This is a genomic window from Candidatus Peribacteria bacterium (assembly GCA_023038255.1).
GTDB lineage: Bacteria > Patescibacteriota > Gracilibacteria > Peribacterales > Peribacteraceae > CALREJ01.
The window spans coordinates 173,015-288,357 of the sequence record CP082927.1 but is presented as its reverse complement, the minus strand read 5'-3'; the positions used below and the strand labels follow the sequence as shown (position 1 = coordinate 288,357).

104 protein-coding genes, 2 tRNA genes and 2 rRNA genes (2 of these 108 running past the window's edge) are annotated in these 115,343 nt (G+C 52.1%); 34 read left to right on the top strand and 74 right to left on the bottom strand.

Features of this window, described 5'->3' with window-relative positions:
- A protein-coding gene (locus K8942_01340) for a hypothetical protein (GenBank protein ID UPA22839.1) crosses the window boundary here: on the bottom strand, window positions 1-213 show its 5' portion. Its footprint begins 54 nt before the window's first position; only the first 213 of its 267 coding nucleotides appear in the window; it begins with the start codon at window positions 211-213; its stop codon lies beyond the left edge, outside the window.
- A 727-nt stretch (window positions 214-940) separates the two neighbouring features.
- Here K8942_01340 and K8942_01335 point away from each other — a divergent pair.
- Complete coding sequence (locus tag K8942_01335) at window positions 941-1,414, top strand: hypothetical protein (GenBank protein ID UPA22838.1); 474 nt, start codon at window positions 941-943, stop codon at window positions 1,412-1,414.
- Between the two features lie 11 nt (window positions 1,415-1,425).
- Here the strand turns inward: K8942_01335 and K8942_01330 are convergent, their stop codons facing one another.
- Window positions 1,426-2,391, bottom strand: a complete 966-nt coding sequence (locus tag K8942_01330; GenBank protein ID UPA22837.1) for a deoxyhypusine synthase family protein — start codon at window positions 2,389-2,391, stop codon at window positions 1,426-1,428.
- 140 nt (window positions 2,392-2,531) lie between these two features.
- Here K8942_01330 and K8942_01325 point away from each other — a divergent pair, with 140 nt between their 5' ends.
- Window positions 2,532-3,422, top strand: coding sequence for an EamA family transporter (locus tag K8942_01325; protein UPA22836.1), 891 nt, complete (start codon window positions 2,532-2,534; stop codon window positions 3,420-3,422).
- A gap of 11 nt (window positions 3,423-3,433) precedes the next feature.
- On the opposite strand, the gene K8942_01320 is transcribed toward K8942_01325, so the two are convergent.
- From K8942_01320 to K8942_01310, 3 genes are all read right to left on the bottom strand, one after another.
- Window positions 3,434-4,894 carry a HAMP domain-containing histidine kinase gene (locus tag K8942_01320; GenBank protein ID UPA22835.1) on the bottom strand — a complete coding sequence of 487 codons (1,461 nt, stop codon included), beginning with the start codon at window positions 4,892-4,894 and terminating at the stop codon, window positions 3,434-3,436.
- A 587-nt stretch (window positions 4,895-5,481) separates the two neighbouring features.
- Window positions 5,482-6,519 carry a PilT/PilU family type 4a pilus ATPase gene (locus K8942_01315; protein UPA22834.1) on the bottom strand — a complete coding sequence of 346 codons (1,038 nt, stop codon included), beginning with the start codon at window positions 6,517-6,519 and terminating at the stop codon, window positions 5,482-5,484.
- A 108-nt stretch (window positions 6,520-6,627) separates the two neighbouring features.
- A complete protein-coding gene (locus K8942_01310; protein ID UPA22833.1) occupies window positions 6,628-6,876 on the bottom strand; it encodes a hypothetical protein in 249 nt (82 codons plus the stop codon).
- A 144-nt stretch (window positions 6,877-7,020) separates the two neighbouring features.
- On the opposite strand from K8942_01310, the gene ligA reads away from it, so the two are divergent.
- The 5 genes from ligA (at window position 7,021) to K8942_01285 (ending at window position 12,904) form a co-directional block, all read left to right on the top strand.
- On the top strand, window positions 7,021-9,192 hold the full coding sequence (gene ligA / locus K8942_01305) for an NAD-dependent DNA ligase LigA (protein UPA22832.1): 2,172 nt from the start codon (window positions 7,021-7,023) through the stop codon (window positions 9,190-9,192).
- A 13-nt stretch (window positions 9,193-9,205) separates the two neighbouring features.
- On the top strand, window positions 9,206-10,627 hold the full coding sequence (locus K8942_01300) for an HD domain-containing protein (protein UPA22831.1): 1,422 nt from the start codon (window positions 9,206-9,208) through the stop codon (window positions 10,625-10,627).
- Between the two features lie 510 nt (window positions 10,628-11,137).
- A tRNA-Leu gene (locus K8942_01295) sits at window positions 11,138-11,224 on the top strand.
- A 21-nt stretch (window positions 11,225-11,245) separates the two neighbouring features.
- The gene (locus K8942_01290) at window positions 11,246-12,334 is read left to right on the top strand and encodes a hypothetical protein (GenBank protein ID UPA22830.1); all 1,089 of its coding nucleotides are present in this window, start codon (window positions 11,246-11,248) and stop codon (window positions 12,332-12,334) included.
- A 300-nt stretch (window positions 12,335-12,634) separates the two neighbouring features.
- Window positions 12,635-12,904 carry a hypothetical protein gene (locus tag K8942_01285; GenBank protein ID UPA22829.1) on the top strand — a complete coding sequence of 90 codons (270 nt, stop codon included), beginning with the start codon at window positions 12,635-12,637 and terminating at the stop codon, window positions 12,902-12,904.
- Between the two features lie 50 nt (window positions 12,905-12,954).
- Here K8942_01285 and ftsH read toward each other — a convergent pair whose 3' ends face one another.
- From ftsH to rpiB, 7 genes are all read right to left on the bottom strand, one after another.
- Complete coding sequence (ftsH, locus tag K8942_01280) at window positions 12,955-14,865, bottom strand: ATP-dependent zinc metalloprotease FtsH (GenBank protein ID UPA22828.1); 1,911 nt, start codon at window positions 14,863-14,865, stop codon at window positions 12,955-12,957.
- Window positions 14,866-15,054: 189 nt separating this feature from the next.
- The gene (locus K8942_01275; GenBank protein UPA22827.1) at window positions 15,055-15,531 is read right to left on the bottom strand and encodes a hypothetical protein; all 477 of its coding nucleotides are present in this window, start codon (window positions 15,529-15,531) and stop codon (window positions 15,055-15,057) included.
- 11 nt (window positions 15,532-15,542) lie between these two features.
- Window positions 15,543-15,953, bottom strand: coding sequence for a hypothetical protein (locus K8942_01270; GenBank protein UPA22826.1), 411 nt, complete (start codon window positions 15,951-15,953; stop codon window positions 15,543-15,545).
- A gap of 148 nt (window positions 15,954-16,101) precedes the next feature.
- Window positions 16,102-27,063, bottom strand: coding sequence for an FG-GAP-like repeat-containing protein (locus K8942_01265; protein UPA22825.1), 10,962 nt, complete (start codon window positions 27,061-27,063; stop codon window positions 16,102-16,104).
- 173 nt (window positions 27,064-27,236) lie between these two features.
- On the bottom strand, window positions 27,237-27,662 hold the full coding sequence (locus K8942_01260) for a DUF192 domain-containing protein (protein UPA23137.1): 426 nt from the start codon (window positions 27,660-27,662) through the stop codon (window positions 27,237-27,239).
- A gap of 29 nt (window positions 27,663-27,691) precedes the next feature.
- Window positions 27,692-28,327, bottom strand: coding sequence for a ribulose-phosphate 3-epimerase (gene rpe, locus K8942_01255; GenBank protein UPA22824.1), 636 nt, complete (start codon window positions 28,325-28,327; stop codon window positions 27,692-27,694).
- On the bottom strand, window positions 28,324-28,770 hold the full coding sequence (rpiB, locus tag K8942_01250; GenBank protein UPA22823.1) for a ribose 5-phosphate isomerase B: 447 nt from the start codon (window positions 28,768-28,770) through the stop codon (window positions 28,324-28,326). Before rpiB ends, rpe begins: the two co-directional genes overlap by 4 nt.
- 28 nt (window positions 28,771-28,798) lie before the next feature.
- Here rpiB and tpiA point away from each other — a divergent pair, with 28 nt between their 5' ends.
- Window positions 28,799-29,518 (top strand): triose-phosphate isomerase, encoded by a 720-nt coding sequence (tpiA, locus tag K8942_01245; protein ID UPA22822.1) that lies wholly within the window; start codon window positions 28,799-28,801, stop codon window positions 29,516-29,518.
- A gap of 14 nt (window positions 29,519-29,532) precedes the next feature.
- Window positions 29,533-30,282 (top strand): slipin family protein, encoded by a 750-nt coding sequence (locus K8942_01240; protein ID UPA22821.1) that lies wholly within the window; start codon window positions 29,533-29,535, stop codon window positions 30,280-30,282.
- 54 nt (window positions 30,283-30,336) lie between these two features.
- On the opposite strand, the gene K8942_01235 is transcribed toward K8942_01240, so the two are convergent.
- Together K8942_01235 and dprA are read right to left on the bottom strand one after the other, a co-directional pair.
- Window positions 30,337-31,080: a hypothetical protein gene (locus K8942_01235; GenBank protein UPA22820.1), complete on the bottom strand. Its 744-nt coding sequence runs from the start codon at window positions 31,078-31,080 to the stop codon at window positions 30,337-30,339.
- A gap of 67 nt (window positions 31,081-31,147) precedes the next feature.
- A complete protein-coding gene (dprA, locus tag K8942_01230; protein UPA22819.1) occupies window positions 31,148-32,230 on the bottom strand; it encodes a DNA-processing protein DprA in 1,083 nt (360 codons plus the stop codon).
- A 132-nt stretch (window positions 32,231-32,362) separates the two neighbouring features.
- On the opposite strand from dprA, the gene K8942_01225 reads away from it, so the two are divergent.
- From K8942_01225 to K8942_01215, 3 genes are all read left to right on the top strand, one after another.
- A tRNA-Thr gene (locus K8942_01225) sits at window positions 32,363-32,438 on the top strand.
- 20 nt (window positions 32,439-32,458) lie between these two features.
- The gene (locus K8942_01220) at window positions 32,459-32,965 is read left to right on the top strand and encodes a hypothetical protein (protein UPA22818.1); all 507 of its coding nucleotides are present in this window, start codon (window positions 32,459-32,461) and stop codon (window positions 32,963-32,965) included.
- Between the two features lie 87 nt (window positions 32,966-33,052).
- Complete coding sequence (locus K8942_01215; GenBank protein ID UPA22817.1) at window positions 33,053-33,418, top strand: response regulator; 366 nt, start codon at window positions 33,053-33,055, stop codon at window positions 33,416-33,418.
- Between the two features lie 3 nt (window positions 33,419-33,421).
- Here K8942_01215 and K8942_01210 read toward each other — a convergent pair whose 3' ends face one another.
- Window positions 33,422-34,114: an endonuclease V gene (locus tag K8942_01210; GenBank protein UPA22816.1), complete on the bottom strand. Its 693-nt coding sequence runs from the start codon at window positions 34,112-34,114 to the stop codon at window positions 33,422-33,424.
- Window positions 34,115-34,249: 135 nt separating this feature from the next.
- Here K8942_01210 and K8942_01205 point away from each other — a divergent pair, with 135 nt between their 5' ends.
- On the top strand, window positions 34,250-34,606 hold the full coding sequence (locus K8942_01205; protein ID UPA22815.1) for a hypothetical protein: 357 nt from the start codon (window positions 34,250-34,252) through the stop codon (window positions 34,604-34,606).
- A gap of 340 nt (window positions 34,607-34,946) precedes the next feature.
- On the opposite strand, the gene K8942_01200 is transcribed toward K8942_01205, so the two are convergent.
- The 12 genes from K8942_01200 to K8942_01145 form a co-directional block, all read right to left on the bottom strand.
- Window positions 34,947-35,372: a VOC family protein gene (locus K8942_01200; GenBank protein UPA22814.1), complete on the bottom strand. Its 426-nt coding sequence runs from the start codon at window positions 35,370-35,372 to the stop codon at window positions 34,947-34,949.
- Window positions 35,373-35,545: 173 nt separating this feature from the next.
- Window positions 35,546-35,944, bottom strand: coding sequence for a 30S ribosomal protein S9 (gene rpsI, locus K8942_01195; GenBank protein ID UPA22813.1), 399 nt, complete (start codon window positions 35,942-35,944; stop codon window positions 35,546-35,548).
- Window positions 35,945-35,946: 2 nt separating this feature from the next.
- The gene (rplM, locus tag K8942_01190; protein ID UPA22812.1) at window positions 35,947-36,378 is read right to left on the bottom strand and encodes a 50S ribosomal protein L13; all 432 of its coding nucleotides are present in this window, start codon (window positions 36,376-36,378) and stop codon (window positions 35,947-35,949) included.
- Window positions 36,378-36,863: a bL17 family ribosomal protein gene (locus tag K8942_01185; protein UPA22811.1), complete on the bottom strand. Its 486-nt coding sequence runs from the start codon at window positions 36,861-36,863 to the stop codon at window positions 36,378-36,380. The genes rplM and K8942_01185 overlap by 1 nt, the downstream gene beginning before the upstream one ends.
- 64 nt (window positions 36,864-36,927) lie before the next feature.
- Complete coding sequence (locus tag K8942_01180; protein UPA22810.1) at window positions 36,928-37,926, bottom strand: DNA-directed RNA polymerase subunit alpha; 999 nt, start codon at window positions 37,924-37,926, stop codon at window positions 36,928-36,930.
- Window positions 37,927-37,981: 55 nt separating this feature from the next.
- Window positions 37,982-38,599, bottom strand: a complete 618-nt coding sequence (gene rpsD, locus K8942_01175; GenBank protein ID UPA22809.1) for a 30S ribosomal protein S4 — start codon at window positions 38,597-38,599, stop codon at window positions 37,982-37,984.
- 42 nt (window positions 38,600-38,641) lie between these two features.
- A complete protein-coding gene (rpsK, locus tag K8942_01170; GenBank protein ID UPA22808.1) occupies window positions 38,642-39,040 on the bottom strand; it encodes a 30S ribosomal protein S11 in 399 nt (132 codons plus the stop codon).
- 52 nt (window positions 39,041-39,092) lie between these two features.
- On the bottom strand, window positions 39,093-39,473 hold the full coding sequence (gene rpsM / locus K8942_01165) for a 30S ribosomal protein S13 (GenBank protein UPA22807.1): 381 nt from the start codon (window positions 39,471-39,473) through the stop codon (window positions 39,093-39,095).
- Between the two features lie 33 nt (window positions 39,474-39,506).
- Complete coding sequence (gene rpmJ, locus K8942_01160) at window positions 39,507-39,635, bottom strand: 50S ribosomal protein L36 (GenBank protein ID UPA22806.1); 129 nt, start codon at window positions 39,633-39,635, stop codon at window positions 39,507-39,509.
- Between the two features lie 4 nt (window positions 39,636-39,639).
- Window positions 39,640-39,951: a translation initiation factor IF-1 gene (gene infA, locus K8942_01155; protein ID UPA22805.1), complete on the bottom strand. Its 312-nt coding sequence runs from the start codon at window positions 39,949-39,951 to the stop codon at window positions 39,640-39,642.
- A gap of 149 nt (window positions 39,952-40,100) precedes the next feature.
- On the bottom strand, window positions 40,101-40,847 hold the full coding sequence (gene map, locus K8942_01150; GenBank protein UPA22804.1) for a type I methionyl aminopeptidase: 747 nt from the start codon (window positions 40,845-40,847) through the stop codon (window positions 40,101-40,103).
- Window positions 40,848-40,944: 97 nt separating this feature from the next.
- Complete coding sequence (locus tag K8942_01145) at window positions 40,945-41,502, bottom strand: adenylate kinase (protein UPA22803.1); 558 nt, start codon at window positions 41,500-41,502, stop codon at window positions 40,945-40,947.
- A 432-nt stretch (window positions 41,503-41,934) separates the two neighbouring features.
- On the opposite strand from K8942_01145, the gene K8942_01140 reads away from it, so the two are divergent.
- A complete protein-coding gene (locus tag K8942_01140) occupies window positions 41,935-42,474 on the top strand; it encodes a hypothetical protein (protein UPA22802.1) in 540 nt (179 codons plus the stop codon).
- Between the two features lie 97 nt (window positions 42,475-42,571).
- On the opposite strand, the gene secY is transcribed toward K8942_01140, so the two are convergent.
- Both secY and rplO read right to left on the bottom strand, forming a co-directional pair.
- On the bottom strand, window positions 42,572-43,852 hold the full coding sequence (secY, locus tag K8942_01135; protein ID UPA22801.1) for a preprotein translocase subunit SecY: 1,281 nt from the start codon (window positions 43,850-43,852) through the stop codon (window positions 42,572-42,574).
- Window positions 43,853-43,931: 79 nt separating this feature from the next.
- On the bottom strand, window positions 43,932-44,375 hold the full coding sequence (rplO, locus tag K8942_01130; GenBank protein UPA22800.1) for a 50S ribosomal protein L15: 444 nt from the start codon (window positions 44,373-44,375) through the stop codon (window positions 43,932-43,934).
- A 226-nt stretch (window positions 44,376-44,601) separates the two neighbouring features.
- Here rplO and K8942_01125 point away from each other — a divergent pair, with 226 nt between their 5' ends.
- Window positions 44,602-45,711 carry an S-layer homology domain-containing protein gene (locus K8942_01125; protein UPA22799.1) on the top strand — a complete coding sequence of 370 codons (1,110 nt, stop codon included), beginning with the start codon at window positions 44,602-44,604 and terminating at the stop codon, window positions 45,709-45,711.
- 6 nt (window positions 45,712-45,717) lie between these two features.
- On the opposite strand, the gene K8942_01120 is transcribed toward K8942_01125, so the two are convergent.
- The 19 genes from K8942_01120 to rplC are packed head-to-tail and all read right to left on the bottom strand — an operon-like array spanning window position 45,718 to window position 55,036.
- Window positions 45,718-46,053 (bottom strand): hypothetical protein, encoded by a 336-nt coding sequence (locus K8942_01120; protein ID UPA22798.1) that lies wholly within the window; start codon window positions 46,051-46,053, stop codon window positions 45,718-45,720.
- Between the two features lie 49 nt (window positions 46,054-46,102).
- Entirely contained in the window at window positions 46,103-46,735 is a 633-nt protein-coding gene (gene rpsE, locus K8942_01115) for a 30S ribosomal protein S5 (GenBank protein UPA22797.1), read from the bottom strand.
- A 30-nt stretch (window positions 46,736-46,765) separates the two neighbouring features.
- Window positions 46,766-47,110, bottom strand: a complete 345-nt coding sequence (gene rplR / locus K8942_01110) for a 50S ribosomal protein L18 (protein ID UPA22796.1) — start codon at window positions 47,108-47,110, stop codon at window positions 46,766-46,768.
- A 40-nt stretch (window positions 47,111-47,150) separates the two neighbouring features.
- The gene (gene rplF, locus K8942_01105; protein UPA22795.1) at window positions 47,151-47,705 is read right to left on the bottom strand and encodes a 50S ribosomal protein L6; all 555 of its coding nucleotides are present in this window, start codon (window positions 47,703-47,705) and stop codon (window positions 47,151-47,153) included.
- A 1-nt stretch (window position 47,706) separates the two neighbouring features.
- Complete coding sequence (gene rpsH / locus K8942_01100) at window positions 47,707-48,093, bottom strand: 30S ribosomal protein S8 (GenBank protein ID UPA22794.1); 387 nt, start codon at window positions 48,091-48,093, stop codon at window positions 47,707-47,709.
- Between the two features lie 5 nt (window positions 48,094-48,098).
- Window positions 48,099-48,323, bottom strand: coding sequence for a type Z 30S ribosomal protein S14 (locus K8942_01095; GenBank protein ID UPA22793.1), 225 nt, complete (start codon window positions 48,321-48,323; stop codon window positions 48,099-48,101).
- 51 nt (window positions 48,324-48,374) lie between these two features.
- Window positions 48,375-48,944: a 50S ribosomal protein L5 gene (gene rplE, locus K8942_01090; GenBank protein UPA22792.1), complete on the bottom strand. Its 570-nt coding sequence runs from the start codon at window positions 48,942-48,944 to the stop codon at window positions 48,375-48,377.
- Between the two features lie 2 nt (window positions 48,945-48,946).
- Complete coding sequence (gene rplX / locus K8942_01085) at window positions 48,947-49,450, bottom strand: 50S ribosomal protein L24 (protein UPA22791.1); 504 nt, start codon at window positions 49,448-49,450, stop codon at window positions 48,947-48,949.
- Window positions 49,447-49,815 carry a 50S ribosomal protein L14 gene (rplN, locus tag K8942_01080; GenBank protein UPA22790.1) on the bottom strand — a complete coding sequence of 123 codons (369 nt, stop codon included), beginning with the start codon at window positions 49,813-49,815 and terminating at the stop codon, window positions 49,447-49,449. Before rplN ends, rplX begins: the two co-directional genes overlap by 4 nt.
- Complete coding sequence (locus K8942_01075; protein UPA22789.1) at window positions 49,812-50,147, bottom strand: 30S ribosomal protein S17; 336 nt, start codon at window positions 50,145-50,147, stop codon at window positions 49,812-49,814. The genes rplN and K8942_01075 overlap by 4 nt, the downstream gene beginning before the upstream one ends.
- Window positions 50,144-50,413, bottom strand: a complete 270-nt coding sequence (rpmC, locus tag K8942_01070) for a 50S ribosomal protein L29 (protein UPA22788.1) — start codon at window positions 50,411-50,413, stop codon at window positions 50,144-50,146. Before rpmC ends, K8942_01075 begins: the two co-directional genes overlap by 4 nt.
- Window positions 50,414-50,418: 5 nt before the next feature.
- A complete protein-coding gene (rplP, locus tag K8942_01065) occupies window positions 50,419-50,877 on the bottom strand; it encodes a 50S ribosomal protein L16 (GenBank protein ID UPA22787.1) in 459 nt (152 codons plus the stop codon).
- Window positions 50,878-50,889: 12 nt separating this feature from the next.
- The gene (gene rpsC, locus K8942_01060; protein UPA22786.1) at window positions 50,890-51,558 is read right to left on the bottom strand and encodes a 30S ribosomal protein S3; all 669 of its coding nucleotides are present in this window, start codon (window positions 51,556-51,558) and stop codon (window positions 50,890-50,892) included.
- A 36-nt stretch (window positions 51,559-51,594) separates the two neighbouring features.
- Window positions 51,595-52,116: a 50S ribosomal protein L22 gene (gene rplV / locus K8942_01055; GenBank protein UPA22785.1), complete on the bottom strand. Its 522-nt coding sequence runs from the start codon at window positions 52,114-52,116 to the stop codon at window positions 51,595-51,597.
- A 42-nt stretch (window positions 52,117-52,158) separates the two neighbouring features.
- Complete coding sequence (gene rpsS, locus K8942_01050) at window positions 52,159-52,461, bottom strand: 30S ribosomal protein S19 (protein UPA22784.1); 303 nt, start codon at window positions 52,459-52,461, stop codon at window positions 52,159-52,161.
- Between the two features lie 40 nt (window positions 52,462-52,501).
- Complete coding sequence (gene rplB / locus K8942_01045) at window positions 52,502-53,350, bottom strand: 50S ribosomal protein L2 (protein UPA22783.1); 849 nt, start codon at window positions 53,348-53,350, stop codon at window positions 52,502-52,504.
- 8 nt (window positions 53,351-53,358) lie between these two features.
- Complete coding sequence (locus tag K8942_01040) at window positions 53,359-53,658, bottom strand: 50S ribosomal protein L23 (protein UPA22782.1); 300 nt, start codon at window positions 53,656-53,658, stop codon at window positions 53,359-53,361.
- Window positions 53,659-53,666: 8 nt separating this feature from the next.
- On the bottom strand, window positions 53,667-54,428 hold the full coding sequence (rplD, locus tag K8942_01035; protein UPA22781.1) for a 50S ribosomal protein L4: 762 nt from the start codon (window positions 54,426-54,428) through the stop codon (window positions 53,667-53,669).
- 5 nt (window positions 54,429-54,433) lie between these two features.
- A complete protein-coding gene (rplC, locus tag K8942_01030) occupies window positions 54,434-55,036 on the bottom strand; it encodes a 50S ribosomal protein L3 (GenBank protein UPA22780.1) in 603 nt (200 codons plus the stop codon).
- 208 nt (window positions 55,037-55,244) lie between these two features.
- Here rplC and K8942_01025 point away from each other — a divergent pair, with 208 nt between their 5' ends.
- Together K8942_01025 and K8942_01020 are read left to right on the top strand one after the other, a co-directional pair.
- Window positions 55,245-56,081 carry a hypothetical protein gene (locus K8942_01025; protein ID UPA22779.1) on the top strand — a complete coding sequence of 279 codons (837 nt, stop codon included), beginning with the start codon at window positions 55,245-55,247 and terminating at the stop codon, window positions 56,079-56,081.
- Complete coding sequence (locus K8942_01020) at window positions 56,078-56,821, top strand: SGNH/GDSL hydrolase family protein (GenBank protein ID UPA22778.1); 744 nt, start codon at window positions 56,078-56,080, stop codon at window positions 56,819-56,821. The genes K8942_01025 and K8942_01020 overlap by 4 nt, the downstream gene beginning before the upstream one ends.
- On the opposite strand, the gene K8942_01015 is transcribed toward K8942_01020, so the two are convergent.
- Window positions 56,800-57,933, bottom strand: a complete 1,134-nt coding sequence (locus tag K8942_01015) for a glycosyltransferase family 4 protein (GenBank protein ID UPA22777.1) — start codon at window positions 57,931-57,933, stop codon at window positions 56,800-56,802. The genes K8942_01020 and K8942_01015 overlap by 22 nt on opposite strands.
- Before the next feature lie 58 nt (window positions 57,934-57,991).
- Here K8942_01015 and K8942_01010 point away from each other — a divergent pair, with 58 nt between their 5' ends.
- Entirely contained in the window at window positions 57,992-58,834 is an 843-nt protein-coding gene (locus tag K8942_01010; GenBank protein UPA22776.1) for an SDR family NAD(P)-dependent oxidoreductase, read from the top strand.
- On the opposite strand, the gene K8942_01005 is transcribed toward K8942_01010, so the two are convergent.
- Together K8942_01005 and K8942_01000 are read right to left on the bottom strand one after the other, a co-directional pair.
- Window positions 58,793-59,683 carry a class I SAM-dependent methyltransferase gene (locus tag K8942_01005; protein UPA22775.1) on the bottom strand — a complete coding sequence of 297 codons (891 nt, stop codon included), beginning with the start codon at window positions 59,681-59,683 and terminating at the stop codon, window positions 58,793-58,795. The two genes, K8942_01010 and K8942_01005, sit on opposite strands and share 42 nt — an antisense overlap.
- Entirely contained in the window at window positions 59,680-59,991 is a 312-nt protein-coding gene (locus K8942_01000; protein UPA22774.1) for a hypothetical protein, read from the bottom strand. Before K8942_01000 ends, K8942_01005 begins: the two co-directional genes overlap by 4 nt.
- 719 nt (window positions 59,992-60,710) lie before the next feature.
- Between K8942_01000 and K8942_00995 the strand changes: the two genes are divergently transcribed.
- Complete coding sequence (locus tag K8942_00995; protein UPA22773.1) at window positions 60,711-61,112, top strand: hypothetical protein; 402 nt, start codon at window positions 60,711-60,713, stop codon at window positions 61,110-61,112.
- Between the two features lie 65 nt (window positions 61,113-61,177).
- Here the strand turns inward: K8942_00995 and K8942_00990 are convergent, their stop codons facing one another.
- Window positions 61,178-62,620 carry an S-layer homology domain-containing protein gene (locus K8942_00990; protein ID UPA22772.1) on the bottom strand — a complete coding sequence of 481 codons (1,443 nt, stop codon included), beginning with the start codon at window positions 62,618-62,620 and terminating at the stop codon, window positions 61,178-61,180.
- A 75-nt stretch (window positions 62,621-62,695) separates the two neighbouring features.
- The gene (locus tag K8942_00985; GenBank protein UPA22771.1) at window positions 62,696-63,460 is read right to left on the bottom strand and encodes a DsbA family protein; all 765 of its coding nucleotides are present in this window, start codon (window positions 63,458-63,460) and stop codon (window positions 62,696-62,698) included.
- Between the two features lie 146 nt (window positions 63,461-63,606).
- Here K8942_00985 and lysS point away from each other — a divergent pair, with 146 nt between their 5' ends.
- Both lysS and K8942_00975 read left to right on the top strand, forming a co-directional pair.
- On the top strand, window positions 63,607-65,763 hold the full coding sequence (gene lysS, locus K8942_00980; protein UPA22770.1) for a lysine--tRNA ligase: 2,157 nt from the start codon (window positions 63,607-63,609) through the stop codon (window positions 65,761-65,763).
- Between the two features lie 15 nt (window positions 65,764-65,778).
- On the top strand, window positions 65,779-69,033 hold the full coding sequence (locus tag K8942_00975; GenBank protein UPA22769.1) for a glycosyltransferase: 3,255 nt from the start codon (window positions 65,779-65,781) through the stop codon (window positions 69,031-69,033).
- On the opposite strand, the gene K8942_00970 is transcribed toward K8942_00975, so the two are convergent.
- The 4 genes from K8942_00970 to K8942_00955 all read right to left on the bottom strand — a co-directional run bounded on the left by K8942_00970 (window position 68,970) and on the right by K8942_00955 (window position 75,493).
- Window positions 68,970-69,698 (bottom strand): ABC transporter ATP-binding protein, encoded by a 729-nt coding sequence (locus tag K8942_00970; protein UPA22768.1) that lies wholly within the window; start codon window positions 69,696-69,698, stop codon window positions 68,970-68,972. The genes K8942_00975 and K8942_00970 overlap by 64 nt on opposite strands.
- 103 nt (window positions 69,699-69,801) lie before the next feature.
- Complete coding sequence (locus K8942_00965) at window positions 69,802-70,644, bottom strand: ABC transporter permease (protein UPA22767.1); 843 nt, start codon at window positions 70,642-70,644, stop codon at window positions 69,802-69,804.
- Between the two features lie 4 nt (window positions 70,645-70,648).
- On the bottom strand, window positions 70,649-74,110 hold the full coding sequence (locus K8942_00960) for a hypothetical protein (protein UPA22766.1): 3,462 nt from the start codon (window positions 74,108-74,110) through the stop codon (window positions 70,649-70,651).
- Between the two features lie 66 nt (window positions 74,111-74,176).
- On the bottom strand, window positions 74,177-75,493 hold the full coding sequence (locus K8942_00955) for a DUF4215 domain-containing protein (protein ID UPA22765.1): 1,317 nt from the start codon (window positions 75,491-75,493) through the stop codon (window positions 74,177-74,179).
- Window positions 75,494-75,713: 220 nt separating this feature from the next.
- Here K8942_00955 and K8942_00950 point away from each other — a divergent pair, with 220 nt between their 5' ends.
- The 3 genes from K8942_00950 to K8942_00940 all read left to right on the top strand — a co-directional run bounded on the left by K8942_00950 (window position 75,714) and on the right by K8942_00940 (window position 77,170).
- A complete protein-coding gene (locus K8942_00950) occupies window positions 75,714-76,286 on the top strand; it encodes a hypothetical protein (GenBank protein ID UPA22764.1) in 573 nt (190 codons plus the stop codon).
- A gap of 42 nt (window positions 76,287-76,328) precedes the next feature.
- On the top strand, window positions 76,329-76,526 hold the full coding sequence (locus K8942_00945) for a hypothetical protein (protein ID UPA22763.1): 198 nt from the start codon (window positions 76,329-76,331) through the stop codon (window positions 76,524-76,526).
- Window positions 76,527-76,885: 359 nt separating this feature from the next.
- The gene (locus K8942_00940; protein UPA22762.1) at window positions 76,886-77,170 is read left to right on the top strand and encodes a hypothetical protein; all 285 of its coding nucleotides are present in this window, start codon (window positions 76,886-76,888) and stop codon (window positions 77,168-77,170) included.
- A 510-nt stretch (window positions 77,171-77,680) separates the two neighbouring features.
- Here the strand turns inward: K8942_00940 and K8942_00935 are convergent.
- Window positions 77,681-81,355 (bottom strand): hypothetical protein, encoded by a 3,675-nt coding sequence (locus tag K8942_00935; GenBank protein ID UPA22761.1) that lies wholly within the window; start codon window positions 81,353-81,355, stop codon window positions 77,681-77,683.
- A gap of 15 nt (window positions 81,356-81,370) precedes the next feature.
- Window positions 81,371-83,089: a DUF4215 domain-containing protein gene (locus K8942_00930; GenBank protein ID UPA22760.1), complete on the bottom strand. Its 1,719-nt coding sequence runs from the start codon at window positions 83,087-83,089 to the stop codon at window positions 81,371-81,373.
- Between K8942_00930 and K8942_00925 the strand changes: the two genes are divergently transcribed.
- The 3 genes from K8942_00925 to K8942_00915 are packed head-to-tail and all read left to right on the top strand — an operon-like array spanning window position 83,079 to window position 84,743.
- Window positions 83,079-83,528 carry a hypothetical protein gene (locus K8942_00925; protein UPA22759.1) on the top strand — a complete coding sequence of 150 codons (450 nt, stop codon included), beginning with the start codon at window positions 83,079-83,081 and terminating at the stop codon, window positions 83,526-83,528. The two genes, K8942_00930 and K8942_00925, sit on opposite strands and share 11 nt — an antisense overlap.
- 24 nt (window positions 83,529-83,552) lie before the next feature.
- On the top strand, window positions 83,553-84,338 hold the full coding sequence (locus K8942_00920; GenBank protein UPA22758.1) for a hypothetical protein: 786 nt from the start codon (window positions 83,553-83,555) through the stop codon (window positions 84,336-84,338).
- A 57-nt stretch (window positions 84,339-84,395) separates the two neighbouring features.
- Complete coding sequence (locus K8942_00915) at window positions 84,396-84,743, top strand: hypothetical protein (GenBank protein ID UPA22757.1); 348 nt, start codon at window positions 84,396-84,398, stop codon at window positions 84,741-84,743.
- A 230-nt stretch (window positions 84,744-84,973) separates the two neighbouring features.
- On the opposite strand, the gene K8942_00910 is transcribed toward K8942_00915, so the two are convergent.
- Window positions 84,974-86,374, bottom strand: coding sequence for an MBL fold metallo-hydrolase (locus K8942_00910; GenBank protein UPA22756.1), 1,401 nt, complete (start codon window positions 86,372-86,374; stop codon window positions 84,974-84,976).
- Between the two features lie 72 nt (window positions 86,375-86,446).
- Here K8942_00910 and K8942_00905 point away from each other — a divergent pair, with 72 nt between their 5' ends.
- The gene (locus K8942_00905) at window positions 86,447-86,737 is read left to right on the top strand and encodes a hypothetical protein (GenBank protein ID UPA22755.1); all 291 of its coding nucleotides are present in this window, start codon (window positions 86,447-86,449) and stop codon (window positions 86,735-86,737) included.
- A 4-nt stretch (window positions 86,738-86,741) separates the two neighbouring features.
- On the opposite strand, the gene K8942_00900 is transcribed toward K8942_00905, so the two are convergent.
- The 3 genes from K8942_00900 to K8942_00890 form a co-directional block, all read right to left on the bottom strand.
- Window positions 86,742-87,455, bottom strand: a complete 714-nt coding sequence (locus K8942_00900; GenBank protein UPA22754.1) for an rRNA pseudouridine synthase — start codon at window positions 87,453-87,455, stop codon at window positions 86,742-86,744.
- Window positions 87,456-87,577: 122 nt separating this feature from the next.
- Window positions 87,578-88,342 carry an S-layer homology domain-containing protein gene (locus K8942_00895; GenBank protein UPA22753.1) on the bottom strand — a complete coding sequence of 255 codons (765 nt, stop codon included), beginning with the start codon at window positions 88,340-88,342 and terminating at the stop codon, window positions 87,578-87,580.
- Between the two features lie 153 nt (window positions 88,343-88,495).
- Window positions 88,496-90,181 (bottom strand): sensor histidine kinase, encoded by a 1,686-nt coding sequence (locus K8942_00890; GenBank protein ID UPA22752.1) that lies wholly within the window; start codon window positions 90,179-90,181, stop codon window positions 88,496-88,498.
- An 87-nt stretch (window positions 90,182-90,268) separates the two neighbouring features.
- Between K8942_00890 and K8942_00885 the strand changes: the two genes are divergently transcribed.
- The gene (locus K8942_00885; protein ID UPA22751.1) at window positions 90,269-91,684 is read left to right on the top strand and encodes a hypothetical protein; all 1,416 of its coding nucleotides are present in this window, start codon (window positions 90,269-90,271) and stop codon (window positions 91,682-91,684) included.
- Between the two features lie 197 nt (window positions 91,685-91,881).
- On the opposite strand, the gene K8942_00880 is transcribed toward K8942_00885, so the two are convergent.
- The 6 genes from K8942_00880 to K8942_00855 form a co-directional block, all read right to left on the bottom strand.
- Complete coding sequence (locus K8942_00880) at window positions 91,882-92,100, bottom strand: hypothetical protein (protein UPA22750.1); 219 nt, start codon at window positions 92,098-92,100, stop codon at window positions 91,882-91,884.
- 104 nt (window positions 92,101-92,204) lie between these two features.
- Window positions 92,205-92,319, bottom strand: a 5S ribosomal RNA gene (rrf, locus tag K8942_00875).
- A gap of 200 nt (window positions 92,320-92,519) precedes the next feature.
- A 23S ribosomal RNA gene (locus tag K8942_00870) occupies window positions 92,520-96,030 on the bottom strand.
- Between the two features lie 615 nt (window positions 96,031-96,645).
- Entirely contained in the window at window positions 96,646-97,098 is a 453-nt protein-coding gene (ssb, locus tag K8942_00865) for a single-stranded DNA-binding protein (GenBank protein ID UPA22749.1), read from the bottom strand.
- Between the two features lie 481 nt (window positions 97,099-97,579).
- A complete protein-coding gene (gene ssb / locus K8942_00860; protein UPA22748.1) occupies window positions 97,580-97,939 on the bottom strand; it encodes a single-stranded DNA-binding protein in 360 nt (119 codons plus the stop codon).
- A gap of 172 nt (window positions 97,940-98,111) precedes the next feature.
- Window positions 98,112-102,155, bottom strand: a complete 4,044-nt coding sequence (locus K8942_00855; GenBank protein ID UPA22747.1) for a DNA-directed RNA polymerase subunit beta — start codon at window positions 102,153-102,155, stop codon at window positions 98,112-98,114.
- Between the two features lie 300 nt (window positions 102,156-102,455).
- Between K8942_00855 and K8942_00850 the strand changes: the two genes are divergently transcribed.
- Together K8942_00850 and K8942_00845 are read left to right on the top strand one after the other, a co-directional pair.
- The gene (locus K8942_00850; protein ID UPA22746.1) at window positions 102,456-102,800 is read left to right on the top strand and encodes a hypothetical protein; all 345 of its coding nucleotides are present in this window, start codon (window positions 102,456-102,458) and stop codon (window positions 102,798-102,800) included.
- Window positions 102,801-102,965: 165 nt separating this feature from the next.
- Window positions 102,966-103,115 carry a hypothetical protein gene (locus K8942_00845; protein UPA22745.1) on the top strand — a complete coding sequence of 50 codons (150 nt, stop codon included), beginning with the start codon at window positions 102,966-102,968 and terminating at the stop codon, window positions 103,113-103,115.
- Between the two features lie 428 nt (window positions 103,116-103,543).
- On the opposite strand, the gene K8942_00840 is transcribed toward K8942_00845, so the two are convergent.
- Window positions 103,544-104,677, bottom strand: a complete 1,134-nt coding sequence (locus K8942_00840; protein ID UPA22744.1) for a sugar phosphate isomerase/epimerase — start codon at window positions 104,675-104,677, stop codon at window positions 103,544-103,546.
- Window positions 104,678-105,023: 346 nt separating this feature from the next.
- Between K8942_00840 and K8942_00835 the strand changes: the two genes are divergently transcribed.
- Together K8942_00835 and K8942_00830 are read left to right on the top strand one after the other, a co-directional pair.
- Window positions 105,024-105,542 carry a ferritin-like domain-containing protein gene (locus tag K8942_00835; GenBank protein ID UPA22743.1) on the top strand — a complete coding sequence of 173 codons (519 nt, stop codon included), beginning with the start codon at window positions 105,024-105,026 and terminating at the stop codon, window positions 105,540-105,542.
- 194 nt (window positions 105,543-105,736) lie between these two features.
- Window positions 105,737-105,973 carry a hypothetical protein gene (locus K8942_00830; protein ID UPA22742.1) on the top strand — a complete coding sequence of 79 codons (237 nt, stop codon included), beginning with the start codon at window positions 105,737-105,739 and terminating at the stop codon, window positions 105,971-105,973.
- A gap of 5 nt (window positions 105,974-105,978) precedes the next feature.
- Here the strand turns inward: K8942_00830 and K8942_00825 are convergent, their stop codons facing one another.
- On the bottom strand, window positions 105,979-106,584 hold the full coding sequence (locus tag K8942_00825; GenBank protein ID UPA22741.1) for a superoxide dismutase: 606 nt from the start codon (window positions 106,582-106,584) through the stop codon (window positions 105,979-105,981).
- A gap of 101 nt (window positions 106,585-106,685) precedes the next feature.
- On the opposite strand from K8942_00825, the gene K8942_00820 reads away from it, so the two are divergent.
- Complete coding sequence (locus tag K8942_00820; protein UPA22740.1) at window positions 106,686-107,705, top strand: aminoacyltransferase; 1,020 nt, start codon at window positions 106,686-106,688, stop codon at window positions 107,703-107,705.
- 421 nt (window positions 107,706-108,126) lie between these two features.
- Here K8942_00820 and K8942_00815 read toward each other — a convergent pair whose 3' ends face one another.
- The 3 genes from K8942_00815 to cysS form a co-directional block, all read right to left on the bottom strand.
- Window positions 108,127-112,341 (bottom strand): hypothetical protein, encoded by a 4,215-nt coding sequence (locus tag K8942_00815; GenBank protein UPA22739.1) that lies wholly within the window; start codon window positions 112,339-112,341, stop codon window positions 108,127-108,129.
- A 1,217-nt stretch (window positions 112,342-113,558) separates the two neighbouring features.
- Window positions 113,559-113,801, bottom strand: coding sequence for a carbon storage regulator CsrA (gene csrA / locus K8942_00810; GenBank protein UPA22738.1), 243 nt, complete (start codon window positions 113,799-113,801; stop codon window positions 113,559-113,561).
- A gap of 148 nt (window positions 113,802-113,949) precedes the next feature.
- Window positions 113,950-115,343, bottom strand: partial view of a cysteine--tRNA ligase gene (gene cysS / locus K8942_00805; GenBank protein UPA22737.1) — the 3' portion only. It continues 79 nt past the right edge of the window; 1,394 of the gene's 1,473 nt are visible here — the last part of the coding sequence; its start codon lies beyond the right edge, outside the window; it ends in the stop codon at window positions 113,950-113,952.

Below are 115,343 nucleotides of genomic sequence, written 5' to 3'. Positions count from 1 at the left end.
CGCGTCGAGCTTTTCCTTTATACGGAGCAGTAAACGCTTCATATGCTTGGGCGTGAAAGCATATTGAGCGTCAATAACTGACCCTGTTTGCAGTGCAAGGACAAAGTGTTCGTCATTGTTAAGAACAAACGCTCGATCACAAAAAAATCGTCGAGGCTCCGCAACATCAACGGTAATGCCTCCAAGTTCCTTAGCTCGTTCTTTTTCTGCCATATGGATAGGTGAAAATAAATATCACTCCCTATACTAGAGTGCTAATCCAATAAAGCAAGAAATTCCCCTTTCATGGGTGCGTCAGAGATGTAGAGGCCGACACTGAGTGAGTCGCAACGAATCGAAGTGCGGGGGGCTCAGGGTAAACGGGGGGGGGTGAAGGGGTCAGCGGGAATGCACTGGCCGGACCGCACTTTTTGATTCTTTTTGGGGCATGGCCAAAAAGAATGCCCCCGCGGCAGCGGTCCAACAAAAACCTACATACATTATAAATGAGCTTTGTCCTGTGAAGAACAAAGCTCATGGTCCCTGCATTGCAGTCATCTATTTCTTTCTCATCAACGTTGTGCAATCGGCGATTCCGCCACGATACTCCCTGAAGGGAGTGTTCTCATACGACTCGGAGGTTTAGGCTTCTTTTCCCATGCGGGAATCTGCGAGCCCAACTTTTCCTGCATGTCCCAGACCAGATGCGAATCGTGGATTCGACCGGGGGCCATGCAGCCCGAGAGTATGATCAGACACACAACGCTGAGAAGGATCTTCTTCATGTCGTTCCCTTCCATGGAACAAAGGACCATTTCCGCCTCTTTTGATGGCTCCAAGCCATCTCGATGCGGTTATGGTAAAATAACAGTTTTTTGTTTTATTGTCAATAGTATGATTTCTTTGACAAAAAACTGACGGGTGGTACATTTTTTCTACTTTCCATCAACTTCCTTTCAATATGTCAAAAGAATTGTCTACTGAACCGATTGTGCTCAGTCATGAAATGATGATTCTAGACGCATTCCTAAAAGAAGGATTGGATCAGTCCCGCATGGATGAGATAACCAATAATTTAATCAATGACTTACTGGCGGAACTTGGAATGGAGAAGCTGGGCCGACTCGAAATCTATCCAGCTGCAGACCTTCGCGCTCCAGGCTGGTCCTTTATTCAACCTATTACTACCAGCCACATCAGCGGACACTACTTCATTGAACCGGATGGAAACAATCCGAACATTCATATGGACTTCTACAGCTGTAAACACTTCAGTTGGAAGCAAATTATTCCGATTATCGATAAACATTTAGCATTGGCGAAATGGCATGCAGATTTTTTGTATAGAAAAGACGTACGGGCAGAGAGGTCTATTTGGGAAATTAGCGGGGAGGGTGCAATGGTTATTTTAGATAAACGCTTTGGATCAAACTAATTTCTTATTTATTAATTACCTAAAACATAATTAAAGATTAAAGGTGCAACAATTGTTGCATCCGAGTTAATCATAAACTTGGGCGTAGCGGCGTTAAGTTTCCCCCATGTTATTTTTTCATTAGGCACAGCTCCTGAATAAGAGCCATACGACGTTGTTGAATCTCCAATCTGTGCAAAATAACCCCAAAATGGAACAGCACGTTTCAAATCTTGAATTAACATTGGAACAACGCAAATAGGAAAATCTCCAGCAATGCCACCACCAATTTGGAAGAAACCAATTGAATTTTTATTAGCTTCTTCTAAATACCAATTTGCAAGAGATTCCATCTGCTCCATTCCAGAGCGAATTGTATTTACATTTTTTATTTGCCCATCCATAACACATGAAACAAAAATATTACCCGTTGTACAATCCTCATAACCAGGGGTAAATATTTGTAAATTCTTTTCACATGCTGCAATAACCCATGAATCTTTGGGATCAATATGATAATGCTCTTCAAGAACTCCGGAACGAATCATTTCATAAAAAAATTCATAAGGAAAAAGTCTGCGATTTTCCCTTTCAGCCTTTTGCCACAAAGGCACTATTTCTTTACGAATGTGTGTAAACGTCTCTGTTGGAATACATACATCTGTAATCCTACTTAAATTATCATTATATAATTTTTCCTCTTCAATTGGGGTTAGATCTCGATATTCAGATACGGCAAAGTATGCCTTTCGTCCTATAAGATTAAAAATATCTTCTTCTAAGTTATTTGCACTACAACTAATAGCGTGAATCTTGTCGGCACGTATCATCTCTGCCAGTGAAATACCAATCTGAGCAGTGCTCATTGCCCCTGCCATTGCAAGAAACATTTTGCCCCCTTCTTCTGAATGTTTTTTCCAAGCTTTTGCTGCATCAAGCGTCTCTCTACTATTAAAATGTCTGTAATTTCTTTCCATGAAGCCAGAGATGCTTGTCATAAATTGCGAAGGAAATTAACTAAATAGTACTTTACTTAATGCATTAGTCCAATAGTTATATATTAACACTTTTTAAAAAATTTGCAAAATTAACAAAACTATGGCATTAATGTTTTAGTTATAAAGAGTACTATTTATATATGTGGTTAGTTTTTGCGTTACTTGCAGCATTTTTCTTCGCAGTTGTTCATGTACTTGATTCATATTGTGTAGGGGAAATATTTGAAAAACCTTGGATGGGCGTAATAACAAGCTCAATTGCATCCCTTGTGGTATTCCAACTTATCCCATTTGTCGGTCCTTTTGTTGATTGGACCTTTCCACCTATACAAATTGTCATTTTAGCATTTTTAGCGGGGGTGCTAATACAGATCAGCCAAGCGCTATACTTCCAAGCATTAGAATATAGCGAAGCAGGAATCGTTGCAGCATATTGGAATCTAATCCCAGTATTGCTACCACTGCTTACTTTTGCGATTTATGGAAGATTTTTTTCACTCTATGAATATGCAGGAATCGCAATTCTAACACTAGCATCAATCGCAATGTGCCTCGTTGATGGAGAAACAAAAACCAGATGGCGCTCTTTTTTATTGATGATCTGTGCCTGCATAATGCAGGTTGGAGTTTATCTGCTTGAAGAAATTGTCTTTGCAGAAACACCTTTTTTCTTAGGATTCCTAATAATAACATGTGGCCTTATTTTTGCTGGTTTAGTTCCCTTGTTATTTAAAAATATCAGAATCGTAATGGTAAGAAATATCAAAACAATCATTACTATGCTGCGATTTTTTATAATTATTGAAATTGCAAATTTAGCTGCACTATTCTTTGCACAAAGAGGAATTGCAACAGGCAAGCCTTCTCTGGTCGCAGCTGCTGAAACCACTATGTCCGCATATGCTTTTTTACTAAGTCTTCTTTTTCTATTCTTTTTTCCAAAATTGGGTGACAAGCAAGTTTGGCACAAATTACATTATAAAATTATGCTAGTTCTCGTAATGTGTTTCGGTGTTTGGATGGTTTCTTAACCATGCAAATATTATTTTTTCTGTCCTTCTAAAGGTAATTCAATAAAGAATGTTGTTCCTTTTTGCTCCTCACTTTCAAAGCGAATTTTTCCTCCCTGTGCCTCTATTGCACCTTTAGCGACATACAATCCAAAACCATTTCCATCTACTGTATTTCTAACATTACTAGCACGGAATAATTTTCCAAAAATCTTAACCTGATCAGCTTTTGGAATACCAACACCAGTATCTTTTATAGCACAGTATAATTTTTTATTTCGGATTTCTACAGAAAGGTTAACTGAACCATTATTGGGCGTATATTTTACCGCATTACTAAGAATATTCTCTATTGTCATATGAGTATACCTTTTATCCAGCATGGCTTTAGGATATTTAGATGGCAATTTAACAAGTAATTCAATATTTTTTTCGGCTGCTTTTGGCTTAATTACATCAAGTAATTCTTTAAAGAAGTTTTCGAGATCCATTTCTTGCTGTTCTATATGCACTCTGCCCAATTGAATACGAGAAACATCTAAGATCATGCTAACAAGATCAGATAAGCCATCGGAAATTTCCGATAAGGACTTTATTGTTTTCAATTGTTCTTTTGCAAATTTACCCAAGTCCCCATCAATCATCATTTCCAAATTCCATTTAATTGCAGAAATTGGAGTCGCAAGCTGATGACTTACTATGCTTAGCAATTCGTCTTTTTGACGATCAAGTTCTTCTACTGCTTTAACTTTTTCATTCCAGATTCTCACCAAGATTAAAGTCAAGAGAGTCAAAAGGAATATTAAAAATAAAACAAAAAGCAGGAACGGCAAAAGTGTGGATCTTGTTAATGCTAGAAAATCACTAACCTCTACATCTACACCTACAATTGCAGTCACGTTTCCTGTTAAGTCAAAAATAGGCGCGTATGCAGACATCTGGACTGACCATTGATCCTCCTCTAAATCATTATCAACTGCTGCATGATAAAAAGCTTCATTTTTTAATACAGGATAAGTGTTAATTTCAAAAGGGTCGCCTGGCAAAGGAGCCATTTCATCGTCTTGCAAAATTCCATCATCATTAACATCCAATTCATCTTCGGTTTTTAAAGATTCAGCATCTGCCACAAATTCCAAAATATCTGGGTCGTTTGTTCGTCTCATTAAATATGCATAACGAATATTGGTATTTGCATCTTTAATTTGATTTAGCTGATAAACCAAATGCTCAAACTCTTTAGTTCCAATATCGTCAATGCTTCGAATTTCCTCAATTTCCTCTGCTTTAAATTGGGTGGCTGCCGTAGAGACAATAGCTAGCAATCTTTCTTGTAATCTTTCTTTAAGTAAATTTTCTGTATATGAAAATAATACATAAGTAATTACAGATGCCAAAATTGTAAAAGCTCCTAAAACGTAAATACTTCTGTACTCACCGTGGAATAACTGTTGAAGTCCCTGCAATTTTTTATATTTTTTTAAATTCTCCATCACTTCTAATTATAGCACTTATGCGTCTTTCTTACAAGAAAACGACCGACTCGCAACTGAAACTGAGGCTTATATTTATTGTTAAATAAGGGTTTTCACGACTTTTTATAGGAATATAGAAAATCTACCTGCCGTTCTTTGCAGATTGTTTACATCGGAAGACGCATTGGTACAGGACGCCATTTCATTATTACTTAGAACGTCTGACGCGAACTACATTCGCATATCACTAAATCTGATTCACAAAACGACACATTGCTTCTTATGCGTGAATTGATACGATGAAGAAGACCCATGCCACAGTTTTACCCCATAAGAGCCCCGGAAGGGCCGTCTCTGCACGGTCATGCGCTCCGAGGGGTTCCCTTGAAGTGGCATGGGTCAACCGGCTCGGACGGCCCTTTTGTACGTCCATTCCTTTTTCTGACATGCGACACACATTGAGGGATGTTTGTTTTCTGCTCTGCGCGATCCTACTCATGATCGCACTCCTGCCACTAATCATCATCGGCGAATGTGCCAGATACGTTTCCAGAATATGGAAAAAATAAGGGAAAATGGCAGGTCCCCACATCACAACAAACCCCTTACCCCTGCACCTCCGTCCACTCATACGTCTCCTTGCTGATGAGCCCTTCTTTCAGGAGCCTCTTGGCATCCTTCTCAAAAGAAATCATCCCGGTATCGCCACCGGTCTGGAGCACGGACTTGAGCTCCTGAATGCGGTTGTCGCGGATGATGTTGCTGGCGGCAGGAGTGTTGATGAGAATTTCACGCTGCGCCGTGCGTCCCCCACCCACTTTCGGCAGCAAGCGCTGGGCCACAATGGCCTTCAGAGACATGCTGAGCTGTGAACGGATCTGCGGCTGCTGGTACGGCGGGAAGACGTCGATAATACGGTCAACGGTCTGGATGGCGTTGGGGGTGTGGAGGGTTGCGAGAATGAGGTGACCGGTTTCTGCGAGGGTGAGGGCGGCGGCGATGGTTTCCGGGTCGCGCATTTCTCCCACCATCACGATATCCGGGTCCTGGCGCAGCACACGCTTGAGGGCTTCTGCAAAGGAGAGGAAGTCCTGTCCCAGCTGACGCTGGCGAATGAGACCTTTGCCCTGCGGGAAGAGGAATTCGATGGGGTCTTCGAGTGTGACCATGCTGCGTGCCTCTGTTTCGTTTATATACTGCATCATGGATGCGAGTGAGGTGGACTTTCCTGTGCCGGTCGGACCGGTGAAGAGAATGAGACCCTCAGAGTGTTGTGCGAATGACGGAACAATCTGTTCGAGTCCGAGTGCGTCGAGTGAGGGAATATCCTGCGGGATGACGCGGGCAACCAGTCCTGGATTGCCGCGCTCGTAGTGACAGTTCACACGCAGACGTGTGCCGTCCGCAAGGGAATAGGAGACGTCGACTTCTTTCTGCTCTTTGTAACGCTTGTAGTCCGGTTCACTCAGAACCGCTTTTACAAACCCCGTCGCATCCGCTTCGGTAATATTTCCTTTAGTCTGCGGCACGAGCTCTCCGCTGATGCGGAAAAGGAGCGGCGAGCCAACGGCAATATGCACGTCGGACGCACCGGCCTCGGTTGCTTTCTGGAAAATAGAACGGGGAAGGGAGTTTGTTGTCATACCTATTAGTATAGCGTATGTAGCGTTTTAGATCAATAAAACTGCCTGAAACAGCAATACAGAGACTTTCAAGTCCCCCATAACCCATAACCCATAACCGGTAACCGGTTACGCGTCCTGCGCTTTCTTTGCGAGAGCAGAGACTGCCTTGAAGACTTTCTCCAGGCTCTCTTCATCAATCCCGCGCTCGGTGCCGTCTTCGACCATGGCATCGACAATATCGCGGTCGCTCTCTTCGGGCGCATCTTCTCCTGCCTCCTCTTCATCATCGGTGTCCGCATAGAGCAGCCACAATTCCTCAAGCTGATCGAGAATCAGGCGGTAAATTTTTTCTGACTGGTCGTGTGGGCTGGTCATTATATGGGGGTGAGAAGAATGTGCCGTATCTTTCCTTATTATGGGGAAGTTGCAATTGACGATTGGAGAAAAAATTTCTTCGTATGTTATAAAGACTTTTAGAGTTTACTTTCAGCAGAATCGCGAAGGACCTACACTGTGTCCATGGACCGCGCACATGCCATTGAACGCATCGGGAATCTTCGCCGGGAAATCTGGCGATTGAACAAGGCGTATTTTATTGAGGATCGCACAGATGTGTCGGAAGATGTGCGTGATGCGCTGAAACAGGAGCTGATCACACTGGAGAAAGAATATCCGGATCTGATCAGCCCCGACTCCCCGACACAGCGTGTGGGAGCGCCGCTTGATGGCAGACTGCCGAAGGTGATGCATCTGACGCCGAAGGAATCGTTGCAGGATGCATTTTCGTTTGCGGAGCTGGAAGACTGGATGACACAGATGCGCAGAGCACTGGGTGATGAGAACAAAGAATTCACGCTGGTGGCGGAGTTGAAAATTGATGGACTGAATATTTCGCTCGTCTATGAGAAGGTGACAGATGTTGCCGGGGGGAAAGAAGGGACCGACGTGATGTACCGATTGGTGCGTGCGGTGACGCGCGGGAATGGAGTGGAGGGAGAAGATGTGACCCACACGGTGAGGACAATTGAAACGGTGCCGCTGATGATTGAGATGGACAGTATAAAAGCAAAAGATGCGCCGCGGTTTCTGGAAATAGGCGGCGAGGTGTATATGCCGAAAGCGGCACTCGCAAAAATCAATAAGGATCTGGAGGAGGATGAAAAATTTGCAAACCCGCGCAATGCCGCTGCGGGAACTGTGCGTCAATTGGACCCGAAAATGGCTGCCAGCCGCGATTTGCGGATGTTCTGCTATAGCCTCGGCAGTATGGCCGCTGATGCATTCGGACTGGCGACACAATCCTCCATTCTGACATTTTTCCAGGAACACGGCATTCCGGTCAGCACAGACTACCGCGTGGTGGAGGGACTGCAGAACGTGCAGACGATGTATGAGGATGTGGGAAAGAAGCGCGACAGTCTCCCGTTTGATATTGATGGCGTGGTGATTAAAGTTGATGACCGCCGCATCCAGCGCGATCTCGGATCGACTGCGAAAGCTCCGCGATGGGCGCGTGCGTATAAATTTCCTGCGGAAGAAAAAACAGCCGTGGTGCAGGATATCCATCTGCAGGTCGGACGCACGGGAGCGATTACACCTGTTGCCATTCTTTCGCCCACGCACATTGCAGGAACAGTCGTGACGCGTGCGACACTGCACAACGCTGATGAGATCGAACGACTTGGCGTGCGCATTGGCGACACCGTCATCATCCGCAAAGCCGGCGATATTATTCCGGAGGTGATGCAGGTATTAGAAAATCTACGTCCCGCCGATAGTAAGGCGTTTCACTTCCCGAAGAACTGTCCGCAGTGCGGCGAAGCACTCGTTCGACCCGATGGAGAAGTGGCTATCTACTGCCAAAATCGCGACTGTCCGGGTGTGAAGCAGGAGAGTATTGAACATCTCACATCGCGCTATGCGTTTAATATTGAAGGACTCGGAAAAGAAACAGTGGAGATGCTGCTCGATGCAGGACTGATTGCAGACAGTGCGGATATTTTCTTCCTGACTGCAGAAGACTTCATGTCCCTGCCGCTCTTCAAAGAAAAGAAAACGGAGAATGCGATGGCGGCCATCAGCAAAGCAAAACGCATTCCGCTTGACCGGTTCCTCTACGCACTCGGCATCCGTCACGTCGGCCGCGAAACGGCGGAGGTGCTTGCAAAAAATATTGCATGGCCGGTGGAAGATGTATCGGTGGATGATGCTACAGAGACGCGACTGCAGCCATCCCTCTTCGGGGGTGAAGCAAAAAAAGTAACGATGCGTGCTATTCCGGTGAAGGCGGTGGAGGAGACACTTGCGGGTACAGATGCAGAGACTATTGCAGCAATCCACGGAATCGGTGACGTAGTCGCGGAGGAAATCACCGAGTGGATCTCTCACAAAGAACATCGTGCGCTGCTCCATAAATTTGAGAAAGCAGGCATTGTGTGTCTGCAGCCGGAACGCAGCAATTTGAAACAGGTCTTTGCAGACAGGACATTTGTACTGACCGGCACACTGCCGAGTTTGAGCCGTGAAGAGGCCAAAGACATGATTAAAGACCGGGGCGGAAAGGTCAGTGGATCTGTGAGCAAGAAAACCGATTATGTTCTCGCCGGCGAGGATGCAGGCAGCAAATTGGCTGATGCGACCAGTTTAGGGGTGACGATCATTGATGAGGCAACATTCAAGTCCATGCTATAATCCCCCTCCGGTCATGACTGCCCGCCCACCCGCAACGGCCCGTTCATCGCGCCTGCAAAAAGTAGAGGCGTACGCGCAGCGGTATTTGAAAGATGTAAAGCGCGGAAGCGGAGAAACATACGCATCACACGGACGCGAACTTGCAGCAGTCCTGTCCGAAACAACCAAAGACGAATCGATGCTGGCGATTGCAATCGCGCACGATATTCTCGTGCATCCGGATGGAAAAGAATTGCTCGCCGCCTCACCACTGAACACTGATGAGAAATCCATTGTCGAACGCATGCATCAACTCCGCAGACTGCACATTGATGCCAACAGTGACGATCTTGATATGGTGATCGGCGCCTTCATGGAAGATCCGCGCCTGATGCTCCTGCGCATGGCTCACCGTCTGAATGACGTGCGGCACATCAAACGTTTCAACAAAAAGCGCCGCAAAGAACTCGCGCACGAAACGCTCCACATGTATAGCGCGATTTCCGGACGACTCGGCTTTCACCGCTGGCGATGGCAGATGGAAGATATCTGTTTTATGGAACTGCAGCCGACCATCGCAAAAAAAATCCAGAAAGAATTTGAGACCTGGAAACGGATCGACCACGCGTGTCTGAAGCACACGCATGCATTTCTGGCGAACAAATTGCGGGAGACAGGACTGGAGATCAGCATTGATGAACGTATTAAAGGTCTGTATTCCACCTACCGGAAAATGGTCCTGAAAAACCGAAATTTCGACAAGCTCACGGACCGCCTGGCACTGCGCATTCTCGTCCCCACACAGGACGACTGCTACCGCGCCCTGGGAATCGTCCATAGTTCCATGCACGCGATTCCAGGCCGTTTGAAGGACTATATCGGCACCCCAAAGGAAAACGGCTACCGTTCAATCCATACGGTTGTGTATCCCCTGCCGGGTGTCTCGGTACTTCCGATTGAAATCCAGATCCGCACGCAGCAAATGCATGAAGAATGTGAGAACGGCATTGCGTCGCACACGACGTATAAAGATCTGAGTTACGCACTCAACAGCCAGCCGTCCCGCGCGAATCTGTTCCGGAATCTTGAAAGTCTGAAAATGCTCCCACACACACCGGAGGAATTCGAGCAGGCACTCCGCAAATCTTTCAATGAAGAAGACATTGTCCTGTTCGATCCGGACAACAATCTCTACCACGTCCGTCCGCCTGCCACCGCACTCGACTTCGCATGCCTCAGTCTGCATATCGATCCGCTCACCATTACCGGCGTACGCATCAACGGCCGCTTCCACCCGCTCGCAACAGAACTGCATGATGGAGACACGGTGGAAATTGTGACAGGCGCTATTCCCCTTCCGTATCAGGAATATATTAAATCCTGCCAGCACGCGCAGACGAAGAAGCTGCTGCAGTCCATCATCAAAAAAGAGAAGAAGCAGAAAGTGCGGGTATAAAAAACCGAAGTGCACCACGAGGGGTACACTCCGGCGGAGGTATGTGGCGATAAGATGCCACACGATGAATGTCTACAGTCCCGTATTTCTCATTGCCTCCCACTCTTTGTGCAGATTGAATTGATCAATCACTTCGTGAAGAGGAGGTGTAGGCGTCCAGAATTGATAACTATCCGGGTGCCGTCCCTGTGGTGCTTCCTTCGCGGTGGAAACGTGTTGTTCAGCTTCCTCTAGAAGCACACTTGTCTGACTTCCGTGCATCTCAGCAAACCTTACTAATTGTTCAAGGACCGTAAAAGCGGGCACTCCGTAGCGCCCCATTCATGCAGCTATTATCGGTCATGTTTAGTATATTTGTCAAAGAAAACAGTCATGCATGGATGAATGGCCATTTTACTCTTTTAGAGGCTATACATACCCCTCATAGATACTTTTCCCTGTTGCCCCCGGCCAAATCCTTGCTACACTTTGAGCCCTCGTCGCACATTTCCTATACAGGGAAACCCACATGCCGTGGTGGCGAAATTGGTAGACGCGCATGCTTGAGGGGCATGAGTCCGCAAGGATGTGGAGGTTCGAGTCCTCTCCACGGCACCATATAGGGTTTCTAAATCAGATATGACGTATGCATTGGGATGGAAAACAGAATCGGAAGTTTTTTTAGCCGCAGATACAGCGATTACTACTAGGGGAGATAATGTCCAAGACTTAGATAGGCCAAAATCGAGCTTCGGTCAGCAACATATAAAAGAGGAAAAACGAAAAGTTGAAGAGCGCGATGTGAAATTGCATTTGAAAAACAATGTTGGGATAACTTTTGCAGGAGATGTGTCTTTAGCGAGGGAAATCGTGAAAGCTTTTTACGATGAATTGGATAAGGGGAAAAGTCCTACGGATGCACTTAATTGGGCAATTAACTTACATGCACCGACTCCTTCGGATCGGAAAGTGAAAATAATTGTTGGGTATTACGAAAAGGGGCATCCATGTTTAGTAACGTTTAATTCTAAGGATGACCATGTAGTAAGGAACAACGAGGTATTGGTTCAAATCGGAAGTATTCCTCAAGCTCATCGAAATTTTACAGAAATTTCATTGTCACATATTTTGCCCGACACTGTGCATCAGCCAAAACTCCAGTTGGCTTCTATGCTTGGTATTTTTCAAATATACGGTGTCTTCGATGATTTAATGAATCACGGAGTGGGAGGGGCAGTGGGTGGTTTATACATCGATGAAACAGGAGGCAGATGGCAGCCCGACCTTCTTTTTCTTTTCGAGGACAAATTGGTAAGCACATGCTTTCGTGAAGATTGCTTTGCAGTTAGTTCCCCAACAATTGCTGAAAGCAGATGCTTCCTTGGATATATCCCTCCAAAATCAGAAGAAGAAATTAGGCAACAGACATCAAGTGCTGTGGAACAAGCAAAAGCCCTTAGGAAAGAGGGAAAGTTTGATTATGTGGTGGTTATAGGTGAAAAACCAGGAGTTACACTGGTTGATATGGCAAAGAATCAAAAACATGCCTTTCTCTGGATCGAACCATTTGAAAAAGAAGGCAGAACAGGAACTCGTATTGCTCGTTTTCCTGAATTAGAAGCGATAGTTAATAACGACAAAGCTTTCTTCAAGAACGTAGCCTACATGGAACCGACAATTCAGAAGATTCCTGAGGACAAGATTATAAAAAGCAAGATTGGATACTAAAATTTAAAATATAGAATTCAGTAACCCCCGCGCCACCATTCACTTCACTCTTCCTGCTTACACAGAATAAACTCACTGCCTTTTTGCATGTCTTTTGAGGAGATGATAAACGCCTCTTCTGTATTTTTTCCTTGAACAATCAACCAGAAAAATTTCACCAGAAAGAATACTGCATCGTTTCCTTTGTGAGTGTGCGGTGCATATAATTGACTAATTTATATATTTATTCTATTTTCATAATAATTACCATTCAGGTAAGACCGTTTCTGTCCGCTCATTCGAAGCAAAAAGGAGGCCACTATGGCAAACCATCTGGAATATGTTCTTTTGGGCATGACCATGATTATCTGGAGTCTGAAAGAATTTTTTGGAGCAGGCAGTGACATGCGTGAATCTGAGGAGCAGCTGAAAAACTATCAGGTTACTCTGGGTGAACATTCCCTTGTCTGCAAAGGACTGGAGCAGGCTCTGCGCAGTCAAAAAAGAATCCGGCGTACCTGCCTGATTTTCACAGTGTGGGGCGTGGCCATCGTCTTGCTGACGGTGCTCAACTTCTTTGGCCTTCTCTAAGATCGAGAATCGCAGACAGAACACTACAGGAGGCTTTGGCTTCCTGTTTGTTATGCCTTCTTTTCACTTTCCTCCATCTCCTTCAACTCCTGCTCCGCCTTCTTCGTCTTCTTCGGTGGCACCGGCTTTCCTTCAAAGATCGCCACAAACTCTTCCACAGACATTGTTTCGTCCTTCAGGAGCACCTTGGCAAGTTCGTGCAGCTTCTTTTCGTGCTGCTTCAGGAATCCTGCTGCGCGCTTGTACTGTTCTGCGATGGTCGTCTGTGCAAAGTGGTCAATCTTCTTTGCACTCTCTTCCGAGAAATTGCGACTCATGCCGAGGTCTGCACCGAGTGCTGCGGAGCCGGCTCGCTCGCCGTAGACCACGAGTCCGAGTTCATCATCCATGCCGTAGCGCATCGCCATGTTACGGGCGATTTGTGAGGCGCGTTCGAGGTCGTTGCTGGCACCGGTGGTGCTGTCTTTGAAGATGAGCTGCTCTGCAGCGCGACCACCGAGGAGTCCGCAGATTTCATCGAGGAATTTTTGCCTGCTGGTGGTGTAGACGTCTTCTTCCGGCAGGAACCAGGTGACACCGAGTGCGGAACCGCGGGAGACGATGCTGATTTTATGAAGCTTGTCGGATTCTTTGCAGAGGTAGCCGACAATGGCATGACCAAGCTCGTGGTAGGCAGTGATGTCTTTCTCTTTCTGATTGAGCTTGCGGGAGCGCTTTTCAGGACCGATGGTTACTTTCTCGAGTGCATCGACCATATCCTGCTGCGTGAGGGCCGGGTGACGGCGCTTGGCAGCGAAGATAGCAGCTTCGTTCATGATGTTTTCCAGATCTGCACCGGCAAGGCCGATCGACTGCTTGGCAATTGCGAGGTAATCGACGCCCTTTGCGACTTTCTTGTTGCGGGCGTGGACCATGAGAATCTGCTCGCGGGCTTCGAGATCCGGCTTATCAATATAGACGTGGCGGTCAAAGCGGCCCGGTCGGAGAAGGGCGCTATCGAGCACATCCGGACGGTTGGTGGCGGCCATGACGATGACGTTTGTCCCCTGCTCGAATCCGTCCATTTCGGTGAGGATCTGGTTGAGGGTCTGTTCGCGTTCATCGTGTCCTCCCCCGAATCCTGCGCCTCCACGCTGACGTCCGACGGCATCGATTTCATCGATGAAGATAATGCAGGGTGCGTTGCGTTTTGCGCGGACAAAGAGATCGCGCACGCGGGATGCACCGACTCCCACGAACATTTCCACGAATTCAGAACCGGCAATTGAGAAGAACGGTACACCTGCTTCACCGGCGACTGCGCGGGCGAGCAATGTCTTACCGGTTCCCGGAGGACCGACGAGCAGAACGCCTTTTGGAATCTTGGCACCGATATCCATGTATTTCTTCGGGTTTTTAAGGAAGTCGACGACTTCGACAAGTTCCTCTTTGGACTCATCGGCACCAGCCACATCCTTAAAGCGCGTCTTCACCTGCTTCGGATCGGCGACTCTGGCGCGGGATTTTCCGAATGAGAGCGCGTTATTCTGCGAGCGTGCAATGCCGCGGAAGAGCCAGACGACTCCACCGATAATCAAAAGGAAGAGGAGCAGATCGGGCAGTGCGGCCATCAGCATGTTGGTGGCTTCGCGGTTTTCGACGGTCACGATGGTGGCGTTGGCGGGATCGTTCCATCCAAGCTGGCTCACGGTATCGAGCATTTCCTTATAGGACTGCACGTAGGCGCCCGTCGAGGTTTCTGCAAAGACTTTACTGTCGCGGATGGTGATGGTCTTGAATGTGCCTTCTTTATATCCCTGCGTGATGTTACTGAGTGGCACAACCGGCGCATCAGCGTATTTCTGTTCGAGCTCACGACTGGGAGCACCGATATAGTAGAAAGACAGCATAATGAGGCCCGCAAAGAGCAGGACGCTCAGAAGCCATTGTTGTCTGTTACCCGGAGATCGTCGTGGTGCCATAGGAATAGAGACAGCCTAGCGTTTTTGTGTGTGTAAGAACAGGGAATACCGGGAATAATGTCAGGTTTTTTAGGAAGATTTTCTTCTATCCCGGCTGTAAATTCTAAAATCTACACTCTGGAGGAATTCTAAGAAAAATATCAAAAATAGAAGATTTTTCCTTTTCATTCGAATGTAGAATTTCGCAGATCACCTAGTATATCCTGCCGCTTCTGCAGCAGCTGCATTCGGGAAATATATTTTATTCGCAGGAGACAATCGATCTGCGTTCGCACTTCCAACCGGATAATATTTTTTGCCGCGTTTTGATGCAACAAACACAGACCCTGTGGGTGGCGCCTGAACAGATGCATTCTGCGGCACAGACAAACTGCGTACGGCAAACGCGCCACTGCCATCGGTCACGGCAACCTGCTCCCCTACTACAAGCACAGCACCATTGCGGACACTGCCTGCGAGCGCCCCGTTTCTCCAGCCCTCGATTGTGACAGACGGCAGACCGGCAGCATCGGAATCCTGAATGGTAATTCTATGCTGTACAGAGCGGAAAACAGTCACAAGGAGAATACCGAGGCAGAGACCAATGCCCAGCAGCAGGACCGATGCGGACCATACAAAAACAGCCGGGAGGACAATTGTTCCCCGCGGCTGTTGTGTGGAAGGCAAAAGAGAAAAGGTTACTGAGCTGCTGCAGATGACGGCGGTGTCTGGTCGATCTGCACCGGAACAACGTCGAGAATGACATCGGCACCTGCATCGTAGAGAATGGCACGGCTAGGGGTGACAATCAGGAAGTCACCGTTCTTTGCGCTGTTATAGAACGGGTTCTGGGCCTTCAGCTTTTCGACATCAACAATGGTGGCGACAGTCGGCTCGACGGATGTGTCGAGCGTCATGTGTGTTTTGACCATTTCCACAACTTCTTTGGCGCGCTGCTGGTTCTCGGCGGTATTGCCACCCTGCAGCTGATCAAGTTTCACAGACATCTGCTGGAGTTCAGCTTTTGCCTGACGGCGCTGTGCATCGAGAGCAATGACAACGACAACGAGGACAACGAGAGCGATCGGGATAATAAGACGTGGTTTCATGGAAAGATTGAGGAAAAGCGGACGAAGGATTCAAGTATAGGAAGAGATGAGGATCTTGCAAGAGCCCGACACCGCACCGCATTGACCACATTTTTCTCCTTTCGCAAAAAGACACAAGCGTTTGGTGAACGGTCGTCCCTTTTTCTGATTATTCTGTCACAACAGGTGCTTCAGGCTGCGGCTCGGCTTCAGGAGTCGGCGTTGGCTCTGTGACAACAGGAGTTTCTGGTTCTGTCGCAGCTGGAGCGATCGTCAGTTCTTCTGTGGGAGTGGGGTTTTCCGATGTGGCCGAGGAAGCAGAGGTTTCCGAGGTTACTGTTTCAGAACTTACTGATGAGGATGATGCCTCTGCTCCTCCATCGACCTCCTCGATTACTTCTTCCACTGAAGATGCAGAGGAAGACGGTGATTCGATCACTGGCTCAGAACTTGCAGATGATTCTTCTATCGGATCACCCATATTGAACGCACTGCGGATACTCTCCGCATCCTCTGTCACTTCCAGTGTATACCCATCCGGGAGATGAAGGAGCGGAGGAGTGATGGCGGTGTTCCAGAGGAAATCGATATGCAGATCCGGTTGTGTCCAGGTGTAGTCCTCGTGGTAACGGGCACAGGAATGAGGCTTGCCGTCTGCATCGAAGATGGCAATGCTTCTGATACAGGCGTTCCAGTACATATCACTGGAGACCGGGATATTGTCGGAGCCCATCGGGAAGATCATGGAGGTGTCGGCAACGGCGTTTGGCTGAACCGTGAAGCCGCTTCCCATGCTGATGAGTGCATGCCAGGAGAAGACAACATCTGTGTCCTGCGTGGCAGCGAATTCGATGGTGAATCCTGTCTGTGTGACCGGCTTGATGCGCCATGCGGAGAGAACGAAGTCATTGGGCGATGCAGTCACGACAGGAACTGCGGTGAAGCCGGATGAGAAGAGAACAGTTGCACCAGTTGTGTGTGCGGGGATGGTCACGGTACCGGCCTGTCTGCCGGAGACGCGGAGTTCCCCATGCACTTCAACATTTCCAAAGAACCGTGCGAGTCCATCGATCGTAATATCCCCAAGGATGATGAGACTGCGTTCGACGACAAGATCAGAAAGACTCAGGGTTGCACCGGAATCGAAGAGCAATGATCCGCTGCTGATTCGGATGTCTCCATTCACGGTCAGTGTACCGTCGATGGTTGCACCGGATGTGCTGTGGATGGTGGTTGCTGCAAGGGTGCCTGTAATGGTTGCACCTCCATCAATGGAGAGACCATTCGGGACAAAGAGGGAGGAAGCCATCAGCGTGCCATCCAGGTGGAGATCGCCACCGATTCTGGCATCCCCTCCGGTTGCCAGTGTCTGCTCGAGGACGAGTGTGGCAGCCGTGAGATCTGCAGCGAGCGCAGAACCTGTGGTGGTGATAACTGTGGTGGTGGAGCCTGTCTGACTCTTGATGAGAGCAAGCTGGTTCTTCAGGTCATCCAGCTCTGTCTGAAGAGAAAGAATATCTGCATCATAGGACTTGATGCCGGAGACCTGCTTCTGCACTTCTTCCTGGATCTGGGAATCGACATTCAGGTTTTCGAGACTGGATGCAACCATCAGCTGCACTTCATCACCGATCTTCATGGAAGCGATGGTATCAAGCACCTTCTGTCCGACGGCATCCACGGTCATGGAAGAGTTTCTGCGGGAGATGAGGACGTTGATGACGCCTTCGCCGGATGCAATACCTTCGAGCGCGACACCGACTGTCGATTCACCCGGCATCGCCTTGCGAGCGTAGCCTGGAGTGGAGGCAGGTGTGAGAGCGTCACCCGGACGGATGGAACCAGTACCGGAGACAATCACTTTGGTCGGCACCTGTCCGATGAGACCGATTAAGGCATATCCCGGAGGGATGATGCCGTCTGCACCGGTGATGCCGTTACCAATGAAGGCGGGGTTCGTGGAGACGATACCCATGACATTGCTGTCTGCTTCGTTGAGACAACGCTTCACAGTGTTGTTCTTGGTGATATCGATACAGACGACTTCACCGGATTTGAGTTTCTCGTTGCCGGAGTAGAACCACTCGGCGTAGTCGGCGCCGTTTGAGGTGTAGGCACCGTCTGCGAAGGTGGCACCGTTGGCCTGGATGCGGAAGACTTTGTTTTCGTCTGGTCCACCGAAGGAGGTGGTTGCATCGGAGATGATCTGGAAGACGTTACCGGTGGCATCTGCTCTTTCGGTGTTCAGAGTGAGAAGAACTCCCGTGTTGGATGCAAAGGTGAGGGATCCTGTGGATGTACGGGTGATGCGTGTGTCGAAGGCGCCGCGGTAACCGAAGAGGAGGTTTGGCGTGCGGGCACCGGACTGCGTGCTTGCTTGCAATGTAAGAACCGCACCAGAGGCGTAGATGGATGCACCTGTTCCGAAACTGGTCGTACTTCTAATGGTGAACTTTGCTTTCAGTGTTGTTGTGCCGATACCAACCATGCCTCCTGTTCCGGCCTGTACCGAGAGTGTCGGAGTGGATCTATTCAACAGTACATGTGCCGTGTTATCCGCATTGGCAATTGTCACAATGTCCTGCTTTCCATCTCTGTTCAGATCCGCAGTATCGAGAGTGAACGCATTTCCTGCCGTTGAGTAATTTGTTGCCGTATTAAAGGTACCGTTTCCTTTGTTCAAAAGAACAACAGGACTTGCAAGGACGATGTCGGGCACACCGTCTCCGTTCACATCGGTCAGACGAATATCGTGCCCGCTTGTTCCGGTTGGATAATCCACTTTTGTCGCAAAAGTTCCGTCTCCGTTATTGATGTGTACGGATGCATTCGTTTGCGTGGAAGAAATGGTGACGAAGTCCACTGCGCCATCCATGTTTACGTCACTGACCGCCATATAATTGATGCTGCTTTGCGTGCTGATATCCACTTTTGCGGCGAAGGTTCCGTTTCCTCTGTTCAGGAATGTAGAAACCACGTTGTCATTGCCACCACATGCAAGAATGTCCATATAACCGTCTCCGTTGATATCCCCCGCTTCGACATCGAACGTATGCCCGACGTTAGCTGCGTAATCCACTTTTGCGGCGAATGTTCCGTTTCCATTGTTAATGTAGACAGAGACCGTATTGTCGATATTTTCCGCAACAAGCACGTCCGGTCTTGCATCTCCGTTTACGTCGGCGGTAGCAATGTTCACCGGATAGGAAGCGGCATACGACACCTTTGTCGCAAACGTTCCGTCTCCGTTATTCAATTGCACAACCATATCCGATCCATCCGCGGCGGCAATGTCCAACATTCCGTCTCCGTTCAAGTCGCTCAATTGCAAACCGTAAATGGTTCCGCCTGTTGTAAAATCACTGCGGGAACCAAAGGTTCCGTCTCCGTTATTGAGGAATTTTGAGTACTGACCATTCAGTGTTCCGGTTACCATATCAACCGATCCGTCTCCATCAATGTCGCCCAAAGCGACGCTGTAGAAATTGCTGGTACCCGCATACGTTACCGCACTTGGGAATGCTCCTGCCGAAGTAAACAGTGCACTACCGGCCTGTATGGAACCGATATTGGTAATGTTCCCTTCCTGTGTCAGACGCGTAATGCCCTGCGTTGCAAGACCTGCATTGGTAATATTGAGATACTTCTGAAAGCCATTGATGCTGCTGAGCGTGACACCGGAGAGGTTTAAGCCCGGAGTCACCAGAGAACCGGTCATGGTATCTCCCCCAATCTCCACAAAGTTTCCACCTGTACCTCCTCCATCCGTACCACAGGAGAAGCGGCCGGTTGTGCTGTCCCAGAGAAGCTTACTGGTGGATGCATTGTCACAATCAGAGAGACCTGCACCACGAATGGTGTTGTCTGCATACAGAGATGCACCGGAGAAGGTACCGTTTGTCGACAGTACCGTGGCAGAGCTTCTCCAGAGACGGGTATCAAAGTTCCCTCTGTATCCAAAGAGGATATGGCGGGATGCAGTGGAGGTGGCATCGAGTGCAAGAATGGCACCGGATGCTGCCATGTATGCTCCTGTTCCGTAGCGTGTCGTGTTTACGACTGTCAGCGCTCCCGATCCGCGCGTTGTTCCCGTCTGCTTCACCATCAATGTGCCGGAAGAGGTGAGTTCTTTCTCTGCATGGATGATGGCACCGGAGAATGTGTTTACAACTTTGAGTCCGAGCGAGCCGAGTGTGCCGTTCTTGATATCGATGATGAGTGTACCCGTCATGGTATCGCCGATCTTCTTCACAAAGTTTGCACTGCCGATGGTCATGACGTTTCCGGTGGAGAAGCTTCCTCCGGACTGATCTGTCCCACAGGAGAAGCGTCCGGTTGTAGAGTCCCAGAGAAGCTTGGATGTTGCTGCGGTATCACAATCACTTAAACCTGCTCCGCTGATCGATGTTCCTGCGTAGAGGCTTGATCCACTGATGGCTCCTTCTGCAACAATCGAACCAGAGGAACGGATCGCAGAGTTTGCGTAGAGTGTGACACCGGAGAATGTTCCATTGGTAGAGAGAGTTGCAGCACCGCTTCTCCAGAGAGCCGTATCAAAGTTTCCCTTATACCCAAACAGAATATGCGGAGACTTGCTGTTGCCCGCGCCACCTGCCGTACTATCCAGGACAAGAATGGCACCGGATGCTGCCATGTATGACCCTGTTCCGTAGCGTGTTGTATTTACCACCGTCAGCGCTCCTGATCCACGTGTTGTTCCCGTCTGCTTCACCATCAATGTGCCGGAAGAGGTGAGTTCTTTCTCTGCATGGATGATGGCACCGCTCAATGTATTGATCACTCTCAGTCCAAGTGATCCGAGTGTGCCGTTCTTGATATCAATGATGAGTGTACCCGTCATGGTATCGCCGATCTTCTTCACAAAGTTTGCACTGCCGATGGTCATGACGTTTCCGGTGGAGAAACCTCCTCCGGCTGTATCCGTTCCACAGCTGAAGCGTCCGGTTGTAGAGTCCCAGAGGAGTTTGCTGGAAGAAGCGACATCACAATCGGTGAGTCCTGCGCCCTGCAGAGATGTTGCAGCGTAGACAGTGGAACCGGAGAATCCCGGACCACGGACAATGAGTCCGCCTGTACCGATGGTCACCTGACCACCCGTACCGAAGGATGCATGTCCTGCAACGAAGAGACTGGTTGCGGTGCTGATCGATCCCTGGAAGTTTGCGTCCATCCCCTGTGTAATTCCGTGGATGGTCAGACTTCCCACTTCCAGGCTGCCGATTTCCGCAGTCTGCGTGTACGTACCGCCGAGGTCATACACATAGAGACGGGTACCGCCTGTGTACGACACGTAGGCATAGCGGCCATCAACAATAATCTGGTTGAGCGTGGTCAGTCCGGCCGACACTGTCGACACAACAGTAGGAGCGCGCGGATCACTGATATCAATGGTGATCAATCCGTTTGCACCGACCACATATGCGTAGCGGCCCGAGACTGCAATGGCAGACTGCGTTCCCACTGCAGCAGAACCAAGCGTCAGTACGCTCGCGGGGTTACTGACATCGAAGATCTGCAGACCTGCGGTATTGATGACATATGCGTAGCGTTCCTGAATCGCAACACCATTTGGGGTGGTACCGGCGGATGTTGTGCCAATGCTCACCGGAGACCACGGATTTTTGAGGTCGATAATCTGGAGCGTGCCGCCGCCACCGTTGGTCACATAAGCGTAGCGCCCTGCAACGGCAATCGCATTCGGCGTCGTACCGGTTGCCACCGTTCCGCCGCTCACCATGTTTGCAGGATTACTGATGTCGACTGTCTGGAAGCGGGCCGATGTCGTATTCAAGCTGAAGAGATATCTACCCTGAATCGCCAGTGCATTGACTGCCGATGTCGGCGTGAACACATGCAACGGAACCATGGCGGACGGATTGCTGATATCGAAGGACTGGATTTTTGTCTGCACTCCGATAAACGCGTACTTACCCTGCACCACAATAGATGCGGGGTTACTGGATGTGACGTTCGCTGTCGAAAGAGACTTCGGACCGGTCGGAATGCTCACATCAAACGAACGGAGCACGGTGCCGGCTGTGGAAATAATCGTATTTCCCTGCAGAGCCATATGATCAATAGCTGCAGTGGTCGACGTATTTCCAATCAACACGGGTGTTTTTCCCGGTACAAAGAGCTGCGGCATAATCATACCGGATCCTCCACGGATACCGCCGGTACCAATCAGCACAGTTCCCGATCGCGGCAGCGTGCGGATGAGCGGGAATGCACCTGTTCCAGACACATTCAGCCCGACACCGGACATGGTGCCGATCACAGAAAGTCCGACTGCACTCGAACCGGATGTCGAACGGATGATCAGCGATCCCGTCATTGTATCGCCGGATCTCTTCACGTAGCGCGCGTCACCAATCACCACCACCTGCCCGGACCCGAATCCTGCGCCACCTGTCTGATCTATGCCACAGGAGAAACGACCTGTTGTTGCGTTCCAGAGAAGCTTGTCTGTTCCCACAGACGTACAATCGACGAGACCTGCACCACGGATGGATGTCCCTGCGTAGAGAGTGGAACCGGAGATAGCACCTTCTGCAGTGATACTTCCTGAAGAGTTCACGGAATTCTTTCCGTACACGGTTGATCCAGAGATTGTATCGAAGCGAACGAGAGATCCGGTGATGGTGGCGTTCAGGCTGAATGATGTGCCATTCAAACCGAGACCCTTGCCTGCTGTGTACGTTGTGTTTGTATCGGTGTCAGCACCACATTCGAATTTTCCGGTAACCGTGTTCCAGAGAAGTTTCTGGTTTGCGTTGTTACAAGCCTGGAGTCCGAAGCCGTTGATCGTCGCACCGGTGAGGTTTCCTTCGAGAACGATGGAACCGGATGATGCGATGAGATTTTTTCCGTAGACAGTAGAACCGGAGAGTGTCTGGAAGCGGATGAGTGATCCTGTGAGAGTGGCATTCAAGGTGAGAACTGTTCCGTTCAGAGAAAGACCCTGACCTGCCGTGTATGTTGTATTTGTATCGGTGTCGGTATCTGTCCCACAGGAGAAGCGGCCGCTCGTTGCATCCCAGAGAAGTTTGCTGGTACCGGATGTGTCACAATCCACAAGACCCGCACCATTGAGAGAGGTTCCAAGGTACAGCGACGATCCGGATGCAGCGCCTTCAAAGACCAATGATCCGGATGTACTGAGTGTTTTCTCCGCGTGCAGAATAGAACCGGATGCGGCACTAAAGATCTTGATACCCGTCGTATCAATACGGAATTTCTCTGCTCCGGTAATAGAAGCGGAAATGGCGCTGCCGACACTCGAGAAGAATCCGGTCGTTGTCGCATCGGTCCACACCATGCCGGGCGCACTGACGGTGCCACGCGGAATTCTCACCTGATTCGGAAATGCCTGAAAGGCGGTATTCCCACCAACCACCAGCTCTAAATGATTGTCCCCCCCATGGAATATTCCGTCATTCGTTCCTCCGAATTTAATGGAAGGAGAGCCAAATGCTCCATGACCGATTTCAAGCGTTGCACCGGAGAAACCCGCTTTTGTCCAAATATTGCCTCTCGCCATGATCGTACCGCTGGAACTCAGTGTTTTTTCCGCATGGATGATAGCACCGGAAAGAGTATTCAGGACTTTCAGTCCGATCGATCCCAGTGTTCCGCCCTGCATATCAATCACCAGTGCACCGGTCATCGTATCTCCCTGCTTGCTGACGTACTTCGCATTGCCGATCGTCAGTACATTGCCGGTGGAGAAGTATGACGTCGTATCTGTATCCGTCCCACAACTGAAGCGACCGCTTGTGCTGTCCCAGAGCAGTTTGTTTGTGCCTGCGACGTCACAATCAGCAAGACCTGCACCACGGAGCGATGTGCCCGCGAACAGAGTCGATCCGCTGATGGCTCCTTCTGCAGTGATGGAGCCGGATGAGTTCACGGAATTCTTTCCGTACACGGTTGATCCAGAGATTGTATCGAAGCGAACGAGAGATCCGGTGATGGCGGCGTTCAGGCTGAATGATGTGCCATTCAAACCGAGACCCTTGCCTGCTGTGTATGTTGTGTTTGTATCGGTGTCAGCACCACATTCGAATTTTCCGGTTGCCGTGTTCCAGAGAAGCTTCTGTCCGACTGCAGAACAGGATGTGAGACCAAACCCATTGATCGTAGCACCCGTGAGGTTTCCTTCGAGAACGATGGAACCGGATGAGGCGATGAGATTCTTTCCGTAGACAGTAGAACCGGAGAGTGTCTGGAAGCGGATGAGTGATCCTGTGAGAGTGGCATTCAAGGTGAGAACTGTTCCGTTCAGAGAAAGACCCTGACCAGCCGTGTATGTTGTATTCGTATCGGTATCTGTGCCACAAGAGAAGCGACCGGATGTGCTGTCCCAGAGAAGTTTGCTGGTGGATGATGTGTCACAATCAATCAGTCCTCCACCACGGATACTTGTTCCTGCAAAGAGTGTCGATCCGCTGATCGCACCTTCTGCGGTGATGGAACCGGAAGAACGGAGTGCGGAATTTGCATAGAGTGTCGTACCGGAGATGGTGCCTCGTACATTGATGAGTGCAGCATCGGTCGGTGTATGCGTGTTGCCGTTCTGGACAACGAGTGCGCCGGTCATTGTTCCACCCGCAGTGCGCACGTAGCGCGCGTCACCGATCGTCATCACATTGCCGCTCGACATGCTGCCCGCTCCGCCACCGGACTGATCTGTCCCACAACTGAAGCGGCCAGTTGTTGCATCCCAGAGAAGTTTGCTGGTACCGGATGTGTCACAATCGATGAGTCCTGCGCCACGCAGTGATGTTCCTGCAAAGAGTGTTGATCCGCTGATAGCTCCTTCTGCAGTGATGGAACCGGAAGAGTTCACGGAATTCTTTCCATACACGGTTGAACCGGAGATCGTGTCGAAGCGGACAAGTGAACCGGTGATCGTTGCATTGAGCGTGATCACAGTTCCATTCACACTCAGACCCTGGCCTGCAGTATAGGCAGTACCAGTGTTCTGATCAGTGCCACAGGAGAAGCGGCCACTCACAGAGTTCCAGAGCAACTTCGATGTCCCTGCAGTGGAACAATCGATGAGGCCGGCACCGCGGAGGGATGTCCCCGCAAAGAGTGTTGATCCGCTGATGGCTCCTTCTGCGGTGATGGAACCGGAGGAGTTCACGGAATTCTTTCCGTAAACAGTAGAACCGGAGATTGTATCGAAGCGGACGAGTGAACCAGTGATCGTATTATTCAGAGAGAAGCTTGTGCCGTTCAGGCCAAGACCCTTTCCTGCTGTGTAGGTTGTATTGGTATCCGTATCGACATCAGCACCACATTCGAATTTGCCTGTTACGGTGTTCCACAGAAGTTTCTGCGATGCGCCATTACATGACTGTAATCCAAATCCGTTGATCGTGGCACCACTCAAGTTTCCTTCCAGCACAATGGAGCCGGATGAGGCGATGAGATTCTTGCCGTAGACCGTGGAACCAGAGAGCGTCTGGAAGCGGATGAGTGATCCGGTGAGAGTGGCATTCAGTGTGAAAACCGTTCCATTCAGAGAAAGACCCTGCCCAGCCGTGTATGTTGTATTTGTATCGGTGTCGGTATCTGTCCCACACGCAAAGCGCCCGTTTGTTGCATCCCAGAGAAGTTTGCTGGTGCCGGATGTATCGCAATCGATGAGGCCCGCACCGCGGAGAGAAGAACCGAGATACAGTGATGATCCGGATGCAGCACCTTCAAACACCAGTGTGCCGGATGTCGTCAGATTTTTTTCTGCATGAATCTGCGCACCGGAGAGTGTATTGATAACGTTCAGACCAACAGATGCGAGCGTGCCATTGCGGATATCAATCACGAGAGCACCGGTCATGGTGTCACCCTGCTTCTTCACGTAGCGTACATCTGCGATAGCAGTGGAGAGCCCTGTGCCGACTGCATTGTCTGTGCCACAGGTAAATTGCTTTGTCACAGAATCCCAGAGCAGTTTCTGGTTCACGGCATCACAGGATGTGAGACCCGCACCTTCGATGCTTGATGCAACGTAGAGCGACGCACCGGAAATGGATCCGACCACTTCGAGTGTTGCAGCCGGGGTATCGGTGCCGATACCAACGGAGTCTGTGGAATCTGTCAGGTAGACAACACCCGTTCCCTCGGTCCAGCCGCTTGGAGCGGCTGCGGTTGTCGTTGTTGTGTTGTTGATGATGGTCGTCGTCGAACTCTGCGGTGATCCTCCGCTCCGCTGACCTCCGGCGCGGCGCGTCGGTTCATTGCCCTGAGGAGCAAGCGTGCGGATCTGTTCCAGGTACGGGAAGTCATGCCAGACCGGACGACCGTTTTCAATCATGAGAATCTGACCCTGTGTCCCAAGTCCGATACTGGACCAGAGACCCGGCAACGCCGTAAATGTGTTATCCGGAGCGGCACCGTGCAGCTGAGATGACGGGTATGCAGGATAGACCGGCAAAATATCCGGAACAGGACGAGCCGGGGGATTTCCTGCTGCAGAGTGACTTGCAAGCAAACGTGCAAGGCGGGAGGCGCGACGTTCGGCGACATGGCGGAGCAGCGTTGCAGCATCACTGACTTTGGTTACACGCATTCTCTGTCCGTTCACAACAGCAATCTCCTCGGTCATCGCGACAAGCGGATATGCAATCGCTCCTGCAGTATCGGTACTCATGGTACTGACAACAAACGTGCGTGACGCAATCATGTCACCGGTCCCTGTCTCTACGGCAGCTTTTTCAGGAGTAAGCATCTGGAGCACAGATGCCTGTGAGCGGAGCGTTGATGTACTGAGCAGTGTGACAAGCAGCAACAGCGCAGCGAGTATGCCGTAATTTTTCCAGCTGAATGTTTTCGGTGAGACCTCGGTCACCAGTGACTGCGTCAGTGCGTCTGCAATGTGACGCGCAATCTGTGCGCGGGAATATCCGGTCATGTGCTGCAGGTACCGGCGGACCAGCCCCTTGTCTTCACGGGTGAGCACTCCGTATCGGAAACATGCGAGCGTTTCATGCACCCATGTAATTTTTTCCTGCTTGGAAATTGCCACCGGCAACGGTGTCAGTGTCAGCACATCAGCACTGCGCAATGCGTCGAGAGAGCCGATGGTCTGAAACGGAGATTGCATTGGTTTTTGTGTGATGAGCCTCAGGCTCTTTTTTCGATGTATCGTATTATTATAGCGCAAAACTCATTTTCTGGGTATCCACCAGACCATGAAGATATTATTTTGCAAATGCTATATACATAGCCTCTAATAAGCCAAATGCCGGCTTAAAAACATGATGCGATAAGGCACCTTTACCACCCTATTTTCCAATTTTTCCCGATACCGGTTTCTCCGATGAAGCCGGCAGGCATTTCCAGCGCATACTGCGCCGGCCCCTCGGACGGATATTCTATACAGGGATCGGCTTCGCAGGGCTGCATGGTTGTCGCGGACACGTAGGTTTTGTCTGCGTCAAAAAAAACAATATCGAGCGGGACGAGCGTGTTCTTCATCCAGAACGCACGGGGCGCGGAATCGGTAAATGCAAACACCATGCCGCGTACCACTTTCGGACGGAACATCAGCCCCCTCGCCTGCTCTTCAGGAGTGGACGCCCACTCCACATCCAGAGACAGTGTTGCTCCCGTATCTGAATACAGTGTGACGGTGCGCACAGGCATAGGCACGATCTCTACGAAAAACGATGCAACAGTCATGCCGACAAGAAGCACCATCATGCCTCCGAATAACCATACGAAACGCCGCATCATACACCGCGCAGGGAATGGATTGCCGCTTCTCTGTCTGCCTGTCCGAAAATTGCACTGCCTGCCACAAGATTGTTTGCCCCTGCTTCACGGACAAGCGCTGCAGTTTCGACATTGATACCGCCATCCACCTGGATCATCAGTGACGGATGCGCGATGCGCAGAGCGCGGATTTTATCAAGCACAGAAGGAATAAAAGCCTGGCCGCCGAATCCCGGATGTACAGACATGAAAAGCACGAGATCCACATCCTCCACACAGTCGGCAATCTCTTCAATCGGTGTTTCCGGATTGAGTGCAATACCGGCTGTCGCTCTCCCTTCGTGAATAGTGTTGATGAGAGCCTGGCGGGCATCCCGGGTGGGAACTGCTTCTGCGTGAAAACTGATGTGTGATACCTGCAGTGCAAGAAATTCAGCAAGACGGTCCGCGGGATTCTTCACCATCAGGTGAATATCGAGCGGGAGTGATGTGACGAGATTTTTGATAACCGGTGCGCCAAAGCTCAGATTCGGCACAAAGTGTCCGTCCATGACATCGACCTGAATCCAGTCTGCACTTTTGATTGTATCAACCTCATCCTGCAAATGTGCAAGATCAGCTGAGAGAATCGAGGGGGTGATGAGGGTTTTCATGCGAGGGGGGTATCGAGATCGGCAATGCGTGCGATGTGACGGCCCCCTTCGAAGTCTGTTTCCAGGAAAACGTCAACCATCGCATGTGCAAGGGCGCTATCGGTGAATCTGGCTCCCAGGCTCATCACGTTTGCATCATTATGAGCCCGGGCCAAACGGGCGATTTCTACGCTGTAACAGACCGCCGCACGGATGCCCCGCACCTTGTTCGCTGCCATCGCTTCACCGTTGCCGCTGCCGCCGAAAATAATACCCGGACAGCTGTATTCAAGGACGGCAGCCGCTCCTTTTCGCATGATAGCGGGATAGTCGACAGATTCCGTAGAAAATGTTCCTACATCAATCACGTCAATCCCTTTGGATTGCAGATGTGTCTTTACCGATTCTTTGAGAGGAAAGCCTGCATGATCTGCAGCCAGGACGACGCGGGTGGGGAGTTGCATGAGTGGAGTATAGGGTTACACTCCCCACATGAAAAGAACGCCCCTCATCGCCGCAAACTGGAAAATGAACGCCCCGCCGCCTGGTTGGGATGCCGAGGATTCTCCATACCGGAATCGTGACGGCGTGGACATTGTTGTCTTTCCGACATTTCTGGATGTCCACACGTGCGTCGAACATTTCCTGGTGACGGGCGGACAATATGGAAGAGCGGAAGAAAAAGGCGCTATGACCGGCGATGTCAGCATGCAACTCCTCGCGAATCACGGATGCACGTACGTGCTCTGCGGTCACTCGGAACGACGCATACATCATGCAGAGCATGACGGCATGATTGCCGCACAGGTGCAGGCGGCAATCCAGACCGGGCTGCATCCTATTCTCTGTATTGGAGAAACAGCTGATGAGCGTGAAATGGGACAGGCCACAGACGTGATTCAAAAACAACTCTCTGCCATTCTTCAGTCATCGATCAATCTCTCATCTCTGACGATCGCCTACGAACCCGTCTGGGCAATCGGCAACGGACAGACGGCGCAGCCACAGGACATTCAGGAAATGCATACAGCCATCCGCGCACTTTTGTCAGAACAAGGTCATGAAAACGTCCGTATTATATATGGAGGATCTGTAAAGCCGGAGAACGCCAGTGCAATCCTCTCACTGCCGGATGTCGACGGTGCACTTGTTGGAGCATCATCTCTCGATCCATCCGCCTTCCGGAAAATTCTCGACAGTCTCCCTATCTGATTCCCCTCCTCCGTATGTACCCGCTCATCACGCTCATCACCATCGTCATTCTGCTCATTCTCATCTGCATCCGTCAGGTGGATCAGTATGAACGCGGCATTCTGCTCACTATGGGAAAATACAGTAAGACGTGGGAGCCAGGATGGCATGTGATTGTGCCGATTTTCCAGCGATTGATAAAAGTGGATATCCGCGTGAAAGCGGTGGATGTGCCGAATCAGGAAGCGATCACCAAAGACAATATTCCCATCGGCATCAATGCTGTTATTTATTTCAAAATCAAAGATCCATCGAAAGCGGTCCTTGAAGTCGAGGATTTCTTTAATGCGGTCGGGCAGCTTGCACAGACCACCATGCGCAATGCAGTCGGTGAGGTGAAGCTTGATGAATTACTCTCGAACAAGAAAGAGATCAGTGAAAAAATAAAAATTGCCGTCGATACGGCATCCGATAACTGGGGTGTCGATGTGCAGTCCGTGGAGTTAAAAGATATCATCCTGCCGGAAAGTCTGAAGCGCACACTGGCAAAGGTTGCGGAAGCAGAGCGCGAGAAGCAGGCGGTCATCATCAATTCAGAAGGAGAAGTCGGTGCAGCGGCAAATATGGCGAAAGCTGCAGAAATGCTTGCAACCGTACCGGGCGCGTTGCATCTGCGTACATTGCAGAGCATCAATGATCTCAGTTCTGATCAATCCAACACGACAGTATGGATGGTACCGATTGAAACACTGAAAGCAATTGAGGGACTTGCAAAGAAACTGTGATTAAAAAAAAGAGCGCCTGCTTTAAAAGCGACGCTCTTTTTTTATTCGAAAAAATTACCGTGCGGAGCGCGGATGCTTCATGAACTCCTGCGCAAGATGCACCATGAATGCTGCGCTGAATGCGGTGTAGCACTGACTTGCGATGCTGTTGAAGGCATTTGCAAGTGTCTGACCACCAATTATACCGCCAACGGAAGCAAAGACGACCGCGAGACCTGTCGAGAGCACAAAGAGAATAATGAGATACAGAAGAACCGTCCCGAAATATCCCTGTGTCAGTTCAAAGCTGCGGCGCAGAGAAGCGGACAATCCTTTTCCTTCCATCACCCAGATGACATTCGACAGAATGTAACGCGGCATGAAGATGACCATGCATACCACGCCAGCCGCCATCACACACAAACCAACCGGAACAAAGAGAGGATTGAACATTCCCAGAAGCAGAAGAAGTCCGCCAACAAAAACCAGCCAGACATACGTTTTGAGAATGACAAGAAGTGTGAGACCAACAAACGGAAGAATGCGTGACGGAATAGCAGAGAACGTGTCGCCCACTGTGGCAGTCTGACGTGTGACAGCGAGCAGGTAATACAGCGTGGAAACAATGCCAACAATGGCACTGCCCACAGCAAATCCAAATCCGGCACCCGGATCAATGCCCGGTGTCATGGACACCTGCGTCAGCGCCGTGAGTACGGAGAAAATCGCGATACCTGTCAGCAGCACAGTGCGGCGTTCTTTCATGTGCTCCCAGGCGGCGGAGAAGAGATCAAAAAATCCTGTCTGTTGTGTAGCCATTGGGAAGGAAGGGGAAGGAAACACGCGAATCATAGAAGATTTTCATCGTCATATCTATTGTGCCGTCTTACCGTCGCACCCACTGTCCTCCGGGAAGTGACTGCGCCACACCTGCCATTTCGAACATCACAAGTGCAACTCCCACATCTGATGCGGTACGACCGGATTTTTCGATAATGTCGTCCGTGCTTTGCGGTAACGGCGTAAGGACGTTGTAAATGGCTTGCTCATGAGGATTTTGCGCGATGAAGGGTGGTGGTACCGTCGCACCGGGCGCGAGAATATTCAGATGGCGCAGTACATCTTCCGGCTCTGTGACCAGATGCGCCTGCTGACTTTTAATGAGCATCAGACAGCCGGCAACATTGGGATCGAAGATAGGGCCGGGGACTGCAAACACCTCGCGGTTATATTCGAGTGCGAGTTCCGCGGTGATGACCGATCCGCTTCCTTCCGGTGCTTCACACACGAGTGTTCCTTCACTGAGTCCCGCGATGATGCGATTGCGGGACGGAAACGTGTATTTGTCCGGCGGCATATCGAGCGGAAATTCACTGAGCAGCAGACCGCCATCCGCAATAATTTTTTCCGCAAGGCGTGCATGTCTGGAAGGATGAATACTTGCCAGGCCGTTTCCGAGAACCGCCACTGTCTTCCCTCCGGCCTTCATGGTTTCAATAGCCACTTCTCCGTCTATTCCAATGGCAAGACCGCTGACTGTGACCAGATGTGAACGCACAAAGACCGGCACAAAGTGCTGCACCACCCGCTGCCCGTATACACTCATATTCCGTGTGCCGACCACCCCGATCATCACCTTGTCTGCCAGAGACAGATCACCCCGGTACGAGAGGAAGAGTGGCGGGTCACCTATCTCACGTAAGCGAAACGGATACGCGTCGTCGTCCAGAGTCAGCAGTCCGACACCACACTTCTGCATAGCAAGCAGATACCCATCCGCGTTGAAGTCATGCAGCCGCGTCAGTGTCCGCTCCGCCGCTTCCTGTTTGAGCCCGAGTTCGGAAAGCATGAGAGGACTGATCTCCTCGAGTGCAGCATCCAGATCACCATACACCTGTTTTAAAGCCTTATAACGCTTGTTTGTCAGCATATTGAGCAACCACCAGGTTACAGCGGTTTTGAGTGTCATGAACATACTCTAGAGACGCAAAACCAGCCTGGAAGACACCCGAAAGAAAACTCTTGCCCGGAGAGCGGGAAATGCGCACAATGGAGCCCTCCCGAGTGTTCTAGAGACGAATAGAACAGCTGGGATCAATAGGCCATCGTAGCTCAGTTGGTAGAGCATAGGTATCGTAAACCTAGGGTCGCCGGTTCAAATCCGGCCGATGGCTCCATTCACATCACTCACCACCTCATGAAAACCTTTCTCACTCTTGGAATGATCGCAACGATCTTTTTAGCCAGCTGCCAGAGCACATTGCACAATGATGTTGATGCGATGACATCACAGTGGAAAACGTATGTGTATGAGGATACTGGTTTTTCTATGAAATATCCTGCGGACTGGCGAGTGCAACATGCCACTGCTGCAGAGCAAGACACTGTCGATATGATTGCCACATTCTCCGAGCCAGACGCTGCTGAATGGAGTCAGACGATCACACTCTATGACAGGGGATTTGTAGATCCTGCATCGTGGGATGATGTAGAAAAATCAAATTATCCGGCATACAGACAGCGAAGCGATTCTACATTTGAATACGATGGAAGAACTGATCCCCCAACGCACATTTTACACGTCAATCACTCAAACAATGTGGACGGTGTGGATGTGGTTGTAACAGTAACATCTGGCGCACAATGGAAAGAACGTATGGAACCTCTTATTCAGACAATCTTTGCGACGGCGCATTTTGAATAAAAGGAGAGAAATAGGACGAGAATGATGTTATTTGCAAATATTGCACAAATATGTTATTATATGTAAGTACATCTCACACAAACATCTATGTCCAAAACTATCCTCATTGCAGACGACGACGCCATGATCATGCAGATCTTTAGTCTTGGCATGGAACAGAATTCCTCCGATGTCCACATCCACAGCACTTCCACAGGAGAATCGACTATTATTGCGATTGAAAAAACGAAGCCCGATATCATCGTTCTCGATATACGCATGCCGCAGGGCGACGGATTCAGCGTGCTGGAGTACCTCAAGAAAGCAAAAATCAATATTCCGGTTGTGGTGCTCACGAACTACCGCAATGACGACTACGTCACAAAGTGCCGCGAATACGGAGTGAAGGATTATCTCGTGAAGCACGAAATGAAAATTGATCGCATCGTTGAGCGTGTGAACGCGTGCATGTAATCATCACGTTTCTTTTCCGGTCCGCACCGCATTCACATACAGATGAGCAAGGCGTGTTGGCTCAGGAAGTTTGTGACCGCGGAGAGAATCAATCACCAGATCGACTGCTGTTTTGAGATCGATTTTATAACCGATGGAAATGAACAGCGGGTTCGATCGTTTTTTCGTGCGAAGTACTGTACCGATCTGATCTTCATCATCCATCAGCGCTGAGCGGTCACCGGGATTGGGGCCGGGTTCTGAAAAAATACCGGCCAGTCTGCTTTTTCCAACGCCGATCGTCGGACGGTCGAGAAGTAATCCCAGATGCGCCGCAATGCCCATGCGCCGTGGATGTGCGCGGCCCTGACCATCAACAAAGAAGAGATCGGGCGTGACTGTCAGCTGTGCGAGTGCCTGCAGAAGCACAGGAATCTCACGGAAAGAAAGCAGGCCCGGGATGTACGGGTATGTGCCCACCGCCTGCACAGATGCCCTGTCGACAATCTCATTGGTCACACTGTCCCACACAATCGCCCCTGCAGTCAGAATGGAATCAAAGCGCGTCGACGATACATCAAGCCCTGCAATCAACCGGGTCGGGTAATCCACAGGAAGCGGCTGCTCCACAATCTCCCGCCCGAGACGTTTCTGCAGTTCAATGGCTTCTCTGGGGCTTTTTTGCCAGTCGTGGAGGGTCCGGATGGTAAGAGGCATAAAAGACACTATCAAACACCTTAGACGCTTTCGCAAGATCTTCCTGACCAGGATACGAGGTGGAGTCTTGAGGAAAAACCGTGTTTCTGCTATACTGACTAGATTTCTTCACACAAACACATACCCAACCATTCTATGTCTATCGAGACCTGTATTGCCCACGCTATCCACAAGGATCTGGATATTATTGAGGCCCTTCCCGAAGTCCAGGATCTGCCGGTTGAGCAGCTCGAGACATACGTGGAGAGTTACATCCTGAAAATGCAGGAATCCCTCTGTGACGTCATAGAAGCCAAGGGTGACTCCTACCTTCGCTCAAAAGACGCTGCAGGCCTCTGTGCCGCATGTTTGGAGTCCGGCGTAGGACTTCCTCCCCGGATGCTCCTTCGCATGTGCCAGACGATTATTCAGCTCACGACACTCGACGCAAAGTTCATTCTGGATACCAACGAAGGCAAGAGCCTCTACTTTGTGAAGATGCAACTGGTGTAAGACCTCACCCCGCCACACAAACACCCACATAAAAGCCCGCATACGCGGGTTTTTTCTTGTCTGCCTCACCCGGCTCTGCGGAGCCACCCTCTCCGAACCCCAACCACTTGCCACCGGAGAGGGGTGTTTTGATTGTTCCAATAAAACATAGAGTTCCACCAGAAACATTTTCCCAAAGGGAAAATGAAGCCCCGTCGTTCGTCGGGGTGGAGTCCGGCCACCCGGGGGGTGAAGGGGTCAGTGGAGATGCGGCTGGCCCGGACCGCACTTTTTGATTCTTTTTGCTGCACGGGCAAAAAGAATGCCCGCCTGGCAAGGCTCCCCGAAGGGAATCTCTCTATTAAGACAAAACCACCTGCCCCCGTTCATCAAACGGAAAAAATGGATTCCATGCCACTTCCCACAAGTATCCGTCAGGATCTTTAAAGTATCCATTGTATCCGCCCCAGAACACATCCTGCGCCGGCTTGGTAATAACGGCACCGGCAGCCTCTGCCTCTTTCAGAAAGGTACCCACATCTTCTTTATTTTCTACATTCTGCGCCAACGTGATGCCCTGAAAGCCAGACCCCTCTGCAGAGACCATCGCATCCTTCGCAAGCTCTGCTTTTGGAAAGAGCGATAACACCGCTCCACCGGTCTTGAAGAACGCCACAGAACCTTCCTGGCTGGATGACGACAACTCAAACCCAAGCTTCTGATAAAAAGCCTGCGATACCGCCAGATCGGAAACGCCGAGAGTGATGAGGTTGATGCGGGAGTGCATAGAGAGAGTATAACAAAAGAAAAGTAACCCGACTTCGCTTTCAGCTACGCCGGGTTCTTTGATCTGCGGTTCGCGCTCTGGCAGCTCACCTTTGATCAAATAACAAAAAACCCCGCTTTCGCGGGGCTTTGAATTGCATAGTGAGCGATGTCACCCTGAGCGGAGTCGAAGGGTTAACGCTTGGAGAACTGAGGCGCACGGCGAGCGCGGTGCAAACCTGGCTTCTTGCGTTCCTTTGTGCGGCTATCGCGGCGCAGGAATCCTGCTGCCTTCAGTTCACCGCGGAGTTCCGGGTTCAAAAGAAGAAGCGCGCGGCTGATACCGTGGCGGATCGCGTCGCTCTGTGCGGACTTTCCTCCACCAAGGACATGAGCCTCAATATCAAAATTCTTCAGATTGCTTGTGAGGAGCAACGCTGCTGTTGCATTTTCTATCTGTGTTCCTGCGAAGTATTCCTTCAGAGCAAGGTTATTCACCTGTGCTTTTCCTGTGCCATCCTGAAACAGTTTCACGCGGGCAATGGCAGTCTTTCTCTTGCCGACACTGTAGAAATACGGGCGCTTGGATTCCATAATTAGGAGCGAGTAATGGTGAGGGGAGCAGGCTGCTGTGCAGCGTACGGATGCTCAGCATCAGCGTAGACGTGCAGGCGCTTCAGAATTTCGCGGCGGAGACGGTTGTCTTCCAACATTCCTTTCACAGCATTCTCCACAACGTACTCCGGCTTCTTTTCCATCATCACATCAAGCGTCACGTGCTTCATGTTTCCCGGGAAACCCGTGTGACGGTGGTAGGTCTTGCGGAGTCCTTTCTTCGGAGGGAGCTTCATTTTGGCTGCATTGATCACGACAATGTGCTCACCGCACAGCTGGTGTGGGGAGAAGGTAACCTTGTGCTTGCCGCGCAACATGTGTGCAGCTTTCACAGCAACTTTACCGATCGTCTGGCCATCGGCATCAATCAGATACCACTTCGGTGCCTCTGGTTTAATCGTGGAAGTTTTCATTATGCAGCGGAGGAATCGTTGGATGAAGAAGCAACCGGCTCAGATGCAGCCTTTGTGGAGGTTGCTGTCTTCTTGGCGGGTGTTTTCTTAGCTTTCGGAGCTTTCTCCACAACCTGCGTTCCGATCTCTGCATCAATGAGCATCAGGTCGACGAGCTGTGCACCGTCACCCTTGCGGGCACCGGCAGCCTTGAGCGTCGTGAAACCGGATGTGCGTGTCTTGTAGCGTTCACGGAGAACTTCCATCACCTTGCGGCTTGCGTTGGTATCCGTCACGTAGGCGTTGAGCGAACGGACAGCAACGTGTGTCTCCTGGCGCTTTGCCGTGCTGATCAGACGATCAACGATGGTCTGGACAATACGGGCGCGTGCCTTCGTCGTACGAATTGCTTCGTAGAGGAAGAGGGACGTGACCAGGTTCCGCTGGAGCAAACGGGAGTGAGCGGGTTTCTGGGTGAGCCGGAGGCGGGAAGTCTGCTTTCGCATGGGGCGGGGAGAATACGTGAATCAGGAGTGCAAAACAAGGTGTAGAAACGTGCAGTTTGCACGATTATTCTTCAGATTCGTTGGAAAGGGTCAAACCACGTGTTGCAAGGGTTCCTTTGACCTCATCGAGGGCTTTGGCACCAAATCCGCGGAAGTTGCTGAGAATGGATTCCGTGCACTTCGTGAGCTGCTCAATGGAGCCGACACCGGCGTTGATGAGCGCGTTCAAGGTGCGCGGGGAGAGGTTCAGGATTTCAATCGGGGTATAGCTCTCTTTCACAGGCTGTGCACCGGTGCCAACCTCTTCAATCTGGGTAGCAGACACGCGGGAGAAATCAGCCATGAATTCAGGCTCAATAGTCTTCTGGTCGGAACCAAAGTACTTGAAGTAGCTCTGGAGCAGCTGGGAAGCGAACTGCATCGCTTCGTCTGCGGTGAGGGAACCGTTCGTCATGACTTCCATCACGAGCTTTTCAAGGTTTGTGCGCTGACCGACGCGGGATGCTTCAATATCGAAACGGACTTTCTCGACCGGGCTGTAGACAGCATCAATGTAGATGAGACCCGGTTCGTGGTGCTTCTTGTTTCTTTCGGAAGCCGGCTCGTAGCCCACACCTTTTTCGACGGTGATCTCGATTTTGACCGATCCACCCTTTTCAATGGTGAACAGGTGCAGATCCGGATTGAGGACTTCGATATCGGAAGAGGTCTTGAGATCGGCAGCGGTAATATCCTTCGGGCCTTTCACGTCCAGCGTGATGGTCTCGGAATCTTTGCTGTGCTTGCGAAGCTTGACCTGCTTGAGGTTAAGCATGATATCAACCACAGACTCTGTGACACCCTTGATGGTGGTGTATTCGTGCTGTGCACCTTCCACACGGATAGACGTAATGGCTGCACCCGGCAGGCTGCTCAGAAGAACGCGGCGCAGCGCGTTTCCAAGGGTCATCGCAAATCCCGGCGGAAGCGGGGAAATGGAGAAAACCTTGTGTGAGTCGTCGCCTTTGGATCCCTTTGCAGAGCCAAAAACCGGCAACCCGATTTCTTCCTGAATGATATGCATAGAATGGAGAAGGAAGAGGAAAAAGTGCGGAGGAACAGACGTCCGCCGCGGAAGGTTAATTGCGTGAGTAGAATTCGACGACCAGACGCATATCAATACCCTGTTCTGCATCAGCAGCATCAGGAGTAGCAATCACCTCCACCGAGAGGGCGCTGGAGTCTGCCTTCAGCCACTTCGGAGCGAGATATTTGTCATGGCTGTCGCGAATGGCAATGAAGACGGGAGAATCTTTCACCTGCTTGCGGACGGTAATGACCTGTCCGGGCTGCACACGGTAGGACGGAGTGGTCACACGGTGACCATCAACCATAAAGAGACCGTGACCGGCGAACTGGCGGGACTGCATGCGGGTCATGGCAAAGCCTGCGCGGTAAATCACGTTATCCAGGCGCTGCTCAAGGAGCTGTTTCATCTGATCACCTGTGCGTCCTTTGGACTTGAGTGCCTCTGCGTAGAGGCGGGCAAACTGCTTCTCGGAGAGACCGTACATGATGCGAGCCTTCTGCTTTTCCTTCAGCTGCTTTGCGTATTCAGAATCACGACCGGCGCGGGTCTTCGGGTTCTTGCCCGGACCATACGGCTTTTTCGACATAGCCTTGTCGTACTTGTCAGAACCGAAGAGGTTCATGCCGAGTCTGCGTGTGAGCTTCGCTTTGGGTCCTGTGTACTTCATAGAGATGGGATGATGAGGATGGAGATTGCGGGTGAGAGAGGCTTAGACGCGGCGCTTGCGGGTGAGGCGGCAGCCACCGTGTGCGATCGGTGTGAGATCGACGATAGAATCGAGGTTGAGACCGGCACCCTGGAGACCGCGGATAGACTGTTCGCGTCCCGGGCCAATACCCTTCACTTCCACAGCAACTGATTCAATGCCGAAGGATGCTGCCTTTTCGACAGCCTTCTCTGCGGCAACCTTTGCGGAATACGGGGTCGACTTGCGGGATCCTTCGAATCCGGATGAACCGGAGCTTGCCCAAGCCAGAACGTTTCCATCGAGATCGGTGATGGTCACAATGGTGTTGTTCTCACCGGCATGAATACAGACGCGTGCGTTTTTGACGGTGCGCTTGACCTTCTTCTTGCGGGTCTTGGTGGTGGCGGAGGCTGGAGCCATAGAATCGAGGAGTAAGTGACGGAGTGGGGATAGAAAGAGAGATGAAGAGGGTTTACGTCTTGGTCAGGGTTGTGCGACCAGATGTTCCTGTCTTCTTCTTTCCGCGCTTGGTGCGGGCATTTCTGCGGGATGTTTGACCGCGGACCGGCAGTTTCTTGCGGTGACGCATGCCGCGCCAGGTACCGATATCCTGCAGGCGCTTCACATCCATGGAGACTTTGCGGACGAGTTCACCTTCGGTGAGTTCTTTTTCGATACGGGAGCGGAGGCGTGCTTCCTGTTCTTCGTTAATAGCCTCAGCCTTCAGATCGAGATCGATCTTCAGTTCTTCGAGGATGCGCTTGGACATTGGGCGACCAATGCCTTTGATAGCAGTCAGCGCGATTTCAATGCGCTTGCTTGCGGGGAGAACGACACCAGAGATACGGACCATAGAAAGGTTGAGAAGATGAGAATGCAAAATGAATTAACCCTGGCGCTGCTTGTGCTTCGGGTTCTTGCAACCGACACGAACAACACGCTTGCCCTTGCCATTGCGGCGCAGGAAGGTGAAGCAGTCTTTGCACATACGTTTGACGGAGGCGCGAACTTTCATGTCTTCAGGGAGTAGGAGGGGTAACGGGAGCGGAAGGAGGGGTGGGAGCAGAACCATTCGGGTTTAAGAGTGCTTCCAGGGGCTGATCGGAACGGAAACGGTACGTAATCCGCCCTTTCTGCAAATCATACGGTGTCATTTCCACTCGTACTCGGTCTCCCGGAAGGATATGGACGCGATTAACGCGCATCCGTCCCGCCAAATGACAGAGTAGTTCGTGATCTTTTGCTTGCGGACTCAGGATTTTGACACGGAATGTGGCATTTGGAAACGTTTCTTCCACGAGACCGATGAGTTCTATGACGTCCTTAGACACAGGGCAAACAAAAGAAAATGAACCGAAAAGGCCGAGGCATCCTACATACGCCGAAGAGCGCCAGCAAGCTCATTATCTGTCTTTTTGGCAAGATCATCTACTTTGTCTTGCAAATTTTCAATTATATTTTATAAATATATAAGTATCACTCAGGCAAGGACTTCACAGCCGTTTTCCAGAATAAGGATCGTATGTTCGAAGTGAGCAGCCAATGATCCGTCTTCCGTGACAAGGGTCCAGCCATCCCCCGTCCCATGCACTTCATCCGCACTGATGGAGACAATTGGTTCGATGGCAACAACTGTTCCTGCCGGGAAAACCGGGCCAGTCCCCTTTTTGCCAAGGTTTGGGATATCCGGATACTGATGGAGCGTTTTTCCGAGACCATGACCCGTGAGTGACTTCACTGCACGGCAGCCGCCTTTTTCAACGGATGCCTGAATGAGGGCGGATACATCCCCCACCCGCACGCCTGCTTTCAGAAAAGAGACGGCGTCCGCGAGGGCATTCTCGGTGACATGCAATAAATTCTGGGCTTCCTTGGAAATGTTGCCGACGCCCACCGTAATACAGGCATCGGTATAGAGTTCATCGTAAATAACGCCGCAGTCGAGGGAGACAATGTCGCCGTTCTGCAGTACTTCATCGTTGGGGATGCCATGCACACACTCATCATTCACTGAGGTGCAGAGTGTTGCCGGGTAGCCGTGAAATCCTTTGAAGGCAGGAATACCTCCGTGTTCGCGGATATACGATTCGGCAAGGGCATCAAGCTGGTTGGTGGTGACACCGGCCGCAACTTTACCGCGGAGCATCTCCAGACAGCCACGCAGAATCTTCCCGCCTTTGCGGAAGGATGTGATTTCTGACTCGGTGAAAACCTGGATACCAGACATGAGACCAGCTTATAGGTTTTAGCTTTCAGCTTCTAGCTTTTTCAAAAAGATACACACACGACAAGATCCTGAAAGCTGACAGCTAGAAGCCGAAAGCTCAAAGGGCTGCAATGATATTCTCATACACCTCATCCATCGTCCCCTCCCCGCCCACATCAATCACTTTCCCCTGCATGCGGTAGTCGTTGATGACGGGCTCGGTTTTTTCATGAAACAGATTCATGCGGCGGCGGATGAATTCCTCGTTCGCATCGTCTGCCCTCCCCTGCTCCTGTGCACGCTGCTGCACACGCTTGAGTGCCTCTTCTTCGTCGACCACTAAGTGCACACAACGGAAATCACGACCAAGATCATTCATCAGGGCATCAAACGCCCGCTTCTGATCCATGTCACGGGGAATACCATCGAAGAGAAGTTTTTCGTCGAGTGGCTGTGCGGCAACGGATGTGCGTACGACTTCCATGATAATTTCAAACGGCACCAGGTGTCCGTGGTCAATGTAGGACGACACTTTGTGTCCGAGATCGGTATCGGATGCAGCGATCTTCCGGAGTTCTCCTCCTGCTTCGAAAATATGGTAGCCGTGCTCCGCGGCGAGCCGCTTTGCTTGCGTTCCTTTTCCAGAGCCCTGAATACCGAAGAGCAGGAGATCCATAGCTGTCAGTGAAGAAGAAGTCCTGAAGCCGGCACAACAGACCAAAGAGGTCATCAGACGTGCCAAAACTCCAGCGAAGGCCGGGGCAGACTAGCGGACAGATCCTCTGCTGGCCAGTCTTTTTAGAAAAGGGCTCCTAAAAGCAGCGTATTGAGTTTTGTACTATATACTATACATTAGACCTATAGCTTAGTAGAGCTAGAAAACCCGATCTTTTCCTCACCGGTGAAAGGAAGTAATGCCATGAAACGTCTGATGTTTTCCAACCCCTATGCGTCCATTCCAATCCTTCTTCTGTGTGTATATGGGATCAACACACTCATTGTCACGTCTTTTGTGCAAAGCTCTCTCCGAATAAGCATGGAACAAGTGGCTCTTGATCAAAAAATTTTAGAATCGGGACCCGACGCAAAAAGGGCATCGAGCTGGATTATGCAAACCCAATTCGACCCCGTTCCTGCTGACAGCAGGCAGGGCAAGTTGCGACGCGCGCAGGCTTTTGCAAAATTGGGACAGATTGATGCCGCCTATGCTCTCTGGAACGAATCGCTGCTTCTCTCGGAAAAAGATCCGATCTGCCCGTCAGCCATTCTCCATGTCGGCATTGCGTTCGCCGAAAAATGGGAAATTGAAAAAGCCCGCAGCGTTTTTGAGAATCTGTTGAAGACTGCTCCGCGCGATACCTACTGCGTACATGGCGTATACGCACAATGGTTGTTGAAATGGGATATAGATCACGACTATGCAGCCAAGCTGATGGAGAAAGTGGTCAGAAATACGCCCCTGAAAATGGCGGACCGCCTCCAATATGTCATCTGCCTGGACGCAGCCGGACGAACACAGGATGCGATTTCTGAAGCGAAAGAAGCGCTCAGATTCAAAAAGGAGAACTGGGACACACTGGAGACGACGAGACTAGAAAAACTTCTCATCGTTCTTCAAGAAGAACAGGCTCTTGCTGTCATACAGTAATTGCTTCCAATCATCGAACGACAGAAAAGACCTCTAAAAAAAATCCCGTCTCCACTTGGATGACGGGATTTTGCTGTAAGCAAGATGCAAAAAATATTTAGACGAGCTTGTCGTAATCGTGCGCGAGCATTTGCGCATTCACCTGGCGAATGAGCTCCATCACAACACCAACCATGATGATGAGTCCGGAACCGGAGACGATCAGGTTCTGCGCATCGAGGTTGGAGAACTTCGTGAAGAGAATCGGGAGGATGGCAACAACACCGAGGAAGATACCGCCCCAGAGGTTCAGGTTATTACTGGTCTTCTGGAGAAGATCTGCTGTCTGCTTTCCCGGACGCATACCCGGCACGAAACCGCCGCGCTTCTGAATGCTCTCTGCAAGTTCCACCGGCTTGAACGTGACAGACACGTAGAAGAAGGTGAAGAGAAGCACGAGCAGGAAGTATGCGATGATGTACGGGTAGCTCGGGTTCTGTGCGTTGAAGTACGTGTTGATGAAGCTGATGACCCCCTGGAAGCGTGGTGCGGTCTGCAGGAACTGCGCAAGGATCGCAGGCAGTGTCACGAGAGAGATCGCGAAAATGATGGGCACCATTCCGGCCTGGTTCAGACGAATCGGCAGTCCGCCCTGTACACCGCGACCTGCACCCTGGTTGGCGTAGGTGATCGGGATGAGACGGTGTGCATCGGTAAAGAGCACAACGGCGATGAGCATCGCGAGGGAGAGAATGGCGAAGAGAATGAATGCACCCTGGTTGCCGCTTGTACCGGCAAGATACATCGCGCTGATCTGTGTCGGGATTTCTGCAACGATACCCGTGAAGATGATGAGAGAAATTCCGTTTCCGATTCCCTTCTCTGTAATCATTTCACCAAGCCACATCAGGAAGACAGAACCCGCGGTCACAAACAGCATCGGGAGGATGACATTCGGGAAAGTGAGATCGACGAGGTTGATACCACCACGACCGATGAGCACGAGGAATCCGTAGCTCTGCAGGAAACAGAGCGGGAAGCTGAGCCAGCGTGTGTAGCGGTTCATCGTCTGCTGTCCGGCTTGCCCCTCTTTGCTGAGAGCCTCAAGCTTCGGGAAGATCACGGAGCACAGCTGCATGATAATGGATGCGTTGATGTACGGAGAGAGACCAAGGAGAGCGATCGAAAAGTTATTGATGCCACCTCCTGTGAGTGCGGCAAACACACCGAGCAGTCCGCCGTTATTGCTGCTGCTCAAAAACTGGTTGAGAGCAATGGGATCGGTTCCCGGGATCGGAGTGTGTGCAAGCACGCGATACGCGAGCAAGAGTCCGAGTGTGACAAGGATGCGCTTGCGCAGATCCTTGGTGTGCCAGATTTGACGCAGATAGGTGAACATAGAAAAGCGAGGAACTGCTGATGAAAGAAGTCGATCAGATTGTAACGATAGTCGACCGTTTGGATACCATTGTCAATGATTAATCGCGAACGATCGTGAGCGTGCCGCCTGCTTTTGCGAGCGCTGCCTTGGCTGCCTTGGACGCTGCGTGCACCTGAATGTCGAATTTCTTGGAGACAGTGCCCTGTCCGAGGAGCTTGACGAGCGTTCCCTTGCGAACAAGACGCTTCTTCAGAAGGTCTGCAAGTGTGTAGGTGCCTGCATCAAGAGTCTTTTCGAGCGTCGCGAGGTTGATGACTTCGTATGTTTTGTGATTGAGGCTGGTGAAACCGCCCAGTTTCGGCTGGCGGCGGATCAGAGGAACCTGTCCTCCTTCAAAACCGTGGTTTCTGCCCTTACCCGTGCGGGACTGCTGACCCTTTGTACCACGTCCGGCTGTTGTGCCGCCTTTTCCGCTATTACCACGCGCAACGCGCTTTGGGAGTCTGCGGGAGCCGGTAGCTGGACGAAGAGAGTGCAACATAAGAGGCCGCGATGGTACTTGCTTGTACAGAGAAGTTCAAGGGGAATTATTGGCAGCTTGTAGCTTTTTGCTTTCAGCTTTCGGGGGTGGCCATGAAAAACACGTGTTTTGTCGAACAATTATGGCTTAAAATGGCTTATTTTGGCTTTATAAGATAAAGGAGAGGGACGCCTATAATTGCTATAATTAGAGTATTATTGTATAATATAAATACAAACAAACCGCAATGTTCAGCCATATTCTTGCTTCACTGGCCCTCGCCTTCAGCCTGCTTCCGCAGACAGTGCAGCCCGCAAACAGCGGTCAGACGGAAACCGTCACGCGCGCAGAAGCGGCAACGGCTCTTCTCCTTGCACGAAACCCGAACGTCGCGGTCATCAAAAACACCGGGCAGTTTTCCGATATCCGCCGCGGCGACTGGTTCGAGCCCTACATGCTCGCGGCAGAACGTGTCGGCATTCTGAAAGCGAACGCGGACAAAAAGCTGCGTCCGAATGACGCGGTGAACCGCGCAGAGTTTTTGAAAATGCTCACACTCACCTTCACCGTTCCGACCGGGTACGCACACTCATTCTTGGATGTGCCGAAAGATGCATGGTACGCAGAATATGCGGGCATTGTCCGCGTCTTTAAACTTCCACTGCAGGATAACACACAGTATTTTGGTGCCGATAAAAAAATAACGCACATGCAGGCGCTGCAGAGTATCCAGACATTCGTCCGTCTCTATAATCCTTCTGCAAAAACAATTCTTGATGAACAGCAGATCGCCATCGATCAGTCGGAAAATAAGCTGGTGCTCTACGATCTTATTTCCACACGCAAAACAAAAGTTGTCTTCAGCGCCGCCTCCCCTGCTGCTCTGCATTCTGCAGCAGTCAAACCGCAGCCGACACTGCCGGAACTGCGCACGCAGATTGTCATGCTCGTGAATGGTGAGCGCCTGAAAGCCGGACTGAAGCCGCTTATTTACAGCACGCAACTGGAGGAATCCGCACAGCGCTACGCGCAGCAGATGGCGGAAGAGGGATTTTTCGGGCACGTGAGCCCTAAAGGGGAGACAGTCAAAGACCGTATTGCAGCGACCGGGTACTACGCACATTCCTATTCGGAAGACTGCAATTGTATCAAAGGATTTTCTTTAGGGGAGAATCTCGGACGCGGACAGAAAACGGCTGATGAGGTGATGGCCGACTGGATGAAATCAAGCACACATCGCGCAGCCATCCTCAGTCCAGACTATAGTGATATTGGTGTCGGCGTGTTTTCCGGCATCTGGGTGGAGCACTTTGGAGGTGTACTGCTTCCGGGACAGAAGATAGTGGGAAGCAAATGATGCGGATTATCCGGCTTTCGCAGGCGCATCTATTTTCGTCAGGCTCTCATGTGAAGGCGCAGGATGAATATGAGTCCTGACCGGCTTGCCAGCTTTATCAAAATTTCCCTGTGTGACAGAACCATCATCCTGCAGAGAGAGCGTTGTCTTCCCGTCCGGGTGCATCAACAGAAATTCTCTGACGCACAGATGATGTGCGGCCAGTAATTCCGTAATGTGTCGGGCAATGCTTGCACGATCTGCACAGACCACTTGCGTCACTCCTTCAAGAGAACGGACTGCAAAAACCTCTGCTCCTGTGAGCGCGGTACGGACATCGTCTACGGTTGGGGCTTTTTCCATAAACGTCAAACTACCCTTCAGTTTTTCTAAATCAAGAGCATCGGACAACTTACGCAGCCTTGTCCTCCTTCTTTGCTTTAGGCTTCTCGACGAGGTTTCCGCCAACGACCTGGTCCTTGGAAACTGCCTTCACCTGAGCGGCTGCAACATCGGCTACCGGAACAACCGGAGCGGTGTCATCGACCATACCGGCGCGGAGACCCTTCAGTTTTTCGAGAGCTTTGAATGTTGCCTGTGCGTTCACGAGCGTGTTGCCTGTACCGAAACGCTTTGCGAGCACGTTACGGACACCGGCGTGATCAAAGATCACACGGAGTGCGCCTCCGGCAATGATTCCTGTTCCTTCGGATGCAGGCATCAGGCGAAGCTTGGCTGCTTTGAATTTCACGTCAACGTTGTGCGGGATGGTGCCCTTGGTAAGTGGCACGCGGATCATCTTGCGCTTGGCATCCTTGGTTGCCTTCTGCACTGCAGACTGCACTTCGTTTGCCTTTCCCGTACCGAGTCCGACTTTACCTTTCTTGTTTCCGACAACAACAATGGCGCGGAAACGCATGCGGCGTCCTCCTTTCACCACGCGTGTCACACGATCGACAGAGAGAGTGGTCTCCGTAAATTCGGAGGGAGCACGCTGACCGCGGTCGCGTTTGTTCTGCCGGTCTGGGGAGGAAGTCTTGGCCATGGGAATGGGCTGGGTGAGGAGGGGTGGAAATTAGAAGTTGAGTCCGCCTTCGCGTGCACTGTCGGCGAGAGCCTTGATGCGTCCGTGGTACTTGTAGGCGTTGCGGTCGAAGAGCACGGTTGTAATGCCGGCGTCTTTTGCTTTCTTGGCGATAAGTTCACCGACTTTCTTTGCACCGTCGATATTCAGGGTTGCCTTTGCTTCCTTGGTGGAAGCGCTGCAGAGCGTGCGGCCTGCCTCGTCATCAATGAGCTGAGCGGACAGAGATGTCAGCGAGCGGTAGACAGTGAGGCGCGGGCGTGCAGCTGTGCCACTGATCTTGGCGCGGATGCGACGCTTGCGAGCGAGCCGGTCTTGAATCTTCTTGAGTAACATGGGAGACGGGGTTGGTTGGTTACTGGTTATTGGTTACTGGTTATCCGCCCTTCGCGGTTGCTGCCTTACCGACCTTGCGGCGAACGTGTTCATCGGAGTAGCGGATTCCTTTGCCCTTATACGGTTCAGGCGGGCGGAGTTCGCGGATGCGAGCTGCAACCTGTCCAACAAGCTGCTTGTCAGCGCCCTGGATGCGCAGGATGTTCTTGTTGCGCTCGTCCTGGACGATTTCAACCTCAGCGGGGATAGCGAAGTCAATCGGGTGGCTGTGACCGAGGTTCAGCACCAGAGTCTTTCCCTTCAGAGCGGCCTTGTAACCGACTCCGATAATTTCGAGCTGCTTCTGGTAGCCTTCAGACACACCTTTCACCATGTTTGCAACAAGGGCGCGGGTGAGACCGTGGCGTGCGCGTCCATCCTTTGTGTCAACCTTGCGACCGACAGTCAGAGCAGATCCTTCCACGACAAGCGTGACTTCCGGGAGAAGCTCGTATTTCAGCTCTCCTTTAGGACCCTTCACGTGGACAACTGAGCCCTTGAGCTCAACGGTCACACCGGACGGGATAGCCACTGTTTTATTTCCAATGCGAGACATGTTAGGCGATGGTACAGAGAACTTCTCCACCGACGTTGCGCTTGCGCGCTTCTTTGTCGGTCAGCAGGCCTTCACTCGTAGTGAGGATGGCAATGCCGTATCCGCGGAGAACGGGCTTCAGTTCGGATGCTCCGCTGTAGTGGCGGCGTCCCGGCTTACTGACGCGGCTGAGAATGAGGGTCTTGCCTGGGACAAACGTCACAAGAAGATTCAATTTGGGACTCTCTCCTTTTACTTCGACAGTCTGGAGCATTCCTTCGCGCTGGAGCAGCTCACAGAGTTCCTGCTTCATACGTGACCACGGAGCAGTCGTATACTTGCGCTTTGCAGCCTGGGCATTGCGAATGCGGGTCAGAAGGTCGCCGATGGGGTCGTTGACGTAGGTCATGGGGATTACCAGGAAGATTTGGTGAGACCCGGGATTTCGCCGTTGGCGGCGAGTTCACGGACGCAGATGCGGCAAGCACCGAAGAAGCGAATGAATCCATGGCGGCGTCCGCACAGCTTGCAGCGGTTGTAGACGCGTGTTGGGAAAGCGGTTTTCTTACCCTCCATCTTCGCCTTCATGAAGGCGTCGAGGTTCTTTTTCTGCCGGTTGACGAGAGCGAGGCGGGCCATGGGAAGTGAAGAGTGGGGATTCTCTAGAAGAGAAAGGAAGGGGTCAAGGACTTAGTTACCAGATTCTGATTTGCGATCCGGACGGAACGGCATACCAATCTGCTTGAGGAGGGCTTTGCCGGCTTCATCGTTGCCAGCGGTTGTCGTGATCTGAATCTGGAAGCCGAATGTCTTCTGGATGTCGAGTGCCGGGATTTCCGGGAAGACTGTGTGATCCTTCAGACCGATCGCGTAGTTACCGTGACCGTCGAGCTTTGTCGGGAGACCGCGGAAGTCGCGGATGCGGGGCAGGACGTAGCTGATGAGTCTGTCGAGGAACTCTTCCATCTTGCGGCCACGCAGTGTGACCATAGCGCCGACGATACGGCCTTTTGTGATTTTAAAGTTGGAGATGGACTTCTTGCTCTCACGGAACACCGGCTTCTGTCCGGTCATTTTCATGAGTGCTTCTTCAATCAGTTCCTGCATTTCTTTTCCTTCCATCTTTGTGCGGTTGATACCGACGTTCACGACGACCTGCTTGATCTTCGGGAGCGCGTGTACGTTGGTGATGCCAAGCTCTTTTTTGAGAGCGTCGGCGATCGGGCCGCGGAGCCGGTCATGGAGAGTTGCGTAAGCCATGTTTATCCACCTTGGGAGCGATGTGCGGCTGTAAAGGACGTGCCGCCTGCGTCATTGGTCTTGCTGGAATCAGTGGTCTTTCCTCCTTCTGCATCTGTCTTCTTCCAGAAGGCCTGCTTCTTGGGAGCGCTGACTGCAGTATCTTTCGTATCAGATTTCTTAGTGGACTTCTCCGTTGCAGCCTTGGTGACTGCCTTCACGATGACCTCTCCGCTTGCCTTGGCAATGCGGGACTTGCGTCCGGTCTTTTCGTCGATCTTGTATCCGATACGTGTCGGCTTCTTTGTCTTCGGATCAAGGATAGCAACGTTACTGACGTGAATGCTTGCTTCGTATGTGACACGCTGACCCGGACCCTGAGCGGTCTTCTTGATGTGGCGTGTGCGCATGTTGATGCCTTCGACCACGACACGGCTCTTTGTTTCGAGGACGCGGGTGACAGTTCCCTGCTTTCCCTTGTCTTTGCCGGTCATAATGACAACAACGTCACCTGTATGGATCTTCATAGTACGTCGGGAGCCTGGGAAATAATTTTCTGGTAGCCCTTTGCACGCAGTTCGCGAGCGACGGGACCAAACACGCGTGTTCCCTTGGGAACACCGTCTTTCTGGATGATGACACAGGCATTGTCGTCAAAGCGGACACCGGATCCATCCTTGCGGCGGGTCAGGGTGCGGACGCGAACGACGACGGCACGCTCCACTGCTTTCTTCTTCACTGTTCCACGCGGAGCAGCATCTTTGATAGATACAACGATCACATCTCCTACGCGTGCATAGCGACGGCCTGTTCCTCCGAGAACACGGATGCACATAGCCTGCTTGGCGCCGCTGTTATCTGCCACGGTGAGGTAGGTCTGCTGCTGGATCATTTGGAGGTGGGTTCAGTGGATTCTGTAGAGTCGGTTGCTTTGCGGGTCATGGCGTTCGCCACGTCTTTCTCCACGGACATCTCGCCAACGCGCGGAACGCGCTTGAGGACTTCTTTCAGGAGGAAATGCTTGTTCTTGGAGAGTGGCTTGCACTCTTCGATCAGGACTTCGTCACCAACAGCGACATCTGTCATTTTGTTCAGATCCACCAGGAATTTCTTGCTGCGGCGGAAGCTCTTCTTATACAGAGGATGGCTCACCTGACGGTGGGTGGTCACCGTAACGGTGCCTGTCATTTTTGCCGATGTGACGATGCCTTTCTTCGTAATCATTTGGCTGTGGGGGCGGAGACTTTAGCGGTTTTCTTTGCAGTTTTCAATGGAGTCTTGGCAGGAGCGGAAACTGATTTTTCGTTGAGGATTGTCAGCATACGAGCCAGTTCTTTCTTCTCGCGGAGGAAACGTGCGGTATCTTTCTCGGAGCGCATCTGCACATCAATGTGCATTTTGCCGACGATCAGACGCTTTTCGGCAATCTCCTTGCGGAGATCATCCGTCTGCATGTTTCTGAGCTCTTTGGTGGTGAGGGTGGTTGCCATGAGAATTAAGCGGCGAGGGAAGAAGTGGACTCATCATCTGTGACAACAGGAGCAATCTTGCTGACGATCTTTGTCTTCAGCGGGAGCTTGTGGCTGGCCAAGCGGAGAGCTTCGCGGGCTTTTGCTTCCGGCAGACCGTCCATTTCAAACACCATGACGCCGCGCTTGAGAGTGATTGCAAAGTATTCGAGTGATCCTTTTCCTGCTCCCATCGGCACTTCTGCTGCTTTCTTTGTGACGGCAGTGTGCGGGAAGATACGGATCCAGATTTTTCCGCCGCGCTGGACAGAGTGAGTCATTGCCTTACGTGCGGCTTCGATCTGGCGGGCTGTAATTTCTCCGCTCTCCACCACCTTCAGTCCAATAGAACCGAACGCGAGAGTTGCTCCACGCGTAGCCTTGCCTCCAACCGCGCCGCGGTTTCTGTGGGGCTTCCGATACTTGAGCTTTTTAGGTTCTAACATGGGTGAGAGGGATTACTGGTTGGCAGGAAGTGCGGATGACTGAGCTTGCTGGATATTCTTGAACACCATTCCTTTATAGACCCAGACTTTGATACCGATTGTGCCGAACTTTGTAATGGCGTGGCGGCGTGAGAAGTGAATATCTGCACGGAGGGTCTGCAAGGGGATGTTGCCTTCTTTGAACATTTCATTGCGGGCGATTTCTGCACCATTGAGGCGGCCGGAGACGAGAACTTTGACTCCCAGGGCACCGGACTGCATTGCCTTTTCAATGGCCATCTTGGCTGCGCGGCGATAGGGCATACGGCGCTGAATCTGTGCCTGGATGTTTTCTGCAATCGTGACGCTGTCTGTGTCCGGGGAACGGATTTCCTGGATCACGACTTCGAAGTTTCCTCCGAAACGCTTCTCGAGATCCTTCTTGAGGTCTTCGATTGCAGCACCCTGTTTGCCGATGAGGATACCGGGCTTGCTGGACTGGATAGACACAGACACGCGCTTTCCGCGTTCGATGCCGATCTCGCTGATTCCTGCATCCTTCATCTTGGTCATGATGTGCCGCTTGATGAGCTGATCCTGAAGGAACAGATCGCGGTACTTCTTGCCTCTCGCGAACCAGATCGAGGACCACGTGTGGGTGATACCGATTCGGAAGCCGTTGGGGTTAACTTTTTGACCCATGGGATGGTGAGGTTGAGGAGTAGGAAAGGAGAGGAATTACGACGGGGATGAACCATCAGAAACAACCGGCTCGGCCTGCACTTCGCTTGTCGCGGTTACGGGCTGAGTGGAAGATGTGTTGGTCTCTTTTACAGGAGTTTTCGTTGCTTGTGAAGCGGGTTTCTTCGTAGTTGCGGGCTTTTTAGCGGCAGCCTTCACTTCTTTCTTTGCCTGAGCCTCTGCATGGACACCATCTGCAATACCGAGTGCGAGAGTGATGTGGCTCATAAACTTGTTCATCATGCGCATACGTCCGCGAGCCATCGGCACACCGCGGCGGTAGGCTGTTCCCTGGTTCACAATGATGGTCTTGATCATGAGGTTTCCTGCCTTCTGCTTGTCGTTGTGCTGAGCGTTTGCAACAGCAGACTTCACCAGCTCCTCCACCATGCGGGCGCCTTTCTTATTCGTCTTGGACAGAGCCGAGAGAGCTGCATCCACGCGCATGCCGCGCACCATCATGGCAATGATGTTTGCTTTCTTCGGAGCGATGCGGGCGGAACGGAGATAGGCTTTCATGGGTGGGTTGAGATTGAGATTGAGAGGTGAGATGTAGAGGGATTATTTCTTAGCGGGTGACTTGCCTGGAGCAGGAGCGGCGGCCATCTTTCCTCCGTGACCCTTGAACTTTGTGGTCCAGGAGAACTCTCCGAGCTTGTGACCAACCATCTGTTCTGTGACGTAGACGGGGAGGAATTCCTTGCCGTTATGGACAGCGAAGGTGAATCCGACGAACTCAGGCGGGATGTCGCAACCGCGAGCCCAGGTCTTGATGATCTTCTTCTCGCCTTTGGCGATCTGAGCCATCACTTTACCGAGCAGGCGCTCATCGATGTAGGGGCCTTTGCTGAGAGATCTGGACATAAGAGGTGAGAATAAGAGTGAGAGTGGGTTCTAAGGGGGATTATTTCTTCTTGTTCTTCTTCACGCGGCGGCGAACGATAAGGTCGCTGCTCTTGAGCTTGCGCTTGCGGGTTTTGACACCAAGGGCCTTCTTTCCCCACTTTGTCTTCGGGGCCTTGAGACCGATGGAGTTGTGACCTTCTCCTCCTCCGTGCGGGTGATCAACGGCGTTCATCGCCTTACCAAGCACATGCGGGCGAATACCGCGCCAGCGCATACGTCCTGCCTTTCCCCAGCTGATAAGGCTGTGTTCAGGGTTGGAGACGATACCGATGGTTGCACTGCACTCCTTCTGCACTTTGCGCATTTCGCTGGATGGCAGTTCGATGAGGGCAAAGTTGCCGTCGAAGCCGACGAGTGTTGCGGATGTTCCTGCAGAGCGGACAATCTGACCTCCCTGTCCCGGACGCATTTCCACGTTGTGGACCTTATATCCGACCGGAATGTACTGGAGTTGCATGCGGTTACCGACTTTCACCTTGGTGCGCTCACCGGAGACGATACTGTCACCGACTTTCATGGTCTGCGGTGCAATAACGTAGCGCTTCTCACCATCTGCATAGCTCACGAGAGCGATATACGCAGTGCGGTTTGGATCATATTCGAGGGACGCGACTGTTCCCGGGACTCCTGCCTTATCAATCTGGCGGAAGTCGATATCGCGGAGCAGTTTCTTGTGGCCTCCACCGCGGCGGCGGATAGCGATGCGTCCGCGGTTGTCGCGGCCGGAGATGCGCTTCTTGCCTTTGGTGAGACCCTTCTCCGGACGAACTTTTGTCAGCTCAGAGAAGTCCGCGACGGTGTACGCGCGTCGTGCAGAGGTCGTTGGTTTAAGCTTCTTGAGCGGCATGGGTTGAATTAGGAGGCTTTAAATTTGGAGAAATCGAGAGCAGGGCTTTTTTCGGTGAGAGTCACCATCATACGCTTGGACGGGCTGCGCTTGACCATCACGCGTCCGGCTCCGAGAGCACGGGACTTGGTGGTGGTGCGCATAACACGGATAGACGCGACATCAACGTTGTAGAACTTCTTGAGAGCGGCCTTCACGTCGATCTTCGTTGCGTTGTTCCAGACTTTCAGCGTGTAGTTACGGGACGTTTTCATGCGTTCCGCTTTCTCTGTAACAATCGGGCCGAGGATGATGCGGGAGATATCCATGAGAGGGGTTAGGATTTCTTGGTAGAGGATTTTTCAGCGGCGGCCTTGCGGGCTGCTGCTTTCTTACCGATGACTTTACCTGTCACAGCACGCGGCTTCTTTTCAACAATCTCCTTCTTGGTTGTGTTTGCAACAGTCTCTTTCTTTCCAAAGACCTTGTCTGCTTCGTCGATTGCATCCACCAGGAAGACAATGTGACGTGCCTGGAGCACCTCCTCAGCGTTCAGATAGGACGCGCGGACGGTTTCAACGGCAGCAATGTTGCGGGCGGAGAGCTGGAGAGCCTTGTGCTCAGCCGGGCTTACAATGAGGATCTTGCGTCCGTATTCAACGGGCATCTTCTTGAGCAGATCGGTCAATGTCTTCGTCTTGATAGTGTCCGGGAAGCTTTCGATTGCAACGATTGCACCCTTTTCTGCCTGAGCGGCGAGACAGCTGCGCAGTGCAGCGTGACGCATTTTCTTCGGCATATCCTGGTCACGGTTCATGATGTTTCTCGGACCGAAGAGCTTTCCTCCTCCGCGCATAAGCGGGTTACGGATAGCACCGTGGCGGGCGCCTCCTGTGTGCTTCTGGGCGCGGATCTTGCGTGTGGAACCCTGCACTTCGCTCTGTGTTTTGACGTGAGCGGGAGACTGGCGGCGGTTTGCCTGCTGCATAGTGACAGCCTGGTGCATGAGACCCCAGTTGACGTCGCCTCCGAAGAGGGATGCGGGCAATTCCAGAGTCTTCACTTTGGAGCCGGTAGCGGAGAAAACATCAATAGTCATAAAAATTACTTGGATTGTTCGAGAGTAAGGAACACGTGCGTGCCATTCGGACCCGGAACAGGACCCTTGATGGCAATCAGATTCTTGGATGCATCATTGATAATCACCGGACGGTGCTTGATGGTCATCTTTTCGAGACCCATGTGTCCGGCCATTCGCTTTCCTTTAAAGATACGTCCAGGCCAGGTACGCATACCGATGGAACCCGGTTCGCGCTTGAAGTGGGAACCATGGGACTTCGGTCCTCCGTGGAACCCGTGGCGCTTCATAACACCGGCGAATCCTTTTCCTTTGCTGATTCCTTCGACGCTGACCATGCTTTCTGTCGGCAAAATGTCAACATTCAGCAATTTGCCGGCTTCCATACCATCCAGAGATTCCACCTGGAACTCTTTCTGTACGGAATAGCGGGTGTGTTCAGCACCCTTGCGGCTCTTCCACTGCTTTGCACCGATTCCGAGGACAACGGCATCGTAACCGTCTTTATCCTTGGTTTTTGTGCGAACAACGGTGTTCGGCTGAATTTCAAGATATGTGACAGCCACTGCCTCACCTGTGGCGAGGAAAGCGCGTGACATACCGATCTTTTTGGCGATGAGACCAATCATAGGAGTGCTTGGAGGTTCCTCTGGGCTGCTTGTTTAGCGCTTTGGGGGCGACGTAAAGGCGGCCTCGAACGTAAGCGAGGAGAAAGTGGGGGGAGTTTAGAAACCTTTCCCCGAAGAGTCAAATGTATTTTGCAGCTTTCTGCAGGAATCAATGGACGCCAGAACAGGACACTATAAAAGAAGAGACAAAATGCCTACACTCAGAACCATGCTCCCGTTTGCAAGAACTTTCGCCCGCTTTCCGCTCATAGCACGTCTGCGGGCCAGAAAAGACGCCCGGATTGATGCATATAGAAAAGAACACCTCTTCGATAATCCTGTATACAGCGATCCAAAACGCTTAAATCGCTTTGAATTCCAGGCCTACTCGCAAAGCGGCGAAGACGGCATCATTGCAGAAATTTTCCGGCGCATTGGTGTGACAAACCGCGTCTTTGTGGAATGCGGCGTTGGGAATGGGTACCAATGCAACTCCTTGTATCTCCTCCTGCAGGGATGGACCGGCCTTTGGATCGAGAGCAATCCCCGCTCCTGCCGCAGCATCCGCCGCGCACATGCGGACGCCATCAGCGGAAAAAAATTGATAGTGATACACACAGCCGCGACTGCGCAGACATTTGATGGCCTCCTCGTGCAGTCCGGCGTGGATGATGAACCGGATCTGCTCTCCATTGATACTGACGGCAATGATTACTGGCTGTGGAAGAGCATCGTGCACAAGCGGCCGCGGGTCGTCGTCATTGAATACAATGCACTGCACAGACCTCCGGTCGAGTGGATCATGAAAGAAAATCCGGCGCATGTCTGGACACGCGACACGTACTACGGCGCGAGCCTGTCCTCTCTGGAAAAACTCGGGAAAGAAAAAGGCTACACGCTCGTCGGCTGCAACTTTAGCGGCGGGAATGCATTTTTTGTGCGTGATGATCTGGTGGGCAGCCACTTTGCCACATCCGGAGCTGCGTACCACTATGAACCACTGCGCCTCTTTCTGCTGCGCTCAGCTGGTGCATTCCCCATACGTTTATCTGCAGAAGAAATATGACGTATCTCTCCCCTCTCCTGCGGCGTCTGCACTGGTGGTCTGTCACGGCTGCCTATCTGCCCGGCGTCACATTCGGTCATCCACTGATGCGGTTATACTGCATCCTGCGTCGGCTGCGTGGAAAGGCGATTACTTTTTCCATTGGAGACAGTCATGCGGATTTTACGTTCCGCACACTGCCGTCCATCATCCGTCTGCCTTTGGGACCGGTCACCATGCATCGGATCGGACGGGATGGACTCACGCCGTTTGCGCTTTTTTCGACACAGTCTTTCCTGTGGCCGCAAAGACTGCTGCGAACAGGTGATACGATCTGCCTGTCATTCGGGGAAATCGATTGCCGTTGTCACATCAAAAAGCAGATAGAAACAGGACGAACAGAAGAAGAGGTGATCACTACGCTTGCGAGCTCCTATATAGAGTCGATCCTCAGAGCGCAAATGGATGGAGTGACAATAGTGATTATGAGTGTGACACCACCTGCACGGGCACACTATCTGGAGGATTTCAGAGTGTTCCGGCCACAGGGCACAGATGAAGAGCGGTCGCGCTACACGTACAGACTCAATCAACAGCTGCAATCACTGGCAGCTCTGCACGGCCTTCCCTATATCGATACTTACAGCCGGTATAAAGACACGGACGGCATGCTGATCTATCCCCTCTCTGATGGCAAAACGCACATCAAGGACCCACGGGGTATGCGGCAATGTCTGCGTCAGACCTTCGGGGATGCGTGAGACTGCTCTACGCTCACTGTCTGCAAGAATGCCAGGGCATTGCGTGCGGTCATCTCCCATGAAAACTGCGACGCAAATATCCGGGCGGCACTGCCCATAGCAGCGCGGCGGTCGGAATGAAGAAGGAGATCTTCAATTTTTGCAGCAAGTGCGTGTGTATCGCCATGCGGAACAACATAGCCGGTCTCCCCGTCGCGGACGGATTCCCGGAGTCCCGGGGAATCACTCGCGACCGTCGGCACACTGCAGGCACCGGCTTCGGTGACGGCAAGTCCCCATCCTTCATTGGACGATGTCTGCACCGCCACCCACGATTCCTGGAGCAGCTTTTTCTTTCCGGCTTCATCCACATAGCCACACACATCCACGGCATGACTGATACCGAGTGTCACCGCAAGCGTACGCAACTGTGTCTCCGCATCCCCCCTTCCCACAATCCGGAGTCGCAGATCCGGGAAACGGATCAGAAGATGGGTCAGTGCATCGAGAATATGATCAATGTGCTTGTAGCGCTTGAGACGGCCGATATAGATGAGGCTCGGATACGGCGTTTTTGTTGTCTGAGGATCTGGGACGAATAATTCCGGCGGCAGACCGGCATAGATCACGCTGATTTTTTCCGGTGGGATGCTGCGTACAGCGAGATCGCGCGCAGTGCTCTGCGAGTTCACCCAGAAGTGTGACCGGCGGTAGACGGACGGGATCATTTTTTCGTACGCAATCCACGCGAGGCTGGCGGGCACTGATAATTCTTCGAAGATTGTCCGGCCGAAGAGATGCGGAATCATGACCGCAACAGGCGTTGTCCCCGCAGCAAAAGGGGTCAGACACGGCACTTTGCTGATGTATTCAAGGATCACATCGTACCGCTTTGGATCCATCCGGCGGACTTTGAACGGCGCCCACCAGTGAAAGAAATATTCGGACGGCCCGCGGATGAAGCGCATGCCATCAATTTTTTCCTCACGGACACTTCCTGCAAATCCTGCACAGAGCACATCCACCTCATGTCCCCACTGCACCCAGTATTTTCCGGTCTGGTGCACAATTTGCTCCAGTCCCCCCGCCTGCGGATGCGTACTGTCCCGATGGTTCACGACCAGAATGCGCATAATGGACGGCCACTATAGCAGCTGTACGCGGAAGGCAGAGGGACGATAGACTTGAGATATGTCTTCGTTACACTCCGTCCTGATTACCGGCACCTCATCGGGGATTGGACATGAGACGGCTCTGCTTTTTGCGGAGCGCGGCTGGGAGGTGATTGCCTGCACCAGAGATGGAAGTGGTCACCCGGATCATCCGCGTATAAAAGGAATGACGATGGATATTGATGACCCTGTATCGATTGATGTGTGTTTTGCCACACTCCAGCAAGACGACCAGATTCCGTCGGTGCTTGTGAATAATGCGGGATGGGGCGTGCGGTTGCCGTTTGAAAAGATGAAAGATGCGGATATAGAGGGGATTCTGCGGACCAATGTGCTTGGGACCATGCGCGTGACGAAAGCGTGGATAGCTCTGCGCACCAATACCGATCCGGGTGTTTTGATGACGATCAGTTCGTTTGCGGGGAGGGCGGGACTTGCGTATCACAGTGTCTATGCTGCAAGTAAATGGGCTGTGGAAGGATGGATGGAGTCGCTCTGCTATGAACTTTCTCCCAAAGGAATCCGTGTAAAACTGATTGAGCCGTACAATAAAATCGACACCGCATTTTTTGCGAAAGCAGCAAAGATCGAAAAAACATACGAGCATTCAGCGGATTACGATGCATATAAAAAGATGACGGATGCGTCAGGGTGGTGGCTGCAGGCGCGCGATGTGGCAGAGGTCATTTTCCGTGCCGCAACAGATGGCCGTTCAAAAATCCGTTATCCGGTCTCACGCGGATTCTCTCTGCGCGCCTTTGCACTGCTCCATGCAGTCTGGCCGTCTCTTGCTATCAGGCTCTTACGCAGGCGCTACCGTTCACTCGGTAGAAGCGACCGGGCGCAGCACGTAGACGAGTGATGCTGCATGGCGCGGGCGGATGAGGCCGTAGAGCACATCAATAATGCCGATCAGGATGCCGCGCAAAGCGATACCTTGTAACAGACGTTCGTAGTAGAGACCCATATAGAGCGCATCCAGAAAGAGTGGCCGGATAGACCCCACTTCAAATCCGTGTTTTTCTGCCAGGTGTGTGAGTGTTTCCGGACGGAAATGCCACAGGTGACGCGGGACATCGTGGATGCCATAAAACCGCATGAGCGGCCCGCCGATGTTGGGCACTGCAATAATGATGCGGCCGTCTTCTGCGATCAATCTGCGGATATGAGCCATAGTGCCGTGCAGATCGTGCACATGTTCCAGCACATGCCAGAGCGTGATGACATCGAATGTTGCAGATGGAATGTCGTGTATGGCGGTGATGGATCTGCAGTCGATGCCGAGAGCGGTGCAATGTTGTCGCATTGCATCATTGCTTTCAGTGGCGCTTACTTCCCATCCGGCATTTTTCATCATCAGTGCAAACTCGCCGTTGCCGCATCCGATATCGAGCAGGCGGCCGGTTTTTCTGCCTGTGACACGCTGAATCAGGCGGCGTTTTTTGGGAAGACGCAGGAGACGGCGGATAGTGTTGATGGCTCTCATGAATCCTGCATGTTTTATATCGTGTGGCATGTAGTCACTGCTTGTGTAATAGCGACCGATCTCCTCTTCCGCCGGTGCATCCTGCGTCACAAGAAAGCCGCACTCACTGCAGCGGACAATCGTGAATGTTTCGTGTGAGACCAGATCATCGCGGCATTCGAATGCGGGAATCAGCATTGATCCATCGCAGAGCGGACACGCATCATGATGAAGCACGGCACTCATGAACGGCGCAGATGGGCAAGAGCCCGCACCGCACAGACCACTGTATAGATCCAGAGTCCTGAGAGCACAACACCGATGATGCCGATGAGGCCACTATCGACAATCCCGTTGAGCAAACGAAAGACGATGACTGTTGGCCAGACAGCGACGATCATGAAAACCTGCAACGCGAGCGGCGTCTGACAGCCGCTGCTCCCATTAAGGGCGCAGATGAGCGTAACGTAGAGCACAACAGCTGCAAGAAGAGTAAGAACGATGCTGATAGAGACCGTCCACGGGGTGGGACGGAAAAAGGTGCGGAGGGACATGGGGGAAGTATACAGACATACATAAAAATACCGCCAACCCCTGGAGAGGAGCTGGCGGTGAAAAGCGGTAATTTGGTTGGATCGAACGTGGTTATCGTACAATAAACTTTTTGAACGGAGGGGCTCTGATCATGTTTCGGCACCCGGGTTACGAGATCACGGAGAACAAGTTGGCTTGATTGCCGCCGCTCTCGGGGGTCGTCTTCGCGGTTCGATGGCCTGCTTCGTGGGATTCTTCAGCGAAATTCGGGGGTGAGGAGTCGTACAAGTTCTGCATCGCGTAGTTCCTTTTGGTGTTGCCCGCAGTACAGCGGCGCAAAAAAAGAGGGAAACAGCCCACATGGGCATTCACGCGCCCGTCTCTTCTGTCTAGATCAGAAGTCGTAGCATTCTGGGAACCGTGGCCCACAGGATGCTACGACCTATTGATCAATTTATGTATTCACGTCCGATGTTTCCAAAAATCACCTGATGCATTCCGGTGGGGAATGCGTTAGGCAGATTGTAGAACGAGTCTGCAATGAGTCAACGGCAGGAGAATCTGCAGAGTATGAAAACTATCCTGTTCATTTTTACCTCTCTGTGCAGCCACAATACAGCTGTAGCGGTACAGCAATATTCTTCTCTTTGAATACTTTTTGTATACATGATGATTCATGAGTTGTAAGAATCATGCGGACTGCGCGTCACAGATGATACATCCCCTCCCCCACCTTCCTATGCGCGCGCGCACAGCTCTCACCATCGGCGTACTCGGGACGGCCAGTGCCGTCGGGACATACCTGTATAACCGTCCGACTTTGCGAAAGAGAATGCTCAGTGCAGAGAATGCACAGGATGCTTTGGAACTTCTGAAGGAAGAAGCACAGAAAGATGCGGCGGACGTTGCAAGTTCCATCAAGAAAGCAGCGGTGCATAACTGGCTCACGGAAGAAATGAGCAAGACCGGCAAGAAGCTTGGCAAGCGTTTCTACCGCGCAGGCAAGCATGCAAAAGCAGCGGTCAATGAGGCGGTCGGCGCCAAGAAAGAAGTGGAGCACAGTGCCAAGAAGCTGCAGAAGAAAACCACAGACTCTGTAGAGAAAGTAAAAGAAGCAGCAAAAACTGCGACAGCTGCGTAATCAGCAGATAGAAAAAGAGGGCCCCTTGCTATCCGCAGGTGCCCTCTTTTTTGTAGAACGGGATCTTAGTAACAGATGTAGTTGTTGCGGGAGTCGTAGTAACAATCATCATTGTAGTCATCGTAGTAATCGTCATCACAGCGGTAGCGACCATTGGAATCGTAGTAACAGTCGTTATCGTCATCGTTGTAGTCGTCATAGTAATCGTCATCACAGCGGTAATGATTGTTTGCATCGTAGTAGCAATCGTCGTTGTCATCATTGTCATAATCATCACAGTGGTAGCGACCATTGGAGTAGTAACAATCATCATCATCGTTGTAATCATCGTAATAATCGTCATCGCAGCGGTAACGATTGTTTGCGTCGTAGTAGCAATCGTCATCATTGTCATAATCATCACAGTGGTAGCGACCATTGGAGTAGTAACAGTCATCATCATCGTCGCAGCGGTAGACGCCACGGGCATCGCGCCAGCAGTTCTGGTCCTCGGACAGGTAGATGGCCTTGGAGAAGCCTGTCGCGTCGCCGTCTTCATCTTCTGCACGGACACTCAGATCAATACGGTCATCCACGCCTGCAAACGAACGGACACTAACACTCAGGGTGATCGTGTAAGTGTCTCCTCTGCGGATGCGGAGATTGCGCCATTCGAGACGGTCTGTGTAGCGGGAATTGGATTCCGGGGAGGAAGACAGGTAGGACGTCTGGCTGTCGATATTTGCGGTGACGTCGATCAGCTGGTCATCGTCGTTACAGTTTTCAACTTCAATGGTGTAGCGGAGCGTATCGCCCGGGCCGACGCCGCGGGAATCGCTCTCGATGGAAATCTGCACATCATCTCCGTTGCAGGTTGTTGTTCTATAGCGGTTGTAGCGATTATAGGAATCGTACCGGCTGGAACCGACAAGATCTTCGTATGAGCGGGAGGAACGGCTGCGGTTGTTGCTGTCCAAACGGTAGACAATCTCCGCAAGTTCGCCGCGTGTGAGGGTCTGTTCCACGTAATCAATGCTGGTCGGGATTGCGTTGCGGTCCGCAAGAGCGCGGACGGATTCCTGGTACCATTCACCAGAGGTGGTGCGTGCATCGAGGTTATAGGCAAGTGCGAGCACTTTTGCGGCTTCTGCAAAAGTAATGGAATGATCCGGACGGAAGCTGTTATCCGGGTATCCGCTCATGAATCCGTTGCCATACACGTAGATGACATAAGGCGTATACCAGGCGGTATTGGAGGTATCGTAGAACGGCAAGCGCATGCTATAGCGGTTGATATTGCCGTTATCGATCAGTGTGACCACCTTCGCCATTTCGGCGCGGTTGACGACGTTTCTCTCACCGAACGATCCATTGTCGTAGCCGTTCATGAATCCTTCGCGCTGGACGTAGGACACAGCATTCTCCGTATTGCTACGGGTGGAAATATAGGTAATGGCAGAAGCAGGTGACGCACTGAGTAAAAGTGCTGCAGCCAGAATCGAGCCGGTTATGGAGCGGAAGGCGACCATAGAAGGAAAGAAACGAAATAGTGCGCCATTGTCTCCTTTTGCCGGCTATTTGTCCACTGTAGCCCTGATTTTCGCTTACTTTCCAATCGTATCGAAGACTTTCTTGAAAGAAGCAAAATCAAGCGCGCCCTGCATGAGGACGGTTTTTCCCTTGGGGCCAAGGACCCAGAAGGATGGAACACCGCCGATGCCGCCATCAGATGCATCCTGCATATCCTGTTCGATGAGCGGGACTTTGGCTTCGGTATCAATACAGTAATACATCTTTTCCGTATCGATTCCCTTCAGAGATTCAAACGCAGCGTAGACGTCATCCTGCGTGAGACCGTCATCGTCTGACGATTCTGCGAAGAATTTTTTCTGGAGTTCGAGAGCGTACGATTCGGACTGGTCGCGGCTGCACTCAACGGCCTGGGCTGCTGCGGTTGCAGCAGGATGATACGTAAGCGGGAAATTGCGGAAAACAAAACGCACTTTGCCGGATTTGATGTAGCGGGACTGGATGGTCGAAAGTGTTTTTGTGGCAAAGGTTGCACAGAACGGACAGGCGTAATCCACAAATTCCACAACCGTGATGGGCGCCTTTTCGTCGCCGAGAGAATAGCCCGTTGCAGGCAGGGCAGGCATATAGTCGCCTACTTTGTTGTAGGACGAGGGTGTTGTGACAGTTTTTTCCGGAGCCGGCACAGTGCGTGTCGTATTTTTTGCATGCTGCTCACGCTGGGTTTTCACAAGTGTTCTGCGGGATGGGCGTTCTGCATTTTTGATGGTGTAGGCAGACGCAAGGACAGGCTGAAATGCAAATGTGAGAGTCAGGAGGGAGAGAAGAGCGGTGCGCATAGGAGAGGAAGAAGTTGATGTGGATGTGATAGTAGAGATTTTACGGGTCGGAGGCAAAAATGTGTCATACCTCGGCAACATCGGCCCCGTCGGACACCTCAATCTCGACCTTCCCCTATTCGCGCAAAATCATTACTCTATCCCCAATGGATTCCTTCCGACAGAAAAAGGCAGACGCGATCCGCGCAAAAGGCCTGCAACCCTATGCAGCAACATTCGCGCGTACGCACACATTGGCTGATGCACGGGAGGAAAAAGAAGAGACACTGGTGACTGTCTGCGGCCGCGTCATGCTGCTCCGCGATATGGGAAAGATGGCGTTTGTGACGCTGCAGGACCACACCGGACGTCTGCAGCTGATGCTCCGCGAGGACGAACTTGGTGCTGATGCATATAAGGAAGTCCTCGAGCTTCTGGACCTCGGCGATATTATTGGCGTGACCGGCAAACGCTTTGCGACGCAGAAAGGCGAACCGAGCGTGATGGTCGCAACCTGGACGATGCTCAGCAAAGCACTGCGTCAGCCACCGGAAAAATGGCACGGTATTGCAGATCAGGAGACGGCATGGAGACAGCGCTACCTTGATCTGACTTCTAATCCTGAGACCTTTAACCGTTTCAAGTTCCGCTCGGACTTTGTGCGTGCCCTGCGTCAGTTCTACTGGAGCGAAGGATTTACGGAAGTCGAAACACCGGTGCTGGTGAATGCCGCATCCGGCGCACTGGCCACTCCATTCAAGACACATCATGCAGCGTATGACAGCGATATGTTCCTGCGCATTGCCCCGGAAACGTTCCTGAAAGAATGTCTCATTGGAGGGTTTGACCGTGTATTTGAACTCGGACGCATTTTCCGCAATGAAGGCCTGGACCCCAGTCACCTCCAGGACTTTACGATGGTGGAGCACTACGCGTCCTATTGGGACTACACTGCGAACATGGATTTTACGGAGAAGATGCTCTCCACGCTTCTGAAGGATCTGCTTGGCACAACAAAAGTAAAAATCCCCGATCGCGACGGCAATCTGGTGGAAGTCGACTTCAAGGCTGGCTGGCCGCGCCTCACCCTCCGTGAAGCCATCCTCCAGTCATGCGGCATTGATTTTGAAACCTGTGATTCTGCTTCAGCCCTGAGGGAAGCCATAAAGTCAAAAGGCATCAAGCTGGAGGTGAACATGGAGGCCCTTGGTCGTGGCAACCTGATTGACCAGCTCTACAAGAAAGTCAGCCGCCCGTCGCTCACGCAGCCGACGTTCATCATGCAGCACCCGATTGATCTCTCCCCGCTTGCACGCAGAAATGATGAGAACCCGAATATCACCGACAGATTCCAGCTCGTCGTCGGTGGATGGGAAATTGTGAATGCCTACAGCGAACTTGTGGATCCGGTAGATCAGGCGCAGCGCTTTGAGGAACAGGCGAAAGCAAACGCAGGTGGAGACGCTGATGCACACCGTAAAGATGATGATTATGTGACGGCGCTCGAATACGGCTGTCCGCCGTGTTCCGGACTTGGCATGGGCATTGACCGTATTGTTGCCCTTCTCACACAGCAGACCAATTTGAGGGATGTGGTGTTGTTCCCGCTGATGAAAAGTGATGAAGAAAAGAAGACGAAGAGTACGAAGATGACAATGGGTACGAAGAATGAAAACGAATCTGAAAATTCCGCTACTTCCTCGTCTTCCTCGTCATCTTTGTCTTCCTCGTCATCCCACCTTCTACAACATGCAGATTACGGCCATCTCCTCGAACCCGCACGCAATCTGATTGAGACACATGCCGACATGACCAAGGCTCATCTGATTGCAACCGGAGCTGCCATGGAAGCGCTCGCGAAAAAATTCGGCGGCGATGCACAGACATGGAAAGTCGCAGGCATGCTCCACGACCTCGACTGGGACCAGCTTGATAAAGACTATACGCGTCACTGTGGTGACACGTTGGAACACCTGCTCTCGACTATTGAGGCGCCAGCTGAACTGCTCGCAGACATCCGCGCGCACTATGCCGACAAATACGGCGAAGACTATCCGCTCAGCACTATGCTGCGAAAGTGTCTCTACTGTGTGGATGAACTCACCGGATTCATCATTGCCGTCACCAAAGTCCGCCCAAGCAAGCAGATTGCCGATGTGGAAGTCAGCAGTGTGAAGAAGAAGTTGAAGGACAAGGCCTTTGCCGCGCAGGTCAGCCGTGAACAGATCAGTGCGTGCGAAACACTCATCCCGATGCCGCTGGATGAATTTATCGGAATCACACTGGAGGCTATGAAAGGTGTTGCAGGCGAGCTTGGGCTCTGAGATGCTGGCTCTCCTATGTACCGCTTCTGGAACACGATCATCGAACCGGCGTTTCAGATTCTGCAGCCAAAAACGATTGTGGAAATCGGTGTGGATGAAGGAAGGCAGACAAGTTTAATTTTGGCATACTGTAGAGAAAAATCCGCACTACTTCATGCTGTTGATCCGAAACCATCGCTAGATATGGAAGACTGGGTAGCAGAACATCCTGCCCATCTCCTCTTTCACCGCGACATCAGTCTGAACGTACTGGGGGCGATTGATGCCGATGCTGTCCTCATTGATGGAGACCATAACTGGTATACCGTCTTTCATGAATTGCAGCTTCTGGAAAAACAGGCAACCCGAACTGGACGATTCCCCGCTGTGTTTCTGCATGACACGGGATGGCCATATGCAAGGCGTGATCTCTATTACGCACCCGAACGCATTCCCGATGCATACCGTAAATCCTATGCACAGAAAGGAATGCTGCCGGATCAGGCGGCATTGTCGGAACACGGCGGATTGAATCCGTCGCACAAACATGCCGTCGAAGAGAATCAACTGCAGAATGGAGTGCTGACTGCGGTCGAGAGTTTTCTGGAACAGAGCAGCCTGGATCTGCGTTTTGTGCACGTGCCGGGTCTGCATGGACTCGGGATTATCACCCCCCTTTCGCTTCTGGAAGAACATCCGGGATGGTCGGCGTTCATGAATAGCCTCCAGACAGGAGGGGCGCTCCGTACGCACATGGATGCAATGGAAGCAGATCGTCTCCGCGTGATCATTGACGCTCTCCATACAGAAGAAAGCAAACAACTGATGAAAGAGCAGGCGCGTTTTCAGCGTCAGCAATATGAGAAAGAGGCGGAGCGACATGCGGTATCACAGACAAGAATCCGTGCGCTGACTGCGGAAATCCAGCATATAAAACAGAGCCGCAGCTGGCGCTGGACACAACCGGTGCGTCGTTTGGAAATGGCTCTGCGCAGGGCTCTTCGTGTATTCAGCACAAAGAATTCTTCTCTCAGTTTTTCATCACTCAGGACATCGGTGCAGCAGCTGAACAGGAAAATGATTTTCAGAATGCCAGACATGACACACGCTGGCGTATGGCTGGAGAATGCGGGGTACGCACTGCTCAGATCAGGGAAAAAAGTGTGGGTCGCTCTCGGCTCACCGTTTCCACGCACGGTCCGCAGTATCCGGGTGCATATTCTTGGACGTCTGTGGCGGGTATTACCCGCAGGCCAGGAAGCGACTGCGATCATACGGACAGAGGCTCTTCACCAGGTGACGATTATTATTCCTATTTATAATGCATATGAGGATACCGTTCGCTGTCTGGAAAGTGTCCTCAAAGAAACAACTGCCCCTCTCCACCGGATTCTGCTGGTGAATGATGCGAGCACAGACCCGCGCATGGAGCCATTTCTGGAGGCTCTTGCTGCTCGTGCCCCAGAGAGAGTGGAACGCCTGACACATGCGGAAAACCAGGGATTCATCCGGTCTGTGAATGCCGGCATGCGCCATGCGAGCGGTGACGATATTGTGCTTCTGAACAGCGATACTATCGTGACACCATTCTGGCTCGAACGACTGCGTGAGACGGTCTATCTGCATGCTGACACCGGCAGTGTGACACCACTGTCCAATGAGGCATCTATCTACTCTGTGTGTCAGAACAATATCGACGACGTGGTGAAAGCCGACATGCTCAATACGCTGGCGGATACGGTTTTTCGCGTCTCACACAGGCTGCGTCCTGCCATTCCGACTGGCGTCGGATTCTGTCTGTTTCTGCGGCACGAGGCACTGGAAAAAACCGGACTCTTTGATGAGCGGTTCGGCAGAGGATACGCCGAGGAAAACGACTGGTGCATGCGCGCACGGGCGCTTGGATTCCGGCATTATCTGGATGATACCTGCTTTATCTACCATAAAGGACATGTCTCCATGGAAGCAGCCGGCGTCATGCAGGGCAGCGATGTTATTGAAAAAAATGAAGCACTGCTGCGGACACTGCATCCACAGTACGAGATACTTGTTGCCGGGTTTTTAAGTACTCCGGTCATGTCTTCCATCAGAATGCATGTGGAACAGCACAGTGCCTTGAAACCTGTACACAGACGGCTGCGGATTGGATTCCTGTTACACCAGCCGATCCGTCAGCACTCTATTGGCGGAACAGAATTCCATGTGAGTGATCTGGTGGGAGAGATCCGTGCGGATGCCGACTGTTTTGTGCTGTATCCCGATAGACACGACATCGTCGTGATGCACGAGAGTGTGGACGGAACAAAGCCGCAGTACTTCCGCTACCGGAAGAACGGAAAAAGTGAGACAGATCTCCAGGAAACATTCAGCAGGATTTTTGCGGATTATGCGTTCGATATTCTGCATGTCCATCATACATTGGGGCTCTCCTTTGAGCTTCTGCCGCTTGCAAAGGCCCATAACATACGAGTGATCTACACCGTTCATGATTGGCTCTGCATGAATGATGTGCCGGCAACACTCTGTCAGCGCAATGAAGACATGGCTGATCAAACGGTCATTGAGCGCAGACGTGCTGCACTTGCAGCAGCTGACCGCATCGTGGCTCCCTCACACTTTGTACAAAAATTTGTTTCAAAGTTTTTTGGCTTTCCCGAGGGCTCTATTGAAATTATTGAGCATGGTATTTCTTCAAAATCCAGCGCACCGTTTGTCCCCGGGCAGGAACCGCTTGTCTGTTTTTTGGGAGCCACACATATACCGTATAAAGGAAAGCCGCTCATCGCCGCTCTGATTCCCCTGCTTGAAGAGCGCGGCATCCGCTCGGCTTTTCTGGGTTCAGACGCCTATGAGTGGCCGGAACTGCGGAAGCGGAAGTCTGTGACTTTTTACGGATTTTTCAAACGGGAAGATGTGCAACAACAGTTGCACACCATTGCACCACACCTCATCTGCCTGCTGCCGCTTTGGCCGGAAACGTTCAGCTATACGCTCAGTGAAGCCTGGTCTGCAGGCATTCCTGTCTATGTCACCCCCTTCGGTGCACCGGAAGAGCGCGTGCTGCGTCATGGAGGGGGGAAAGTTGCACCATCGCTGGATCCGGTGGTGATTGCCGATGATATTGCATCCTTCCTGACATCACCGGACTATCAGCAAACGATAGCGCTGACCCGGGGCATCCGTCTGCCGGATATGACAGAAATGGGACGCCGGCATCTGGCTCTCTATCAGACTGTCACAGGAACAGGGACTCCATCCCACATCCGCTCTTCGGATACGACGCGTCCGTGATCCATAAAAAGGATGCGGTCACAGACTGCCTCCAGTTCGCCTTTTGTATGACTGACCAGAATGGCGGTTTTCCCGTTTTCTTTGAGTGACTGAAGATGCATACGGCACTGCTCCTGAAAAGCCTCATCCCCTACCGTTAATACTTCATCCAGCAGATAGATATCACGGTCGACCTGTGCAGCCGCGGCATAGGCTAGGCGCATGCGCATGCCAGTGCTGTAACACTTGATCGGCAGATCAAGAAAGTCATCTACTCCGGCAAATGCGAGAATCTCCTGTGTCATTTTGCGGATTTCTTTGGGGGAGTACCCCTGCAACAAGCCATGAATGTAAATATTTTCCTCCGCTTTCCGGTCCGGATGAAATCCGATGCCGAGTTCAAAAAAACAGGACAGGCTTCCGTGCCGCTCGATGGAACCTGTATCGGGATGCAATAAGCCGGCAAGGAGTCTGAGCAGGGTTGTTTTCCCGGAACCGTTATGACCATAGATACCGATCCACTCCCCTTTTTTCACTGCAAGCGACGTGTTCTGCAGTGCGTGCACTGTGACTCTCTTTCTCTGGAGACGCCATTTAAGAATGCGGTCCTGCAGATGCACAGACGAAATAATAGCCCGCGTGTAGGATTTACTGACGCCGGTAGCTGCGAGGATACTGTCGGACATGAATGGAGAATACTGGAATACTAGAATACTGGGATATGGAATGTTTTTAAAAACAGAAAAATTCCACCCCACTATTCCAATAACCAGCAACCAGCAACTCCCCTCAATATTCTTCAATAAAATACGGCGCACGTCTCTTATAAAGCCAGGCACCAAAAGCAAAAATCAGAATGCAGACGCCGGTGAATGCCAACGCATGTACAAACGACGGAATGCCCCGCTCTGTAGAATACAGAAGGACACGGTGCATATCGTTCATCAGGAGAGAGATGGGCTGAAACTGAACAATCACATCGAAAAAATCATGCAATGACCTGATACCAGGATCCCGGAGAAGTGCCACAATGGACTCCCCGATGGGACGTTCGGCACTGTAGGCATAGGTAATAGGTGTCAGCCAGAAGAAAATCTGCGTTGCAATTGCCCAGAGGTGATGGATATCGCGGTAACGGAGACAATACGCACAGAGTATCATGCCAACGCCAAGAGCGATGAGGGACATCTGCAGAAGGAGGAGAAGAATGTACCATTGCGGCCAGCTCCATGCGAAACCAAACACCCACGTGAAGCAGAGGAAAATGAAGAGATGTGTCAGAAACACGAGCAGATTCGTCCATCCCACCATGAGAATAAGGAGGAGACGCGGAAAGACTAATTTCTGGATGATGGATGCCTTTTCTTCCAGCATGGACATGCAGGACGTGGTCGTTACGACAAAATGCTCCCAGACAATGATGCCGAGGAACAGGTAAAACGAATAAAAAGGAATGGAGCGCTGCACATAAGGCCCGAGCGCGTACAGGATGACCAGAAATTTTGCGACAGGACCGATGAGTGACCAGAAGTATCCGAGAACGGACCCGCGGTATTTCAGCACAAAATCAGACCACCCGACGGCGACTATGACGCGGAGGGACTGGGCCAGGGTAAAGCGGTTGTGCTGCACGGAATCATCGTACCATACGCCTGCGTCTCATCCACGCGTAGCCTGCTGCTGCACCTGCAGCCATTACCGCAAGTGTTGCAGGACCGGATGCTGTTGTTTCCGGCGGAAGCGTTCCACTAGAACCCTCTGCTGTTGTTGTGCCTGATGTCACTGTTTCATTCTGTGACGGTGTTGTTGTCGATGGTGTGAACGGCAATTCAATAATCGCACCCGGCAACACCGTGGCAGACGGACGGATACTCTGACAGCTCGCTGTACAGGTCGATCCCTCCTCACCGTTCTGGGAACCGAGATCACAGAGTTCCAAAGGCGTATCGACGACACCGTCCCCGCAACGACCAAGGGAACAATCCGGGCGACAGTACGCATTTGGCTGCCAGAGGTTCTTCGGTCCGTTATCGCATTGCTCTCCCGGATCCATACGTCCGTTCCCGCAGGTATTCAGAACAATAATGACACGAGACGATGCAGACGATGTGGCCACACCAACAACCGTCTCGCTTGATGCAGCACCGATTCTGGAAGAGGCGGATGCGCCGATAACAGGCATGGAACTTTCCGAGGACGTATCAGGAACACACTGGATGCACGGCATGGTCGGGTCGAGGACACACACTGCATTCTGCGCTGCACAAAATGCGTCTCCGCCGCCTTCGCATTCATCCCCTCTGCATTGACCCGCAATAATGGGGAGTGACCCCTGGGACGAACTACTGCGACCGAGAATGTATTTACACGACGGGGAACACGCGTAGCGATCTGCCCCTCCACTGCCAAACGATGGCTCACATTCTTCTCCGCGTTCCGCCTGCACGGTACCGTCACCACAGTATCCGCCACCGCGGCGGCAAGAGGTATCGCAGATGCTATTTGGCTCTCCGTTTCTGTTTCCATCGTCACATTCCTCAGTTCCTTCACGGCGACCATTGCCGCAGATCGGACCCGTTCCTCTGGATGAGGTTGATGCATCTTCACCGGATGAGCTGGTACTGCTGCGGGAGCTGAGAGATGAGGTGCGACTGCTGCGGGAACTACCCGATGAGACTGATGAATCGGATGAGTTATCAGAATCGTTGCTGCTGCGCGATGAGGAACGGCTGGACCGGGAGCTTCCCGATGAGAAGGATGCATCAGAAGAATCGTCACTGCTTCGTGAGGATGCATACAGGGAACTCGTACGAGAGGACTGTGATGACAATGATGATCGTGATGACGAGCGGAAAGACGATACCCTGCTGTTGGATGAAGAGCGCACAGAGGAACGGGACGACGTACTACTGCTTCGTGACGATCCTGACGACACAGAAGAACTGACGCGGGATGAAGACACAGAAGAGGACCGCACAGAGCTGCTGACGGAAGACGAGCGGGAGGATGAACGCACAGAGCTACTGACAGAGGACACTCTGCTTGAGGAGGCAGACGATCTGGAAGAGAAAAGTGATGAGCGGGAGCTGCCGGAGGATTGGGATGAGCCTGATGAGCGGGAGGAACCCGAAGACTGTGACGAACCGGATGATCGGGAACTGCCGGAGGATTGGGATGAGCCTGATGAGCGGGAGGAACCCGAAGACTGTGACGAACCGGATGATCGGGAAGAGCCGCTTCTTGCAGAAGACGTTCCTGCAGGACAGATATTCTGCGCCAGTAATTCAGCAAACGTACACGGCGTACAGGCTGTCCCATCTGCATACTGACTCACGGTTCTGAATTCTTTGCAGGACTGCGTACAGGCATCATTGGGTCCGGCATCCGGACAGGTGACACAATATGTTCTGCGTACACAATCCAGACAGGAACGCCCAAGAGGAACACAGGATGCCTGTGAGCCGCTACTTGCTGCCCTGCTCGAGTTTCCCCCTGCGGAAGACGGCGCACTGCTCACTCTGCTACTGGCGGTAGATGATCTGGTAGATGATGCTGTGCTGCTGCGTTGGGATGCTGTACTCGTTCTACTCGTCTGCGATCCCGTACTCCCTCCACCCGTTCCTCCATTTGTACCAGCGGTGGTACCGGCGTTGGTGCCTGCATCTGTACCGGCGTCCGTACCGGCGTTGGTGCCTGCATTCGTGCCGGCGTTCGTGCCCGCATTTGTTCCTGCATTCGTACCGGCATTTGTTCCTGCAGTATCACCTGACGTTCCTGCGATAGCACCGCCAGGCCCCGGCGTTCCTATTCCTCCTCCACCTCCGTCCCCTCTGCAGATGGAATCTGCATCACCCATACTTTCGCCACAACCATAATTCCCCTCATAATATCCGCGGCTCGTACAGCCCGCACTTTTTGGATCACATTCACATTTAGGATCGGTATTGCCGGGTTCGCAGGCAGCGCAGTTTTCAAAAAGACCAGCCGAACAGGCACCGGCATCCGTTCCGTCTGTTCCATGACAAAAAATACACCGGAGATCGCCACACGTTTGTCCCGGTGATCGATACGAAAAATCATGACGCGCTTCGGCACTGTCTGAACAATCGGGACAGACGTCTTCGCAACAAGGTGTGTCAGCAGGGAGCTTGCAGGCACATTTATTATTTTCACACTCAAGAGATGCGGCGCATGTCAGATCCACTTTGTGCACTTCGCCATTTTCCAGACAGCAATCCTCTTTTTGGTTACACACTTCTCCGGTTGTCTGTTGTCCGGTCAGAGATAAACAGCTGCGATATCCCGGATGGTCTTTCTGACATTGTGTCAGCTTATTGCACACACCGAATGAGTTACATCGTCCAGGTTCCGCCCCCATTGTGCACTGAGAGTCTGCAGCTTCAGGAGTGTGTTTACAGGCACCGTTTTCACATCTATCACTGGTGCACATTTCACTATCGTCACAGTCGGCATCTTCTTCACAGACAATAGAACAGTTCGGAACCGTCGGCTGGAACTTGCCACCGCTGTCGGACTGAGCGGAGAGCACACACCCGTTCATATAACCGATACGGACAGATTCATTGGCACAATCAACCGGCACAAGTTCGGGGTGCCCCATGGGCATCGGCATATCCGGCGTCGGGGCGGTCCAGACTGTTTTATACACATTGTTACAATACATTCCTTTATATCCTCCACCGTCACCGGAATAGAGTAATCGTGTGCCATTATCAGCATATGCTGGGCAGGACGTCAGACCGCTGCACCAACCCGATACGCAGGAACCATTGCTGCACTGAGAATCATCTATACAGACGCGCGACATACAGAATGCTTTGATGGTATCGCGGTCCGACCAGCCTTTTACCTCTGTATTGAAACCTGTTCCCGGCCCACCATTGCAGCCGGGCATCAGATAAAATGAACCGCCTGCGTCGCTGCAGAATTGCTCAAATGCTTTGAAGTCAGCAGCTGCCTGCGTGACAATACCTGTCAGCGCCCTGCCTCTCATTTGCTGAAACACAATCACCCCTGCGGCGACACCCACAAAGAGTGACACAAGAACAACGGCACGGTTTTGAAAAGCAGAGAGCATCTCAGCGGCATCATAGCCAAAAAATGTGTCGAGAGAGAGCGAAAGAGTAGCTTCTCTTGACTAATTTTATAAATTCTTCCGCCGTCTCATCCACGCATATCCCCCAGCCGCCCCCGCGGCCATGATGGCCAGAGTGGCAGGACCGGTCGCTGCGTTTTCTGGAGGCTGAACAGACTGTCCGGGAACATACTGGACAGTGCCTGTCACAGTGCCGGGCAGATTACTTCCTGACGGCATGAACGGCAGTTCGATCACCACTGCAGGCAGGACAGTAGTCGGATTATGTGTGTAGCGGCAGAGAGCGGTACAGGGTGAGCCGACCGTCCCATTTTGTGAGCCGAGATCACAGAGTTCGAGCGGCGTATCCACCACACCATCGCCGCAGCGGCCGAATGTACAATCCGGACGGCAGAACGCGTTTGGCTCCGCTGAGTTTTCAGCTCCCTGATCACATTGTTCACCGCTGTTCAATTGCCCGTTCCCACAACCGGCCATCGCCACGAAGAGCGGAGCGGATGATGCAGCAGAGACGAGGGAAGAGTGCGAGGTGGCAGAGGAGCCAGATGTACGCGGCGATCCCGCAACACCCGGCGTAAGCGAGAGAACACATGTCCCATCCCGACAGACAGCACCATTTGTGCAATCGGCATCTGTCGTACAGGCACCGCCCACACACTGCAGACAGGGCAGATCGCTGATGGCCTCACAGGTCATAGACTGCGCACCGCAGAAATCGGAGCCACCCAGGCTGCATTCGTTTCCGGCACAGGCATCCGCAAGGAGAATGGATGCAGAGGACGAACGTTGTGATGATTTGCCGTAGATGTATTTGCAGGAAGATGAACAGGCGAGCGGGGCCCTGGCCGACACCAGAGACGGTTCACAGTCTTCACCCAAACGTGATTCGATTATGCCGTTGCCGCAGGAGCCGGAAGTCCGTTTACAGGATGTGTCACAGAAGCTGTTTTTGCCTCCGTTCAGGTTGCCGTCATCACATTCCTCCATACCTTCGCGACGCCCATTACCGCATTGTGCAGTGCGGCGGGAGGATGTCTGAGAGACAAGGCGGCAGGTTGCGCTGTCACAATCAGAAGAGGGATCAGTCAGGTTCGGCTCACAGGTTTCACCCAGTCTGGATTCAATAATGCCATCGCCACAGAATCCGCCTTCTATGCGGCAGCTACCGTCACACCCGTCATTGTTACTGGTGTTGCCGTCATCACACTCTTCGCTGCATTCACGTTCGCCGTTGCCACAGATATTCAGACAGCCGTTAAAGGAAGAAGCGGAGGAAGAAAAAGGTGCAGAGGCAACGGAGGAATCGGAGGAGGGATCAGACGACGGGAAGCCGGAACAGGCAATGCACGGAAGGTCGTTAAGCACCGTACAGACCGGCAGACCAATGGACTGACAGAAGCGTGTACCACCAAGGGCGTCACCACAGGAAGCGGGATCACAGACGGGTGGGTGTGATGTACTGGATGAGTCAGAAGAGTCAGATCCGGCAGATGAGGAAATGGCACAGCTATTGCAGTTTGGATTCGAGCAGGATGGAGACGGGCCACCACAGTAGTCACCAATACAACAATATCCCCCGCTGGTAGTGGAGGATGACTGTGAAGAAGTGCTTGATGTTCTGGAAGAAGAGCTGGACGTGCGGGAAGAAGAACCTGATGTTCTGGATGAGCTGGAGAGCGCTGAGGATGACTGTGATGTACTGGATGAAGCGGACGTTGTGGAAGAGGAACCTGACGTCACTGATGAAGAAGCTGATGTGCGGGATGAGGAGCCGGAAGTTACTGATGACGAATTCGACGTCCGGGAACTATTGGAAGACGGAGAGCTTGCGGATGAGTGTGATGAACCTGACGATTGGGAGGAGCCGGATGACTGGGAACTGCCGGATGTCGCAGAACTTCTGGATGTGGTGCTCGAGCGGGAGGAGCCCGATGTCCGGCTGCCACCTGATGATTGCGAGCCTCCGCTCGACGGACAGGCAGCGGGTTCATTCAGGGCCTGCTGCACAGTGCACGGAGTGCAGGCGGAACCGTCAGGAAATCTGCTGGTCACAATCACGTTCGTACAGGATTGCGTGCAGGGATCATTCGGTCCGGCGTTGGGACAGGTGACGCAAATGGTTCTTGTGCGGCAGTCGCTACAGCTGCGTCCAGTCTGAGTACAGACAAGTGAGGAGGTAGAACTGTTTGTACTGGATGAATTGACGATAGATGAGGCGGCACTGGAAGACGGGCGGGATGTGGCACTGCTTGAACGGGAGGTAGTGCTGGAGCGCGATGTCGTGCTGGAGCGGGAAGAATTTGCAGACGAGGAACTTGTGGCGCAGGGGCATACAGGCACCTGCTTGGAACCGGTTCCCTGGCCATTACAGGCATCATTGAAATTGAGGGTTGCGTAATTTTTTCCCGGGTCCGCTGTCAGGATCATGGTCTTTGTTCCCCCTCCGTCACAGCAACCGGGACCGGACCAGGTATTGGTGTATTCCACTTTTCCGCAGCTATCCGCGAAGTTGCAGCTGGTGGTGTCGCTATTCGTACAGGAGCCGGCTGTTGCGAGCGTTGCTGTGTTGCGCTTGAAAGAGAGATCAACAATGGATGCGAGCGCTTTAGGGCTGTAGGCACCTCCACCACCAAAGCAGGAACATACCAAGCCGGGGCCTGCACATTGCCCTTTATCACAGGTTGTCTGCAAACAGTTATTAGGGGCATTGGGCTGAATGAGCGGCCCGCAGGCAACATCCTGTTTTGGAACGGGATCATGAACACAGTTTCCAGCCTGACACACATCGGCTGTGCATTCCTGGGCATCGTCTGTACAGGCTGTTCCATTCACCTTTGCAGGATGTGTGCAACTTCCTGCGGAACAGACATCGGTTGTGCAGACATTTCCGTCGTCGGAACAGGAAGCAGTGTTGTTCGTATGCACACATGTACCAGTCGAACAACTATCATTGGTACAGACATTGTTATCGTTACAGTCAGTATCCGAATTACATTGTGGTGTGTACGCCTGACAATTTTGCGGGAAGGGACTGGTGGTTGATATCTGTAAACACGTCACGCTGATATGCACAAACTTCCAGCATCCCACGAAATAGTCATAACAGGTATTTAGACTGTATCCCGCATCAATCGTAACAGGGCCCTGTGTCCCATTCCCCATCTGATAATCGCAGATACCATGACATTCCTGCGAACGTCCTTCGACACAATATTGCCCGGGAGCACCTTTATCCTCCTGCCACGCATAATTAAACTGTAATCCATATCCACTAGGACAGGACATGGAATACGAGCCGTCACCACTGACTGTGCATGTCTGACCCCCCGGGCAGAGACAGCTAAAATACGGTCCATTCGTGCACCAATCTGATGGAGATTGAATGATCGTGGCAGCAAGATTCTTTCCGGCATTCTTCGTATTTCCATAGAAAGCGACAGACACAAAGAGGAGCAGCATTCCTGCAATCATAAAGCCGTTATGCCTGGAAGAGAGCACTGTCATGCAGAACACAATCGTACCCGATAGCACCGGAAAAACCGAAATTTTTTCCTACGCGCGCCGGCGTCTCATCCACGCATAACCCGCTGCAGCGCCCGCAGCCATGATGGCGATCGTTGCGGGACCGGATGCTGTTGTCTCGGGAGGTTGTCCGTTTTGCCCCGGAATGTAGTCGACTGTTCCTGTTGTATCCGTGGGAATACCGCCAGCCACGGGGCTGAACGGCAATTCGATAATGGTCGCAGGCAGCACGTTAGGATCATTGCTGAAGCGGCAGAGGGCAGTACAGGTGGAACCGATGAGTCCGTTCTGTGATCCCTGATCACAGAGTTCGAGCGGTGTATCCACCACACCATCGCCACAGCGACCGAATGTACAGTCCGGACGACAGAAAGCATTCGGATTTGCGGTGTTCCTCAGGCCATCGTCACACTGTTCACCGGGATCAAACCGGCCATTGCCACAGTTGGCGCGGGTGACAAAGAGCGGGACAGATGACACTGATGAAGATGATGAGACGGATGATGAACGGGAGGATTGGGCGTTGAAGTCTGGCGTGAAGGCGGGTTTTGTCGGATCGTTCGGAATGCAGCGGACACAGGGCATCGTAGAATCGGGCACGCAGACTGCATCCTGCGCACCGCAGAAATCAGAGCCACCCAGGCTGCATTCGTTTCCGGCACAGGCATCCGCAAGGAGAATGGATGCAGAGGACGAACGTTGTGATGATTTGCCGTAGATGTATTTGCAGGAAGATGAACAGGCAAGCGGGGCATCCGCGGAGACAAGAGACGGCTCGCAGTCTTCGCCGAAGCGCGACTCAATAAAGCCGTTGCCGCAGGAGCCGGAAGTCCGTTTGCAGGATGTGTCACAGAAGCTGTTTTTGCCTCCGTTCAGGTTGCCGTCATCACATTCCTCCATACCTTCGCGACGCCCGTTACCGCATTGTGCGGTGCGGCGGGAGGATGTCTGAGAGACAAGGCGGCAGGTCGTACTATCACAATCAGAAGAGGGATCAGTCAGGTTCGGCTCACAGGTTTCACCGCGGAGCGACTGGATGATGCCATCACCACAATATCCGCCTTCAATATAACAACTGCCGTTACAGCCGTCATCATTGCGCGTATTACCATCATCGCACTCTTCGCTGCATTCACGTTCGCCGTTGCCACAGATATTCAGACATCTATCAAAGGAAGAGGCAGAAGACGCAATGGAAGAGGAGACTGATGAATCAGAGGAAGAAGATGAAGACAAACCGGAACAGGCAATACAGGGCAGGTCGTTCAAGACCGTACAGACCGGCAGACCAATGGACTGACAGAAGCGTGTGCCACCAAGGGCGTCGCCACAGGCAGCGGGATCACAGAGAGGAGGCTGCGAAGAAGAGGCATCTGCAGACGAAGACGATACTGCTGCACACGCGCTGCAATCAGGATTGGAACACACCTCTGCCGGACCACCACAATATGCACCGATGCAGCAGTAGCCAAGGCCGGACGAATCCGATGAATCAGATGCCCCCGAAGAATGGGAGGATTGGGAAGTTGCGGAAGAGCGTGATGATGTCCGGGAGCTGCCGGAGGACTGCGATGAACCCGATGAGCGGGAACTACCGGAGGACTGGCTGCTACCCGATGTTGCAGAGGACTGTGACGTGGAAGACCGTGAGGCAGAAGACGGGACGGGGCAAATCTGTATACAGGAAGAGAGATTTCCCGGGCAGCTGGGGCAGGCAGGGCTCCCCTGACAACAGAAGGGAGACCCCAGTAGACAGGTCACTCCTGTCAGGTCACACATGGAAAAACTGGAACCGGAGGATTGTGAGCTGCCGGAGGACCGGCTACTGCCCGATGACTGTGATGAACGGGAACTGCCGGATGATTGTGAAGAGCCGGACGACCTGCTGCTACCCGACGACTGCGATGAACCCGATGAGCGGGAGCTGCCGGATGTTGCACTGGAGCGGGAAGACCCCGATGTCCGGCTGCCACCTGATGATTGTGAGCCTCCGCTCGACGGACAGGCAGCGGGTTCATTTAAAATCTGCTGGACCGTACAGGGTGTGCATGTTGAACCATCGGGATAGCGGCTGACCGTAATCACATTGGTACAGGACCGCGTACATGGATCGTTCGGACCGGCATTAGGGCAGGACACACAGATTGTTCTGGTCGTACAGTCATTACAACTGCGCCCTGCCGCCGTACACTGCACAGAGGACGTGGAACTGTTCCGACTGGAGCTGTTTCCGGTAGAACTGCGCGTCGAAGAACGTGACGACTGGCTACTCCCTCTGGATGATGTGCTGGAGCGGGAGGACCCACTGGACCGGGAAGATGTACTGGACCGGGAGGATCCGGACGAATTGGCGGATGAGGAACTGCCAGCGCAGGGACAGACGGGCACCTGTTTCGAACCGGTTCCCTGGCCGTTACACGCATCATTAAAATTCAGAGTCGCATAATTCTGTCCGGGATCTGCGGTGAGAATCATGGTTTTACTGCCACCTCCATCACAACAGCCGGGGCCGGACCAGGTGTTTGTATACTCCACTTTATTGCAGCTATCAGGAAAATTACAGCTGGTCGTGTCATTGTTGGTACAAGCGCCGGCCGTTGCAAGCATCGCTGTGTTGCGGTTGAGGGAAAGATCCAACGTGGAAGCAATAACCTTCTGATTGTATGAACCCGGCCCTCCAAAACAGCGGCAATCGGTACGCTGTCTGGTCACACAGGCAATGGCACCGTTTGTTGTCAGACAGACATTTTCCTCCTCCTCACAGTTGGTCCCGGTCGGCATAGGACCACAGGGGGTGGCATCTGCCTTGTTCGGGTTTGTACATTGTCCGGAAATACAGAGATCATCGGTACAGGCATTGCCATCACTGCATTGCGAGTTGGTGGTACAGCCGGTAAAGACGCTGGAACAATTGAGTCCGGTGGGCTGGAACTTTCCACCGGCATCATACGGAGCAAGAATTGCACATCCGTTTGCATATCCCATACGAATCGGCACTGGCTGCCCCTGGGGAATAGTCATCTGACTTCCATCGCTGCACAAAGACTTTGGACAAATGGCAAAGCCGCAATACCCTCCGGGGATATTTCCAAAATAATCAGTCGTAGCACCTGCGCCGCCGCCGCAATAATACATTGGCCTTCCTCCATCTCCGGACCCTACGTAACTATAACTTCCCTTATTAGTCTGGCAAAAATTATACAATGCAGCTTCCCCACTGGTTGGAGTAGAAGGAGGATCCTGCGTCCACCAGACAGGTGTATAGGAAATCTGGGCATCACTGGCGGTACAACTGCTGTTATCTTTCCATGGGCCATATACACCCGGGGATGTTTGCTCTCGACACACAACCGCCTGACACACGGCAAAAATTTTATCTCTGTTATTGCTGCCCTTCGCTTCCACGGTTGCTCCATTTCCACTGATGCCGTCATGACATCCTTCCGACAGATAGAACTGGTATCCCAGACCGGTACACAATGTCTCGAATGCTTTGAAATCGACTGATCCACATTTGCTGCCAATACAAAGTGCACCGCCTGCACAATCCGTATTCGTTGCACAAGAGCCACCGATTCCTACCTGGGCCGTGATTGTATTCTTCTGCTGCACAACGATGCGCTGCAACACTGTCAGTCCCACTGCCAGAAAAAACAGGAGGGAGAGAACGCCGTATTCTTTGAGCAGCGATCGGAAGCGGTTCACTGTGGGAGTGTACCATTATCTCCTGCGTCTCATCCACGCATATCCCGCTGCAGCACCGGCAGCCATAATGGCAACAGTCGCAGGGCCGGACGCTGTTGTACTGGGTGGCATCTGTGAACCGGGTATAAAGACACTGTCCGACCCCCCGATACCGGTTGTGGTTCCATTTTGATTGGAGCCTGATACAGGCATGAACGGCAATTCAATAAGTGTTGCAGGAAGAACGCCGGGGGCAGAATGATCCAGGCGGCAGAACGCGCTGCACTCAGAGACAAGAAGGCCGTTCCGTGAACCGTCGTCACATGTTTCCAATGGCGCATCAATCACCGTATCGCCACAGCGGCTAAACGTACAATCCGGACGACAGAAGGCGTTCGGGAGTAATGAATTTTCTCTGCCCTCATCGCACTGTTCACCCGCTCCCAACTCTCCGTTACCACAGCCGGCCATTGCTACGAAGAGCGGCGTTGAGGCAGCGGATGATGAGACGAGCGACGAACGCGAGGAAGCAGACGATCGGGCAATTCCTCCATCTGCACCGGGGGTGAAAGACAGTATACAGACTCCATCACGGCAGACGGCGCCATCTGTACAGTCGGCATCAGTGAAACAGGCACCACCCACACATTGCAGACACGGCAATTCACTGATGGCTTCGCACCTCATACTTCCACAGAAATCAGATCCGCCCAGACTGCATTCATTCCCTGCACATTGCGGACTATCCGGGATCAGCGCGGGAGCGGATGACGCATTCACAAAGTAGTCATACCTGCAGGATGACGAACAGGAAAGCGGCGCGTCGGATGACACGAGTGACGGTTCACAGTCTTCACCGCGGCCCGATTCCACAATACCGTTCCCGCAGTAACCGGATGTGCGCTTGCAGGATGTATTGCAGAAACTGTTAAAGCCGCCATTCAGATTACCGTCATCACATTCCTCCATTCCCTCACGCCTGCTGTTGCCACAAACGGGAGGCTGCGGCGCGATTGTAATCAGACGACAGGTGTCGCCGTTGCAATCAGTCGATGGGTCTGTGAGATTCGGCTCGCAGTTTTCACCGCGGAGCGACTGGATGATTCCATCTCCGCAGAATCCGCCTTCGACGTAACAACTGCCGTTACAGCCGTCATCATTGCGTGTATTGCCATCATCGCATTCTTCATTGCATTCGCGGCCACCGTTGCCGCAGATGCTCAGACATGCATTGAACGATGAACTGGCACTGCTGGCAGATCCATTTCCATCAGACGATGCACCATTTCCATTCGACGATGAACTGCCTGACGACGGATAATCGGAGCATGCAATACAGGGCAGATCGTCGATGACCGTACAGACAGGCAGTCCGATCACTTCCTGACAGAAGCGTGTCCCACCAAGCGTCTCACCACAGGAAAGCGGATTACAGACAGGAGGGGTATCGGATGATGTGGATCCCGTAGATCCTTCAGATCCTGCAGAAGACTGATTGCTGCAACGCGTCGTTGTTATACATTCCGGTGTGCAGGGCGTTGTGCCACGGCACCACGTATCTCCGTCTTCATTGGCACAGGAAGGCGTTTCGCCGGCAGGACAGGTAAAGCCGGACGGGATAGTGCAGTTCGATGGAAGATATGGAGGAACATTGGTGCAGGCTGATGCCGCACTCCCGCCCGATGCCCTGCTTCCTCCGGAAGAGGATGATGCAGCGGGGGCACATGCATTGCAGCTTGGATGTGTGCAACCCATCACAGGACCGCCACAGAAGAGTCCGATGCAGCAGAAGCCCGGCCCCTGCGATGATGTATTTCCTCCACTGCCGTTTGAACCATTTGATCCACCGGAGCCATTGGAACCGTTTGAGGTATTGCCGTTCGATGTGCCTGACCCATTACTTCCGTTTGAACCTCCCGAACCATTGCTGCCGCTGGAGCCATTGCTTCCTCCTGATGCGTTTGAGGTATTGCCGTTCGATGTGCCTGACCCATTACTTCCGTTTGAACCTCCCGAACCATTGCTGCCATTTGAACCGCCGGAGGCATTGCTTCCGCCGGATGCATTGGACCCGTTACTGGCAGCAGACCCTCCGGATGATGTAGGACAGGTTTGTATACACCCGTTCGGACCACAATTCGGACAGGTCGGGGTGTTGCCGCAACAAAAAGGCGTCCCCTGCACGCACCTGTAGGACACGCCCGGTTGGAAACAGGTATTGGACGCATTGCTCCCGTTTGATCCGGCTGAATTGTTTCCTCCTGACGCCCCGCTTCCGTTTGATCCGGCTGAACCCGTGGATCCGCTTGCTGCTGCACAAGCCGCCGCCTGGTCCTGCGCTTCCTGCGAGGTGCAGGGCGTGCAGGATGCTCTGTCGGGGAATTCGTATGGCGTCGGCGTTCCGTCACGATGTGTGTATCCGCAGATTGCTCCTCCCTGTCCTCCGAATCTACTGCTGCCACATGTGCCCGGTGCAAAGTTCGGACAGTTATTCCACGCACCCATCGGCCAGCATTCTGCATTGTTACAAATACAGACCTGTGTCTGCACACAATCCGCACACCGACGCCCCGGATCGGGACATGCGGGTGTCGACGACACGCGGGATGAACGCGATGACTGCGCGGCAGACGACGCACTCACCGGACACATCGGCGGTTCATTCAGCATCTGCTCGATCGTACAGGGTGTGCAGCTGGTTCCATCGGGGTATTGCAGCTGGAACGAACCAGGCCCGCAGGTTGCGGTACAGACAATAGATCCGCCCGGTGCAGTGCGGCAATTCGGGAGACAGCCGGTACTGCGGCAGGAAGCGCATCCTCTTCCCTGTTGTATACAGGTGACAGACGACCCCTGCGATGTCCCTCTGGATGAAGCGCGGCTGCTTTGGGTTGAGGAGTTTCCTGTTGATGACGCGCGGCTGCTTTGCGATGCATTGGCCGTAGAAGATTGTGCCTGTGCAGATGACCCTGCTGGCGCACTGGACGCCCCCTGGGATGCCTGAGACCCGCCAGGGGTTGATGATGTCTGCGGGGCAGCGGATGATGCGGCAGGATTCGATGTGGGTGCAGAATTGGCAGCGGATGATCCGGGTGGATTCGGGGAGGATGTCGGTGGATTTGCCGAGGACATTGCCGGGAAGGACGCAGGGGGATTTGCGGATGATCCTGGCGGAATAAATATGGCACTGCTCGATGAATTTCCGGGCGTACTTGTTGCCTGGCTGGATCCCAAAGGAGTGGATGCCGTCGAAGATGCACCCGGCGCTGTCATACAGGCACAGGCTTGCGCGCCCGGTACTCCTGTTCCCACACACGTCTGGCCCGGGTCACACTGTCCGCCGCATAAACCATTTACCTCTCCGCACAATTCACAACAGCAATCCGGCCGCCCATTACACGCACCATAACCCGCAGGACATCCATTCACCATCGGCCACGCACAGGCTGCCTGGCCCAGAAGTGGCGGTGCAGAATTTTCTTTTGTTTGCCATACAGAAAGAACAGTCAACACTACGACAACAGAGACGCCGGTTAGGACCCACAGGCGAGACACGCCCGGAGTATAGCGAAATCCGGCAAAGAAAATGCCACAGAAAATAGAGTGTCGTTGACACTCTATTTCAGATACATTCTTTTCTTATACCTCTATCTCCTCTTCTTTCTCCGGCGTATACACCGTGCATCCTGTTTTGAATGTTCTGATGCGCGCAGCGAATGCGTCCATCGCCTCAGCTTCACCGTGCACGAGAATGACATTCTTCAGGCCATCAATATTGCGGACATACGCATCCAGCTCATCCATACCGGCATGTCCGGAGTAGGCGTCGATGTATTGGATCTCCGCTTTTTTGCGATACATCTGGTCAAAGATTTTCACTTCGAACACAGTCGGATCCACAATGCGCGCACCGAGCGTGTCTTTGGCCATAAAGCCGACTGCCAGCACCGTATTTTTAGGATCTTCAATCTCGTTTTTCAGATGATGACGGATACGTCCTGCCTCACACATACCCGAACCCGCCATGATGATATACGGACCCGGACGGCCGTTGAGTGCCTTGCTCTCTTCCGCATCTTCCGTGTAACGCACCAGTGAGAACTGGAACGGATTGTGGGCGCGTGCGAGGAACTGATCGAACATCAGCTGGTCGTAGCACTCAGGGTGCTTCATAAAGACATCCGTGACTTTTGATGCCAGCGGGGAGTCGATGATGATGGGAATCGGCGGCATTTCGTTCGCGTCGTGCAGCAGGTGGAGGTCGTAGACAAGCTGCTGCGTGCGTTCGAGAGAAAATGCGGGGATGATCAGTTTTCCGCCGCGCGCTGCTGTTTTGGCAACAATCTCTTTCAGGCGGTCTTTTGCGGTTGCAAGGTCTTCGTGATTGCGGTTTCCGTAGGTCGACTCACAAATGAGCAGTTCAACCGGCGGCATCTCAGCCGGATCACGGATAATAGGAAGCGTGTTTCTGCCGATATCTCCGGAGAATGCAATGTGGCGAGTCTGTCCGTTCTCTTCCACGTCGATGAGCACCATTGCGGCACCCAGCACGTGTCCGGCATCAATAAATTTGACCTTCACCCCCGGCACCACCTGGAACCACTGATTATAGTTCTGGCCTTTAAACACCTCCATACAATCCATCGCATCCTGCTGGGTGTAGAGCGGACCATCGCACTGCATCATGGATTGTGCCAGGTGCTTGCAGTGGAATTCTTCATCTTTCTCCTGAATGTAGCCGCCGTCCGCGAGCATCACTTCGGACAGATCTCTCGTGGCATAGGTGCAATACACAGGCTTCCGGAACCCTTTCTTCCACAAAAGCGGAATACGCCCGACGTGATCCATGTGTGCATGGCTCAGGACCAGGGCGTCAATATCTGCTGCAGGATTGAATGCAAAGGTGGCATTTTTCACCGATGATTCTTCGCGCTTTCCCTGAAACAGTCCGCAGTCGAGAAGGATTCTGTATCCGTTTACCTGCAGTTCATGACAAGTGCCTGTGACTTCGCGCGCAGCGCCGTGTGTGATGATCTTCATGGGCGCATGATACAGATATGAGTGGATTGGGAAACTACAAAATATATGTCATACTCTTCCCCTTCCTTTCACATGAAATCCATCTCTCAAATCAGCACCGACACCAGCCCCGAAGCTATTGCCAGTATGGAAAGGCGCATATGTGACATCTTTCAAAGAACACAAAAGAATGCCGATGATGCACGTGACCCGACAGATACAGATACAGAACTATTCCAACTACGCACAGAAAATGAATCCGCTTTTCTGAGAGCAGTTCTACAAATGAAAAAACACCCTGCGCAGGAAATGGTGCGGCAAATGATTGTTCGCAGCATCTGCGCAAAAGTGCGTGGCATACTGGATGGCAACGGTGAAGTCTGAGTTCTTATTCCAGCCCTACTGATTGCAACAATGCCCCTTTCTCCGCAGTGGTCAGCTGCCGCAGTTTCCCGGGTTTCAGATGCGGATCGGTGAGCGTCATAATGCGGATGCGTGTGAGTTGCGTCACGGTTGATCCCACTTTCTGACACATGCGGCGGATCTGGCGGTTGCGGCCTTCCGTGAGCGTAATGCGGAAACTGTCGGGTGCGAGCCGTGTGATGAGCGCAGGTTTTGTTTTCGATCCATCAATCATGACACCATCACGGATTTTCTGGAGTGCACCGTCTTTGATCGGTTCATACAGAACGATTTCATATTCTTTCTCATGATCAAACTTCGGATGCGTGAGGCGGTAGGCGAGCACGCCGTCATTGGTGAGCAGCAGCAATCCCCCGCTGTCTTTATCGAGTCTGCCAACCGGCACAATCAACCCCTTCAGGTTCTCGGGAAGCAGATCTTTCACGGTCTGCTGATCTTCTTTTGTGGCGTTCGTCGTCTCAATACCGACGGGTTTATTGATCACGTAATACAGCATCTCCGCACGCTCACTCATCACTTTGCCGTCCACTTCAATCGTATCCACTTCCGGGTCCGCCTTCTGTCCCAGTGTCGCCACCTTGCCGTTCACCTTCACCAGCCCCGCGGTGATGTATTCCTCAGACTTGCGCCGGGATGCGATGCCTCTAGCCGATAGTATTTTTTGCAATCGTTCCAACATACTCAAAGTATAACCCATTTTCTTGAACCAAACCGCTATTCAAGACCCCTATAACCAATTACCAATCACCAATAACCCACTTCAAGCCTCCCCATAACCCATAACCCATAACCCATAACCCGTCATGCTTTCGCCGTCACCCCCTCTTTCACCCGCACCTTTGTCCATTCGTAAATGATTTTTGCGACTTCCGCACGGTTGATCGCATCGTTCGGACGGAAGAGTCCGGTCTCAATCCCCTTGCTGTCTTTGTCACCGGACACCACGCCTCTCGTGTACGCATAGGCGATATCGGCCTCGAGTTTGTGCCCCTGTGTATCGCGGAAGTTCGAGTAAAGCGGCGGAACATTTTCCCCGAAGACATCATTCAAAACAGCAACCACTTCCGCACGCGATGCCTTGCGGTCGATGGATAGTTTCGGGTCCTGCAGAATACGCAGCTTCATCTGTTCGCCGCACGTCACAAATTCCTGCGCCCAGTGTCCGATTGCCTGACTGTGTGTCGGGGGAACCAGTCCGCAGGTAGCAGTATCAATTTGCGCAGCCTTGAAAGACATTTTCAAAAGTTCCGCAACGGTGACAGGGTTTGCCGGACCGAACTGTCCGAGCGGCCGACCCTCTGCATCGCGGTAGCCGGATACCACGCCCCATCCGCTGACAGTGGCAACGTAGGGACTGAACCAATCCCCTTCCGCAACGTCATTGAATGTGCCACCAGAGAGATTGTCGAGCGTACTCAGGAGATCACTGAAATCAGCGGCGTGCGTGGTCTGCCAGACTGCCAGCTCCGCTCTCATGGAATCCAGCTGATCAAAAAATCCGCGGACTCCTGTCACAGTCGCAAAAGCAAAGAGGATGCCAGCCAGAGAGAGTGCAATGCGTCGCATCGGTGGTGTCTATAGTACTCGACATTCTTCTATACTCAAGATGTGGAATGGTTATGGGTTATTGGTTATGGGTTATGGGGAAATAATCGAGAAAATCAAAAAAGAAATCCCAATCCCTCATTACTCATAACCCATACACCCATAACCAAATCATCACGAAAGCGGCACACTATACGTAAACGTACTCCCCTTTCCCGGAACCGACGCTACGGTGATATCCCCTTTCTGTAATCTCATAAAATTGCGCGCAATGTAGAGACCAAGTCCCGTGCTCGATGCAGAGTCTGTGTTCTTGCCGGTCATTCCTGTGCGGTCGAACAATTTACCGAGGATGTCTGGGGTCATACCTTCACCGGTATCGGACACGTCGATGTATCCGAAGTGTTCATCTTTACGGAGCGTGAGCGTGATGCCGCCGACCTTCGTGTGTTTGATGGCGTTACTGATGGAGTTCGTGACGGCTTCGGCCATCTTCTCTTTGTCTGCCAGAACGGTGATACTTTTATCATCTTTGAGCGTGAGTGAGAGACCTGCTTTTTCGAGAGCTATGCGGTAATCACGCAGGGCCCGGTCGGCGATCTCGGACAGAGGAACGGCTGCCACCGCAACGTCGATCACGCCGCGGTCGATGCGGGAAACGTTCAGAATATCGTTGATGAGATTGCCGTTCTGGATTGCGACATCTTTGAGGGATGTGAGCGGTTCTTCGAGTTCCTTGTTTACCTTTCCGTAGTCCCCGTCGAGCATAGACTCAATTGTCCAGCGCATGGCGGTCACGGGGGCGCGGAGCTGATGTGAGACGAATGATGTAATGTCCTGGAGTGTCTTGTTTTTTGCGGAGAGCGCATTGGTCAGATGTTCGTTGCGCATGCTCATGACGGCAAGTGCGATCACCATGCCAAGAGTCAGGAGCGTCAGGACGCCACCCGCAACACTGATGCGCAGCGTGACAGTATGCAGCGGCAGATACGCTTCTGCTTCAGGCTGTCCGGCCACAATCACCCACGTATGCCCTCCGACGGAAACCGGCTGGAAGGTGGCGATAGTCGGTTCGTTGGTAAGCGGATCCAGATACTGCTTTGTGGTGAGCCCCGATTTCAGGGCAGTGGTAATACCGAGAATGCCTGCATATGCATCATACAAACGATCAGTGGATTCCAGGTGCGGATGCGCGACCACTATCCCCTTCTGATCCACCACATACACATAGCCGGTCTGCCCGAGGTGAATATTTTCCAGCCACCGTGTGACCTGTTCCGTGCGGTACTCCAATACCAATGCCCCGATCACGGCACCACTGCCGCGCCGGATAGGAACGCTGATGGCAACAGCGGGGGAACGTGCTCCTTCGTACGGGACATACACACCGGAAATAAAGGGCATCCAGTTCGCGGAGAGTCCTTTGTACCACTCCATGTTCGCCTGACTTTCACCGTAGGAACCGGGAATAGCAGGGTAGTCACTCCAGAGACTGCTGCCGCTGTCTGTCACAAATGCACGCTGGATTTGCGGGTACGCAAGGACAAGCGCCTTCAGACGGATATTCATTGTAAGAGCGTCGCGCGTCTCCGCTGCATCCATTGTTCCCGGTACGGAGGCGACCGCATGTGCAAGCCGAACCATTTGGGTGATGTCATCATTGAGAAGCTGTGAGACATTGGCCGCAGCAGAAACGTTCGCAGATTCCACAAGTGTCTGCACGGACGAGGACGCTGTGCGCAGTGCATAGACACTGAGAAGCATAATGGGAAGCAGGGCAGCAAAGAACGGCAGCGCCCAGCGCAGTGCATGACTGAACGGATGAAGAGTGCCCGTTTTTGTGGGTGTGTCTGTAGACATGGTTTTATCAGGATATTATACCATTTTTTGATGATCCACGGAAGCTGCTGCTGGCTTCGCTGAATCGCATCCGATATGCTGTCACCCATGCGACATACACAGACGCATGAACGAGCGATTCTCGTGGTAGCCTTTGCGCTATCGACAGCGGTATCGGCAGTCTATGCCTCCAGCATTTTTTATGCGCCTCTCCTGGGCGATTTGACCATTCTGAGCAATAACACCGGCAGTAACCCCACTACCATCCAAACAACAACGACTGATGACAGAAACGAAAGCAGTGGAGTTAGTGGAAAAACAACAACCGTCACTGGTTCCACAGAAGAGAGCGATGACGATGACCCCGATGAAGACGATGACGGTGATAGGGACTCGGATGAAAGATGTATTCTGCGCATGAACCGGTGCAGTCCGTCCGACCCCGCCTGTCTGGAAGCGCCGATATTCATCCAAGGAAAATGCAATGACAGCCGTTGTACCGATGGCCGTGCCGTCTGTACGAAAGCCATTCAAACAACAGGTCCTTCCACTGCCGGGTCCTCAACAGTCCGCCCTGATTCTTCCGGACAGAGTCCTGTTATTGATACAACACGGAATGACAACAGTGGCCCTTCAGGAAGCCCCTCAACGGACTCAAACGGAACAAGCGGCTCCGGGCGAAATGAATCAACCCCACTTGGCTGTTACTCTGCAAACGGTACCTGGACCACAGATCGTTCCGCTTGCGCAGAAGACCAGTCCACATTTCTTCCTGTGCTCTCTACAGGTGAAAGACGTCCCACAGGGGCGCAGCCATTTATAGAGAACACCTCCTCCAGCGCTCCGCGTGATACAGGAAACACAACAGTCTCACCTGCAGATCAGGCACAGCGCACGAGCATTGAAGATGACCGCAAAGATTCCGCACTCCAGGAAGCCTTCCGCGAGATTTTCCACCCAAACGAACAGCCGCAGCCCGATGCACTGAGCGGCTTGCTGCAGACGGCGACAGACGCTCTTGAGCGCATGCAGCACCTCTTGAATAGTCCTTTGTCTGAAAGTACAAAAATAACCATTCTGCAAACACACGACTGGATCAGCGCCCTCCTGAGCGAGCTCACGACCAATCCGCAGACAGACAGTCAGATTGGGGAAAAGGCCGTAGAGTTGAAACAGCGCCTGGAAGCGACCACCCAAGCGGTTGCCACTTCCCTGAAACCACCCACTCCACGCCCCACCGGCGTCCTTGGAACGTTAGACAGGATCTTTGCCACTCTTCCGTCTGTATTTGCCTTCCTGCAGGAACAGGGCGCACCTGTCAGCCGCGATGCTGCCAATGCGTATCTCTCTGCTGCGAGTGTGTATGGCACGACAAAAACCGCCTGTCTGAAGACAGCCGGTGAATGTGCGGGCCTCGACCGCGTGATTTCTGAACTGGAGACGATGCGCGATGAAATGAAGAAAACGCTTGAGGCAACCGGCAGGACTGATCTGCAGGAACGGATTGATGAGATGCTACAGTGATTGTGCCCACTCTCTGAGCCTGAGCTCCTCTGCACGTGCATCAGCGAGGTCTGCATCGTGAAATACATGCGTTGCTCTATTGTGCTGCATAACTGCTGCTAGAGACTGTCTGACATGCAGCATCAAACGGGGATCAATGGCATACGGATCGTGCTGATGTTCTATGTGACCAGTTTCAGATGTGTTTTTCAGAATAATCATGGCGCGTCATGTGAATCAATGTATCCCTGCCAGGCACCCTGCAACGCCGGATCGATAGTCGCCAGTGCCTTCTCCACCTCTCTTCTCTGCGTCTTTAGTAAGACTTCTATTGCCTCACCGATCTCCAAAAAATCCTCAGCAGAAACATCAGGATTTTTTATAGCCTGACCATACTGGATAAGCGTTTGTTCGAGAGAATTTGCAGAGAGAACCATATGGGTGCAGTGTACCATCATTCTGTGAATATCTACTAAACATGCAAAACGCCCCATACTTTCGTATGTGACGGAGGTTTTCAACGCGATTCTGGATTGCTCTGTCCTGGCATCGGCCTACTCTGGCGGCGCAAAAGCACCACTACCATCGGCGCTGGAGGGCTTAACTGCTGAGTTCGGTAAGGGATCAGGTGTGACCCCTCCGCTCGAGACACCAGGACAGAACTATCGGAGACGTTGATGTGAATGACCGGCATAACCCGGAAACTCATCGACTGACACGCAGAGACTGTAAAGAATGATTCAGTGTCCCTGCCATGAGCATGTTCTGCCCGCTGGCTATGACACATGAACAGTACACTATTCAGTGTGTGCATCATCGGTCTTCCTTGCGGAATTCCTCAGATACAATACAGAATTGAAAAACGTTCAATTGCCCGTTCGTATCACTCGGCTAAACGCATTACTGCGCGTGCACCTGTGACCGATCTAGCAGGTAGTCTTCCTGCGGGCTTATGGAGATACGCCATCTTAGGAGGGGCTTCCCGCTTAGATGCCTTCAGCGGTTATCCCGGCCAAACATAGCTACCCTGCAATGCCGTTGACACGACAACAGGTACACCAGAGGTTCGTCCGCTCCGGTCCTCTCGTACTAGGAGCAGCTTCCTTCACGTATCTATGGGACCACGGAGGATAGAGGCCAAACTGTCTCACGACGTTCTGAACCCAGCTCGCGTACCACTTTAACGGGCGAACAGCCCGACCCTTGGGAGCTTCTCCACCCCCAGGATGTGATGAGCCGACATCGAGGTGCCAAACCGGTTCGTCGCTGTGGGCGCTTGGAACCGATCAGCCTGTTATCCCTAGAGTAACTTTTATCCGTTGAGCGACAACCCACCCACGTGGGAAGAGCATATAAATATACTCAGGTTGCCGGATCACTATCGCCGACTTTCGTCTCTGCTCGGCATGTCTGCCTCACAGTTAGGCTCACTTGTGCGATTACACGACGATTCCGATTTCCATCCGGAACTAGTGAACCATTGCGCGCCTCCGTTACATTTTAGGAGGCAACCGCCCCAGTTAAACTACCCAGCAAGCACGGTCCCTTGCTCCGTTTCAGAGACAAGGTGAGTATCATCAGAAAGCGAGGGTGGTATCTCAACGTCCCCTCCACCCAGACCAAAGTCCAGGCTTCAAAGGGTCCCACCTATCCTGCGCACGCAAACTAACAATACAATGCCAGCGTATAGTAAAGCTTCATAGGGTCTTTTCGTCCTTCCGTGATCAAGACGGCATTTGCACCGTCATTGAAATTTCACCGGGCCTAGCGTCGAGACAGTGCTCAGATCGTTATACCATTCGTGCGGGTCGGAACTTCATAGGAATTTCCTCTGATGGTTAGTCAGAACCACGTAGAACGTGGCGCACGGGAACCGATTACTCTTGCGAGTATCCGCGTGTTTTACTGTGAGCGATTCTCACACCTCATGTCGCCATGAGGATCGGACTATATCATCATCCTTTTAAGGGGATGCGCGCGTGTAGTCTCTGAGGAGCCCTCGAAGCAGATGCTTCTTGGTTTCCTGCTGATTGTCCGCACTCCGTACCTTGCGGCGTAGGAGATACTCGGATATTCCAGCATATAGCGACGTTTCTCACTGATATAAGTGGCGATATCCATCCATTCTTGCGAATGTGGATATCTCAACGAACTAGAGCAGCCATACTCGTGTATGACCGATTTTCCTGAACTAGCAATTTTATAAAACGAAATTTGCTCATTCCCTAATGGAATGCACTCTGTCTAAGAGTGGACTGTTTATACGAAATCCTCAGTGTTCACGATTACTCGTGATGCGGGCAAGTGATTACGACCACCCGACAAGGAATTTCGCTACCTTAGGACCGTTATAGTTACGGCCGCCGTTCATCAGGGCTTAGGTTGAAGGCGTGAACCCCCTTCCGTGACCTTCTGACACTGGGCAGGCATCAGCTCCTATACATGGCCTTGCGGCTTTGCAGGAACCTGTGCTTTTGGTAAGCAGTCGCCTGAGCTCTTTCGCTGCGGCCCCTCACTCTTGCGAGTAAAGGGCAGTCCTTATCCCGAAGTTACGGACGCTTTATTGCCGAGTTCCTTAACGCTAGATGACCCGTTCGCCTTGGTCTACTCGACCACCCCACCGGAGTTGGATTGCGGTACGGTTTCGTATAACTCTCGGTTGCGACGGTTTTCTTGGAAGCAGAAAGGGAGAGACTTAGCCACCTTGCGGTGGGTAATTGGAATAAACGCTCGACTCAAACCGGGGATTTGCCTCCGGCTCTCAACGCCTTACGCTTTTCACGTCCAGTCAATGCAGACGCTCTCATCTTCCCACTCCGTCACGCCGCACCTAGACGGCACGTATCCTTTCCAGCTGACATATTCCCTTGCGGGAACAGAGGCCGGCCGGACTATCAATATGCAATCTGGAACGATTTATACGAAGTACAGGAATATTGACCTGTTATCCATCGGTTACGCCTTTCGGCCTGGCCTTAGGACCGACTAACCCCACGCCGATTACCGTTGCGTGGGAAACCTTGGGGATTCGGCGGGCAGGTTTTTCGCCTGCCTAGTAGTTACTCATGCCAACATTCTCACTTCCCAGCGCTCCACCATCGCTCGCGCGTTTGGCTTCACTGCTGCTGGGAACGCTCTTCTACCACGCATATCCGTAACGGATATGCATCCACTGCTTCGGTGTATAGTTTTGCCCCGTTACATTTTCGGCGCATCGGTGCATCGACCAGTGAGCTGTTACGCTTTCTTTAAAGGATGGCTGCTTCTAAGCCAACCTCCTGGTTGTTGAAGCACTGACACTTCCTTTACCACTGAACTATAACTTGGGGACCTTAGCAAATGGTCTGGGCTATTTCCCTCACGACTACGGCAGTTCGCTGTCGCAGTCTCACTCCCGTCTCCTAAGGATGGGTATTCGGAGTTTGGCTGGATTTGGTAGGTCGAGGAGACCCCCGCATCCAAACAGTAGCTCTACCCCCCATCGTGCGAGACGAGGCTGCCCCTAAAGGCATATCGAAGAGAACCAGCTATCTCCCAACTCGATTAGCTTTTCACTCCTATCCACAGGTCATCCGAGAGTCTTGCGACACTCACCGGTTCGGACCTCCAGACACCTTTCGGTGCCCTTCATCCTGCCCATGGATAGCTCGTTGGGTTTCGGGTCTACTGCCAGCGACAATAAAACGCCCTATTCGGACTCGCTTTCGCTTCGGCTCCGACTATTGCTGTCTTAGCCATGCCACTGACAAGTAACTCGTTGGCTCATTATGCAAAAGGCACGCCGTGACGGTCTTGCGACCGCTCCGACTTATTTGTACGCATCACATTTCAGGTACTATTTCATCCCCCTTTCGGGGTGCTTTTCACCTTTCCCTCACGGTACTATCCGCTATTGATCTCTGCATCTGTTTAGCCTTGGGTGGTGGTCCACCCGGATTCGGGCCGGATTACTCGTGTCCGACCTTACTCAGGAGTCCTCCTACGCTGCTTTCTATTTCGCCTACGGGGCTCTCACCCTCTATGGCCGGCCGTTCCAGGCCGTTCGTCTATAGAAAGACAGTCGATGTTGAAGGTCCTACAACCCCCATAATAAATTATGGGTTTGGGCTGTTCCCTTTTCGCTCGCCACTACTTAGGGAATCTCTCGTTTGATTTCTTTTCCTCAGTTACTGAGATGTTTCAGTTCGCTGAGTGACCTCCCGCAATAAAGCGGGTCTCGAGACATAACTCTCGAGGGGTTGCCCCATTCGGAGATCTCCGGTTCATAAAGCCTGTCTAGCGGCTGACCGAAGCTTATCGCAGCTGACTACGTCCTTCGTCGGAATGCAGAGTCGAGGCATCCGTGTGATGCGTTGAGTAACGTTTTTCTTTGTACTGTTCACGTGCCACGCAGAGGGCAGAATATGCCCACGACGTTCACGGAACAGGGTAATGAATCATCTTAATTTAAAATTGAAAATTGAATTTATAATTAATCTTTACAGTATGTATCGAACCTGAGAAGAGGTTCGATGCATGTCAGCCGATGCTTCCAATGGGCGAGGTGAGGAAAGCGTCCGCTGCCTGGAATCTTCGGGGAGGGTGCAAACCCTACGGGAAGCTTCGGGGCTGTTCCTGCTAGGCAGAAACAAAAAGCGGGTGGCTCACGCACACCCGCAGAATCAGATACTTAGTTCACAGCTGATCCTACGGGTGGTCGCGAAGCAACATAGAGTAGGGAGATTCTATAGGGAAAACAAGGAGGGTCAAGGACAAAAAATACAATTTATGTACTCAATACCAATCCATGAACACATGCAGTCCTCCGTATATCTTGAAGATCATAAATCCTCTTTTCTGGCCATTATTTTGCATTTATAGGAAAGCAGGACAAAAAACCATCGCTCATAAGAACGAGAAATACATCGGCATTGTATGCGAAAGATTTCTCAAGTCGGGATTTTTCAGATGTCCCCTGCAACGCCGGGCTCACAAAACACAGCCTACATCGGCTGGATATCCCCTTCCATAATAGTCTGCGGCGCAGACGGCATTGCCTCCACCGGATGCTCCTGATGCATGTCCATCACCGGGGAATCCTGATGCATACCATTTTCCATTCCATCACGCGGGCCAAGCAGCACGAGATTCTCCACCACAATCTCTGTGCGGAAGATTTTAGACGCCTCCGGTCCATCCCAGCTGCGCGTCTTTAAATACCCCTCTATGTAGAGCGGTTTCCCCTTCCGGATATTCTGCGCACAGAAATCAGCAAGCCCACCCCACGCCACAAGGTTATGATATTCCGCGAGTGATTGCTTCTCCCCTGTGTGATCCTTCCACACTCTGTTCGTCGCCAACCCAAAAGTCGCCACCGATTGTCCGTTCGCTGTGGCCTTCAGTTCCGGATCGCGCGTCACGTTTCCGAGGAGGATTACTTTGTTCACTGACTTCATAATTTGTGAGTGAAAATGCTAAGGATTGTACGATCATACACCCATAGAAAAAGTACATGCAAGTAGACGTGGAAGATTTTTCTATGTTGAGGAAAGAGATTAAGGGATAAGAGCGGGACTAAGCCCTCCCCCCGCCCCTCTCCCGGAACGGGCGAGGGAGTTCTGTTTTTTCTAATAAAAAAGAAGTTCCACCAGAAACATTTTCGCAAAGCGAAAATGAAGTCCCGTCGTTCGTCGGGGTGGAGTCCGGCCACCCGGGGGGTGAAGGGGCAAGCGGAGGGGCGGCTGGCCCGGACCGCACTTTTTGATTCTTTTTGCTGCACGGGCAAAAAGAATGCCCCCGCGGCAGCGGCCCCCGGAGGGGTACCAGAGAAAAAGTCTATAGCCGAATGTCATGGTTCGTCTCCGCTCACCATGACACATACAACAAAAAAGGCGCCTTCCCGACGCCTCTTCTGTCAAAAAAATAAAACCCCTGCGGTCACGCGCCCTCCGCCGCAATCTCCCCTTTCTTGGAAGAAAGCAGCACGAGCTTCTCGACAACCACTTCGGTCTTACTGGCATCTTTCCCATCCTTCGTCTGATACCGCGACGTATGAATGCGTCCCTCGACATAGAGAGGTGACCCCTTCTTCACCGCCTTGCCGGAAAAATCCGCAAGGGAACCGAAGCAGACGAGGTTATGAAACTCTGCCTCCTGCACAGTGTTCCCCCGCTCGTCTTTCACAGGACGATTGGTCGCCAGACCGATGCTGGTAATAGATGTACCCGTCTTTGCCGTCTTTGCTTCGGGGTCGCGGGTGACGTTCCCGAGAAGCGTGATTCTGTTCACATTGAACATAGAAATAATTGGAAGGAAATGAATGCTTTCAGCGTAAAAGCACAACGCCCATCAGCGAATAAGACAATTGATGACCCCTGAAGTCCAGAGTCTTATTTTTATCTACGCCTACACGAAAACAGGTGTTCTACTATTACATAGAACACCTGTTTTTTACGGTCGATATGATGACTTACGCGTCGTTCATCGACTCTTCACTGACTGCCTCTTCCATTTCATCCTTCTGTGTGACGCCGACTGCACCGTCATCGCCGATCTCTCCTCCTTCGACAGCTGCAATCACTTCGTCTTCAGATTCGCCTTCCGCCATTGCGATCTCCTCGCTCAGTTCAGCAATCTTGTCACCGACCGGCAGAGCATCTTCGAGATCTTCGCTGTCCACGCGGGATGCGAGTTCGACGGTTTCAATTTCATCAGGGCTAAGGATAGCGCGCTCTTCCGGTACCACTTCGTCCTTGAACTTCAGGAGTTCGACCTTGAGTCCGAGAGCCTGGAGTTCTTTCACAAGAACGTTGAAGGATTCAGGGATGCTCGGGCGCTGGATCGTCTCACCCTTCACAATAGCCTCGTAGGCCTTGCTGCGTCCGATCACGTCATCGGACTTGATGGTGAGCATTTCCTGGAGCGTATAGGCGGCACCGTATGCTTCGAGTGCCCACACTTCCATTTCTCCGAAGCGCTGTCCTCCGTGCTGCGCCTTTCCTCCGAGAGGCTGCTGTGTGACGAGAGAGTACGGACCGACTGAGCGGGCGTGAATTTTATCTTCAACGAGGTGGAGCAGTTTCAACATGTACACCATTCCGACGGTGGTCTTGTGTGCGAAGTGCTCGCCCGTGCGACCGTCCGTGAGCTGCACCTTTCCTCCTTCCGGCAGACCGGCTGCCTTCAGGAATCCGGTGATCTGATCCGGGGAGATACCGTCGAGCGCAGGCGTTGCGATCTTGATACCGAGGATCTGACAGGCCCAACCAAGGTGAGTTTCGAGAATCTGTCCGATGTTCATACGGGATGTCACACCGAGCGGGTTCAGGATAATGTCGACCGGTGTTCCGTCTTCCATGAACGGCATGTCTTCCTTCGGCACAATGCGGGAGATGACACCCTTGTTACCGTGGCGACCGGCCATCTTGTCTCCGACCTGTGTCTTGCGGGTCTGGGCAACGAAGATTTCGATCTGCTTCATCACACCTGTCGGGAGCTCGTCTCCGAGTGCGCGGTCAAAGATATGCACGTCGACCACCTTTCCTCCTGCTCCACCCGGGAGGCGGAGGGAAGAGTCTTTCACGTCCTTCGCCTTGTCGCCGAAGATTGCCTGCAGGAGGCGCTCTTCCGGTGTCAGTTCCGTCTCACCCTTCGGTGTGATTTTACCGACAAGGATGTCTCCTTCGTGAACGGTTGCACCAATGCGGACAATACCGTCGACGTCGAGGTCCTTGAGCTTTCCTTCACCAACGTTCGGGATGTCGCGGGTCACTGTCTCAGGACCCAGCTTGGTTTCACGCACGTCTGTAATGTAGCTCTCAATGTGAATGGAATCGAAGTAGCCCTGCTCCACAATGCGATCAGAAATGATGATGGCATCTTCGAAGTTGTATCCCTGCCAGGACATATACGCCACAAGCAGGTTCTGTCCGAGGGCGAGTTCACCGCCTTCCACTGCAGAACCGTCTGCAAGTGTCTGGCCCTTGTGAATCTTCTGTCCATGAGCCACGAGCGGGCGCATGTGGAAACATGTTCCCTGGTTTGAGCGGAGGAATGTCTTCATCTTGTACGTCTCTTTGCGACCGGTCTTGTACACAATGCTGATCTGGTCGGCGTCGACGTAGGTTACTTCTCCGTCTTCCTCTGCAAGCAACGCATGTCCGGACGCGCGCGCAGCGAGTCCTTCGAGACCTGTACCGACGAGCGGTGCATGCGGCTTCACGAGCGGCACAGCCTGACGTTGCATGTTCGTTCCCATGGATGCACGTGTGTTGTCATCGTGCTCGAGGAACGGAATGAGAGAGGTTGAGATCGAGAGAATCTGCTTCGGGGACACGTCGATGTGTGTGACATCGCGGACATCGGACAGTGTCGCTTCTCCACCCTTGCGTGCGGACACGCGGGGCTCCATAAACTCACCGAATTCGCTGAGTGTTCCTGTTTCCTGAGCCTGGGAGATGATGAGTCTGCGCTCCTGTTCCGCATCCATGAAGATCACCTTTCCGGTTGCGAATGCACGGACGTGCACGGTGTCGCGCTTCTCTTTTTTGAGGAGAGAAATAATCTGGCGTGCTGTCTCTTTGGAATCAATGGTATCGCCTTCTTTGATGATGACCTTGCGGCCGTCCTTCACCGTTTCGTCGATAATGCGTCCAAGCATGGCGTCTGCATCGAGTGCAACGTCATGCAACACTTCTCTGTACGGTGTCTCCAAAAATCCGTACGGGTTCACGCGGGCGAAACCTGCCAAGTGAACGACAAGTCCGATGTTCGGTCCTTCCGGAGTCGCAATCGGACAGATACGGCCGTAGTGGCTGGTGTGCACGTCGCGGACGTCGAAGGATGCGCGCTCGCGGGAGAGTCCACCCGGACCCATCGCGGAGAGGCGACGCTTGTGAGCAAGTTCGGAGAGCGGGTTTGTCTGGTCCATGAACTGGGACAGCTGGGAGCTGGCGAAGAATTCGCGCATCGCAGCAGTGACCGGACGGCAGTTGATAAGCTGTGTCGGTGTCACGGTTTCAAGATCCATGACAGTCATACGATCTTTCACAATACGCTCGGTGCGCACGAGTCCCACGCGGTACTTGTTCTGCACAAGTTCACCAACGGAACGGACGCGGCGGTTAGAGAGGTGGTCGATATCATCCGGTGTACCGATACCGTTATTCAGGCGGATGAGTTCGCGGAGAATTTCGATAAAGTCTTTCACCTGGAATACGCGGTGCTGCTCATCGCTCGGTGTTTCGACACCGAAGCGGCGGTTGAGTTTGTAGCGGGCGATCGTTCCCATGTCGTACTTCTTGAAGTCGAAGAAGAGACCGTCAATGAGCTGCTTTGCGTTTTCCGGCGTGGCGTAGTCGCCCGGGCGAATGCGGCGGTAGATGCTCTGGTAGGCGTCTTCGAGCGTGGAAGCAGTGTCCTTTTCGAGAGTCTTCAGAATGAAATCGTGCTCTTCGGAGACGAGGTCACTGAAGAGATCCATCATCTGGGATTCTGTTGTGTAGCCAAACACGCGGAGGAGCTGCGTGATGGGAATCTTGCGCTTGCGATCGATTTTGCAGGTGATGACACCGCGGCGATCCGTTTCAATTTCGAGCCACACACCGCGCTTCGGGATGATCTTTGCGGCGTGGAACTTTGGATAATCCGGCATGGTAGAGAAGAACACACCCGGCGAACGGACGAGCTGGTGCACAACGACACGTTCGATACCTCCGATGATGAAGGTACCATTGTTCGTCATGAGAGGAATGGAACCGAGGAACACATCCTGCTCTTTGATTTCACCGGTCTCTTTGTTGATAAGCTGAACGTGACCCTTCATAGCCGCCTCGTAGCTGAGGTTTCTGCGGCTGCAGGTTTCCGGATCGTACTTCGGCGCATCGAAGGTGTGGCCGAGGATTCTCAGTTCCATCTTCTTGCCGGAGAAGTCTGTAATCGGGGTGATTTCCTGGAGGAGTTCTTTGAGACCCTCTGTGAGGAACCACTTGTAGCTTTCGAGCTGCATTTCAATGAGGGACGGCACGTGCGAGACGCCCTGGTCATCCACAATGAACACGCGGCCTTCAATCACTTTTTTCGCAGCAATATCAGCCGGAAGATCCTTGATGGAATCCGGAACCTTATCCAAAGGTGGCTGAAGGTGCGGGATAATCTGCGGCAGAATGCTCTGTTCGACATCCATCTGGTATACAGCTTTCGCGCCAGCAGGCTTTTTCAGAATATCCTGCTGCTTCTTTGCAGGAGCGGCAACTTTGGCAACCACAGCAACCTTCTTTTCCGGAGCAGCAGCCTTCGGCGCCTCCTTTTTCGGAGCAGGTTCTGGCTTTTTGACCGGAGCGGCTTTGATGACCTTTTTAGGAGCGGCCTTTGGGGCAGCTTTCTTTGCAGGCTTCGCAACCTTCTTCGGAGCGGCTTTCTTGGCCGGAGCCTTCTTTACAGGCTTCGCAGCGACCTTCTTTACCACTTTCTTCGCAGGCTTTGCAGCTTTTTTAGCGGGCTTTTTTGCAGCCATAATGGGAGTAAAGGGATGGGGATAGAGGACTGGATCGGGGTATCAAAACAAAGAAAACCCCGCCAGGAACCGCCTTTGCTTGTGTTTACCACAAAACGAAGGAGGTCAGGCAGCGCTCAAAACACAGTCAAAGCCAGCTGTAAGACCCGGAAATTGTACTCAGATTTGGCGATTGGTCAATTATTTAGCCAATGATGTTGCTAGTTTTTACCAATATTGTATAATCATATTTAGTCACACGTGAAAAAATTGGTTTTTCACAGCGTCGGCTCAGTATTCATAAAGCAAGAAAGATGAAAAATGGCAAAAGCACCCCCAACACTCCCACCGGAAATGTATGGGACAGGAATTCAGATGCAAAAGCCTAGCAGTGATCCAGACGAAGATATCGTCTATCCGCTTGAGCTCTGTTTTCGCCCGGTTTGCAGCATCCCGGGGAGAGAGAAATGGGCTGTCTGTGTACGCGATGTTGGAGACAAGAAGAACGGCTATCCCCAAATCGCATTGACCCATCCCGAAATTGAGCCTGTCTACGAGAAGTGGCTCAATGAGAAGTTGCAGGAAATGAATCTGCAAGAAACTGTCTGGGAAGACAATGGAGATGGTGCTCCATGCATCGTCCGCTTACATCGGATTCCAGGCTAAGGATTCACTGAGTCGACAGCGAAGTGACTTACCCCCAGGTGACACGTTGTGTTGCTTGGGGGGATTGAAAGATCAGTCATAGGATATTGTTTTATTGTATTAATATTCTATAATTCTATTTAATCACTGTGACCGTTTTGCTACTTCAAAAAACAGGAGCTCATTGTGCACAAGCATGTAAAGCGCAAGAACCGCTGGGGCGATATCGTCGTCATGACGATCTATGTGCCGTCCCGCAAGAAGAGCAAGGTATTTATCCAGAAGAAGGTGCGCATTATGAAGAAGCGCATTAAAAAGAAGAAAAGCAGGAAGTAGTCGCAGAGCTCAGTGATCTGCCCACCCAAGTGACGCGTTTGTCGCCTGGGTGGTTTTTTTGCTATTTCATAAAGATATTTTATAGTGACACTACGTCTCTGAGGCTTTTTCACACTTTCAGGAGCTCTATCGTGGCTAAGAAAAAAGGACCACTCCCACCGACCAGGAATGCAGTTGTCCCCAAGAAAAAAGTGGTAAAACCGGACCCGACTTTTCCCAATCAGCCAGGTAATCATCTCGAAAAGAAAAAGGGATCACGGAAAATGAAAACCGTCAAAAGGGCTCCGTAAAAAGTATCCACGTCCGTACGTTTCAGAGGCATCCCAGTCGACATGTGCGGCTGGGATGATCTTTAAGAACATAAAAAACCGGGTATCTCGCGACACCCGGTTCTTCTTTGGCAACCAGCTTCCGTATCTTCTCTGAATCTACGAAGCAACCTTCGTATTCACTTCAGATTCTTTCACTCCAATCAGCCTGCTGATGACACCCTTGTCGATCTTGCCGGCGGCAAAGTCGTCGAAGGCACCTTCATTGTGAGGAATGACATCGGCCTTGGTGGGAGGAGTTGTTCCGTTGATCCACGCTTCGATGAACTTGGCCCCTTCCTCCACCCCCTGATTCCATCCTTTGAAGCAGCATTCCCATTCGAGCACGGCCCACAAATCCAGGCCCAGATGATCGAGCATAGCGATGACAGCAGAGTAGTCGATCTGACCATCACCAAGACTCCTGAACCTGCCAGCGCGATCTTTCCAGCTGCGGTATCCGTCGTAGACGCCGCCGCCCTCGGTTGGGTTGAATTCGGCGTCTTTGACATGGAACATCTTGATACGCTCCTTATTTGCAACGATGAACCCAAGCATCTGCCGGAGGCCCATGCCGCTCAAAACCGAGTGGCTGAGATCCAGCAGGATATTGCACTTCGGATGATTGTCGACGTACCCGAGAAACTGATTGAACGTGTTACCGTCCATCAGGTCTTCCCCGGGGTGCAATTCGAAACACACATCAACACCGTGCTCGCCACCGAAGTCGAAAATCGGTCGCCACGCATCTGCCAAGGCGTTGAATCCTGCTTCCACCAATCCGGCGGGCCGCTGCGGCCACGGATACATCAGGTGAAACATGCCGGTACCGCTGAAGGCGGCAACGCGGTTGAAGCCGAAATTCTTGGCAGCCAAAATGCTTTGCCGCGCCCGAATCCGTGCCCACTCTTGAATGGCTGTGTGATTGCCATGCAGTGTAGGAGGCACAGGCCATTGATGCAGCTCCAGATAGACCGGCGCACACCGTACCAATTGCGTCTCGCAGTGATTGGCAAGTTCCACAATGGGACATCCGGCAGCAGTCACTTCTGCCTGCAGATCCTCGCAGTATGATTGCGAGCCTGCTGCCTTTTCGACATCGATACCGCTCCCCGTCCACAAGGGCGCTTGCATGCCTTTGTACCCGAGGCTTGCGGCAGTCTTCGCGCACTCCGGAAGTGTTTTCCATCCCGGCTTGCCCCAGCCCTGCGCCAAGAAAATTGCAGGCCCCTTGATGCTACTTACATGTGACATAATGCTTTGATTCCTCTGTGAAATTTGAAATGCTCATACTCTTCACCACCAATGTTTCAGACTGACGCTCCAAATTTTCCTTTCTATAAAAAGAGTGACTTTGAGAGATAACACATCTCATCAACATTGGTTCTATATGCACGAAAATGTCATGCACAGGAAACCAACGTCGAAGAGATGATAAGCCAGTGAAGCCAAAGACCATCTCCTCTGCAGAGTCTGCAAAGAAGTTGCATATTGTAAATTAAAATTTACTTTCGTCAATTCCCCCTCTTTCTGCAGGAAGTACGACAGACGCGGCTACTCAACACGTCTTAGTAGTGATTATCCCCTTCCCTGTATTTCTATGTCCCTCCTCCACCCCGGAAAAGTCGATGCGCCGTCTTTGCACGTTCTCCTCGCGCACGAACTGAAGGATTTATACGACGCAGAATTTCAGATTATGGACGCCCTGCCAAAAGTCATTGAGCAGGCAACGGATCTTGACCTGAAAAAGGCTCTCGAAGAACACATACGCGAAACTGAAACGCACATCACACGCCTGGAAGACTGTTTCAATATGCTGGATATGAAACCCGAGCGTATCGGGTGTGACGGCATGAAAGGTGTCCTGAAAGAAGGTGACCATGTGATCCACGGCGAGATGGAAGCGAATGTGAAAGATGATGCACTGATTGGCGCCTGCCAGCGCGTGGAACACTATGAGATGGCGGCGTATGGCTGTGCACGTGAACATGCGAAAGTTCTTGGCTTTACCGATGTTGCCGCTCTTCTGAACTCCACTCTGCAGGAAGAAGGAAAAGCGGATCAGACACTGTCACAGATCGCAAAAACTCTGCACAAGTCACTGTCTGCAGTGGCATAAATATGGAGCGGGCGCATCGCATCTTGACTCAATAAAGAAATTGCGTACGATGCGCCCGTGAAGAAATTCCTCTCCCTTACGCTCACCCTTAACCTCCTTCTTGCGGGAAGGCGGCTGGCTGCGTAATGGAAAAATGAATCCTGAAGCAGAGCCTCCTTCCCACGTGAGGTTCGTTTTTTTGTACCCTTTTTCTTATGCATGCACCCAGCTCCACCATTGATCTCCCCTCTCATATTCAGCAATCTTCATGGGTCAGTCACGAAGATGTGCAGTGGCTCCGCACAGGCTTTCACTCTCTGAATCTCTCTGAAAAACAGCTCATGCTTGACCGGTGTCTGGCACGACAACGCTCTGCCGTTTTCTCGCTGATGGAATCAGAGAGTTACGAACGCTATTTGCTGATGCAGTATCTGGAAAGCACAGATGAATGACAGCCTTACTGCGCCTCTGCAAATCTGCGTGAGACCTCGCCCCAGTTCACCACTTCCCAGAATGCAGCAACGTATTCCGGGCGGCGGTTCTGGTGCTTCAGGTAGTACGCGTGCTCCCAGATATCGATACCCATAATCGGTGTCTTGCCGTCTGTGACCGGATTGTCCTGGTTTGGCGTCGTGACAATCGCGAGATCTTTTCCATCAACAACAAGCCACACCCATCCGGATCCGAAGAGCAGTGTCGCCTTTTCGGAGAACTGTACCTTGAAGTCCTGCACTGACCCGAACTTTGCCTCAAGTGCGGCAGCGAGTGCAGCGCTCGGCTCGGATTTTGTCGGAGAGAGAATGGTCCAGAACAAACTATGGTTCAGATGCCCCCCGCCGTGATTGCGGACAGCGGTACGGATGTCTTCCGGCACCATGTCGAGATCAGCCACCAGTTCCTCCACAGACTTATCCGCAAGCTCCGGATGCTTCTCAATGGCAGCATTTAATTTATCAACATAGGTCTGATGATGGTTCTTGTAATGAACCTCCATGGTGCGTGCATCAATATGCGGCTCAAGGGCAGCATAGGTATACGGCAGATTCGGGAGCGCATGTGGCATAAGAAGCGTGGGAAGGATTCAAAGTGATAGTACATCAATACTAGGCTTCATAAACGGAGAATCAAGGATTATGAACATATAATTCGGGTATACTTCCTGTAATGACTATCCGCCTTCTGACATCGGCCGAGGATCTGGCGCTCTACAGTACCTGGATTGCACAGCATCCGGACGGCACACTGTGGCAATCGCTGGAATGGAAAACATACCAGGAAGCATTGGGGCGGACTGTACGGGTGTATGTGGAAATTGGTGATGGGAAATCCAACTACGCTAAAGCTCTGTCGGACAAGTCGGAAATTGGGGCGAGTGCGATGGTGGTGATTGATAGGACCACGGGTGGGTTTTCGACTTGGGATATGCAGCGGGGACCGGTGGTAGCTTCTGGCTTTCAGCTTTCAGCTTTTAGAGAATTTCTGGAAAAGATTATTGTCGATGCAAAGAAAGACAAATGCATCAGCATTTTTCTTTCCCCAATGACCAATGACCAATTACCAATAACCCACCCTTCAACACGCCACGAACAGCCCGAGGCTACGCGCATTCTTGATCTCACACTCAGTGATGACGATCTTCTAAAGCAAATGCACCAGAAAGGTCGCTATAACATGAAAGTGGCGCAGAAAAACGGCATACGGATCGAGCAATCCGCCGATGTTGCAGCCTACGCAACACTTGCATCCGATACCGCAAAACGCGATGGGTTTAGTGGCGGATCAGTGAAACGATACAAAACATTCCTGGAAAAGATTCCGGGCAGCTTCCTCCTCCTTGCATACGCGGATCATTCCCCTGCTCCTATCGCCGGATTGATTGGTGTTACCTATGGGAAGACAGGCATCTACTACTACGGCGCCTCCGACTATCAACACCGATCCCTCATGGCTCCGTACCTGCTCCAGTGGCAGGCAATTCAGCACTGTAAGGCCGCAGGATGCACACACTACGATCTCCTGGGAATTGCACCCCCGGACACAGGGAATGATCACCCGTGGGCAGGAATCAGCGATTTTAAAGCGAAGTTCGGTGGCACTGTTCTTTCCTATCCTGCAGAAAAAGAAATTGTACTGAAGCCGTTTATAAAAATGCTGCTGCAGATGAAGAGGAAGGTTATGGGATGATCTATTTGAAGAGAGATTAAGACTTCCGAAGGGATCGATGTTGCCGATGTAAAATAAAGAATTCCACCAAGAACATTTTCATGAAGTGAAAATGAAGCCCCGTCCTGACAGACCTCACAGTCTAAGAGGCACAAGGGGTGGCTCCCGTCGCCAAGGAGGGGTGTTGCGGCAGGTGGAGGAGCGCTTGGCGACGGCCTGTCCTCCGTAGCTTTAGCGAAGGGGGATGCGCTTCTTTGGTTCTTTCTTGTCGGGCAGACAAGAAAGAACGAACTCATGCTTCGAGTGTCCTCCAGCCTTCGCTAAAAGCGACGGCCGGCAAGCAGCATGACACACAGAAAAAACCACATATACCAAAAAGGCCCCCTCTTTCGAGGGAGCCCTTTGGTTCATTGCGATGCAATGAGACTACGTAAGCTAAGAATTAGCTCTTGTAGCTTGTGGACTTAACAGACGTGTCACCGTACTCAACCCACTTGAAGTAAGTTGCGGAGGTGTCCTCATCAGCCCAGTCAATGTGCGAGTTACCGCTAGCGGTACCGTACGACGTGGCAGAGAGAGTCGTGAAGTCCTGGATAGCAGCCTGGAGGCCGGAGGTGGACGTACCAACCTTAGAGTTGGTGACGTTACCTTCGAGCACAAAGGTCATGCTAGCACCGGACGGGATGCGTGTATCAACAATGCTTCCCTTGAGCCCCTTACAGTCAACGAGGAGTGAGCCAGAGGCGTTTCCTGTGACAACGGAACCTGCGGTGTTGCGAGCTGTACATGCAACCTTGTTCGAGGAATCCGCCTTGTTGTAGAACTTGAAGGTGGAACCATCGATGATCACGTTCGTAGCGTTAACGTTGAAGACCACACCGGACAACGTAGCCTTGTTCAGACCGTTGAGTGTGTTCGTGTTCGTTGCAGCTGTGAATGTGAACTGACCGAACGGAGAAATACCGGTCGGAACGTTCGTGTTATCAGCATCCGGGTTTGCGTTAGCAATGGATGTGATCTTGGAGAGAACAGTCTTGTTCATAGAACCTGCAATGTTAGCGTTAGACGTAACAGTGTCGACTCCGATGAAGACTTCTCCTTCGTTAGACGAGTCCTGATCGTTTGCACCGAGGTTGTTGCTGGACTGGAGACCACGAGCGCGAACGGAACCGGAACCGGTAACGTTGTTGGAAACAGCCTGCTTCGTCAAGAAGAACTGAATGTTCTGGTTGGACGTTGCACCCTGTTCGTCAGACTTCAAGCGCGGGCGAACCGTAATGATCTGGTTCTGACCGTCCTTGACGACGAGCTGCTGACTCTGCATGGAAGCACAGAAAGCTGCTGTTGTTGTCGTGACGCTTGTTCCGATGTTTACCGTGAGGACATCATCAGATCCACAACCTCCTGTTGTAGCCGTAGCAAACGGTGTTGTTGCACCGAGCTTGTAGAGCTCGAGGCGGTCAACAGACGTTGCTGTGGAACCGGAGGAGTTGAACTGAAGGTTGGTCACGTCGATATCTTCGTTCTGAGCGCGGAGCTGCAGGCGGAGGATTTCGTCACCAAGGGAACCACCAAGGAGCTGGCGGGAACGAGGCTGCTGATCGCGTGTAACGAACAGATCACCCTGGCTCACGAGAGACCAAACCTTGGAGAAGACAATGTTCACAGTGATATCACAGTTGGAATCACAGTCGCCGGAAACGTCAGCACCTGTCGGTGAGAACGTGTTGATTCCGGAGAGTGTGGAACCGTTCTGGACCTGCTCAGCTTCGATGTAGGAACCGATTGTGGATCCTGTAGCGAAAGCGAGGCGGAGGTCATCATTTGTGAGGTTAGACGCAATGTCAGCGTGAGCTTCGAAGATAACCGTTGCCTCAGCCGGGATGACGTAGCCACCACCTGCGAGGTCATTGAAGGTTACGAGGTCGCTCTGAGCGGCAACACCCTTCTGGAGGATGGTGTCGACGACGCCGTCTGTGTCTGTATCTACCCACAGAGCGTAGTTCTGTCCGTTGAGGAGGGAACCAGACTGTGAGCGGAAGATAGCGGATGTGAAGAGCACATCTTCAGCTTCACCAGCGCGAGCCTGGAAGCGGAGGAGTGTGATGTTCTTGGAGTTCTTCACAGCGGTGTCGCTGTCACCGATGGACTGAACGGCAACGTTCAATGTCGGAGCAGCAATGCGCTGGAAGTTTCCAGAGATCGTTCCACCTGGGCGAACGTCGGAGACGTCATCACCAGTTGTCAGACCCTGGACATCCATGTTGTACGCACGTGTGCCTGTTGTAGCGTCGAAGCTACCGATTCCTGCGAAACAACCAGCGGTTGTGTTTGCATCAGGAGTTGTACAGACGTGTACGCGGAACTGGTCACCACTTCTTGGGTGGTTTCCAGAGCCGTTATCGATGAAGTCAACGTTGAGGTTCCAGGTGTACTGGCCCTGAACGGTGAAGTCGTCGAAGCGGTAGATCTGGTATGTGGAAGAGCTAGCTGTTCCAGATGCGTAGTCTGTTCCGCTTGTCGTCAGACGAACACCCGAGATGGACTGTCCTGTCTTGGAGTTGCGGAGCTGGACGTTGTTCAAAGAATCGTTGACGTTTGCGTATGTACCGACACCGAAGCCAGCACCTGTGGAGGTCTGACCCTGGATAGCGATGTACATGCTGCGGACGTCAATAGCGTCACCTGCTGTCGTCATGACGATGTTAGCGAGGTTAGCGTTGTTCTGTGTGCGCGTGAACTTCTGCTGGACCGGACCATCAATCTCGACGGTGAATTCACCAGCCTTGATTGTGACGATTCCTGCGAGAGGAGACGTTGTGATAGCAATCTGGGAACCGTAGAGCTGTCCGTTTACGCCGTAACCGTAGAGGGAACCGACTGCGAACAGATCGGAGCTCTCTTCGAAGCGAAGCTGAACAGTCTCAGCTGCACCGCCAACGATATCACCAACAACCTCGAGTGTGATCTGGTCACCCTGGAGGACTGTCAAAGGAGGATCGAAGACGAATGTAGCGTGATCACCAACCATAGCGGAGACAGTGTTTGTCACAACTGTTCCGTCAGAGCGGCGGATCTTGAGGTTTGTAACATCGCCATCCTTTGCGGAACCATTCTGCTCCAATGTAACGGAGTAGATGGTCTGATCCTCAACGGAGTTAGCGGTTACCTGGAAGCGACCGAGGTTCACACCTGTGTCACCAACGGAGCGTGTGCTCGGGGTAACAGAGCGGTAGTCAACAGTCACCATTCCGCTTGTCACAGCACCAACTTTGAAGGTGTTGCCACGGAGCGGGAAGTTGCCCTGAACCTTCTTAGCGTTGGTCAGGAGGTCTGTCGGGAGCTCAACGGAAAGGTTGTGCTCTGCAGAGACAACTGCTGTGGAGCTGAAGTCAGCAACGATATCAACAGTCACCGTCTTACATGCAGCCACGACGAGCGGGGTGATGAAGCGGACGTCTGTTGTCTGATTCTGGGAATCGATCGTGCGGCGGCGGCTTACGCGTGCACCGTCAACGGTAGCGTAGAGACCAACGATGTCGCCGGAATCACCGAAGCCCTCGTGGAGGGTGGTGAGGTTAGAGATCGTCACAGAGTCATCGCAGGAAGCAGTGAGGTCCATGGAAGCCATGACCACACCGTTTGCACCACGGGGAACTGTGTCACCAACCGGGTTGGTGGAAGCGAGGGACACTTCGAGTGTTCCGTTACCCTGGACAATCGGGCTGTAGCCGGAGAAGTCCATGGTGTCGGAGAACATGTCGCCGTCAGCCGTCTCCATGTCCTCAACGGACAGGGTGTAGCGGCCTCCTGCAACAGTGGATGTTGCAAGTGTCAGTTCAACGGAAGATGCATCGAGCATCTTGACACTGCTGACCGTGATGTTTGCATCACCGGACACCATGTAGGCGCCAGCATCAACCATAGCGGTCTGGTCAAGGTTCACGTTGAAGTCGACTTCAACTGTGGATGTCGTAACAGCTGTGACAGAGCGGATAGCCGGAGTCACAGTGTTCTCTGTTCCACAATCAACACCGAAGGTCATGTTCTGATCCACACGGTGGAGCATCACAACCATTTCAGCGCGGTTCATGAAGTCAGAAGGACGAGCGCGGCCCGTGGAGTCGTCACCCTGGAGGACACAGTGGTCAGCTGCAGTCTGAACTGCAGATGTGTACCACTGGCCTGCCGGAACGTCGACAAAGGAACCAGCGTCACCCGTAGCGTCCAGGCCGAAAGCGCGGACGATCAGGGCTGCAGCCTCAGCGCGGTTAATGTTTGCGCTTGGGCGTGCGTAACATGGGTGGGTGCCGTAACAGTTGTTGTCACCCTTGACCCAACCTTCCTTTCCGGCCTCTTCCATGTAGCCGTAGTACCATGCACCTGCCTTGACATCGTCAAAGCTAGCGACAGCAGGAGGGGTGGAGAGAATACCACCATTGAGCTCGACAACGAGCTTTGTGAACTCCGCACGGTTAGCGTTGTCGCTACCGCGGAAGCGAGTCTGTGAAGCATCGAGGTATCCTGCATCCGTGAATGCATCAACCGCGTCTTCAAACCAGACTCCCGCTGGGACGTCGCTGTAAGCAGCAAAGACGCTACCAACCTGGGTGAGCGAGATTGCAACAGCTGACACTCCAGCGAACAATTTCTTCATACGAGAAATGTCCATAAGAGATGAGAGAAGTTTGTAGAAATAAAAACAAAGTGAGGGGAACCGGTCCGGGAATCTTTCTTCGTAACCGCATCTGTGTTGAGAGGAGCTGGAACGGAAATATCCGCATGCTCGCCTCCTTAAAAATAAAGAGAGGGACACCACTGATACAGCGTGCGCATCTTTGGCGCAGAGACTACTAATCCGGACGGGGAAATCACGACCCTTCTTGCGGCCCCTATATATAAGGAAGTCGTCCGAGTGTCTCCCGAGGGAGAAAAATGGAGGGAAGAATGTGGAGGAGGTCGACCTAACTGTAACGAGAAAGGCGACGTGCCGATGTGTGAAGGATCCGTGCACAGATCCCTACCCAAAAAATGGGGAGTGGACCGTCGGAGATACTACCGAGAAGTGCCATAGTGGCACAAGCCACAGACAACTTCCGTGCATCCCTTTAAACGCGCAGAAGCGGACAGTGTTACGAAAGACCCCTACTTTTCTTTGTCGTTTTGCACATACAAAATACATCAAATCGACATTTCAGTTTAGAATTCACCAGCGAATTGCATGGTTTGATATGTCGCATTTGTGTGAAATTCAGTGTTGAAAATTTCCACTCTTGTGGTCGGAAGTCGCATTTTTTACAAAAACCTGTAAAGAAAACTTATGGTTATGTAATTAAACTTAACATTTCAGACTCAAAAAAACTGATAATCGTTCAAATCCTCTCATATGTACCATATAAAAGACCGAATCGCGCCTTCTCCATACAGGGCTCTCAGGCATGTATTGCGCATGAAAAGGACGTATCTACCGCAGAAACGTTTCATATCACGCCTTAAACGCATGAGAAGGCCTGCATAAACGCAGATAGGAGATGTTAAGTATTACATACAAATCCTCTTTCCCGCTTTTGTGATTCGCCTGATTTTCCCTCTGATATGTATAGAAAACATAACTTTGCAGTCACTATTCCCATACAAACAGGCTAAAAAGCCCATACAAGCACGGGGATATCCACAGGCCCTGTGGATAAGGTTAAGAATAGGGTTTGGGTTAAGAATTGGAACGAAAATTACTCCCCTCTCCGGTGGCGTGCGGTTGGGGTTCGGAGAGGGGCTGGGGGTGAGGCACATAAGTCAAAGGACCAAGCGCATCATGCGTCTGGTCCTTGGAATCATTCCCCTACTTCCATGTGGGGCAGTTGACCCTCTCATTCCTTAAGGCTGTGCACCCTTGGGGAACTTCGAGTTAGTCAGGTTGGCTGCATCATCCGGTCCAGTGCCTGCAGCGCGCTGATTCTCGCGCTGAATGGCTTCATAGACCTCCTGTCGGTGGACCGGAATCTCCGTGGGGGCATTGATGCCAAGGCGCACTTTGTCGCCCCGGATGTCCACCACTGTGATCACGATGTTATCACCGATAATGATGCCTTCGTCGCGTTGCCTCGAGAGTACTAACATGTCACGGCCTCCTCAAAAGGAAAGGAACGATTCGATTGATTCCACTTTGGCAAAATACCAAAGAGGCCCGGATGCTAGAGGTACACCAAGGAAATGACAAGTCTATTTTACAAATTTCTGGGGACAAACGCCCCGTCTTTTCCGCCCTTTAAGCAGGAGTAACCGTCTGACCGTCTGCTGTGTCCTTCACGACAAATCCCCTCTCTAAAATTGCATCACGCAGACGATCTGATTCTGCAAAATTTTTCTCCGCGCGCGCCGTCTCACGGGCATCCAAAAGCTCCTGCACATCGGCAGAAATTTCTACCGCATTTTCCGAAGCATCGAAGCAGCCAAAGGTGTGACGGATAAAGGTGATGACCATATGCAAATCCGCGAGTGTATCTGCACAAAGATGTGCACTGTTTCTGTACCATGAGATCATCTCAAAAATTGCCGCGAGTGCGGCGGGTGTATTGAGATCGCTGTTCATTGCATCACGAAAATCACCATACAATTTTGCGAGCATTTCCTGATCATTTTCATGATGATCACAGTGATCATTTTCATCATCATTCATCGCACTTCTCTTCTCCACTTCCTGCATCACTTCCTCCATCCACGCGACAATCTTTTCGCGCGCTTTGCGACTGTCATCCATTCCTTTTTCCGTAAACTTCAAACGCGTACGGTAATGCACGGAAAGCAGGTAGTACCGCAGATCCATTGGATCGTAGCCTTGGGCAATGATGTCCGGAATAGTTAACACGTTGCCAAGACTCTTTGACATCTTTTCGTCGCCCATATCAATGCGGCGCTTGTGTAACCATGTGTGTACGAAGGGGAGATGTGTCACACATTCGCTCTGCGCGATTTCACATTCATGATGCGGGAAAATATTATCTTCGCCACCGGTGTGAATATCGATCGTGTTGCCCAGAAATTTTCTACTCATCGCACTGCACTCAATGTGCCAGCCCGGAAATCCTTCGCCCCACGGTGACGGCCACTTCAGCATGTGATGCGCATTCTCCCCCACTGTTTTTTTCCAGAGCGCGAAGTCTGCAGGATGCTTCTTTTTTTCATCGACTTTCACACGCGCACCGGCGTCAATATTGTCGAGTGTGTTGCCCGATAATTCTCCGTATTTCGGAAAGCTTGTGACATCGAAATACACACCATCTTCCGTCTCGTACGCATGCCCGTTTTTGAGGAGTGATTCAATCATCTCAATCATCTCCGAAATCGTCTCTGTCGCACGCGGGCGCGCTTCTGGTTCGAGCATGTTCAGCGCCTTTTCATCTGCCAAATATTGCTCCGTGTAGTGACGCGCAATTGCGAGCGGATCTGCCTTCTCTTCTCTCGCCTGCTTCTCGATTTTATCCTCGCCACTCTCCGCATCTGCAACCAGGTGTCCGACGTCCGTAATGTTCTTCACGTGATGCACCGTGTGTCCGCGCACCTCCAGCCATCTGCGCAGCAAATCCGCCATCAGGAAACTCGAGTAGTTGCCGATGTGCGGGCGTCCGTAGACCGTGGGACCGCACGTATACATCGTCACAT

Coding starts and splice junctions, on each gene's coding strand:
- K8942_00850 (UPA22746.1), top strand. CDS start 102,456: ATGGCAAAAGCACCCCCAACACTCCCACCGGAAATGTATGGGACAGGA.
- K8942_00940 (UPA22762.1), top strand. CDS start 76,886: ATGAACACAGTTTCCAGCCTGACACACATCGGCTGTGCATTCCTGGGC.
- K8942_01235 (UPA22820.1), bottom strand. CDS start 31,080: ATGGCTACACAACAGACAGGATTTTTTGATCTCTTCTCCGCCGCCTGG.
- secY (UPA22801.1), bottom strand. CDS start 43,852: ATGTTCACCTATCTGCGTCAAATCTGGCACACCAAGGATCTGCGCAAG.
- K8942_01320 (UPA22835.1), bottom strand. CDS start 4,894: ATGGAGAATTTAAAAAAATATAAAAAATTGCAGGGACTTCAACAGTTA.
- K8942_01005 (UPA22775.1), bottom strand. CDS start 59,683: ATGAGTGCCGTGCTTCATCATGATGCGTGTCCGCTCTGCGATGGATCA.
- K8942_00960 (UPA22766.1), bottom strand. CDS start 74,110: ATGCTCTCTGCTTTTCAAAACCGTGCCGTTGTTCTTGTGTCACTCTTT.
- rplE (UPA22792.1), bottom strand. CDS start 48,944: ATGGCTTACGCAACTCTCCATGACCGGCTCCGCGGCCCGATCGCCGAC.
- K8942_00995 (UPA22773.1), top strand. CDS start 60,711: ATGCGCGCGCGCACAGCTCTCACCATCGGCGTACTCGGGACGGCCAGT.
- ssb (UPA22749.1), bottom strand. CDS start 97,098: ATGAAGTCAGTGAACAAAGTAATCCTCCTCGGAAACGTGACGCGCGAT.
- K8942_01180 (UPA22810.1), bottom strand. CDS start 37,926: ATGCATATCATTCAGGAAGAAATCGGGTTGCCGGTTTTTGGCTCTGCA.
- rplB (UPA22783.1), bottom strand. CDS start 53,350: ATGCCGCTCAAGAAGCTTAAACCAACGACCTCTGCACGACGCGCGTAC.
- K8942_00835 (UPA22743.1), top strand. CDS start 105,024: ATGTCCCTCCTCCACCCCGGAAAAGTCGATGCGCCGTCTTTGCACGTT.
- rpsI (UPA22813.1), bottom strand. CDS start 35,944: ATGGAATCCAAGCGCCCGTATTTCTACAGTGTCGGCAAGAGAAAGACT.
- K8942_00930 (UPA22760.1), bottom strand. CDS start 83,089: ATGGGTTGCACACATCCAAGCTGCAATGCATGTGCCCCCGCTGCATCA.
- K8942_01210 (UPA22816.1), bottom strand. CDS start 34,114: ATGCCTCTTACCATCCGGACCCTCCACGACTGGCAAAAAAGCCCCAGA.
- K8942_00910 (UPA22756.1), bottom strand. CDS start 86,374: ATGAAGATCATCACACACGGCGCTGCGCGCGAAGTCACAGGCACTTGT.
- rplX (UPA22791.1), bottom strand. CDS start 49,450: ATGAAGATCCATACAGGTGACGTTGTTGTCATTATGACCGGCAAAGAC.
- K8942_01260 (UPA23137.1), bottom strand. CDS start 27,662: ATGATGGTGCTTCTTGTCGGCATGACTGTTGCATCGTTTTTCGTAGAG.
- K8942_01270 (UPA22826.1), bottom strand. CDS start 15,953: ATGAAACCACGTCTTATTATCCCGATCGCTCTCGTTGTCCTCGTTGTC.
- K8942_00900 (UPA22754.1), bottom strand. CDS start 87,455: ATGTTGGAACGATTGCAAAAAATACTATCGGCTAGAGGCATCGCATCC.
- K8942_01145 (UPA22803.1), bottom strand. CDS start 41,502: ATGGATCTCCTGCTCTTCGGTATTCAGGGCTCTGGAAAAGGAACGCAA.
- K8942_00905 (UPA22755.1), top strand. CDS start 86,447: ATGAAATCCATCTCTCAAATCAGCACCGACACCAGCCCCGAAGCTATT.
- rplM (UPA22812.1), bottom strand. CDS start 36,378: ATGAAAACTTCCACGATTAAACCAGAGGCACCGAAGTGGTATCTGATT.
- K8942_01285 (UPA22829.1), top strand. CDS start 12,635: ATGGCAAACCATCTGGAATATGTTCTTTTGGGCATGACCATGATTATC.
- K8942_00970 (UPA22768.1), bottom strand. CDS start 69,698: ATGTCCGACAGTATCCTCGCAGCTACCGGCGTCAGTAAATCCTACACG.
- K8942_00840 (UPA22744.1), bottom strand. CDS start 104,677: ATGTCACATGTAAGTAGCATCAAGGGGCCTGCAATTTTCTTGGCGCAG.
- K8942_00820 (UPA22740.1), top strand. CDS start 106,686: ATGACTATCCGCCTTCTGACATCGGCCGAGGATCTGGCGCTCTACAGT.
- ssb (UPA22748.1), bottom strand. CDS start 97,939: ATGTTCAATGTGAACAGAATCACGCTTCTCGGGAACGTCACCCGCGAC.
- rpsH (UPA22794.1), bottom strand. CDS start 48,093: ATGACCTACGTCAACGACCCCATCGGCGACCTTCTGACCCGCATTCGC.
- K8942_01140 (UPA22802.1), top strand. CDS start 41,935: ATGCAAACCCAATTCGACCCCGTTCCTGCTGACAGCAGGCAGGGCAAG.
- K8942_01010 (UPA22776.1), top strand. CDS start 57,992: ATGTCTTCGTTACACTCCGTCCTGATTACCGGCACCTCATCGGGGATT.
- K8942_01325 (UPA22836.1), top strand. CDS start 2,532: ATGTGGTTAGTTTTTGCGTTACTTGCAGCATTTTTCTTCGCAGTTGTT.
- tpiA (UPA22822.1), top strand. CDS start 28,799: ATGAAAAGAACGCCCCTCATCGCCGCAAACTGGAAAATGAACGCCCCG.
- K8942_01015 (UPA22777.1), bottom strand. CDS start 57,933: ATGCGCATTCTGGTCGTGAACCATCGGGACAGTACGCATCCGCAGGCG.
- csrA (UPA22738.1), bottom strand. CDS start 113,801: ATGTTAGTACTCTCGAGGCAACGCGACGAAGGCATCATTATCGGTGAT.
- K8942_01200 (UPA22814.1), bottom strand. CDS start 35,372: ATGCACTCCCGCATCAACCTCATCACTCTCGGCGTTTCCGATCTGGCG.
- K8942_01315 (UPA22834.1), bottom strand. CDS start 6,519: ATGACAACAAACTCCCTTCCCCGTTCTATTTTCCAGAAAGCAACCGAG.
- rplV (UPA22785.1), bottom strand. CDS start 52,116: ATGAAAGCCTATCTCCGTTCCGCCCGCATCGCTCCGAAGAAAGCAAAC.
- K8942_00815 (UPA22739.1), bottom strand. CDS start 112,341: ATGAAGAAATTGTTCGCTGGAGTGTCAGCTGTTGCAATCTCGCTCACC.
- rplC (UPA22780.1), bottom strand. CDS start 55,036: ATGATTGGTCTCATCGCCAAAAAGATCGGTATGTCACGCGCTTTCCTC.
- K8942_00880 (UPA22750.1), bottom strand. CDS start 92,100: ATGGTTCTCTCTGCAAATTCTCTCGAACAAACGCTTATCCAGTATGGT.
- K8942_00985 (UPA22771.1), bottom strand. CDS start 63,460: ATGCGCACCGCTCTTCTCTCCCTCCTGACTCTCACATTTGCATTTCAG.
- K8942_00855 (UPA22747.1), bottom strand. CDS start 102,155: ATGGCTGCAAAAAAGCCCGCTAAAAAAGCTGCAAAGCCTGCGAAGAAA.
- K8942_01240 (UPA22821.1), top strand. CDS start 29,533: ATGTACCCGCTCATCACGCTCATCACCATCGTCATTCTGCTCATTCTC.
- K8942_01040 (UPA22782.1), bottom strand. CDS start 53,658: ATGGATATCTCCCGCATCATCCTCGGCCCGATTGTTACAGAGAAAGCG.
- K8942_00990 (UPA22772.1), bottom strand. CDS start 62,620: ATGGTCGCCTTCCGCTCCATAACCGGCTCGATTCTGGCTGCAGCACTT.
- rpe (UPA22824.1), bottom strand. CDS start 28,327: ATGAAAACCCTCATCACCCCCTCGATTCTCTCAGCTGATCTTGCACAT.
- rpmJ (UPA22806.1), bottom strand. CDS start 39,635: ATGAAAGTTCGCGCCTCCGTCAAACGTATGTGCAAAGACTGCTTCACC.
- rplO (UPA22800.1), bottom strand. CDS start 44,375: ATGTTGCACTCTCTTCGTCCAGCTACCGGCTCCCGCAGACTCCCAAAG.
- K8942_01020 (UPA22778.1), top strand. CDS start 56,078: ATGACGTATCTCTCCCCTCTCCTGCGGCGTCTGCACTGGTGGTCTGTC.
- K8942_01330 (UPA22837.1), bottom strand. CDS start 2,391: ATGACAAGCATCTCTGGCTTCATGGAAAGAAATTACAGACATTTTAAT.
- rpsE (UPA22797.1), bottom strand. CDS start 46,735: ATGGCCAAGACTTCCTCCCCAGACCGGCAGAACAAACGCGACCGCGGT.
- K8942_01220 (UPA22818.1), top strand. CDS start 32,459: ATGAAAACCTTTCTCACTCTTGGAATGATCGCAACGATCTTTTTAGCC.
- rpsM (UPA22807.1), bottom strand. CDS start 39,473: ATGGTCCGTATCTCTGGTGTCGTTCTCCCCGCAAGCAAGCGCATTGAA.
- K8942_01000 (UPA22774.1), bottom strand. CDS start 59,991: ATGTCCCTCCGCACCTTTTTCCGTCCCACCCCGTGGACGGTCTCTATC.
- K8942_00830 (UPA22742.1), top strand. CDS start 105,737: ATGCATGCACCCAGCTCCACCATTGATCTCCCCTCTCATATTCAGCAA.
- rplN (UPA22790.1), bottom strand. CDS start 49,815: ATGATCCAGCAGCAGACCTACCTCACCGTGGCAGATAACAGCGGCGCC.
- K8942_01025 (UPA22779.1), top strand. CDS start 55,245: ATGCTCCCGTTTGCAAGAACTTTCGCCCGCTTTCCGCTCATAGCACGT.
- rpsK (UPA22808.1), bottom strand. CDS start 39,040: ATGGCTCCAGCCTCCGCCACCACCAAGACCCGCAAGAAGAAGGTCAAG.
- K8942_01205 (UPA22815.1), top strand. CDS start 34,250: ATGTCTATCGAGACCTGTATTGCCCACGCTATCCACAAGGATCTGGAT.
- ftsH (UPA22828.1), bottom strand. CDS start 14,865: ATGGCACCACGACGATCTCCGGGTAACAGACAACAATGGCTTCTGAGC.
- K8942_01095 (UPA22793.1), bottom strand. CDS start 48,323: ATGGCCCGCCTCGCTCTCGTCAACCGGCAGAAAAAGAACCTCGACGCC.
- K8942_01120 (UPA22798.1), bottom strand. CDS start 46,053: ATGGAAAAAGCCCCAACCGTAGACGATGTCCGTACCGCGCTCACAGGA.
- rpsS (UPA22784.1), bottom strand. CDS start 52,461: ATGTCCAGATCTCTCAGCAAAGGCCCCTACATCGATGAGCGCCTGCTC.
- K8942_00885 (UPA22751.1), top strand. CDS start 90,269: ATGCGACATACACAGACGCATGAACGAGCGATTCTCGTGGTAGCCTTT.
- rplR (UPA22796.1), bottom strand. CDS start 47,110: ATGTTACTCAAGAAGATTCAAGACCGGCTCGCTCGCAAGCGTCGCATC.
- K8942_00895 (UPA22753.1), bottom strand. CDS start 88,342: ATGCGACGCATTGCACTCTCTCTGGCTGGCATCCTCTTTGCTTTTGCG.
- K8942_01290 (UPA22830.1), top strand. CDS start 11,246: ATGACGTATGCATTGGGATGGAAAACAGAATCGGAAGTTTTTTTAGCC.
- K8942_01215 (UPA22817.1), top strand. CDS start 33,053: ATGTCCAAAACTATCCTCATTGCAGACGACGACGCCATGATCATGCAG.
- K8942_01075 (UPA22789.1), bottom strand. CDS start 50,147: ATGATTACGAAGAAAGGCATCGTCACATCGGCAAAAATGACAGGCACC.
- map (UPA22804.1), bottom strand. CDS start 40,847: ATGTCTGGTATCCAGGTTTTCACCGAGTCAGAAATCACATCCTTCCGC.
- K8942_00825 (UPA22741.1), bottom strand. CDS start 106,584: ATGCCACATGCGCTCCCGAATCTGCCGTATACCTATGCTGCCCTTGAG.
- rplP (UPA22787.1), bottom strand. CDS start 50,877: ATGTTAGAACCTAAAAAGCTCAAGTATCGGAAGCCCCACAGAAACCGC.
- rplF (UPA22795.1), bottom strand. CDS start 47,705: ATGTCTCGCATTGGAAATAAAACAGTGGCTATCCCGTCCGGTGTGACC.
- lysS (UPA22770.1), top strand. CDS start 63,607: ATGGATTCCTTCCGACAGAAAAAGGCAGACGCGATCCGCGCAAAAGGC.
- K8942_01310 (UPA22833.1), bottom strand. CDS start 6,876: ATGACCAGCCCACACGACCAGTCAGAAAAAATTTACCGCCTGATTCTC.
- K8942_01300 (UPA22831.1), top strand. CDS start 9,206: ATGACTGCCCGCCCACCCGCAACGGCCCGTTCATCGCGCCTGCAAAAA.
- dprA (UPA22819.1), bottom strand. CDS start 32,230: ATGACACTCAAAACCGCTGTAACCTGGTGGTTGCTCAATATGCTGACA.
- K8942_00975 (UPA22769.1), top strand. CDS start 65,779: ATGTACCGCTTCTGGAACACGATCATCGAACCGGCGTTTCAGATTCTG.
- K8942_00890 (UPA22752.1), bottom strand. CDS start 90,181: ATGTCTACAGACACACCCACAAAAACGGGCACTCTTCATCCGTTCAGT.
- K8942_01185 (UPA22811.1), bottom strand. CDS start 36,863: ATGCGAAAGCAGACTTCCCGCCTCCGGCTCACCCAGAAACCCGCTCAC.
- rpsD (UPA22809.1), bottom strand. CDS start 38,599: ATGAAGTACACAGGACCCAAAGCGAAGCTCACACGCAGACTCGGCATG.
- rpsC (UPA22786.1), bottom strand. CDS start 51,558: ATGGGTCAAAAAGTTAACCCCAACGGCTTCCGAATCGGTATCACCCAC.
- rpiB (UPA22823.1), bottom strand. CDS start 28,770: ATGCAACTCCCCACCCGCGTCGTCCTGGCTGCAGATCATGCAGGCTTT.
- rplD (UPA22781.1), bottom strand. CDS start 54,428: ATGACTATTGATGTTTTCTCCGCTACCGGCTCCAAAGTGAAGACTCTG.
- K8942_01265 (UPA22825.1), bottom strand. CDS start 27,063: ATGCAATCTCCGTTTCAGACCATCGGCTCTCTCGACGCATTGCGCAGT.
- rpmC (UPA22788.1), bottom strand. CDS start 50,413: ATGGCAACCACCCTCACCACCAAAGAGCTCAGAAACATGCAGACGGAT.
- K8942_01335 (UPA22838.1), top strand. CDS start 941: ATGTCAAAAGAATTGTCTACTGAACCGATTGTGCTCAGTCATGAAATG.
- K8942_01125 (UPA22799.1), top strand. CDS start 44,602: ATGTTCAGCCATATTCTTGCTTCACTGGCCCTCGCCTTCAGCCTGCTT.
- ligA (UPA22832.1), top strand. CDS start 7,021: ATGGACCGCGCACATGCCATTGAACGCATCGGGAATCTTCGCCGGGAA.